The organism is Streptomyces luteolifulvus (genome assembly GCF_008806595.1).
Classification (GTDB): Bacteria; Actinomycetota; Actinomycetes; order Streptomycetales; family Streptomycetaceae; genus Streptomyces; species Streptomyces luteolifulvus.
Window position 1 is genome coordinate 225,994 of record NZ_VZRB01000004.1, and the last position, 113,916, is coordinate 339,909.

101 protein-coding genes, 1 tRNA gene and 1 pseudogene (1 of these 103 only partly in view) are annotated in these 113,916 nt (G+C 70.8%); 61 read left to right on the plus strand and 42 right to left on the minus strand.

Going from position 1 to position 113,916, the window contains the following annotated elements:
• From F7R91_RS08035 to F7R91_RS08045, 3 genes are all read left to right on the plus strand, one after another.
• Positions 1-53: the final stretch of an ABC transporter ATP-binding protein gene (locus F7R91_RS08035; protein ID WP_150945975.1), read on the plus strand. It extends 1,636 nt beyond the left edge of the window; the window shows 53 of its 1,689 coding nt (coding positions 1,637-1,689); its start codon lies beyond the left edge, outside the window; it ends in the stop codon at positions 51-53.
• Positions 50-898 carry an ECF transporter S component gene (locus F7R91_RS08040; protein ID WP_150945977.1) on the plus strand — a complete coding sequence of 283 codons (849 nt, stop codon included), beginning with the start codon at positions 50-52 and terminating at the stop codon, positions 896-898. The genes F7R91_RS08035 and F7R91_RS08040 overlap by 4 nt, the downstream gene beginning before the upstream one ends.
• Before the next feature lie 346 nt (positions 899-1,244).
• The gene (locus F7R91_RS08045; protein ID WP_150945978.1) at positions 1,245-1,673 is read left to right on the plus strand and encodes an aggregation-promoting factor C-terminal-like domain-containing protein; all 429 of its coding nucleotides are present in this window, start codon (positions 1,245-1,247) and stop codon (positions 1,671-1,673) included.
• Between the two features lie 151 nt (positions 1,674-1,824).
• Here the strand turns inward: F7R91_RS08045 and F7R91_RS44010 are convergent, their stop codons facing one another.
• From F7R91_RS44010 to F7R91_RS08055, 3 genes are all read right to left on the minus strand, one after another.
• Positions 1,825-2,355, minus strand: coding sequence for an ABC transporter permease (locus tag F7R91_RS44010; protein WP_331000535.1), 531 nt, complete (start codon positions 2,353-2,355; stop codon positions 1,825-1,827).
• Between the two features lie 67 nt (positions 2,356-2,422).
• Positions 2,423-4,204 (minus strand): ABC transporter permease, encoded by a 1,782-nt coding sequence (locus F7R91_RS08050; protein WP_331000536.1) that lies wholly within the window; start codon positions 4,202-4,204, stop codon positions 2,423-2,425.
• A complete protein-coding gene (locus F7R91_RS08055) occupies positions 4,201-4,893 on the minus strand; it encodes an ABC transporter ATP-binding protein (RefSeq protein ID WP_150945980.1) in 693 nt (230 codons plus the stop codon). The genes F7R91_RS08050 and F7R91_RS08055 overlap by 4 nt, the downstream gene beginning before the upstream one ends.
• Before the next feature lie 224 nt (positions 4,894-5,117).
• Here F7R91_RS08055 and F7R91_RS08060 point away from each other — a divergent pair, with 224 nt between their 5' ends.
• From F7R91_RS08060 to F7R91_RS08075, 4 genes are all read left to right on the plus strand, one after another.
• Positions 5,118-6,446, plus strand: coding sequence for a sensor histidine kinase (locus tag F7R91_RS08060; protein WP_150945983.1), 1,329 nt, complete (start codon positions 5,118-5,120; stop codon positions 6,444-6,446).
• A complete protein-coding gene (locus F7R91_RS08065; protein ID WP_150946248.1) occupies positions 6,431-7,135 on the plus strand; it encodes a response regulator in 705 nt (234 codons plus the stop codon). The genes F7R91_RS08060 and F7R91_RS08065 overlap by 16 nt, the downstream gene beginning before the upstream one ends.
• 229 nt (positions 7,136-7,364) lie before the next feature.
• Positions 7,365-7,580: a hypothetical protein gene (locus tag F7R91_RS08070; protein WP_150945985.1), complete on the plus strand. Its 216-nt coding sequence runs from the start codon at positions 7,365-7,367 to the stop codon at positions 7,578-7,580.
• A 113-nt stretch (positions 7,581-7,693) separates the two neighbouring features.
• Positions 7,694-8,398 (plus strand): YoaK family protein, encoded by a 705-nt coding sequence (locus F7R91_RS08075; RefSeq protein WP_150945987.1) that lies wholly within the window; start codon positions 7,694-7,696, stop codon positions 8,396-8,398.
• A gap of 8 nt (positions 8,399-8,406) precedes the next feature.
• On the opposite strand, the gene F7R91_RS08080 is transcribed toward F7R91_RS08075, so the two are convergent.
• Positions 8,407-8,841, minus strand: a complete 435-nt coding sequence (locus tag F7R91_RS08080) for an ATP-binding protein (RefSeq protein WP_225320566.1) — start codon at positions 8,839-8,841, stop codon at positions 8,407-8,409.
• A 91-nt stretch (positions 8,842-8,932) separates the two neighbouring features.
• Between F7R91_RS08080 and F7R91_RS08085 the strand changes: the two genes are divergently transcribed.
• Both F7R91_RS08085 and F7R91_RS08090 read left to right on the plus strand, forming a co-directional pair.
• Positions 8,933-9,781 carry a helix-turn-helix domain-containing protein gene (locus F7R91_RS08085; RefSeq protein ID WP_150945991.1) on the plus strand — a complete coding sequence of 283 codons (849 nt, stop codon included), beginning with the start codon at positions 8,933-8,935 and terminating at the stop codon, positions 9,779-9,781.
• Positions 9,741-10,016: a DUF397 domain-containing protein gene (locus F7R91_RS08090; RefSeq protein ID WP_191971399.1), complete on the plus strand. Its 276-nt coding sequence runs from the start codon at positions 9,741-9,743 to the stop codon at positions 10,014-10,016. Before F7R91_RS08085 ends, F7R91_RS08090 begins: the two co-directional genes overlap by 41 nt.
• Here the strand turns inward: F7R91_RS08090 and F7R91_RS08095 are convergent.
• Entirely contained in the window at positions 10,000-11,169 is a 1,170-nt protein-coding gene (locus tag F7R91_RS08095; protein ID WP_150945993.1) for a steroid 3-ketoacyl-CoA thiolase, read from the minus strand. The genes F7R91_RS08090 and F7R91_RS08095 overlap by 17 nt on opposite strands.
• 279 nt (positions 11,170-11,448) lie before the next feature.
• Here F7R91_RS08095 and F7R91_RS08100 point away from each other — a divergent pair, with 279 nt between their 5' ends.
• Complete coding sequence (locus tag F7R91_RS08100) at positions 11,449-12,684, plus strand: cytochrome P450 (protein ID WP_150946252.1); 1,236 nt, start codon at positions 11,449-11,451, stop codon at positions 12,682-12,684.
• Positions 12,685-12,922: 238 nt separating this feature from the next.
• On the opposite strand, the gene F7R91_RS08110 is transcribed toward F7R91_RS08100, so the two are convergent.
• Positions 12,923-14,968: a bifunctional glycosyltransferase 87/phosphatase PAP2 family protein gene (locus tag F7R91_RS08110; RefSeq protein WP_150945998.1), complete on the minus strand. Its 2,046-nt coding sequence runs from the start codon at positions 14,966-14,968 to the stop codon at positions 12,923-12,925.
• Positions 14,969-15,300: 332 nt separating this feature from the next.
• On the opposite strand from F7R91_RS08110, the gene F7R91_RS08115 reads away from it, so the two are divergent.
• Complete coding sequence (locus F7R91_RS08115) at positions 15,301-15,972, plus strand: O-methyltransferase (protein WP_150946000.1); 672 nt, start codon at positions 15,301-15,303, stop codon at positions 15,970-15,972.
• 18 nt (positions 15,973-15,990) lie between these two features.
• Here the strand turns inward: F7R91_RS08115 and F7R91_RS08120 are convergent, their stop codons facing one another.
• Positions 15,991-16,383, minus strand: coding sequence for a hypothetical protein (locus tag F7R91_RS08120; RefSeq protein ID WP_150946002.1), 393 nt, complete (start codon positions 16,381-16,383; stop codon positions 15,991-15,993).
• A gap of 80 nt (positions 16,384-16,463) precedes the next feature.
• Between F7R91_RS08120 and F7R91_RS08125 the strand changes: the two genes are divergently transcribed.
• The gene (locus F7R91_RS08125) at positions 16,464-16,874 is read left to right on the plus strand and encodes a DnaJ family domain-containing protein (RefSeq protein WP_150946003.1); all 411 of its coding nucleotides are present in this window, start codon (positions 16,464-16,466) and stop codon (positions 16,872-16,874) included.
• Positions 16,875-17,709: 835 nt separating this feature from the next.
• Here the strand turns inward: F7R91_RS08125 and F7R91_RS08130 are convergent.
• From F7R91_RS08130 to F7R91_RS08140, 3 genes are all read right to left on the minus strand, one after another.
• Positions 17,710-19,488: a matrixin family metalloprotease gene (locus F7R91_RS08130; RefSeq protein ID WP_150946005.1), complete on the minus strand. Its 1,779-nt coding sequence runs from the start codon at positions 19,486-19,488 to the stop codon at positions 17,710-17,712.
• 1 nt (position 19,489) lies between these two features.
• Positions 19,490-19,909 carry a hypothetical protein gene (locus F7R91_RS08135; RefSeq protein WP_150946007.1) on the minus strand — a complete coding sequence of 140 codons (420 nt, stop codon included), beginning with the start codon at positions 19,907-19,909 and terminating at the stop codon, positions 19,490-19,492.
• Between the two features lie 402 nt (positions 19,910-20,311).
• A complete protein-coding gene (locus tag F7R91_RS08140; protein WP_150946009.1) occupies positions 20,312-22,354 on the minus strand; it encodes an MDR family MFS transporter in 2,043 nt (680 codons plus the stop codon).
• Between the two features lie 180 nt (positions 22,355-22,534).
• On the opposite strand from F7R91_RS08140, the gene F7R91_RS08145 reads away from it, so the two are divergent.
• Complete coding sequence (locus F7R91_RS08145) at positions 22,535-23,563, plus strand: peptidoglycan-binding protein (protein ID WP_150946011.1); 1,029 nt, start codon at positions 22,535-22,537, stop codon at positions 23,561-23,563.
• Between the two features lie 51 nt (positions 23,564-23,614).
• Here the strand turns inward: F7R91_RS08145 and F7R91_RS08150 are convergent, their stop codons facing one another.
• Together F7R91_RS08150 and F7R91_RS08155 are read right to left on the minus strand one after the other, a co-directional pair.
• Positions 23,615-24,283, minus strand: coding sequence for an HAD-IA family hydrolase (locus F7R91_RS08150; protein ID WP_150946014.1), 669 nt, complete (start codon positions 24,281-24,283; stop codon positions 23,615-23,617).
• 170 nt (positions 24,284-24,453) lie between these two features.
• On the minus strand, positions 24,454-25,035 hold the full coding sequence (locus F7R91_RS08155) for a TMEM165/GDT1 family protein (RefSeq protein ID WP_150946016.1): 582 nt from the start codon (positions 25,033-25,035) through the stop codon (positions 24,454-24,456).
• Positions 25,036-25,412: 377 nt separating this feature from the next.
• Between F7R91_RS08155 and F7R91_RS08160 the strand changes: the two genes are divergently transcribed.
• The 4 genes from F7R91_RS08160 to F7R91_RS08175 all read left to right on the plus strand — a co-directional run bounded on the left by F7R91_RS08160 (position 25,413) and on the right by F7R91_RS08175 (position 30,631).
• On the plus strand, positions 25,413-26,057 hold the full coding sequence (locus F7R91_RS08160) for an HNH endonuclease family protein (protein WP_150946018.1): 645 nt from the start codon (positions 25,413-25,415) through the stop codon (positions 26,055-26,057).
• Between the two features lie 94 nt (positions 26,058-26,151).
• Positions 26,152-27,789, plus strand: coding sequence for an alkaline phosphatase D family protein (locus F7R91_RS08165; protein WP_150946020.1), 1,638 nt, complete (start codon positions 26,152-26,154; stop codon positions 27,787-27,789).
• A gap of 137 nt (positions 27,790-27,926) precedes the next feature.
• Positions 27,927-29,933, plus strand: a complete 2,007-nt coding sequence (locus F7R91_RS08170) for an FAD/NAD(P)-binding protein (RefSeq protein ID WP_408056016.1) — start codon at positions 27,927-27,929, stop codon at positions 29,931-29,933.
• Between the two features lie 41 nt (positions 29,934-29,974).
• Positions 29,975-30,631 (plus strand): DedA family protein, encoded by a 657-nt coding sequence (locus F7R91_RS08175; protein ID WP_191971400.1) that lies wholly within the window; start codon positions 29,975-29,977, stop codon positions 30,629-30,631.
• A 128-nt stretch (positions 30,632-30,759) separates the two neighbouring features.
• Here F7R91_RS08175 and F7R91_RS08180 read toward each other — a convergent pair whose 3' ends face one another.
• Complete coding sequence (locus F7R91_RS08180) at positions 30,760-30,990, minus strand: DUF2277 domain-containing protein (protein ID WP_150946024.1); 231 nt, start codon at positions 30,988-30,990, stop codon at positions 30,760-30,762.
• Between the two features lie 85 nt (positions 30,991-31,075).
• Between F7R91_RS08180 and F7R91_RS08185 the strand changes: the two genes are divergently transcribed.
• Positions 31,076-31,981: a ketopantoate reductase family protein gene (locus F7R91_RS08185; RefSeq protein ID WP_150946025.1), complete on the plus strand. Its 906-nt coding sequence runs from the start codon at positions 31,076-31,078 to the stop codon at positions 31,979-31,981.
• A gap of 59 nt (positions 31,982-32,040) precedes the next feature.
• On the opposite strand, the gene F7R91_RS08190 is transcribed toward F7R91_RS08185, so the two are convergent.
• A complete protein-coding gene (locus F7R91_RS08190; RefSeq protein ID WP_150946027.1) occupies positions 32,041-32,466 on the minus strand; it encodes a VOC family protein in 426 nt (141 codons plus the stop codon).
• Positions 32,467-32,561: 95 nt separating this feature from the next.
• On the opposite strand from F7R91_RS08190, the gene F7R91_RS08195 reads away from it, so the two are divergent.
• The gene (locus F7R91_RS08195; protein ID WP_150946029.1) at positions 32,562-32,888 is read left to right on the plus strand and encodes a hypothetical protein; all 327 of its coding nucleotides are present in this window, start codon (positions 32,562-32,564) and stop codon (positions 32,886-32,888) included.
• A gap of 53 nt (positions 32,889-32,941) precedes the next feature.
• On the opposite strand, the gene F7R91_RS08200 is transcribed toward F7R91_RS08195, so the two are convergent.
• A tRNA-Val gene (locus tag F7R91_RS08200) sits at positions 32,942-33,013 on the minus strand.
• A gap of 20 nt (positions 33,014-33,033) precedes the next feature.
• Here F7R91_RS08200 and F7R91_RS41910 point away from each other — a divergent pair.
• Positions 33,034-33,204 (plus strand): hypothetical protein, encoded by a 171-nt coding sequence (locus tag F7R91_RS41910; protein ID WP_191971401.1) that lies wholly within the window; start codon positions 33,034-33,036, stop codon positions 33,202-33,204.
• 80 nt (positions 33,205-33,284) lie between these two features.
• On the plus strand, positions 33,285-34,673 hold the full coding sequence (locus F7R91_RS08205) for a hypothetical protein (RefSeq protein WP_150946032.1): 1,389 nt from the start codon (positions 33,285-33,287) through the stop codon (positions 34,671-34,673).
• 49 nt (positions 34,674-34,722) lie between these two features.
• Here F7R91_RS08205 and F7R91_RS08210 read toward each other — a convergent pair whose 3' ends face one another.
• From F7R91_RS08210 to F7R91_RS08220, 3 genes are all read right to left on the minus strand, one after another.
• Complete coding sequence (locus F7R91_RS08210; protein ID WP_202424813.1) at positions 34,723-35,880, minus strand: amidase domain-containing protein; 1,158 nt, start codon at positions 35,878-35,880, stop codon at positions 34,723-34,725.
• 141 nt (positions 35,881-36,021) lie between these two features.
• Entirely contained in the window at positions 36,022-37,317 is a 1,296-nt protein-coding gene (locus F7R91_RS08215) for a polysaccharide deacetylase family protein (RefSeq protein ID WP_150946035.1), read from the minus strand.
• Between the two features lie 37 nt (positions 37,318-37,354).
• The gene (locus F7R91_RS08220) at positions 37,355-39,544 is read right to left on the minus strand and encodes a transglycosylase domain-containing protein (RefSeq protein WP_150946256.1); all 2,190 of its coding nucleotides are present in this window, start codon (positions 39,542-39,544) and stop codon (positions 37,355-37,357) included.
• A 1,276-nt stretch (positions 39,545-40,820) separates the two neighbouring features.
• On the opposite strand from F7R91_RS08220, the gene F7R91_RS08225 reads away from it, so the two are divergent.
• Entirely contained in the window at positions 40,821-41,042 is a 222-nt protein-coding gene (locus F7R91_RS08225; RefSeq protein WP_150946037.1) for an FmdB family zinc ribbon protein, read from the plus strand.
• Positions 41,043-41,071: 29 nt separating this feature from the next.
• On the opposite strand, the gene F7R91_RS08230 is transcribed toward F7R91_RS08225, so the two are convergent.
• The 3 genes from F7R91_RS08230 to F7R91_RS08240 are packed head-to-tail and all read right to left on the minus strand — an operon-like array spanning position 41,072 to position 45,620.
• Positions 41,072-41,899 (minus strand): HAD family hydrolase, encoded by an 828-nt coding sequence (locus F7R91_RS08230; RefSeq protein ID WP_150946039.1) that lies wholly within the window; start codon positions 41,897-41,899, stop codon positions 41,072-41,074.
• Positions 41,899-44,421, minus strand: coding sequence for a phosphoribosyltransferase (locus tag F7R91_RS08235; RefSeq protein WP_150946042.1), 2,523 nt, complete (start codon positions 44,419-44,421; stop codon positions 41,899-41,901). The genes F7R91_RS08230 and F7R91_RS08235 overlap by 1 nt, the downstream gene beginning before the upstream one ends.
• A 14-nt stretch (positions 44,422-44,435) precedes the next feature.
• Positions 44,436-45,620: an HpcH/HpaI aldolase/citrate lyase family protein gene (locus F7R91_RS08240; RefSeq protein WP_150946044.1), complete on the minus strand. Its 1,185-nt coding sequence runs from the start codon at positions 45,618-45,620 to the stop codon at positions 44,436-44,438.
• Between the two features lie 173 nt (positions 45,621-45,793).
• Here F7R91_RS08240 and F7R91_RS08245 point away from each other — a divergent pair, with 173 nt between their 5' ends.
• Positions 45,794-46,627 carry a TerD family protein gene (locus F7R91_RS08245; protein WP_150946046.1) on the plus strand — a complete coding sequence of 278 codons (834 nt, stop codon included), beginning with the start codon at positions 45,794-45,796 and terminating at the stop codon, positions 46,625-46,627.
• A 48-nt stretch (positions 46,628-46,675) separates the two neighbouring features.
• On the opposite strand, the gene F7R91_RS08250 is transcribed toward F7R91_RS08245, so the two are convergent.
• The 6 genes from F7R91_RS08250 to F7R91_RS08275 all read right to left on the minus strand — a co-directional run bounded on the left by F7R91_RS08250 (position 46,676) and on the right by F7R91_RS08275 (position 51,086).
• Positions 46,676-47,413, minus strand: a complete 738-nt coding sequence (locus tag F7R91_RS08250) for a TerD family protein (RefSeq protein WP_150946048.1) — start codon at positions 47,411-47,413, stop codon at positions 46,676-46,678.
• Positions 47,414-47,510: 97 nt separating this feature from the next.
• Positions 47,511-48,659 (minus strand): DUF475 domain-containing protein, encoded by a 1,149-nt coding sequence (locus F7R91_RS08255; RefSeq protein WP_150946050.1) that lies wholly within the window; start codon positions 48,657-48,659, stop codon positions 47,511-47,513.
• Positions 48,660-48,708: 49 nt separating this feature from the next.
• Positions 48,709-49,284 (minus strand): TerD family protein, encoded by a 576-nt coding sequence (locus tag F7R91_RS08260; RefSeq protein WP_150946052.1) that lies wholly within the window; start codon positions 49,282-49,284, stop codon positions 48,709-48,711.
• 98 nt (positions 49,285-49,382) lie between these two features.
• The gene (locus tag F7R91_RS08265) at positions 49,383-49,958 is read right to left on the minus strand and encodes a TerD family protein (protein ID WP_150946054.1); all 576 of its coding nucleotides are present in this window, start codon (positions 49,956-49,958) and stop codon (positions 49,383-49,385) included.
• A gap of 113 nt (positions 49,959-50,071) precedes the next feature.
• A complete protein-coding gene (locus F7R91_RS08270; protein ID WP_150946056.1) occupies positions 50,072-50,530 on the minus strand; it encodes a peroxiredoxin in 459 nt (152 codons plus the stop codon).
• A 118-nt stretch (positions 50,531-50,648) separates the two neighbouring features.
• The gene (locus F7R91_RS08275; RefSeq protein ID WP_161063946.1) at positions 50,649-51,086 is read right to left on the minus strand and encodes a DUF3052 domain-containing protein; all 438 of its coding nucleotides are present in this window, start codon (positions 51,084-51,086) and stop codon (positions 50,649-50,651) included.
• A 364-nt stretch (positions 51,087-51,450) separates the two neighbouring features.
• On the opposite strand from F7R91_RS08275, the gene aceE reads away from it, so the two are divergent.
• On the plus strand, positions 51,451-54,183 hold the full coding sequence (gene aceE / locus F7R91_RS08280; RefSeq protein ID WP_150946060.1) for a pyruvate dehydrogenase (acetyl-transferring), homodimeric type: 2,733 nt from the start codon (positions 51,451-51,453) through the stop codon (positions 54,181-54,183).
• An 80-nt stretch (positions 54,184-54,263) separates the two neighbouring features.
• Positions 54,264-55,001 (plus strand): potassium channel family protein, encoded by a 738-nt coding sequence (locus F7R91_RS08285; RefSeq protein ID WP_150946062.1) that lies wholly within the window; start codon positions 54,264-54,266, stop codon positions 54,999-55,001.
• Positions 55,002-55,742: 741 nt separating this feature from the next.
• Here F7R91_RS08285 and F7R91_RS08290 read toward each other — a convergent pair.
• Positions 55,743-56,186, minus strand: a pseudogene (locus tag F7R91_RS08290) (MFS transporter); the annotation flags it as partial.
• Between the two features lie 239 nt (positions 56,187-56,425).
• On the opposite strand from F7R91_RS08290, the gene F7R91_RS08300 reads away from it, so the two are divergent.
• Positions 56,426-57,646 carry an alpha/beta hydrolase gene (locus tag F7R91_RS08300; RefSeq protein WP_150946064.1) on the plus strand — a complete coding sequence of 407 codons (1,221 nt, stop codon included), beginning with the start codon at positions 56,426-56,428 and terminating at the stop codon, positions 57,644-57,646.
• 57 nt (positions 57,647-57,703) lie between these two features.
• Entirely contained in the window at positions 57,704-58,567 is an 864-nt protein-coding gene (locus F7R91_RS08305) for a DUF4429 domain-containing protein (protein ID WP_150946258.1), read from the plus strand.
• 22 nt (positions 58,568-58,589) lie between these two features.
• Here F7R91_RS08305 and F7R91_RS08310 read toward each other — a convergent pair whose 3' ends face one another.
• Complete coding sequence (locus F7R91_RS08310) at positions 58,590-59,048, minus strand: MerR family transcriptional regulator (RefSeq protein WP_191971402.1); 459 nt, start codon at positions 59,046-59,048, stop codon at positions 58,590-58,592.
• A gap of 120 nt (positions 59,049-59,168) precedes the next feature.
• Between F7R91_RS08310 and F7R91_RS08315 the strand changes: the two genes are divergently transcribed.
• Positions 59,169-59,990 carry a serine hydrolase domain-containing protein gene (locus F7R91_RS08315; protein WP_150946068.1) on the plus strand — a complete coding sequence of 274 codons (822 nt, stop codon included), beginning with the start codon at positions 59,169-59,171 and terminating at the stop codon, positions 59,988-59,990.
• A gap of 40 nt (positions 59,991-60,030) precedes the next feature.
• Here F7R91_RS08315 and F7R91_RS08320 read toward each other — a convergent pair whose 3' ends face one another.
• Positions 60,031-60,687 (minus strand): pirin family protein, encoded by a 657-nt coding sequence (locus F7R91_RS08320; RefSeq protein ID WP_150946260.1) that lies wholly within the window; start codon positions 60,685-60,687, stop codon positions 60,031-60,033.
• A 267-nt stretch (positions 60,688-60,954) separates the two neighbouring features.
• Here F7R91_RS08320 and F7R91_RS08330 point away from each other — a divergent pair, with 267 nt between their 5' ends.
• The 5 genes from F7R91_RS08330 to fabF all read left to right on the plus strand — a co-directional run bounded on the left by F7R91_RS08330 (position 60,955) and on the right by fabF (position 65,909).
• A complete protein-coding gene (locus tag F7R91_RS08330; RefSeq protein ID WP_150946072.1) occupies positions 60,955-62,160 on the plus strand; it encodes a PucR family transcriptional regulator in 1,206 nt (401 codons plus the stop codon).
• 89 nt (positions 62,161-62,249) lie between these two features.
• Positions 62,250-63,161 (plus strand): ACP S-malonyltransferase, encoded by a 912-nt coding sequence (locus tag F7R91_RS08335; protein WP_150946074.1) that lies wholly within the window; start codon positions 62,250-62,252, stop codon positions 63,159-63,161.
• A 24-nt stretch (positions 63,162-63,185) separates the two neighbouring features.
• A complete protein-coding gene (locus tag F7R91_RS08340; protein ID WP_150946076.1) occupies positions 63,186-64,187 on the plus strand; it encodes a ketoacyl-ACP synthase III in 1,002 nt (333 codons plus the stop codon).
• A 102-nt stretch (positions 64,188-64,289) separates the two neighbouring features.
• Positions 64,290-64,538: an acyl carrier protein gene (locus F7R91_RS08345; protein ID WP_004001566.1), complete on the plus strand. Its 249-nt coding sequence runs from the start codon at positions 64,290-64,292 to the stop codon at positions 64,536-64,538.
• 99 nt (positions 64,539-64,637) lie between these two features.
• The gene (fabF, locus tag F7R91_RS08350) at positions 64,638-65,909 is read left to right on the plus strand and encodes a beta-ketoacyl-ACP synthase II (RefSeq protein WP_150946080.1); all 1,272 of its coding nucleotides are present in this window, start codon (positions 64,638-64,640) and stop codon (positions 65,907-65,909) included.
• Between the two features lie 66 nt (positions 65,910-65,975).
• Here the strand turns inward: fabF and F7R91_RS08355 are convergent, their stop codons facing one another.
• Positions 65,976-66,470, minus strand: coding sequence for a DUF3145 domain-containing protein (locus F7R91_RS08355; protein WP_150946082.1), 495 nt, complete (start codon positions 66,468-66,470; stop codon positions 65,976-65,978).
• 281 nt (positions 66,471-66,751) lie between these two features.
• On the opposite strand from F7R91_RS08355, the gene F7R91_RS08360 reads away from it, so the two are divergent.
• Positions 66,752-67,648 carry an SGNH/GDSL hydrolase family protein gene (locus tag F7R91_RS08360; RefSeq protein WP_150946084.1) on the plus strand — a complete coding sequence of 299 codons (897 nt, stop codon included), beginning with the start codon at positions 66,752-66,754 and terminating at the stop codon, positions 67,646-67,648.
• A gap of 291 nt (positions 67,649-67,939) precedes the next feature.
• On the plus strand, positions 67,940-69,193 hold the full coding sequence (locus tag F7R91_RS08365; protein ID WP_150946086.1) for a pyroglutamyl-peptidase I family protein: 1,254 nt from the start codon (positions 67,940-67,942) through the stop codon (positions 69,191-69,193).
• Here F7R91_RS08365 and F7R91_RS08370 read toward each other — a convergent pair.
• Both F7R91_RS08370 and F7R91_RS08375 read right to left on the minus strand, forming a co-directional pair.
• Positions 69,183-69,998, minus strand: a complete 816-nt coding sequence (locus F7R91_RS08370; RefSeq protein WP_150946088.1) for an EI24 domain-containing protein — start codon at positions 69,996-69,998, stop codon at positions 69,183-69,185. The two genes, F7R91_RS08365 and F7R91_RS08370, sit on opposite strands and share 11 nt — an antisense overlap.
• Positions 69,999-70,047: 49 nt before the next feature.
• On the minus strand, positions 70,048-70,911 hold the full coding sequence (locus F7R91_RS08375) for a hypothetical protein (protein WP_150946090.1): 864 nt from the start codon (positions 70,909-70,911) through the stop codon (positions 70,048-70,050).
• 219 nt (positions 70,912-71,130) lie between these two features.
• Here F7R91_RS08375 and F7R91_RS08380 point away from each other — a divergent pair, with 219 nt between their 5' ends.
• Positions 71,131-72,276, plus strand: coding sequence for a serine hydrolase domain-containing protein (locus F7R91_RS08380; protein WP_150946092.1), 1,146 nt, complete (start codon positions 71,131-71,133; stop codon positions 72,274-72,276).
• 960 nt (positions 72,277-73,236) lie between these two features.
• Here the strand turns inward: F7R91_RS08380 and F7R91_RS08385 are convergent.
• Entirely contained in the window at positions 73,237-74,259 is a 1,023-nt protein-coding gene (locus tag F7R91_RS08385; RefSeq protein ID WP_150946094.1) for an NADP-dependent oxidoreductase, read from the minus strand.
• A 100-nt stretch (positions 74,260-74,359) separates the two neighbouring features.
• On the opposite strand from F7R91_RS08385, the gene F7R91_RS08390 reads away from it, so the two are divergent.
• On the plus strand, positions 74,360-74,797 hold the full coding sequence (locus tag F7R91_RS08390; RefSeq protein ID WP_150946097.1) for a MarR family winged helix-turn-helix transcriptional regulator: 438 nt from the start codon (positions 74,360-74,362) through the stop codon (positions 74,795-74,797).
• A 300-nt stretch (positions 74,798-75,097) separates the two neighbouring features.
• On the opposite strand, the gene F7R91_RS42560 is transcribed toward F7R91_RS08390, so the two are convergent.
• A complete protein-coding gene (locus F7R91_RS42560) occupies positions 75,098-76,120 on the minus strand; it encodes an SCO2400 family protein (RefSeq protein WP_225320568.1) in 1,023 nt (340 codons plus the stop codon).
• 222 nt (positions 76,121-76,342) lie between these two features.
• Here F7R91_RS42560 and F7R91_RS08405 point away from each other — a divergent pair, with 222 nt between their 5' ends.
• The 8 genes from F7R91_RS08405 (at position 76,343) to F7R91_RS08440 (ending at position 86,766) form a co-directional block, all read left to right on the plus strand.
• A complete protein-coding gene (locus tag F7R91_RS08405) occupies positions 76,343-77,506 on the plus strand; it encodes a mandelate racemase/muconate lactonizing enzyme family protein (protein ID WP_150946101.1) in 1,164 nt (387 codons plus the stop codon).
• Positions 77,503-78,513, plus strand: coding sequence for a zinc-dependent alcohol dehydrogenase (locus tag F7R91_RS08410; RefSeq protein WP_150946103.1), 1,011 nt, complete (start codon positions 77,503-77,505; stop codon positions 78,511-78,513). The genes F7R91_RS08405 and F7R91_RS08410 overlap by 4 nt, the downstream gene beginning before the upstream one ends.
• Before the next feature lie 130 nt (positions 78,514-78,643).
• Positions 78,644-79,612, plus strand: coding sequence for a hypothetical protein (locus F7R91_RS08415; RefSeq protein WP_150946106.1), 969 nt, complete (start codon positions 78,644-78,646; stop codon positions 79,610-79,612).
• A gap of 139 nt (positions 79,613-79,751) precedes the next feature.
• On the plus strand, positions 79,752-80,858 hold the full coding sequence (gene chvE, locus F7R91_RS08420) for a multiple monosaccharide ABC transporter substrate-binding protein (RefSeq protein ID WP_408056013.1): 1,107 nt from the start codon (positions 79,752-79,754) through the stop codon (positions 80,856-80,858).
• 32 nt (positions 80,859-80,890) lie between these two features.
• Positions 80,891-82,441: a multiple monosaccharide ABC transporter ATP-binding protein gene (gene mmsA, locus F7R91_RS08425; RefSeq protein ID WP_150946110.1), complete on the plus strand. Its 1,551-nt coding sequence runs from the start codon at positions 80,891-80,893 to the stop codon at positions 82,439-82,441.
• Positions 82,438-83,685, plus strand: a complete 1,248-nt coding sequence (mmsB, locus tag F7R91_RS08430) for a multiple monosaccharide ABC transporter permease (protein WP_150946112.1) — start codon at positions 82,438-82,440, stop codon at positions 83,683-83,685. The genes mmsA and mmsB overlap by 4 nt, the downstream gene beginning before the upstream one ends.
• Before the next feature lie 71 nt (positions 83,686-83,756).
• The gene (locus F7R91_RS08435) at positions 83,757-84,908 is read left to right on the plus strand and encodes an aldose epimerase family protein (protein WP_150946114.1); all 1,152 of its coding nucleotides are present in this window, start codon (positions 83,757-83,759) and stop codon (positions 84,906-84,908) included.
• A gap of 205 nt (positions 84,909-85,113) precedes the next feature.
• Complete coding sequence (locus tag F7R91_RS08440) at positions 85,114-86,766, plus strand: pyridoxal phosphate-dependent aminotransferase (protein ID WP_150946116.1); 1,653 nt, start codon at positions 85,114-85,116, stop codon at positions 86,764-86,766.
• Positions 86,767-86,887: 121 nt separating this feature from the next.
• On the opposite strand, the gene F7R91_RS08445 is transcribed toward F7R91_RS08440, so the two are convergent.
• Positions 86,888-87,541 (minus strand): DUF4360 domain-containing protein, encoded by a 654-nt coding sequence (locus F7R91_RS08445; protein WP_150946118.1) that lies wholly within the window; start codon positions 87,539-87,541, stop codon positions 86,888-86,890.
• A 235-nt stretch (positions 87,542-87,776) separates the two neighbouring features.
• Positions 87,777-88,235, minus strand: coding sequence for an RrF2 family transcriptional regulator (locus F7R91_RS08450; protein WP_150946120.1), 459 nt, complete (start codon positions 88,233-88,235; stop codon positions 87,777-87,779).
• A gap of 107 nt (positions 88,236-88,342) precedes the next feature.
• Between F7R91_RS08450 and F7R91_RS08455 the strand changes: the two genes are divergently transcribed.
• The 5 genes from F7R91_RS08455 (at position 88,343) to F7R91_RS08475 (ending at position 95,959) form a co-directional block, all read left to right on the plus strand.
• Complete coding sequence (locus F7R91_RS08455) at positions 88,343-91,321, plus strand: glycoside hydrolase family 35 protein (protein WP_150946122.1); 2,979 nt, start codon at positions 88,343-88,345, stop codon at positions 91,319-91,321.
• Between the two features lie 100 nt (positions 91,322-91,421).
• Positions 91,422-92,564, plus strand: a complete 1,143-nt coding sequence (locus F7R91_RS08460) for a ligand-binding sensor domain-containing protein (protein ID WP_150946124.1) — start codon at positions 91,422-91,424, stop codon at positions 92,562-92,564.
• A 130-nt stretch (positions 92,565-92,694) separates the two neighbouring features.
• Positions 92,695-93,300: a toxin-antitoxin system, toxin component family protein gene (locus F7R91_RS08465; protein WP_191971403.1), complete on the plus strand. Its 606-nt coding sequence runs from the start codon at positions 92,695-92,697 to the stop codon at positions 93,298-93,300.
• On the plus strand, positions 93,297-94,568 hold the full coding sequence (locus F7R91_RS08470) for an MAB_1171c family putative transporter (RefSeq protein WP_225320569.1): 1,272 nt from the start codon (positions 93,297-93,299) through the stop codon (positions 94,566-94,568). Before F7R91_RS08465 ends, F7R91_RS08470 begins: the two co-directional genes overlap by 4 nt.
• Positions 94,565-95,959, plus strand: a complete 1,395-nt coding sequence (locus tag F7R91_RS08475; protein ID WP_150946126.1) for an FAD-dependent oxidoreductase — start codon at positions 94,565-94,567, stop codon at positions 95,957-95,959. Before F7R91_RS08470 ends, F7R91_RS08475 begins: the two co-directional genes overlap by 4 nt.
• A 49-nt stretch (positions 95,960-96,008) precedes the next feature.
• On the opposite strand, the gene F7R91_RS08480 is transcribed toward F7R91_RS08475, so the two are convergent.
• The 4 genes from F7R91_RS08480 to F7R91_RS41915 all read right to left on the minus strand — a co-directional run bounded on the left by F7R91_RS08480 (position 96,009) and on the right by F7R91_RS41915 (position 99,205).
• Positions 96,009-96,857 (minus strand): SMP-30/gluconolactonase/LRE family protein, encoded by an 849-nt coding sequence (locus F7R91_RS08480; RefSeq protein ID WP_150946129.1) that lies wholly within the window; start codon positions 96,855-96,857, stop codon positions 96,009-96,011.
• Positions 96,854-97,627: an IclR family transcriptional regulator gene (locus F7R91_RS08485; RefSeq protein ID WP_150946131.1), complete on the minus strand. Its 774-nt coding sequence runs from the start codon at positions 97,625-97,627 to the stop codon at positions 96,854-96,856. Before F7R91_RS08485 ends, F7R91_RS08480 begins: the two co-directional genes overlap by 4 nt.
• Positions 97,628-97,777: 150 nt before the next feature.
• A complete protein-coding gene (locus tag F7R91_RS08490) occupies positions 97,778-99,010 on the minus strand; it encodes a helix-turn-helix domain-containing protein (protein ID WP_150946269.1) in 1,233 nt (410 codons plus the stop codon).
• A gap of 42 nt (positions 99,011-99,052) precedes the next feature.
• Positions 99,053-99,205, minus strand: coding sequence for a hypothetical protein (locus F7R91_RS41915; RefSeq protein ID WP_191971404.1), 153 nt, complete (start codon positions 99,203-99,205; stop codon positions 99,053-99,055).
• 164 nt (positions 99,206-99,369) lie between these two features.
• On the opposite strand from F7R91_RS41915, the gene F7R91_RS08495 reads away from it, so the two are divergent.
• From F7R91_RS08495 to F7R91_RS08545, 11 genes are all read left to right on the plus strand, one after another.
• On the plus strand, positions 99,370-100,359 hold the full coding sequence (locus tag F7R91_RS08495) for a DUF3068 domain-containing protein (protein ID WP_150946133.1): 990 nt from the start codon (positions 99,370-99,372) through the stop codon (positions 100,357-100,359).
• Positions 100,360-100,555: 196 nt separating this feature from the next.
• On the plus strand, positions 100,556-101,704 hold the full coding sequence (locus F7R91_RS08500; RefSeq protein WP_150946135.1) for a glycosyltransferase family 4 protein: 1,149 nt from the start codon (positions 100,556-100,558) through the stop codon (positions 101,702-101,704).
• Between the two features lie 44 nt (positions 101,705-101,748).
• The gene (locus tag F7R91_RS08505) at positions 101,749-102,534 is read left to right on the plus strand and encodes a class I SAM-dependent methyltransferase (RefSeq protein WP_408056017.1); all 786 of its coding nucleotides are present in this window, start codon (positions 101,749-101,751) and stop codon (positions 102,532-102,534) included.
• Positions 102,531-106,679 carry an alpha-(1->3)-arabinofuranosyltransferase domain-containing protein gene (locus F7R91_RS08510; protein ID WP_150946273.1) on the plus strand — a complete coding sequence of 1,383 codons (4,149 nt, stop codon included), beginning with the start codon at positions 102,531-102,533 and terminating at the stop codon, positions 106,677-106,679. The genes F7R91_RS08505 and F7R91_RS08510 overlap by 4 nt, the downstream gene beginning before the upstream one ends.
• Complete coding sequence (locus F7R91_RS08515) at positions 106,676-108,043, plus strand: condensation protein (RefSeq protein ID WP_150946137.1); 1,368 nt, start codon at positions 106,676-106,678, stop codon at positions 108,041-108,043. The genes F7R91_RS08510 and F7R91_RS08515 overlap by 4 nt, the downstream gene beginning before the upstream one ends.
• Entirely contained in the window at positions 108,040-108,777 is a 738-nt protein-coding gene (locus F7R91_RS08520) for a class I SAM-dependent methyltransferase (protein WP_150946139.1), read from the plus strand. Before F7R91_RS08515 ends, F7R91_RS08520 begins: the two co-directional genes overlap by 4 nt.
• 24 nt (positions 108,778-108,801) lie before the next feature.
• Positions 108,802-109,713, plus strand: coding sequence for a hypothetical protein (locus F7R91_RS08525; protein WP_150946141.1), 912 nt, complete (start codon positions 108,802-108,804; stop codon positions 109,711-109,713).
• Entirely contained in the window at positions 109,710-109,934 is a 225-nt protein-coding gene (locus F7R91_RS08530; RefSeq protein WP_150946143.1) for a Trm112 family protein, read from the plus strand. Before F7R91_RS08525 ends, F7R91_RS08530 begins: the two co-directional genes overlap by 4 nt.
• A complete protein-coding gene (locus F7R91_RS08535) occupies positions 109,931-110,761 on the plus strand; it encodes an FkbM family methyltransferase (RefSeq protein ID WP_150946145.1) in 831 nt (276 codons plus the stop codon). The genes F7R91_RS08530 and F7R91_RS08535 overlap by 4 nt, the downstream gene beginning before the upstream one ends.
• Positions 110,727-111,353: a hypothetical protein gene (locus tag F7R91_RS08540; protein ID WP_150946147.1), complete on the plus strand. Its 627-nt coding sequence runs from the start codon at positions 110,727-110,729 to the stop codon at positions 111,351-111,353. Before F7R91_RS08535 ends, F7R91_RS08540 begins: the two co-directional genes overlap by 35 nt.
• A gap of 143 nt (positions 111,354-111,496) precedes the next feature.
• A complete protein-coding gene (locus F7R91_RS08545; protein ID WP_150946149.1) occupies positions 111,497-112,987 on the plus strand; it encodes an FG-GAP repeat protein in 1,491 nt (496 codons plus the stop codon).
• On the opposite strand, the gene F7R91_RS08550 is transcribed toward F7R91_RS08545, so the two are convergent.
• Complete coding sequence (locus F7R91_RS08550; RefSeq protein WP_150946151.1) at positions 112,984-113,853, minus strand: ATP-grasp domain-containing protein; 870 nt, start codon at positions 113,851-113,853, stop codon at positions 112,984-112,986. The two genes, F7R91_RS08545 and F7R91_RS08550, sit on opposite strands and share 4 nt — an antisense overlap.
• Between the last annotated feature and the right edge of the window lie 63 nt (positions 113,854-113,916).

Consider the following 113,916-nt stretch of genomic DNA (forward strand, 5'->3'; position numbering starts at 1 on the left):
TGGCCCCGCAGAAGTGGCTCACGGTCGCGCAGGTGAAGGGTGCACTGACATGACCGCCCCCTCGCCTCCGAGGAGCGCCCTCACCCCGCAGTCCCGCCCCGTCCGTCTCGGCCCCCGTTCCATCGCCGCCCTCGTCCTGGTCAGCGCCACAGGCGTCGCCGGTTTCGGCTGGCCGTTCCTCGCGCCGCCCGAGTCCCAGGTGAACGCGCACGCCCAGGACGCCCCCTGGCTCTTCGCCGGTCTGCTCGTCCTTCTGGTGGCCGTCGTGGCCGCCACGATCTCCGAGTCGGGCCTCGGTCCGAAGGCGGTAGCGATGCTCGGCGTGCTGGCCGCCACCGGCGCCGCCCTGCGCCCGATCGGCGCCGGGACGGCCGGTATCGAGCCCATGTTCTTCCTGATGGTGCTGAGCGGGCGGGTTCTCGGCCCGGGCTTCGGCTTCGTCCTCGGCTCGGTCACGATGTTCGCGTCCGCGCTGCTCACGGGCGGGGTGGGACCGTGGATGCCGTTCCAGATGCTGGCGATGGGCTGGTTCACGATGGGCGCGGGCCTGCTGCCGGGCGCCGACCGGCTGCGGGGCCGCGCCGAGCTGGCGCTGCTGGCCTGCTACGGCTTCCTCGCCGCCTTCGCCTACGGCACGGCGACCAACCTCGCGGGCTGGCCCTTCATGGACGGGAACGCCTCGAACATCGCCTTCGACCCGGACGCGGCGGTCCCCGTCAACCTGGCCCGCTTCCTCACGTACTGCCTGGCCACCTCGCTCGGCTGGGACCTGGGCCGGGCGCTGGTCACCGTGCTCCTGACCGTGCTGCTCGGCCGGACGGTCCTCAAGGCGCTGCGCCGCGCCACGCGCCGGGCGGCATTCGAGACGCCGGTCACGTTCGACGGCCCCACTGTGTGAGGCCGCGTGCGCCGACCGTCACACCGGCCTCCTCCCACGGTGAACCACCCCACATGACACAGGTCACCTACGACGCCGGACCGTAGTCGTATGCGCCTGGGACATCCGCCCACTTGACCCCTCTGACCTGCGCATTGAGGGCCAGGTCACACGGCCGGCCTTCTTCCCGCATACGACCACAACTAGCAAAACGGTCTTTGCGGACACTTCGCCGACCTGCTTGTGTGGACGACGTCGCACGGCGCCGACGAGCCCTCAGGGCCGCGGCGCCGAGGCATGTGACCACCACGCACCCCGTGGCCCGGCACACGCCGCGGCACCGCTGTCCCCGAGGAAAAGGTTCTCCGTGTCTGTGTCCCGTATCGCTCGTCGCATCGCTTCCCCGAAGAAGGCCCTGACCGCCGCCGCGCTGGCCGCCGCCACGACCGGCCTGGTCCTGACGTCGGCGCCCGCCCAGGCGGCCACGTCCTCGGCCCCTTCGTCGGCCGCGTCGGCCAAGGCGATCGCGCACAAGATGATCCCGGACGCCGCTCAGTACAACGCCTTCAGCAAGATCGTCGAGCATGAGAGCGGCTGGAACGTCACCGCCACCAACGCCTCCTCCGGCGCGTACGGCCTCGTCCAGGCCCTGCCCGGCTCGAAGATGGCCTCCGCGGGCGCCGACTGGAAGACCAACCCGGCCACCCAGATCGAGTGGGGTCTCGACTACATGAACTCCCGCTACGGCAGCCCGGTCGCCGCCTGGAACTTCTGGCAGGCCAACGGCTGGTACTGAGCCCGGCCGAGAGCAACGGCGTACAGCCGGCTCCCCCGACGCGAAGGCGGCGGCCCTCCGAATCCCCGGGGTCGCCGCCTTCGCCATGTGAAGCACGGTGATTCCGCTGCTCCGTAGGCAGCTGTTCCGTACGCAGCTATTTCGCGCGCAGCTACTCCGTACGCAGCGCCATGGCCGTCCGAGCCCTGGCCGCCCAGCCCGCCGGGAGCAGCGCGCCCAGCACCGCGATGACGATTCCGGCCGGCCCCAGCAGGGCCAGTTGCATGGGCTCGTACACATCGAGGACCGACGGCGGCAATCCCGTGCCCGCGGCGCGTCCCATCACCGGCAGTACGTAGTGGTGCAGCGCGTACCCGGCCGGTACGCCGACGAGACCGCCGAGGACGCCGATCCCGGCCACCGAGGCGAGCACCAGGCTCACCGTCTGCCGCGGCGACATGCCGAGCGCCTTGCACACGCCCAGGTCGTGAACGCGTTCCCGGGTGTCGAGGACAACGGAGTTGAGCACGCCGAGACCGGCCACCGAGACCAGCATCAGGGTCAGCAGCACCGCCATCGCATCCAGCAGGAGGATGATGTTGTCCTGCTCCGACGGCGAGTTGGCCATGGCGTCGCCGCCCAGGGGCCGTACCTTCGCGGCCAGTTGCTCGGCGTACTGGGCCGGGGAGACGCCCGGTTTCACCTCGACGAGGAAGTCCTGTGGTTTCAGCGCGGGGAAGTCCGCGAGGTTCGCGTGGACGTGCCGCCCGTCATCGGAGGTGTCGAAGGCCTCGCCGACGATGCGCAGAAACCTTCGTGTCCTGGTCGAGGGTCACGCGCACCGTGTCACCGACCTTGGTACCGGTCCGTTCCAGGAAACCTGTGGGAACCACGACCTGTCCCGGGCCTTCGATCCAGTGCCCTGAGATCGTCTCGTAGCGGCCGGAGCCCGCATCGCCCTGGTACAGCGTGGCCTGCACCGAGCCGGACAGGCCTGCCACTTTGACCTGCGCCTCGGTTCTGCCGTAGTACGAATCGGTACCCTTCTGCGACTCTATGGCGGCCGCCACTCGCGCCGGATCAGCGGCCGGCGCGGGCTGAGCCTCCCCTTCGGCGGGCCGCCGCTCGCCACCCCCCGGACCCGCCCCGCCGCTGACCACGGTGACCGCGGCGCGGCTCTCCGGATCCTGCGCCGCGCTGACCGCGTTCAGGGACTGGGTCAGCCCCACCGCGAAGGTCGCCGCGACCGTGCCGAAGGCCACCGCGAGCAGCATCGCAAGGGTGCGGACCGGGTGCGCGAAGGGACTGGCGAGACCGTACGTCACCGCGCGCGGCAGCGGCAGCCGTCCCGCCGCCCGGTGCGCCCACTGGCCGCGTCCGGTGCGCGGTGCCCGGCCGACCGCGATGGCCTCGACGGTCCTCAGCCGTCCGGCCCGCAGCGCGGGAACGAGGGCCGCGACCGCCACCGCCAGCAGGGCCACGGCAGGGACCACGAGGTCGACCCACCAGGCCACCGTCAGCGAAGCACTGCCGTACACCTGCTCGGTGTCCTCCAGCAGCGGCGCGGCCAGCAGGTTCCCCAGCACCACCCCGAGCACGATGCCGACGCCGGCCGGGATCAGCGCCTGGGCGACATAGGCGCTCACCACCTCGCGCGGGGTGAAGCCGATGGCCTTGAGGATGCCGATCCTGCGCAGGCCGGTGCCGACCGCGCCGCTGACCACACTGCCGACGATGATCACCGACATAGCGATACCGAGAACACCGAACGCGATCAGGAAGGGGATGGTCGGCGCCGCGCCCCGGTCGGCGGCACGCTTGGTGTCCAGATAGGACTGGGTACCGAGGAGCGCCCCCGACGGCACGGCAGCGGCGAGCTTCTTCCGGTCGGCGGCGATCTGCCCTTTCGTCCCGGCGGATTCGAAGCGATAGAGCATTTGACTGCTGACCTGCGTGTCCTTCGACGCCAGCGCGCTGACCTGCGCCGGGGTCGCCCAGGCGTCGGCGGTCCGGCCGGCGGACAGGGCGAAGCCGACGACCGTGAGGGCCGTGCTGTCCGCAGCGTCGTCGGAGGTTTTGAGTGTGTCGCCGAGCTGGAAGCCGGGCCCCGAGAAGGAGGCGTCCAGCACGATCTCGCCCGGCTTCGCCGCCCACCGGCCGGACTTCAGGTCCAGGTCGTCCACCTCGGCGTGCGGACCGGACCGCCCGACCAGGGTCGTCGGCGGGAGGTGCCCGCCCCTGGCGTCCACCATGCGAAGGGACGTGGACGGGTACGGCCCCGCGCTCGCGGTGACCCCGTCCAGCCGCGCGGTGTCCTCGATCTCCCGCGCGCTCGTCTTCGCCGGATCGAACTCCGCGGTGAGATGCGGGCCGTTCTGCCGCGCGAAGGCGTGGTCGAAGGGGGCGTTCGAGGCGACGATGAGCGCCCCGGCGACCACGGCGGAGGCCACGGCCATCATCGTGGCGATGGCGATGACCACGGTCTGCACGCGTCTGCGACCCACCCCGGACCGTACGACACGGCCGAGCGGGCCGCTGCCGAAGCGGGTCATCCCACGACCTCCGTACGCGTGTCGAGGGCGAGGTGCCCGTCGACCAGATGGATGGTGCGGCTCGCGCACGCCTCGGCCAGCGCCAGGTCGTGGGTGACCAGCACGATGGTCTGCCCGCCGCGATGCAGATCGACGAGCAGTTCGCGCACGTCCTGACCCGAGGCGGTGTCGAGCGCGCCGGTCGGCTCGTCGGCGAGCAGCAGCGCGGGCCGGTTGACCAACGCCCGGGCGACGGCTACCCGTTGGCGTTCACCGCCGGACAGCCGCCCCGGATAGGCGCGGGCATGCTTCTGGATGCCCAGCAGCTGCATGAGCTCACCGGCGCGGGCCGCGGTCTGGCGCCACGTCGTGCCGGTCAGCTGGGCGGGCAGTTGGATGTTGTCGGCGACGGTGAGGTCGTCGAGCAGATTGAAGAACTGGAACACCATGCCGATCTGCTCGCGCCGGAACCGGGCCAGCGCGTGCTCCCCGAGCCGGTCGAGCCGCCGCCCGTCCACGGTCACACCGCCTCCGGTCGGTTTGTCGAGACCGGCAACGAGGTTGAGCAGCGTGGACTTGCCGCTGCCGGAGGGTCCCGTCACGGCGAGGGCTTCGCCCTGGGCGACGGAGAGGTCGAGCGGTCCGAGCGCGGGCGCACCGGCACTGTCGTACCGCTTCACCACGCCCTCCAGTTCGATCACATGGGTCATGTCTGTCCTTGGGGTCGCGGAGGTCTGCTGCCTGTCCTTGCCGGGTGAGTCCCGGCGAAGGTAGGGCCGGACCTTCCTCGTGCGCGTCGGCCGCGGCACCGACATCCGCCCCTCCCACCGGAGGACCCGGCGGCGGGGTCATCCCTGCGGAGTACGCCTGAGGGACGGGAGCTCGGCCGCACAGGCGGACGCGTTCCGGAGCACGTGGACCGCACAATGACCCGATGGAGACGGAGGACCGACTCGGCCATCGGCGCCAACTGCGCGACGCGTTGCGACCGGAGCCGGAACGCACTCCGCTGTCACGGCGGGCGGTGGGGGCGGACGTGGTGCTGGCAGTGCTGCTGACCGTCGTCGCACTGATCGTGGCGACGCGCTATCCGGGCGACGGCCCGGTGCAGATCAGCTCGAGGATCGAGTACGACAACGGCGTCCCGATCCCGCCCGGTCCCCCGGCACCGGGTTCGGGTGCGCGGGTGGTGGAGGACATGGAGGACCGGGTGCTGACCGCGCCCTGGCCCCTGGTGGTTCTCTCGGCGCTGCCGCTGGCGGTGAGGCGAAGGTACCCGCTGACGGCGTTCGCGGTGGTGCTCACCGCGGCGCTGGCCATGGTCGACGCCGCCTCCTGGATCACGGTGCTGACGTGCGTCATCGGTGCCTACAGCGCGGTGATGTACAGCCGCTACCGGATGGGGGCGATGGCCGTACTGGTCGTCGCGGCGGTACTGGCCGGCCTGGCGTTCCGGCAGACGGACCCGGTACTGCCGGGCTGGTCGAGCCCCGGAGTGGTCCTGCTGGTCACCGGAGTGCTGGCCGGCACAGTCCGCTTCTGGCAACGACGCCTGGCAGCCGGCCGCGACCGGCTCGCCCAACTCCAACAGGCCCAGGAGGAGGCCATGCGACGGGCGGTGGAGGAGGAACGTGCGCGGATCGCCGCCGAGCTGCACGACGTCGTGACCCACAATGTGAGCGTGATGGTCATCCAGGCGGGCGCGGCACGCAAGGTGATGGACACGGCACCGGAACGCTCGAAGGAAGCGCTGCTGGCGGTGGAGGCGGGCGGCCGGGCGGCGATGGCGGAACTGCGCCATGTGATGGGCCTGTTGGCGGCACCGGACACGGCACGCGAGGCCGACACTCCGGCGGACGGCCTGGAACCGCAGCCGGGTCTGGGCCAGCTGGGGGCCCTTGTCGACCGGGTACGGGCGGCCGGAACCCCGGTGGCGGTGGCGATCTCGCTTCCCCCGACCCCCCTCCCTCCCGGCCTGGACCTCACCGCGTACCGCGTGGTCCAGGAGGCCCTGACGAACACGATCAAACACGCACCGGGCGCGGACGCGTCGGTCACGATCGGCCACACGGACGACTGCCTGGAGATCGAGATCACGGACACGGGCGCGGTCCGCGAGACCTCCGCGTCCGCGGAGGGCAACGGCAGAGGCCTGATAGGCCTGCGGGAGCGATTGGCGGTCTACGAAGGCGAACTGACAGCAGGCCCGACCCTGTCGGGCGGCTTCCGGATCACGGCCCGCATCCCCTGGCGGACGCAGTGACCCGCCGGGCGGCGCCCCTGCGCGCGGTCATCGCCGACGACCAGGCCCTCGTACGGACGGGCTTCGGAATGATCCTGGCGGCGGACGGCATCGAGGTGACGGCGGAGGCGGCGGACGGGGTGGAGGCGGTCGAGGCGGTGCGGCACACGCACCCGGACGTGGTGCTGATGGACATCCGGATGCCGAGGATGGACGGCATAGAGGCGACGCGGCAGATCCTCGCGGAGGCCGACCCGCAGAACCTCCGAATCATCATCCTGACCACATACGACCTGGACCACTACGTCTACGCCGCGCTGACGGCGGGCGCGAGCGGCTTCCTCCTGAAGGACGTCACCCCCGAACACCTGGTGGCGGCGGTACGCCTGGTCCAGTCCGGCGACGCGCTGCTGGCCCCCACCATCACCCGCCGCCTGATAGAACGCTTCGCCAACCGGGAAGAACCCCGCCCGAGGGCGGCTCTCCACCGCACTCTGACCGACCTGACCCCACGCGAGCTGGAAGTCCTCCGCCTCCTCGCAACAGGCCTGAGCAACGCGGAGCTGGCGGACCGCCTGTTCCTGAGCCCGACGACGGTGAAGACGCACGTGGGCCGCATCCTTTCGAAACTGAGCCTGCGGGACCGGGTGCAGGCGGTGGTGCTGGCGTATGAGACGGGACTGATTTCACCGAACGCCCGCGACACCTGAGGCGCAGACCTCACTTGAGAACCAAGGCCGGGTCCTGGTCCGAATAGGAGCTCCAGAGAACCGTCTTGCCGTCAGATCCTCCGGACCAAAGGGTGGCGGAGCAGCCGTCAGCGAAGCTGATCAGCACCGACGTCGACTCACGTCCGTTCACCCTCCAGCTACCGCTGCCCCATATTTAACCTTCACAGCCGCCCGGACGGCCACCGGCGCCTTCACCGTACGCGTCCCCGTGTCCACCCTCGCTGCGGGCGAGTGGGACGGCGAACTGCGCCTCGCCAACTGGTCGTTGCCCCTTCCGGTGCTTCCCAAGGACATGGCAACCGCCAAATGTCGCCGGCACGGCCTGCCCCGGTACGCCAAGCCCGTCCCCGACGTCACCGACCGCTTCGCGCTCCTGGTGGCACGGACCAACGTGGTGAAGGCGGCCGTCAGCCGACTGCGGTGACGACCACCCCGCTGTCGGCACGGTTGGTCGGACGACTTCGCTCACGGACATGCGAGTCTGACGCACGGTGAGCGCCCCCTGCGCGCCCGTCCTGCCGACCACCGGAGCGCCCCATGAGCAAACAGAACAGCCAAGAGAGCGCAGACGCGCCGGCTGACGATCCCGAAGCGCGTGGGCTGCGTCTCGTGGTCGTGTTGCTGGGGCTGACCGTGGTCAGTGGGCTGATCGACGCGGTCAGCTATCTCGGGCTCGGGCACGTCTTCACGGCGAACATGACCGGCAATGTGGTCGTGCTGGGCTTCGCGGCGGCCGGTGCACCCGGCTTCACGGTGTCGCACACGTTGACGTCCCTGGTTGCCTTCGTGGTGGGTGCGGTGGCCGGCGGGCGGATGACCGTGCGACTGAGCGGTGGCTCGCGTCGTACATGGGCCCGGGTGACGCTGGCCGCCGAGGCGGTGCTGCTGGGTGGGTCGGCGGCCGTCGCCTTCGCCGCGCCCGACGCCACCGCCACCGTCTACGCCCTGATCGCCCTCACCGCCTTCGCCATGGGCCTGCGCAACGCGACGGTCCGCAAACTGGGCGTCGCCGACCTGACGACCACTGTCCTGACGATGACCCTGACCGGCCTCGCCTCCGACTCCCGCGCCGGCGGCGGCTCCGGCCATCACTCCCCCCGCCGTACGGCCTCGGTCCTCGCGATGCTCGCCGGGGCCGTGCTGGGCGCGTGGCTGGTGATCCATCACAACCTGGGCATCCCGCTGCTGATCGCCGCAGTGGGGGTGGGGGTGCTGGCGGTGGTGGCGTCGGGGCGGGAGTAGTCCTGGAGTCACTGCGCTGTCACCCCGCCGGTGGCGCACTCGAACCACACCACCTTGCCCCCGTCCGCCGTCGGCTCCACGCCCCACTTGTCGACCACCGCTTCCAGCAGGAACAGGCCGCGGCCTCCCTCCGCCTCCGGTGACAACTCAGCCCGCATCGAGGGAAGTCGGGGGCTTCCGTCCGACACCTCCACGCGGATCCCCGTCTCCTGCCGCAGCAGCAGAACCTCGCACCGCCGGTCCGGGACATGTCGTACGACATTGGCGATCAGCTCCGTCACGCCCAACTCCACGGCCTCGGACAGCTCTGTCAGCTCCCACTCCTCCAAGTACGAGCGGACGATCCTGCGGATGTGCCGCGCCGAGTGCTCGCCGGCCTTCAGGCGCATCGTGTACTGCGGCGGGCGCCAACCCAGGAGTGTGGGGGGAATGTAATCGTTCACACCACGAGCCTGGCCTCGCATGACTACTCTGGGCTACGTCATGGATACAACCGGTCCCGCTGTGGGCCGAGTTGCCTGAGAGGGGTCCTGCGTGAACCACATCAACACCCTCGACCCGGGCGCCTCGCCCCTCGACTACTACGGCTTCGAGCTGCGTCGACACAGAGAAGCGGCCGGACTTACGCAGAAGCAGCTCGGGGACATCATCAACTACACCGGCTCGCTTGTCGGGCAGATCGAGACGGCCAGGAAGCTGCCGACGCCCGAGTTCAGCGAACGCGTGGACGCGGCGCTGGGGACGGGCGGGTTACTTTCCCGGCTCGTCGCCCTCGTGATGCGCAGTCAACTTCCGGCCTGGTTTCAGCAGGTGGCGGAGCTCCAAGCTCGGGCCACCGAGATCTACTCCTTCGAGGCCCAGATGGCGCACGGCCTCCTTCAGACCCCGTCCTACGCAAGCACCGTGCTCGGCACGTTGAACCAGACCGACCTCGACGACCGCACCGCAGTACGTCTGGCCCGGCAGCGCATCTTCGAGAAGGAGGAGCCTCCGGTCTTCTGGGCAGTACTCTTCGAGGCTGCGCTGTACCTGGAAATCGGCGGCCCCAAGACGATGCGGGACCAACTGAGCCGCCTGTTGTCCTTCGAGAACAACCCTCGGATCAACATCCAGGTGCTGCCCTACTCGGCCGGCGCGCATGCGGGACTGCAAGGCTCGTTCGACCTCTACCGCTTCGCCGCTGATCCCACCATCGTCTACACCGAGGGGTACGGCAGCGGGCATCCGACCGCCAACCCGGACACCGTCAGGGACTGTTCGCTCCGTTACGATCATCTCCAGGCCGCCGCACTCTCCCTCAGGGATTCGGCGGGGCTGATCCGGCGCGTGATGGAGGAACGCTATGGCGAACAACTCGATGCCGAACGGGATCCAGTGGCGTAAGTCCAGCTACAGCGGCGACCAGGGCGGCAACTGCGTAGAGTGCGCTCCGCTGGGCGATCTGGCCTGGCGTAAGTCCAGCTACAGCAGCGACCAGGGCGGCAACTGCGTTGAGTTCGCCGAACTCCCCGGCGCCACCGTAGCCGTACGCGACTCCAAGAACCCCGCGGGCCCGATGCTCGCCTTCCGGCCCGCGGCCTTCAGCGACTTCGTGTCGTGGACTACAGACGCTGAATGATCGTCCCGGTCGCCAGCCCCCCACCCGCACACATCGTCACCAGCGCGAACTCCTTGTCCGTGCGCTCCAGTTCATACAGGGCCGTGGTGATGAGCCGGGCCCCCGTCGCCCCGACGGGGTGCCCGAGTGCGATCGCGCCGCCGTTGACGTTCACCTTCTCCAGGTCCTGATCGAAGACCTGGGCCCAGCTCAACACCACTGACGCGAATGCCTCATTGATCTCGACCAGGTCGATGTCCTTCAAGGACATCCCCGCCTTCCCCAGCACCGCCTTCGTCGCGTCGATCGGGCCGTCCAGGTGGAAGTGCGGGTCCGCGCCGACCAGCGCCTGGGCCACGATCCGTGCCCTCGGGCGCAGTTTCAGCGCTCGCGCCATCCGCTTCGACGCCCACATGATCGCTGCCGCGCCGTCGCTGATCTGCGACGAGTTGCCCGCCGTATGGACGGCCGTCGGCATGATCGGTTTCAGGCCCGCCAGCGCCTCCATCGACGTGTCGCGCAGCCCCTCGTCGCGGTCGACCAGGCGCCACATGCCCTGGCCGGCCCGCTGCTCGTCCTCCGTGGTCGGCACCTGGACGGCGAACGTCTCCCGTTTGAACCGCTCCTCCGACCACGCCACCGCGGCGCGTTCCTGGGAGATCAGGCCCAGGGAGTCGACGTTCTCGCGGGTCAGCCCGCGATGCCTGGCGATGCGTTCCGCCGCCTCGAACTGGTTGGGGAGGTCCACGTTCCATTCGTCGGGGAACGGCTTCCCGGGGCCGTGCTTCGAGCCCGAGCCCAGCGGCACGCGGGACATCGCCTCCACGCCACACGAGATACCGACGTCGACGACCCCGGCCGCGACCATGTTCGCCACCATGTGCGACGCCTGCTGCGACGACCCGCACTGGCAGTCGACCGTCGTCGCCGCCGTCTCGTACGGCAGGCCGACCGTCAGCCAGGCCGTGCGCGCGGGGTTCATGGACTGTTCGCCGGCATGGGTCACCGTGCCGCCGACGATCTGTTCGACGCAGTCGGCGGGGATGCCGGTGCGGCCGAGGAGTTCGCGGTAGGTCTCGCCCAGGAGGTAGGCGGGGTGGAGGTTGGCGAGCGCGCCGCCGCGCTTGCCTATGGGGGTGCGTACGGCTTCGACGATCACGGGTTCCGCGGCCATGGGGAGTTCCTCTCCTCCGGTACCGCGCGGCGCGGGGCGTCCCGGCCCGGCCCGCCACGCGGAACTAGTACGTGTTCTAGTTCCACCAGCAGTCTGCTTACCCGCGGTAGGTCACCGCAAGGGTCGTGCAGAACCGGAAGACTTGATCTGCGAATCTGCACGAATCCCGCACGCAATTCGCGGCGCCGCGCCTCTTGCCACTTGTAGAACCCGTTACTACCTTCACCGCAGTTCCTGATGGACCGTCAGAAGGCTGTCAGATCACAGCTGGAGCTGCCGATGCCCTGTCCAGCGCTGCCCGACGGGTTCGACTTCACCGACCCCGATCTGCTGCACCACCGTGTGCCTCTCCCGGAGTTCGCCGAGCTGCGCCGGGCCGAACCCGTCCGCTGGATCCCCCAGGCGGCGGGCCTCGCCGGCTTCCAGGACGAGGGTTACTGGGCCGTGACCCGGCACGCCGACGTCAAGTACGTCTCCACGCATCCGGAGATCTTCTCCTCGTATCTCAACACGGCGATCATCCGCTTCAACGAGCACATCGAGCGGGACGCGATCGACGCCCAGCGGCTGATCCTGCTCAACATGGACCCGCCGGAGCACACCCGCGTCCGCCAGATCGTGCAGCGCGTCTTCACCCCGCGTGCCATCCGCGCCCTGGAGGACAACCTCCGCGCCCGTGCGCACGCCATAGCGCAGGGCGCCCTCGCGCAGCGCGGCTCCTTCGACTTCGTCACCCTGGTCGCCTGCGAACTGCCGCTCCAGGCCATCGCCGAGCTGATCGGCGTCCCGCAGGACGACCGGGCCAAGATCTTCGACTGGTCCAACAAGATGATCTCCTACGACGATCCCGAGTATGCGATCACCGAGGAGGTCGGGCAGGAGTCGGCCACCGAGATCATCGCCTACGCGATGAACATGGCCGCCGACCGCAAGCAGTGCCCTGCCAAGGACATCGTGACGACGCTGGTGGCCGCCGAGGACGAGGGCAACCTCGCCTCCGACGAGTTCGGCTTCTTCGTGCTGATGCTGGCCGTCGCCGGGAACGAGACCACCCGCAACGCGATCACGCACGGTATGCACGCCCTGCTCACCCACCCCGGGCAGTGGGAGCGCTTCAAGCGCGAGCGCCCGGCGACCGCCGCCGAGGAGATCGTCCGCTGGGCCACTCCGGTCAACTCGTTCCAGCGCACCGCCACCCAGGACACCGAACTCGGCGGCAAGCAGATCAAGAAGGGCGACCGGGTCGGCATCTTCTACGCCTCCGCCAACCACGACCCCGACGTGTTCGAGAACCCTGACGACTTCGACATCACCCGCGATCCCAACCCCCACCTCGGCTTCGGCGGCGGAGGCCCGCACTACTGCCTCGGCAAGTCCCTGGCCGTGCTCGAAATCGACCTCATCTTCAACGCGATCGCCGACGCGCTGCCGAACCTCAGACTCGTCGGCGAACCGCGCCGACTGCGCTCCGCCTGGATCAACGGGGTGAAGGAACTCCGGGTCACCGCGGAGTGACATGCACGGCGCGACATGCACGGCGTGACGTACTCGGGCCGGCGGCTCTCCCGGCACCGCCGGCCCGCCCCAACCCCCGCAACCCCCGCAACCCCGCACCACCAGCATCACCAGCACGTCCCGCGGGTCCCTCGCACGGGCCCGGGCCCCGCGGCTCCCGAGGGAGGCAGGAGCACAACCCGATCCCTACGCCCCCGCCCCTGCCTCCCCCGAGAGCCCGAGGCCCTCGAATCTCCGGTCAGCTGGGCGCGCCCTGCTTCACCAGGGCCCGTTCGCTGCCGGCAGGCTCCCGCTGGGCGCTCCGTGCCCGCGGCCCCTGGAGCAGATACGTCAGCCCGAAGCCCGCGCCGACCACCACCGCGCCACCGGCCGCGTCCAGCACCCAGTGGTTGCCGGTGGCGACGATCGCGGAGAGCGTGAAGAACGGGTGCAGCAGGCCGAGCGCCTTCATCCACCACCTGGGCGCGATGATCGCGATGACGAGCCCGCACCACAGCGACCAGCCGAAGTGCAGCGACGGCATCGCCGCGTACTGGTTGGTGAGGGCGGTCAGCGTGCCGTAGTCCGGCTTGGAGAAGTCCTGGACGCCGTGCACGGTGTCGATGACGCCGAGGCCGGGCAGCAGACGCGGCGGGGCCAGCGGGTAGAGCCAGAAGCCGACGAGGGCGAGCAGCGTGGTGAAGCCGAGGGCCGAGCGGGCCCAGCGGTAGTCGGCCGGGCGGCGCCAGTACAGGACGGCGAAGACGCTCAGCGGGACCACGAAGTGGAACGACGTGTAGTAGAAGTCGAAGAAGTCCCGCAGCCAGCCGATCTTGGCCACCGCGTGGTTGATCGCGTGCTCGATGTCGAGCTGGAGGAAGCGTTCGAGGTCGAGGATCTGGTGGGCGTGCTGCTCCGCGGTGTCGCGGCCCTCGGAGTTGGTGCCGCCGGTCGCCGCGAGCCGGACCTGCTGGTAGGCGGCGTAGGTGACGCGGATGAGGAGGAGTTCCAGCAGGAGGTTCGGGCGGCTGAGGACGCGGCGCAGGAACGGCAGCAGGGGGACGTGCCGGAAGCGTGTGGGGACCGGGGCGGCGAACTCGGTGGGGACGGGCTTCTGGTAGTACGGCGAGGTCCGGGACAGGAACGGGATGACGGTGGCGGCGGCGAGCGCGGCGAGCAGAACGACGTTGTCGCGCAGTGGGTACAGGGTCGCCATGTTCGGCAGCATCATCCGCGCCGGCAGCGTCATCACCAGGATCACGGCGACGGGCCACACGTACCGGTCGGAGGCCCGTCTGCCGACCCGGCCGACGACCGCGAGCAGCACCCACAGCAGCTGGTGCTGCCAGGCGGTGGGCGAGACGGCGATCGCGGCGCAGCCGGTGATCGCGACGGCGAGCAGCAGCTGTCCGTCGCGGGCGTAGCGCACGGCGCGGCGCAGGCCGAGGGCGGCGACGGCGGCGCCCAGGACGAGGAAGAGGGTGATCTCCAGCGGTCCGGACAGGCCCACGCGCAGCAGGGCGCCGTGCAGGGACTGGTTGGCGAGGTCGTCGGCCTTGCCGCCGAGGCCCACGCCGGCCATGTGGTGCACCCAGTACATGTACGAGTCGTGCGGCATCGCGGCCCAGGCGAGCGCGGTGCAGCCCGCGAACGTGGCGCCCAGGGACGCGGCGGCACGGCGGCGGCCGGTGAACCACAGCAGCGACGCGAAGAGCAGCACCGTCGGCTGGAGGGCGGCGGCGAGGCCGATCAGCAGGCCGCCGGCCCGCTCACCGCGGATGGCGAAGCAGCCGAGCAGGACGAGCAGGACCGGGATGATGCTGGTCTGGCCGAGCCAGAGTGTGTTGCGCACCGGCAGCGACAGCATGAGCAGGCTGATCGCGACGGGGGCGGCCAGCAGCGAGGTGCGGCGGCTGACGGGATGCGGCAGCGCGCGGGCGGCGACCAGGCCGAGGGCGGCTACCAGGAGCAGGGTGCCGAAGGTCCAGCCCCAGCCGAGGGCCTCCTCGGCGGCCCGGGTGAGCGGTTTGAGGACCAGTCCCCCGAAAGGGGTGCCGGTGAAGCGCGTCGAGTCGTACAGCGAGCCGTTGACGTGCAGGACGCCGTCGGGTCCGACCCAGGTCTCCAGGTCCGTCAGCCGCTCGCCTCGGGGCGTACTGAGGACGACCGTCATCTGCCGTACGGCGAGGACGGTGGCGATCAGCCACAGGCCCAGCCGTGCCGCGCGCAGGCGTGCGCGGGGCGTACCGCCGGCCGTCGCTCCGAAAGCTTCCGCCGGTCGTCCGCTGTGTTCCGCATTCGCCACGCCTCGTCGGCCTCCCGCCCCGTTCGCTCCACGCGTCCCGTGCGCCGGGTTCCCTTTGCGAACCTTACGAGGTTCGCACCGCCCCCGGAGAAGACGCAGGCAACCCCCGCTTCACCTGACGTCCGCCCTTCTTTTGTCCGGTTGACGATAGTGCGCGGACGGTTCGTCCGCCTCCGCAGGCGCGAGAAGGAGCCGCGCGGGTCTGCGCCGATCGGCTGAAACCGGTCGTCGGGAGGCCGATACACATGCGCTGACAGGGAACGGGGACGCGACTATATTCATTAGCGCAACTAGTTAGCCCTTCTAACTAGCCATAAGAAAGGCACAGGTGCATGAGCGAGTCGCAGCTCTGGGACGCCGTCGACGACTACTTCACCGCCCAGCTCTCGCCCGACGACGAAGCCCTGGAGGCGGCCCTGCGCGACAGCGAGGCCGCCGGGCTCCCATCCATCGCCGTCACGGCACCGCAGGGCAAGTTCCTCCATCTCCTCGCCGTTGTCCAGGGCGCCCGCACCATCCTGGAGATCGGCACGCTCGGCGGCTACAGCACCATCTGGCTGGGCCGCGCGCTGCCCGCCGACGGCCGGCTGGTCTCCCTGGAGTACGACCCCCGGAACGCCGAGGTCGCCACCCGCAACCTCGCGCGCGCCGGGCTCGACAAGATCGTCGAGGTACGGGTGGGCGCGGCCCTGGACACGCTGCCCCAGCTGGCCGACGAGAACCCGGCCCCCTTCGACCTGGTCTTCATCGACGCCGACAAGGCCAACAACCCGCGGTACGTGGAGTGGGCGCTCAGGCTCACCCGCGCGGGCAGCCTGATCGTCGTCGACAACGTCGTCCGGGGCGGCCAGGTGGCCGACCCGGACAGCACCGCCCCCGATGTGCGGGGCACCCGCGAGGCCGTCGAACTCATCGGCAGCCACCCCAGGTTGGACGGCACCGCGATCCAGACAGTGGGCAGCAAGGGCTACGACGGCTTCGCGCTGGCCCGCGTACTGGCGTAGCCCGTTCCGCCGTACTCGTCAGACCTCGTGGTAGTAGCCGACGTTGACGCTGCGCGGGGCGGTGCGGTCCTTGATGATGACCTCGCCGCTGGCGCCCCGCGGCAGCGGCACCGTCCCGCCATAGGCGATCGGCTGCGCATACTCGCCGACCGTCAGCACGACCTCCGAGGAGGGGTCGGGCTGCGAGCCGCGCAGCCAGGTCACCTGCCAGGTACCGTGCGGGCCGCACAGGAACTCCAGGTGGACCCGGGAGACGAACAGCCAGTCGTCGGGCGTCGACAGCCGGCACACGGACTTGTCCCGGCCCACGCGCAGCACGGCACCCGGCTCGCTGGGCGCGTCGGCCATGAGCATTCCGGCCGTGGCGCCCTCCTCCGCCGCTGAGACGGTGGCCATGGTGAGTTCGAGCACGTGCGCTCCTTCTGAAGTGTCCTGACGCAGCCGCCGTATGATAAATCGCCCGGGTCTACCGCGTCCGGCACAATGAACTCATGACCGAGCGAAAGCCCCCCGGTGTTCCGTTCGAGTCCTGGGTCGACAAGCAGATACGCGACGCGGAGGCGCGGGGCGACTTCGATCATCTCGCGGGCGCGGGCCGGCCCCTTCCCGCCGGCACGGACACCTCGTACGAAGAACTGTGGTGGGTCAAGCGGAAGATGGTCCGGGAGGGCCTTTCCGTGCTGCCTCCGACGCTGGCGCTGCGCAAGGAGGCGGAGGATGCGCTGCTTGCGGCCGCTCGGGCGCCGAGCGAGCGGATCGTCCGGAAGATCGTCGAGGACATCAACGTCAAGATCCGCGACGTCATGTTCAAGCCGCCGCCCGGTCCTCCGCTCGGTCTGAAGCCGTACGACGTCGAAGCGGTCGTACGTCAGTGGCGCGAGGGACGGGCGACGGACCTGTAGGCCGGACCGGTCACCGGTGCAGGTGCCGCTCGGTCGGTCGCGGTAGTCCCACAGGGCCAGACGCAGTTGCTCCGTGTCGACGTTCCTGGGCGGCGTGTCCAGGTGGGTGCAGGTTCCGTAGGGCTCGTGGGCGGGGTGGAGGGGGCAGAGGGGGCCTGTGGGGTGTGGGTGCTTGCTGGGGCGGGAGTGCGGGAGGTCTGCGGCTCGTCGAGGAAGCCGACGGCCGCCTCGCCGCCCGCGGCGGACTCACGGCGCTGCGTGATGGCTTCTCGGCCCTCGCTGACTGCCCGACTGCCCGACAGCGTGGCCGGGTCGCCGGTCGTGCTGGTGCCGCGCGGCGCGCTCACGGGTCGGGGGGCACCGGGTCCAGCAGCATCCCGCCCGACCCGGCGCTGCATCCACATGGGCCGATGCCGTATCAACTCTTGGCTGCGCGAGGCTCCATGGCACCCTGCGGCATCCCATGTTGCTGCGCACTCGGCACATTCGGCGCACTCGCGGCCCGAGGCTCCATACCGCCCCGCGGCATCCCCAGCTCCCCGACACTCGCCACACTTGCTCCGGCCCGAGGCTCCATCGCACCCTGCGGCATCCCATGTTGCTGCGCACTCGGCGCATTCGGCGCACTCGCGGCCCGAGGCTCCATACCGCCCCGCGGCATCCCCAGCCCCGCGGCACCCGCCACGCTTGCTCCGGCCCGAGGCTCCATCGCACCCTGCGGCATCCCGTGCTGCTGCGCGCTCGCCGCGGCGACGGTCGTGGAATAGCTTCCGTTCGCTCTTGTCATTTCACACACCCATTCCCCGCCGTGAGGTCTGTCCTGGCTGCCGGTCGCCTATACCTGGGTCCGCCACTGGTGCCAGACCGCGTTGTCGGTGCCGCGGGCGAAGAACTCCATCCGCCCGTCCGAGTTCACGTCCACGGCGATGTTGCTGGTGATGACACCACCCAGGGACTCCCAGCCCGACCAGCCATTGCTCGGCGCGGTCTGCCACTGATGCCACACCGCGCCATCCGTCCCACGAGCGAAGAACTCCAACCGCCCGTCCCGGTTCCGGCCCACAGCGATGTCGCTGGTGATCACGCCACCGAGAGACTCCCACCCCGACCAGTCATCGCTGGGAGCCGTCTGCCACTGATGCCACACCGCGCCATCCGTCCCACGAGCGAAGAACTCCATCCGCCCGTCCGAGTTCAGTTCCACGGCGATGTTGCTGGTGATGACACCACCCAGGGACTCCCACCCCGACCAGTCATCGCTGGGAGCCGTCTGCCACTGATGCCACACCGCGCCATCCGTCCCGCGGGCGAAGAACTCCATCCGCCCGTCCGAGTTCAGACAGGTCGCGATGTCGCTGGTGATCACGCCACCGAGAGACTCCCAGCCCGACCAGTCATCGCTCGGCGCGGTCTGCCACTGATGCCACACCGCGCCATCCGTCCCACGAGCGAAGAACTCCAACCGCCCATCGGCATTCACACAGGTCGCGATGTTACTGGTGATCACCCCGCCGAGAGACTCCCACCCCGACCAGCCGTTGCTGGGAGCGGTCTGCCATTGATGCCACACCGCGTTGTCGGTGCCGCGGGCGAAGAACTCCATCCGCCCGTCCGAGTTCACACAGGTCGCGATGTCGCTGGTGATCACGCCCCCCAGGGACTCCCACCCCGACCAGCCATTGCTCGGCGCGGTCTGCCACTGATGCCACACCGCGCCATCCGTCCCACGAGCGAAGAACTCCAACCGCCCATCGGCATTCACACAGGTCGCGATGTTACTGGTGATCACCCCGCCGAGAGACTCCCACCCCGACCAAGCGCTTGGGGCATACAGGTTGCGGACACCATCGATGTCGTCCTGAGTCAGGGTTGTCTTCGTCGAGTTCGGCCCGACCGACGGCGCCATGACCGCTCCGGCCACACTTGAGTGCCCCAGGCCCAGGAGATGGCCGAGTTCGTGCAGAGCGACCGTCTCGACATCGAAGGCGCCGACTGCGGCCCCAATACTCCACATGTGCTCGGTGTCGTCGAAGTGAAGGGGCTTCGGCAGGCTGCCGTTTGTGACCACTCCGCAGCCGGGCGGGAAGTCGGCGTGCGCGAGGATTCCGCCGACCATGCTGTGATCGGGGTCGTTCGCCGGCCGCCATCCGACCAGGATGTCAGGGTTCTGACTCGGCGCGACCTCATTGAAGGTGAACCCGACAACGCTTGCCCACGACCTGAAGGCGTTGCGGACAGCGTCGAATTCCTGGTTCCCTGCGACGTCGCCGGTACCGGTGTCGAAGGCGAAGGTGAGGGTGCGGCGCGTCCAACCGCATGTGGTCGCAAACTCCACGCCGTCGCGCAGGTCGGCCATGCCGCACCTGGGCTGCGTCATCAACGTACGCGTGTGTTCGTCGAACGCTCCCGTGGCGGGGATCCCGTTGAATTCCTGATACTTCTTCAGTGCGCGAGACGTGGTCGCGTCGACCGCGCTTGTCGTGTGACTGTCGGGCAGATAGCCGAATCGGGAAAGATATCCCTGGACTGCTTCCAACCCGTCCGCCCTTTCGCCCACCTCGACGGTGGGCAGTTTCGCAACCTCGGGAAAGGCGATGACGGCTGCCTGTGCCATGTCATTCTCCCTTTTTTCTGCTCGGGGTCGGGAATCGGATGCTTCGAATGATGTTCAGAGCCACGTCTTTGGGAGTTCCGGGGTCCAGTCTGACGATCACTGTCATGGGAACGGAGACGCGATCCGCATCGGTGTCAGGCCGACGCGGGAAGTGTGCACCCACGACCCTGGTACCGTCATCGTCTGCAAATTCAACGACTCGGACAGTCCTGCCGTTCACCGATTCATCGGCAGCGGCGTGCCCGCGGCGGGAGCCGTACTGGGTGAGCGGATCGGCGAACGGACCCCTGTCGATCGTTATTTCGTATCCGTTCGCAGTCCATGCCGTGACTGCCGAATCAATCCCTGTGCTCTCGGCTTCGGTATGAACAGGTGAGGGCACCTCGAACGAGATACCACTGGAATCGCGAATAGTCGTCATGACGCCTGGACCCCTTGATGATTCATCATGAGCGGGCAAGCGACGAAGCGATCGAGGCGGGAAGCGGGGACTCCATTCCGCACGGAGGTTCCGGTCTCCACATGCGTATGGGCAGCGTTCGGAAATTCCCACTCCTCAGTCTGCTACCAAGCGATCTGGGCTGCAACCAGAGTTCCGCGCCGAGTCGAGTCAAGCCGGCATGAGTGCCACTGGGGCCGCCGCTATGGCCGGCCGGTGCGCTGGGCAAGGACCCCACCCGGCCCAAGACCCGGATCAACACCACCGGAAACCCTGCGGGCCGCAGAGGGGTTGAGAAACGGGCACTGAACGCGGCACCACTCTCCCGGAGTGAGCCGGCGCAGCACCCGCCCCGCCCGGCGGTCGATTGCGGGCGCGTAGGCCTCAGCTGAGCCGCGAAGGGCCCTCGTGGGGCTGTTCGCGGTCTGAGCCGCACAGTTCCTCGTTGAGTTGTTGTACTAGGTGGGTCAGGTCCGTCGGGCGGTCGGGGGTCCACCAGTCGCCGAGGAGTTCGGCGAGGGACTCCTCGCGGGCCAGGGACAGCCGTTCGGCGACCACGCGGCCCTGTGGGGTGAGGACGAGGTCGAGGCCCTGCCGCTCGGCCAGGTGTCGTTCCTCGACCTGGCGGGCGGCCTCGATGACGACGGTCACCGGAATGGAGACGCGCTCGGCGATGACGGCCGGCTCCGCCCAGCCGTGCTTCTTGATCCGCAGCAGCAGCCAGCTCGCCGCGGGCTGCAGGTCGTAGCCCGCCCGTGCGGTGATCTTCCGGTAGACCTCGCGGCGGCCTTCTCGCGTGCCGAGCAGGGACAGCGCCCGGCACACCTCGTCGTACGACGAGCGCTCGACCGGGTTGCTGGCGAGGGTCTCGGTGAGGTCGGGTGCCGTGACGGAGCCGCGCAGCCTGTCCTCCTTGAAGAACCAGGCCAGTACGAAGCCGAGGAGGGCGACGGGAGCGGCGTACAGGAAGACGTCGGTGATGGCGGATGCGTATGCGTGCAGGGCCGCCGGGCGCAGTCCGGGCGGCAGTTCGGCGATGCCGCGCGGGTCGGCCTCCAGCGTGTCCGCGGAGATTCCGGGCGGGAGCCGGGCGCCCCGGAAGGCGTCGGTCAGCTTGTCGCCCAGCCGGCCGGCGAAGACCGCGCCGAAGACGGCCACGCCGAACGAGGCCCCGATGGACCGGAAGAAGGTGGCACCCGAGGTGGCGACGCCGAGATCCTCGTACGAGACGGCGTTCTGCACGATGAGGACGAGGACCTGCATGACGAGGCCGAGGCCCAGGCCGAAGACGAAGAAGGACCCGCTCATCTCCGCGGTGGAGCTGTGCTCGTCGAGTTTGTGCAGCAGGAGCAGGCCGAGGGTGGTGACACCGGTGCCGGCGATGGGGAACACCTTCCACCGGCCGGTGCGGCTGACGATCTGTCCGGAGGCGGTCGACGCCAGCAGCATGCCGATCACCATCGGCAGCATGTGCACCCCGGACATGGTCGGCGAGACGTCCTGTACGACCTGGAGGAAGGTCGGCAGATAGGTCATCGCGCCGAACATGGCGAAGCCGACGATGAAACTGATGACGGCGGAGAGGGTGAAGGTGCGGATCCAGAAGAGCTTGAGGGGCAGGACGGGCTCGGCCGCCCTCCGCTCGACGGACACGAACACCACTGCCAGGGCGACACCCAGCACGGCGAGCCCGATGATCTGCGGCGAGTCCCAGTCCCAGGTGGTGCCGCCCAGGGACGCCACCAGCACCAGACAGGTGGCCACCGACGCGATGAGGAACGTACCGAGGTAGTCGATGACATGCTGCGCGGCCCGGTGCGGGATGCGCAGGACGGTCGCGATCACGGCGAGTGCCACGATGCCGACCGGAAGGTTGATGTAGAAGACCCAGCGCCAGCTCAAGTGCTCGGTGAACAGCCCTCCGAGGAGCGGCCCGAGCACGCTGGTCGCCCCGAAGACGGCGCCGAACAGCCCCTGGTAGCGGCCGCGTTCACGGGGCGGGACCAGGTCGCCGACGATCGCCATCGACAGCACCATCAGGCCACCGCCGCCCAGCCCCTGGAGGGCGCGGAAGGCGATGAGCTGGGGCATGTTCTGCGCCATTCCGCACAGCGCCGAGCCGACCAGGAAGATCACGATCGCTGTCTGGAACAGTCTCTTGCGTCCGTACTGGTCACCGAGCTTGCCCCACAGCGGTGTCGCGGCGGTCGACGCCAGCAGGTACGCGGTGACCACCCACGACAGATGCGCCAGGCCGCCGAGGTCGCTGACGATGGTCGGCAGCGCGGTCGACACGATGGTCTGGTCGAGGGCCGCCAGCAGCATCCCGAGCAGCAGCGCACCGATGGAGACGAGGACGTTTCCGGGCACGTGCGGATCCCGTGCCTCCGGCTGGTGCCCGGTCACAGCGGGCGCGTCCCCTGCCATGAAGTCCTCCCTGGGTCCTGTTCTCTTCCATCGTGGTGGGAGTGACCGGTTATGGCCTGTCGAGTCCTGCGGAAGCGTTCATTCCGGGGGCTTGTGAAGGAGGGTGTGGAGGAGGTCTGGATAATCTCTGGAGTTCGTCGGGGGAAGGACGGACACGTGAGCGAGGGGAGGGATGGACGCATGAGCGAGACGCAGGGGCACGTGTGCCCGGAATGCGGCGCGCCGCGGGGGGTCGACAACACGCCGTCGTGCGCATGCACGGAGCGGGCGTCCGAGGCCCTGCGCGACGCGCGTACGGCGGAAGCGGCAGCGGCGGGTGACTTCAATCCACTGCGGATTCGGCCCTACGTGGAGCTGGACCCGTCGGCGGGAGACGGCGACGGGAGCCCGCAGGGCCCGGAGCCGGAGGTACCCGCGGCCGAGTCCACCATGCCGTTGCGTCCCATCGGGCCCGAAGCGGCCGACGCCGACGCGACCTCCGTGCTGCCCACTCCCCTCTCGCCCCCGCAGACTCCGCCCAGCGCCACCGACCTGCGGCTGTTCGAGGCCGGCTCCGGCTCCTCGGCGCCGGGGTTCCCCGACGGGGGCGGGCGTCCGCGGCGTCGGGGCCGGACCGTGCTGCTCGGCGCGGGCGGAACCGTCGTCACGGTGATCGCGGCGGCCGGGTTCGCCGGCGGAATGTTCTCGTACGACGCGCCGTCACGGGACCACGCGCTGCCGGAGGACGTACGGGTGAGCGTGCCGGAGCCGTCGCGGAGCACGACATCCGCGTCCCCGTCCACCGACGTCACGTCCGCCGCACCGACGTCCGCGTCGCCGTCCCCGGACAGCGCGAGCCCGTCGCCCTCCTCCGCGTCGCCTTCGGCGTCGAGCGCCTCGCCGAGCGCGTCCCGGTCGGCCTCGCCGACGCCGACGCAGCCGAGCGCGACCGCCACCGGCGAGGATTCCGACGAGGACAACGACGACGACAACCGCCGCACCGGCGGCGCGGTCCTGCAACGCGGCGACAAGGGGCCCGAGGTCGTCGAACTCCAGTTGCGGCTTCGGCAGCTGAACCTGTACACGCGCGAGGCGAGCGGCAGCTACAACGAGCACACCGAGGACGCGGTGAGCACGTACCAGTGGTCGCGGGGCATTCGGAGCGATGAGCTCGGGGTGTACGGGCAGGAGACCCGGGCTCAGCTGGAATCCGAGACGACCGAACCCTAGGTTCAGTTCACCCGACCTCGCCGACAGGGCCGGACGCACTCGATATCAAAGTCAGCCCACGCAGAGCCGTATCCCGCCGTCCCCCGCCGTCTCCACCCGCACCTCCGTCAGATCCCGCACCAGCAGATCCGGCTCGTGGACGCCGGCCCGTGGGCCGACCCCCACGACCCGCATCCCGGCGGCGCGGCCCGCCGCGATGCCGGCTGCCGAGTCCTCGAAGACGATGCAGTCCGCGGGTGCGACGCCCAGCTCCGCGGCGCCCTTGAGGAAGCCTTCCGGGTCGGGCTTGCTGGCACCCACGGACTCTGCGGTGATCCGCACATCGGGGAGGCCGAGACCGGCGGCAGTCATGCGGGCGGTGGACAGTGCGACGTCGGCGGAGGTCACGAGGGCGTGCGGCAGTCCGCGCAGGGAGGTGAGGAACTCCGGTGCGCCGGGGACGGCGATGATGCCGTCCAGGTCGGCGGTCTCCTCGGCGAGCATGCGCTCGTTGTCGGCGTGGTTCTGGTCCATGGGCCGGTCGGGCAGCAGCAGCGCCATCGACGCGTGTCCCTGCCGTCCGTGGACGACCTTCATGACCTCGTCCGCGTCCAGCGCGTGGCGCTCGGCCCAGCGGCGCCAGCAGCGTTCGACGACGGCGTCGGAGTTGACGAGCGTGCCGTCCATGTCCAGCAGCAGGGCACGGGCGGTGAGCACGGTGGGCACGGTGGTGGCCGTCATCGGCAGCTCCAGGACACAGGGGCGGGACAAGGTGGTCCCGCCCGCCGGTCAGGGAAAACGGGCGGGAGCCACTTTGTTCCTCCACGGTACAAAACTGAGCGGGGATCGCGCCACCTCGCCCGGCGACTGTTCATCCGGCGTTCAGCTCGACCGGCGGGACCACCGGGCCGCTACCCGGCCACCGCCTCCCACAGACTCCACACCCCGAGCCCCAGCATCAGCAGCGCCGCGACCTGTGTGATGAGCCGTAGCGGCACCCGCTTCATCAGCGCCTTTCCACCGAGGATGCCCAGTCCGGCCACCGACCACAGCGCGAGGACCGCGCCGAGGCCGACGGAGAGCGGGTCGTCGTAACGGGCCGCGAGGTTCGCCGTCATGATCTGGGTGAGATCGCCGAACTCGGCGATCAGGATGAGCATGAACCCGGCCCCGGCGACCTTCCAGAAGGACTGGTTCTCGGGGCGCCGGACCTCCTCCTCGTCCTCGTCCTTCTTGAGGAGCAGCATCGCCGCGCCGCCGAGGAAGAGCACTCCCGTCAGCGCGTGCACGATCTGCTGCGGAAGGAGCGTGAGCACACTTCCGGCCGCCACGGCCAGTGCCACATGCAGCGCGAAGGCGGCGGCGACGCCGGCGAAGACGTACGAGGCGCGGTAGCGGGTGCCGAGGACGAGGCCGGCCAGAGCGGTCTTGTCCGGCAGTTCGGCGAGGAAGACGACGCCGAAGGCGAGCGTCGTCACGGTGAAGCTGATCAAGGTTCCTCAATCGGTCGGGGCCGCCCCACCGAGAGTGTGTGCTGCACTTCACACGACGACACCTCGGCACGGCAGCACACGTGTCACCCGTGCCGTACGGCACGGGCGTGCACTGCTTGCCGAAGGTCTCGCTGGCAGATCCGTCGAAGGATCCGCCTCCGGGCGCCGGCTCAGACGAGCTGAGCAGTATGTCGACGGTCCGGCGAAGAGCTACTCCCCTTCTGCGCCCTCCATGATACGAGATCGTTCCGCGATAAACCTTGTCGTGTCATGTACGCGTCACTACCTTCTAACCGAGCGCACACCTCCCGGCAATGCGGCGGCGCGAGCATTCCCATGCTTGCACCCCAACACCCCACCCCCACAAGGGAGTTCGCATGAAGAAATTCTACGCGCGTCGACGAGTCAGCATACTCGCGGCGCTCACCGGTCTCATAGCCTCGGTCGGACTCTTCAACAGCCCGACCGCCTCCGCCGCACTCCCCACCCCCGTCAGCGCCGCCACCGCCCGCTCCTACCTCGCCACCCTCACCGTGGCGACCGAGGACCGCACCGGCTACAACCGCGACCTCTTCCCGCACTGGATCACCATCTCCGGCGCCTGCAACACGCGTGAGACGGTGCTCAAGCGGGACGGGTCGAACGTCGTCACCAACTCCTCCTGCGCCGCCGTCAGCGGCAGTTGGTACTCCCCGTACGACGGCGCCACCTGGACCGCCGCCTCCGATCTCGACATCGACCACCTGGTCCCGCTGGCCGAGGCCTGGGACTCCGGCGCCGGCCGCTGGACCACCTCCCGGCGCCAGGCCTTCGCCAACGACCTGACCCGCCCGCAGCTCATCGCCGTCACCGACAACGTGAACCAGGCCAAGGGCGACCAGGACCCGGCCACCTGGATGCCGTCGCGGACCGCGTACCGCTGCACCTACGTCCGCGCCTGGGTCCAGGTGAAGTACTACTACGGCCTCTCCGTCGACTCCGCCGAGAAGAGCGCCCTGACGAACCACCTCTCCGCCTGCTGATCCGGCGGACACCGATCCTGCGGATTCCGCGCTGGATCTCGCCACTGACCTCCGTCGTTCCGTACCGTACGGGGCGACGGAGGAGGGTGATCACGTGGCGGGACTGCGCCTTGGACCACTGCTGAGATACGCCGACGGGTCGACCGCGACCGTCTGGGTCGAGGCGAGCCGCCCCTGCACCGCCGAGGTGCGCTGCCCGGACGGCGCCCAGGGCTCGGCCACCACCTTCCAGGTCGCGGGCCACCACTACGCCCTGGTGCCGGTGAGCGGCCTCGCACCGGGCACGGCACGGTCGTACGAGGTGTTCCTCGACGGCACCCGTGTGTGGCCGCTGCCGGACTCGCCCCTCCCGCCGTCGGTGATCCGCACCCCGGGCGAGGGCGACGGCCTGCGGGTGGCCTTCGGCTCCTGCCGCTGGGCGGCGGCGCCCGCCGACGGGCACGACCCGGTGGGCCCGGACGCCCTGGACACGCTGGCGGCCCGGATCGCGGCCGACCCGGAGGGCGAACGGCCCGACGTCCTGCTGCTGCTCGGCGACCAGGTGTACGCCGACGAGACCTCCGAGGCCACCCAGCGCTGGCTGGCCGCCCGCCGCGATCTGAGCGACCCGCCCGGCAAGGAGGTCGCCGACTACGAGGAGTACACCCGCCTCTACTACGAATCGTGGCTCGACCCCGAGGTCCGCTGGCTGCTGTCCACCGTCCCCAGCTGCATGATCTTCGACGACCACGATGTCATCGACGACTGGAACACCTCCGCCTCCTGGCTCGCCGACATGCGCGCCACCCCGTGGTGGCGGGAGCGGCTGCTGAGCGGGCTGATGTCGTACTGGGTGCACCAGCACCTCGGCAACCTCTCCCCCGCCGAACTCTCCGCCGACCCGCTCTACGCGGCCGTCCGCGAGACCCCGGACGGCACGGACGCCGTACGCGCCTTCGCCTGCCGGGCCGACTCCGACCCGGCCTCGGTGCGCTGGAGCTACCGACGCGACTTCGGCCGCGTACGCCTGCTGATGGTGGACACCCGGGCGGCCCGCGTCCTCGACGAGGAAAGCCGCGCGATGCTCGACCCAGGCGAGGCGGACTGGCTGCGCGAACAGGCGCTGGACGCGCCCGGAACCTGCGACCACCTCCTCATCGGCACCTCGCTGCCCTGGCTGCTGCCGCACCTGGTGCACGACGCCGAGGTGTGGAACGCGGCTCTGTGCCGGGGCGAGAAGGGCGCTCGCTGGGCGCGGTTCGGGGAGGATCTGCGGCGCGGGGCCGATCTGGAGCACTGGGCGGCGTTCCCGGCATCGTTCGCCGCGCTCACCGAGCTGATCGCCGAGGCCGGTTCGGGGCCCGGGGCACCGGCGACGGTGTGCGTACTCTCCGGGGACGTCCATCACGCGTACATCGCCGAGCCGCGGTGGCCGGCCCGGACACCGGACGCCCGGGTGGTCCAGCTGACCTGCTCCCCCGTCCACAACTCCATCCCGCTGTCGATACGGCTCGGCTTCCGCTTCGGCTGGAGCGCGGTGGCCCGCGCCCTCGGCCGGAGCTTCGCCCGTCATGCGCGCAGTCCGCGCCCGCCCGTGAAATGGCGCAAGACCGGCGGGCCTTGGTTCGGCAATCAGCTCATGACGCTGACGCTCAGCGGCCGTTCGGCCCGGCTGCGGCTCGAACAGGCGCAAGCGGCGGACGGCGGTGGGACGCGGCTGACGACCGTGACGGAGTCCGAACTCGCCCCGTAATCCGCCTGTTGCGCCTGTGTGTTGTGGCCGGGGATGCTCATGACGCATCCCACACCGGAGCCACCCCGGGCTCTGCCCGCCACCCTCCCGACGGCATGATGAGGCGGACCGTCCGCTTCCGACGGGCGGTGCGTCCGCTGCCACGCGTCCCCCCACGCCCGGGAGCCTCTGTTTTGTGCTTTTTGCCTGTCGTGTCCGCATCGACAACAGACCCTGCACCCGTCTCCATAGCCGTGGTCGGTGCCGGGCCGCGCGGCACCAGCGTGCTGGAACGGCTGTGCGCCTCCGCACCCGAACTCCTGTCGCCGGACGGGCAGTTGACAGTACACGTCATCGATCCGGCGCCGCCCGGCCCCGGCCGTGTCTGGCGCACCGCGCAGCCGGCCGAACTGCTGATGAACACCGTGGCCTGCCAGGTGACCCTGTTCACCGACGACAGCGTGGACTGCTCGGGCCCGGTCCGGCCGGGCCCCAGCCTGCACGAGTGGGCGGACGGCGAGCTGGGCCCGGACGACTACCCGACCCGCGCCCACTACGGCCGCTATCTGGAGTGGGTGTTCGCGAAGACGGCGCGGGAGGCGCCGGCCGGGGTGCGCGTCGAGACGCACGCGGCACGCGCGGTACGCCTCGACGACGCCCCCGACGGCCGCCAGTCCCTCACCCTCGACGACGGCCGCACCCTGAGCGGCCTCGCGGCCGTCGTCCTCGCGCAGGGGCATCTGCCGGTGGCCGCGGACACGGCACAGCTGCGGCCGGCCGCGTACGCCGAACGCCACGGCCTGCGCCATGTCCCGCCCGCCAACCCGGCCGACGTCGACCTGTCGGGCATCACGCCGGACGAACCCGTTCTGCTGCGCGGCCTGGGCCTCAACTTCTTCGACCACATGGCCCTGCTGACGACCGGCCGCGGCGGCCGCTTCGACCGTGCGGACGACGGACGGTTGCGCTATGTGCCCTCCGGTCGGGAGCCCCGCCTGTACGCCGGGTCGCGGCGCGGCGTCCCGTACCAGGCCCGCGGGGACAACGAGAAGGGCCCCTACGGCCGTCACCTCCCCCATCTGCTCACCGGCGAGACGATCGCCCGCTTCCGCAAGCACGCCGACTCCGGCGAGGCACCGGACTTCCTCACCGAGATATGGCCGCTGGTGGCGAAGGAGGTGGAGACGGTCTACTACGAGGCCCTGGTCGGGGCCGGAAAGCCGGAGTTCGCCCCACCGTTCCGGGAGCGCTTCCTCGCCACACCGCACGGCGGCCCCCAAGAGGCCGCCGTGCTGGACGAGTTCGGGGTGGCGCGGGAGGAGCGCTGGTCCTGGGACCGGATCTCCCGGCCGTACGCGGGCCACAGCTTCCGCGACCGGGACGCCTGGCGGGACTGGCTGCTCGTGCACCTTTGGCAGGACGCAGCGCAAGCGGCCCTCGGCAATGTCGCCGGCCCCCTCAAGGCGGCCCTCGACGTGCTGCGGGACCTGCGCAACGAACTGCGGCGGATCGTCGACCACGGCGGGCTCGCCGGCCCCTCCCGCCGGGACCACCTGGACCGCTGGTACACCCCGCTCAACGCCTTCCTGTCCATCGGCCCGCCCCGTCGGCGGATCGAGGAGCTGGCCGCGCTGGTGGAGGAGGGCGTGCTGGAGGTGCTCGGGCCCCGGCTGGAGGTGCGAGAGGAGCGCGGGGTCTGGGTGGCGTGCTCCCCGGAGGTGCCCGGCTCGGCGGTCCGGGTGACCACGCTGGTCGAGGCACGGCTGCCGGTACCGGATCTGCGCCGCACCGCCGACCAGCTCCTCGCCCGTCTGCTGGAGGCCGGCCAGTGCCGCCCCCACACCGTCGACGGATACGAAACCGGAGGGCTGGACGTGACACGGCGGCCGTACCGTGTGCTCGACCGTCAAGGGCGGGCGCATCCGCGGCGGTTCGCCTTCGGGGTGCCCACGGAGGGCGTGCACTGGGTGACCGCCGCGGGCGCGCGGCCGGGCGTGGACTCGGTCACGCTGTCCGACGCCGACGCGGTGGCGAGGGCCGCGCTGCGTACGGCCGCGGGCGGGACGCGGCCTCGGATGCGGCCGCGAGCGGAAGCGGACTGGCTCGCGTTCACACTGAGGGACCGTCTCTCCCCGCTGAGTGAACACTCCCTGCCGAACACGTGAGACACCCGTTAACCTTCTGTCACACCCGCCGCGTACGCTGTATGGCTGTCACGGGGGAAACACGGGGAGTGTTGAGGGTGCTCGAGAGTCTCGAGAGCGTGGGGTCGCTGACCGGCAGCCCATGGATCTACGCCATGGTCGCACTGTCGGTCCTTTTGGATGTCTTCCTTCCGGTGCTGCCGAGCGGTGTGCTCGTCATCACCGCCGCCACGGCGGCGGCCGCGGGCTCCGGCGCGGCGACCGGCCGGGTCCCCCACGAGGTCCCCGACATCATGGCCCTGATCTTCTGCGCCGCGACCGCCTCGGTACTGGGCGACCTGGTGGCCTACCGGCTGGCCTGGCGCGGCGGGAAACGTCTGGACCGGGCGATAGCGCGCTCCCGTCGGCTGACCACCGCGCAGGAACGTCTCGGCGGTGCGCTGTCCCAGGGCGGCGGCGCGCTGGTCGTCCTCGCCCGCTTCGCGCCGGCCGGGCGCTCGGTCGTCTCCCTGGTGGCGGGCGCCGCGCACCGCCGCGTTCGTGAGTTCCTGCCCTGGTCCGCGCTCGCGGGCATCGCCTGGGCGGCGTACAGCGTCGCCCTCGGCTACTTCGGCGCGCAGTGGCTCGGGGCGACGTGGCTGGCGACGGGGGTGTCGCTGGTGGCGCTGTTCGGGGCGGGGGCGGGGGCGGCGTACGTGGTGCGGCGGCAGCCGGCGTAGCCGCCCGGCTGCGGGCAGTCGTGCCGCCGGGGCGGCTCCCGTCCCGAGGGAGGCGGCATCCCGTCAGCGCCGGGCAGCGGGACCCGGCCCCCGGCAGCACAGCGGGACCGGACGCAACGCGCCGCGCGCTAACTGGCCCGCCGCGCGGCCTGACCCCGTACCTCCAGCCCCGCCAGCAGCTCCGCCGTGGCCTCCGCGATCACCTCCACCGCACGGTCGAAAACCTCCCGGTTGTGCGCGGCGGGCGCCCGGAACCCGGACACCTTCCGCACGTACTGCAACGCAGCGGCCCGAATCTCCGCTTCCGTCGCCTCCTCGGGCAGGACGGGCGGACGAAGTGTCTTGATGCTCCGGCACATACCCCCAGTCTCACACCAACGCCTGCGATGATCGATCCTCAGGCGGCCACCGTCCCGGGGCCGACCGACGAAAGGGAACGAACCCATGACGGCGAACGACGCACTCACGGTGGCGATACTGGGGCCCGGCGGCACGGGCGGCCTGCTCGCCGCGCTGCTCGCCCGGTCCGGGCACCGGGTGATCTGCCTGGCCGGCGAAGAGACGGCCCGCACGCTGCGTGCATCAGGCGTCCGCGTCCGCAGCGGGCAGTTCGGCGACTTCACGGCCCGTGTCGAGGCGGACACCGAGCTGCGCGAACCGGTCGACGCGTGCCTGGTCGCGGTCAAGCAGACGTCCCTCGACGCCGCCCTCGACCGCGTCCCGCCGGCAGCTCTGGGCGACGGCCTCGTCGTACCGCTGCTGAACGGAGTCGAGCATCCGGCGGCCCTGCGCGCCCGTTACCGTCCCGACCGGGTGGCCCCGGCCGTCATCCGGGTGGAGTCCACTCGGGTGGCTCCGGGAGTGATCGAACACGGCAGTCCCTTCGTCGAGGTCGACCTGACGGGCGATGCGGTCCCCCGGAAGCGTCTCGACGCCCTGGCGCAGGTCCTGGCGGACGCCGGCCCGGTCACCCGAGTGCTGGCGGACGAGACCGCGGCGCTGTGGGCGAAGATGTCCTTCCTCGCGCCCTTCGCGCTGCTGACGACGCGCCATGCGCTTGCGCTGGGTGACGTACGGACGCTGTACCGCGAGGAGTTGACGGCCCTGGTGGCGGAGGCCGCCGTGGTGAGCTCCGCGTGCGGCGCCCCCGCGGACCCGGCACAGGCACTCGCCCGCTACGACGCGTTCCCGGCCCACACGAAGTCCTCGATGCAGCGCGATGCGGAGGCGGGTCGCCCCCTCGAACTCGACGCGATCGGCGGGGCGTTGCTGCGGGCGGCCGAACGGCACGGGGTGGCGGTGCCCGTCACGGCGCGCCTGGTACGGGAGTTGAGGACCGCCGGCCACTGACGGCCCGGCGACGGGCGGCCCCGGCCGGTTCCCTCGGCCGGGTCCGCCCAGGGACTGTCTCAGCGGACCGGCTCGCCGATGCCCAGCAGGTTCCCCTCGCTGTCGCGGAACCAGGCGGCGCGTTCCCCCCGCGCTCCCTTGCTGGGGTAGTTGCCTTCGATGTCGGCGATCCCGTCCTTCGTCCGCAACCCGGGCAGATCGACCTCCTCGAACACCACGCCGCGCTGCTGGAGCTGCGAGACGACCGTCTCGATGTCGTCGACCTCCCACCCCATCTGGGTGAAGGTGCCGGGCGAGGCTCCCACCGACCGGAACAGCGCGAAGTCCACCCCTCCGCACCGGTACAGCAGCCCACCGGGCCGTTCGTCGACGGGCTCAAGGCCGAGCGTCTCGGAGTAGAAGCGCCGCGCCCGGTCCAGGTCCTGGGCGGGAAGCCTGGTCGCCACGCGTCCCCTGGCCAGCGTGTTCCTGCCGTCTGCGTCCATGCCTCCACTGTGCCGCGCACCGGAGAGACGCGCGTTTCGCAGGAACCCCGGGAAGGAACTCGCCACCCAAAATCGAACAGGCGTAGCATTGCCTCGTGGCTACGACCCATGACTTTCCGAGTGACCTCCTCGCCGGTCAGGAGGAGCTGCATCAGGTCCGGGCCGAGCTGTCGGCCCTGCTCAAACGGCTGCCCTGGTCGGTCGAGCCCCTGGACGGCTTCAGCGACGACAACGGCTGGCGCAAGGTGGAACGCCCCGCCTCCCCCGGTTGGACCACCGACGAGCAGGCCGAGGTGGAGAAGCTGCGGCAGCGGGAGCACGAGCTCGCCGTCTTCGTCAGCACGCACCGTTTCTGGGCGGAGGTCGCGACCGCGGAGCGCGCGGATGCCCGTATGCAGGTGAAGCACGCGCGGGAGAGCTGAAGGAGAACCGAACGTGGAAGACCCCGGCCGTGATCGGCCGGGGTCTTCCGATGTGGGCGCGGACGGTTTCGAACCGCCGACATCCTGCTTGTAAGGCAGGCGCTCTACCCCTGAGCTACGCACCCGAGACGAGTCGACAGCCTACATGGCCCGGCCCCCTGTCCTGCAAACCCGTATCGCACCCCCCATCGCACCCCGTATCGCGGGCGGCGTACAGGGGCTCGAACTCGGTGCCGTACCGGACCTCGAGGCCGGCTCACCCATCGTGTCCGCGCACACCCGCGACGGCAAAGTCACCGGCCGGACGACGAACTGACCGGCCCGTGTGTTCGTCCTTATCCGGTGGGAGAATGACACTGGCACCGGCCGGGACGGATGACAGCACGGGAGAGGGATGTGACGGCGACACCTTCGCAGCCGAATTCGCCGTTGGTGCCGCGCGCACACCACCGTCCCGGACGTCACGCGCTCCGCGACACCCTCACCCTGATCGGCCTGCCCCTCGTCGCCGCGCTCGCGCTGCCCGTCGCGTTCGCCGGCGGCGGCACCCGGCGCTGGTTCGGCGGGCGGGCCGACAGCCAGCGGGCCGAGGCGCAGGCCGCGAAGGACGCCGCCGCGGCCGCGTTCTACGAGCTGGACACCGCCCAGCGCGATCTGCGGATCTCGGTGGAGACGATCACGGCCGTGGACGACTCCCCGGCCGCCCGCCGGGCGGTCGCCGACTTCGAGGCGCTCGGCAGGCGCATCGACGAGGTCAGCCACCAGTACATCAACGCCGTGGACGCGCACGATCTCGACCGCGACGACCTGGACGCACACACTGCGGCGCGGGCCCGCGCCGAGCTGACCGCCGCCAAGGACGAGCTGGGTCGCGTCAAACAGGAGCTGGACCGTTTCGCCCAGGGGCTGGAGCCGCTGCTCGGCAAGGCCGAGACGCAGCTCGCCCGGCTGGCGCCCGCCGTCGAGCGGGCCCGGCAGGGGCTGCTGGCCGCCTCGAACGCGCTGGGCGCGGTCCGCGGTTCGGGCCTGAGGGCGGACGATCTCGCCGCCCGGCTCGCCGCCCTCGGGCCGGAGCTCACCCGGCTCAACCAGGGCGCCGGGCAACACGGCGTGCCGCAGACGCTGGAGCGTGCCGAGCGGGTGGCCCGGGAGGCCGGGGCGGTCCGGGCGGAGGCCGAGCGGCTGCCGGAGCGGGCCGCCGAGATCGACCACCGGCTCGTCTCGCTGCGCACCCGCGCCGAGGCGCTGACGACCCGCGCGGGTCAGGTCGAGCCGGTGCTGAGCGAGCTGCGGCGGCGGTTCACGGCCGCCTGCTGGCAGGACCTCCAGCATGTGCCGGAGCAGGCCGCGGACGCCGTACGGCAGGCCGAGCTGAAGCTGAAGGAGGCGCAGGCCGCGCGGGACGCGCAGCGCTGGCCGGACGCGACCGCGCTGCTGTCGACGGTGCGGGCGCTGCTCAACACGACCGACGAGGCCGTGTCGGCGGCCGGGGACCGGCTGCGGCGGCTCAACGCCGTGCAGAAGGACCCGCGGCAGGAGATCGACCGGACCCGGTTCGCGATCCGGGACGCGCAGCGGCTGGCGATGGCCGGCCGCAACACGCCCGATCCGCGGGACGCGCGCCCGCTGGACGACGCGGTCGCCCGGCTGGAACGCGCCATCGGCACGCTGGAGGAGGGCCGCCACCCCGACTACTGGCACTTCCTCACGGAGACGGAGGCGGTACGCCGGACGGTGGCCGGGGTGGTCTCCCGGATCCGGGAAGAGCGGGGAGCCGGCCACTAGGGCCCACCGTTTGGATCACGCCTGGGCCGGCCCCCGCCGAGGACACCCGTCAGGTGCGGTAGGCGTAGTACGCCGCGTTCGGGTACGACGCGACGATGCTCGCCACCGACCTGCGGAAGGTGTTGTTGGAGTGGTAGGTCACATACGGCACGCCCGACGGGCTGCGGTACGTGACGATCATCGTGTGGTCCTTGGACCCGTCCTTGTCGAAGTCCACCTGGAGCACGTCACCGACGGCCAGCTGGTAGACGTTGGTGAGGGGGGTGGTCCGCTTGGAGTTCTGAGCGAACCAGGACCACTCGTTGACGCCGACGAACGAGTGCGACTGGATGCTCGCGTTGCCGAACCACTTGGTGTAGTCGTACACATACCCCGGCACATGCTTCCAACCGCCCGCCTTCAGCGACTGACTGACGAAGTTGGTGCAGTCACCGCCCGCGCCCTGACCGTTGTAGTCCGGGTACTCCGGGTTGTAGTTGCGCCAGTACTTCTCCGCGTACGTCGCCATGGCCTTGTAGTCCAGCGCGGCGCCGGTCAGCGTCTTGGGCTTGGACGGTGCCGGCCAGGAGGTCGCCGCGCGGGGGGCGTTCGGCATCGTGTCGTCCGTCGTCGTCGCCCTGACGGACGGCTTGGACAGCGTGTTCACCGCGAGGCCCTGGTCGGTGTCACGGATACCGGTCAGCTGCCAGTTGCCCTGCCGGTCGGCGGTGAACGTCAGCTCGTGGTGGGCCTGGAACCCGGTGGTCCTCGGCTCGTTGCCGCGGACCTTCGCATAGGTCAGGGTCGTGGTCTCGGTGACCGCGGCCTTGGCCGTACGACCCGTCACACGCGTGGCGTCCAGGGTGACGGAGGTGCTGGCCTTGCTGTACTGCTCGCCGAGTTTGGCGAGACGTGCCTTGCGCCGGTCCAGCGAGGACAGGCCGGTGTCCTCCCGGTCGGCCACGCCGGACGACACTCGGACATCCCCGGAGAAACCGCCGGTCAGCGGCTTCTCACGGTTGCCCTGCCCTCCGGTCACCAGGGCGTCCGTGCGGTCGGTGAAGACCGCGTCCGCCAGACGCTGAAAGGTCGCCTTGGTCTGCGCGTCCACCGTCGGGTCGTCGACGACGGAGGCGCCCGCGCTCCAGTTGGGCAGCAGCGCCGCTCCCGCGACGACCGAGGCGGCGGCTGCCCCGAGTATGGTGGCGCGGCGCCGCGTACGGCTCAATTTCCTTGACTTCACTGAAGATTCCCCTCTGTCCCGGCACTGGGGAAGCCGGGAAGCGAATCTTCCCACGCACTGTGTGCATGATGTGAAGAGGGCTGCGGTTGAGGTTTGGTTACTCCTTCGTACGCTCCTGAGGTCCGGTCACTTCACCACCGTCGACCAGTCGGGGTTCTGTGCCGGGTCCAGGCTGCGCAACCGCTCCAAGGTGTCCGGTTTCTGCGCGTCCATCCAGTCGGCAAGTTCCTTGAAGGACACGCACTTGACGTCCTTCTTGGTGCACACGTTCTTGATGACCTGGTCGACGGCGTTCATGTAGATGCCGCCGTTCCATTCCTCGAAGTGGTTGCCGATGAACAGCGGGGCCCGGCTGCCGAAGTACACGCGGTTGAAGCCGGCCATGTAGGCGTCGAGGGTCTGCTGCTGCCACTCGGGGTACTTGGCCGGGTCGCCGTTGGTCTCGCCCTCGGACTGGTTGTAGAGGAAGTTGAAGTCCATGGACAGGCCCTGGTAGCTGCCGCCCTCGTACGGGAGCATCTGCAGCGGGAAGTCCCAGATGCCGTTCCTCTTCACCGGCCATATCTGGTAGTCGCCCGGAGAACTGGCGTCGTAGCGCCAGCCGTAGCTCTTCATGGCCTTCAGCAGGTTCTGCTGGCCCTCCAGACAGGGCGCCCGGCCGCCCGTGACCTCCTTCTTGAAGTCGAAGGGCAGCGGGTCGACGTCCTCGTAACCGGTGTTGGTCTTCCAGTTCTCCACGATCGAGAAGAACTGGTCGATCTCGCTCTTCCACTCCGCGACGCTCCATTCGCCGCCGCCCTTCTTCTCGCAGAAGTGGCCGTTGAAGTGGGTGCCGATCTCGTTGCCGTCGTCGTACGCCTTGCCGAGTTGCTCCAGCGTGGTGCGTATGTGCTCGTCGGTGGGGAAGCTGATGGCCGCGGAGCCCTTGGGGTGCTGCGGGGGCTGGTAGAGGTCCTTCTTGCTCTTGGGCAGCAGATAGATGCCTGTGAGGAAGAAGGTCATATGGGCGTTGTACTCCTTGGCCAGCTCCCGGTAGTGCGAGAAGAGGTTGTCGTCGCCCGCCAGCGCGCCGTCCCAGGAGAAGACGACGAACTGGGGCGGCTTCTGGCCCGACTTGAGCCGCTCCGGCTTCAACTGGCCTTCCTGGGGGCCCGTGTACGAGGTGGAGCCGTCCCCCAGCACCTGCGTCTCACCGTCCCACTCAGGTTCCTTGCTTGCCCCCGGCGAGGGGTTCTTGCCGGGGTCCTTGCCGGAGGACGCGGTCGGTGCGGTGTTGTCCGAGCGGTTCAGGGCCAGATAGCCCGCGACGAGCGAGGCCACGACGAGAAGGGCGGCCAGGGTCAGAAACCCGGGCCGGGTGGTACGGCGGGGAGCGGGGGCTTTTCGACGGCGGCCGGATGCCGACTGGGTGCGGGGCTTCATGGGCGGCTCATTCTTCGGGGTTGCGGGTGCGCTGCGTTCAGCCGAGGGGGCTCATGGCTCTGAACCAGATGTCGTAGGGGGCGTCGGTGGCGTTCGGGCCGGCGACTCCCTTGAGCGGCAAAGGTTCCAGGCTCTTGGTCAGGTCGATGCGGTAGACGACGACGGCGGTCGACACGGACTTGTTCGTGCCGACGTACCAGGCGGCCGTGTCGTCCTGCGTGGTACCGGCCTTGCCCGCCACGGTCGCCGTGCCGGGGGCGTCGGTGTCATGGGCCAGGCGGTACGACTCCGTGAGCCCCTCGGTGACCGCGCGGGCGGTTTCGGCGCTCATCGCGGTGCGCGGCTTCGGCCGGTCCAGTGCGACCTTGGAGCCGTTGCGGGTGATCCGGCTGACCGAGTACGGCTCGGTGTGCTTGCCGTCGGCGTCGAACGTGGCGTAGCCGGTCGCCATGCGCAGCGCGCTGGGTGTCGCGCTGCCCAGGGACAGTTCGGGCACCTGCCGGCCGAAGCTGGACGGGAGGAACCCGGCCGCCTCGGCGGTCTTGCGCACATTGGGCAGGCCGGTGTCCATGCCGAGCTGCATGAACGTCGTGTTCACCGACTGGGCGAGCGCGGTGCGCAGACTGATCTGCCCCCAGTCCTTCTCGCCGTCGTTGCGGGCTTTGACCTGCTTGCCGCTGCGGTCCCAGTAGGGACCCTCGGGCGTCGTGACCGCAATGGCGTTGTCGCCGTTGTAGACCGTGTCCGGGGTGACGGGCGCCGCGATTCCGTCGCGGGTCTTGGTGACCCCGTGCTCCAGGGCCGCGGCATAGACGAAGGGGACGAACGCCGTGCCCGCCGGGACGGTGGTGGCGTTGGACTCGTTGAAGCCCTGGATACGGTGGTCCGGGCCGCCGTAGATCGCGAGGATCCTGCCGTCGGCGGTGACCGAGGCGGCGCCGTAGTGGGCGGTCTTCGCCCTGGCCGGGCTGTCCCGCTTGGCCTCCTTGCGTGCCTTGGCCACGGCGGCGGTGAGCTCGGCCTCCCGGGTGCGGTCGAAGGTGGTGTAGATCTGGTAGCCGCCCAGGTCGAACTCCTTGTCCGATATGTGTGCGGTCTTCTTGGCGTACTGGGTTGCGAGTTCGACGAGGTAGTCGGACTGCTTGCCGGTGTCGTAGGTGCGGGACTGCTTGAGGGGCTCCGGGAAGGACTTGTACGTGGCGCGCTCGGTGGGCGACAGCTTGCCGAGGTCCACCATGCGGTCGAGGATCCACTCCCAGCGCTCGACGGCCCGGTCGTGGTTCTCCTGGCTGCGTACGGGGTCGTAGAGGCCGGCGCCCTTCAGCAGGGAGGCGAGGAAGGCGGCCTCACTGGCGTTGAGCTGGCGCACGTCCTTGCCGTAGTAGGCCTGGGCGGCGCGCTGGATGCCGTAGGTGCCGCGGCCGAACCAGCTGGTGTTGAGGTAGTTTTCGAGGATCTTGTCCTTGCTCATCTTGTTGTCGAGCTTGAGGGCGATCATCGCCTCGGTGAACTTACGGCCGACCGAGCGGTCCTGGCTCAGATAGACGTTCTTCACGTACTGCTGGGTGATGGTGGAGCCGCCCTGGGTGTCGCCCTCGCCGACGGTGCGCCACAGGGCGCGGCCGATGCCGCTGACGGAGATGCCCGGGTCGGAGTAGAAGCTCGCGTTCTCCGCGGCCAGCACCGCCCAGCGGACGTCGTCCGGGATGTCCTTCAGCGGCATCTCCTGCCGCTGCACCCAGCCGGTACGGGCCATCGGGGTGCCGTCGGACCAGAAGAAGACGTTGTCCTGCTGGGTGGCGTACGTGTTCAGGTTGTCCGGTATGTCGGTGGCGGCGTAGGCGATGGTCAGCAGCAGGCTGGTCAGCCCCAGGGAGGACAGCACGGCTCCCAGCGACTGCCGCCAGGAGGGTATCCAGCGGCGCCAGCCGGTGCGGCCGGGACGCGGGTACAGCGGCCGCAGCTTGCGGGCGTACGGCGTGACCCCTTCGACGAGCGGGGCCAGCCGGGCGGCCGCCGGGGCGAGGAGCGGCCTGAGGACAGCGGCGATACGCACGAGCACGGACGGCGGCGCCTTGCGACGCCGGGCCGACCGGGCGGGCAGGTCCGGCATGCCCGACTTGGAGGCATGCCCGGCCCGCAGCGAGTCGACCTTCAGCTGCATGGTCTCGTCCGCCGGCGGGGGCGCCTCCGCGTCGGCACGCAACGAGTCGACCTTGAGCTGCATGGTCTCGTCGGCCGGGGGGTGGGCCTTGGCAGCGCGCCCGGACTTCGGGGTCGGGTCGGCTTTCGGGGTGCCGGGCTCGGGAGTACCGGGCTTGGCGGCACCGGGCTTGGCGGCACCAGGCTTGGCGGTACCGGGCTTGGCGGTACCGGGCTTGGCGGTACCGGGCTTCGGAGTCCGGGTGTTCGGGGTTCCGGGCCGCGGAGGCGTGGCCTTCGGAGTGCCGGGTCTCGGCGCCCCGGCCGCCGGAGTCCCCGCCTTCGGGGTTGTGGATGTCGGGGTCGCGGACGTCGGGGTTGTGGACCTCGGGGTCCCGGCCTTCCCGGTCCGGCCCGCCTCGGCATCGCGGTCGGCCTTCTGCGCGTGGCCGGCCCGCAGTTGGTCGACCTTCAGCTGCATGGTCTCGTCGGCCGGCGGCGGGACCTTGGGAGCCGAGGGGTCGGCCTCGGGGGTCCGGCCGGCCTTCGGAGCGGCCGGCTGGGCAGGGCGGCCGGGATGCTGGTTGCGGTCGGACTGCTGGCCCCGGCCGGACTGCTGGGTCCGGTCGGACTGGGGAAGCCGACCGGTCCGCGGAGCCCCGGCCTTCGGAGCTCCGCCGGTCCCCGGAGCTCCAGCTCTCGGAGCCCCGCCGGTTCTCGAACCCTCGTCGGCCCCCGGAGCTCCACCTCTCGGGGCTCCGCCGGTTCTCGAACCGCCGTCGGTCCCCGGAGCCCCGGCTCTCTGAGTCCCGTCGCTCCCCGGAGTCCCCGCTCTGGGCGTCCGGTCGTTCTGCTGGTTCCGGGCGGCGTTCTGCTGGTTCCGCGCAGTCCGGTCCGCCTTCGCGGGCCGGCCCTCCTCCGCGCGGTCTGCCTGCAGCGCATGGTCGGCCCGCAGCTCGTCGACCTTCAGCTGCATGGTCTCGTCCGCCGGCGGGGGCGCCTCCGCCTCCCCGGCGGGAGCCTCTTCGGTCGCCTCCGCCCGCGCGTCGTCCTGCCCGCGTCGGCGGAAGGAACGCCACGGCGTCTCCCGGGGACCACGCGGCCCGCGGCCTCCCTCGACGCCTTCCCCCTGTCCTGCCTCGGTCACGCCTCTCCCTCCGCACACAGTCTTGCTCGCGCGGGTAGATGCAGCGGCCGACCTCTCGGCTGCGAGCCCCCCAGTTCCCCCGGCCGTATGGCCTCCTCGCGGCATCCACAAATTACCAGCGATTTTTTCGAATTGTTCGACCCGCGATCGGACAGAAGTGGAAGCTGTGAGCCACGCAACTCTCCGAGCGTGCCGCTCCCGTTAACCTGAGCGCATGCCTCGCTACGAATACCGCTGCCGGACCTGCGGCGACACCTTCGAACTGAGCCGCCCGATGGCGGAGTCCTCCGCCCCGGCGACCTGCCCTTCCGGGCATGGCGACACGGTCAAACTGCTGTCGACCGTGGCCGTCGGCGGCGCGGCGAAGGCCCCGGCGGCCGCGCCCCGCACGGGCGGCGGGGGCGGCTGCTGCGGAGGCGGCTGCTGCGGAGGCTGACCCGCCGTCCGCCTATCTTCAGCAGATCTTCAGCTTCCGCTCCCGGCGGCCTCGCCGCGCGTCGCCTTCAGGAACTCCCGCAGGATGCGCTCCCCGGCCAGCACGCCTCGCTCCGGCAGTGCGCTGACCGCCGGTGCCGTCCACGCACTGTCGGCCAGCTCGCCGTGGCCCGGACGCCAGCCCCGGTCCGCCGCAAGCAGCAGGTCGGCGTCGAGGAGGGAGTCCCCGGCGGCGAGCGTGAGGTCGGCGCCGGTGCGGCGGGCAACCTCGTGCAGGGCGGCGCTCTTGGTGAGCGGTTTGGGCACGGCGTAGACCTTGCGGCCCTGCAACGACACGGTCCAGCCGCGGTTCTCCGCCCACACCGCGAGCTCCTTCACCCACTCGTCGGGCAGCAGTTCGCGCTCGACGACGAGGTAGGCGAAGAGGTCCTCGGCGATCCGGTGCTTGCGCACCCACAGCGGGTCCGCCGCCGCCATCAGGTGCTCACGCACCTCATCGAGCGGCGCGCACTCGTCGTCCAGCCGGGCCTTCACGCGCGCGTGCCAGTCCAGGTCGGTCACGCCGTCCACCAGCAGGTGCCCGCCGTTGGCGCAGATCGCGTACGCGGGTGCCGGGCCCGGCAGGTTGATGCGCTGGTACTGCTTACGGGTGCGGGTCGTCGTCGGCACGAACACCGCGGCGTCCCCGAGGTCCGTCAGCAGCGCCGCGGCCGTCTCGGTCATGTAGGACAGCGGCCTGCTCTCGTGCACCTCGACGCACAGCAGCCGGGGCGCCCGCGCGTCCGGCATGGTCAGCGCGAGGGCCGCGGCCGAGTAGATGAGCGTACGGTCGAGGTCGCTCGCCACCAGCACCGGCATCAGACCGTCACCGCCTTGCCGTCGGCGCCCGTCGCACCGCGCGTGTACTTGGGGTGGATCAGTCCCACACAGGTGTACGGCAGTTCGTCGACCTCCTCGACCGGTACGCCTCTCTGCTCGGCGAGGAGGCGTACGTGGTCCAGGTCGGCGCCCGCTCCGGCCCGCGCCAGGATCTTCCACGGCACCCGGCGCAGCAGCACCCGGGTGGTCTCGCCGACGCCCGGCTTGACGAGGTTCACATCGTGGATGCCGTACTCCTCGCTGATGCGCTCGACGGCCTTCCAGCCCGCCCAGGTCGGGCTGCGGTCGGCGGACAGCAGTTCCTTGGCCTGCGCGTCGACCGCGTCGGCGACCTCCGGGAAGCGGGCGGTGACCGCGTCCAGGAATTCCAGCGACACATCGGCGCCGGCGAGTTCGCGGTAGAACTTCGCGCCGTGGTAGTCGTCCGGGCCGACGAGGTCCGCGCGCAGCACGGTCCGCGAGATCAGGCCCGAGACGGTGGAGTTGAGGCAGGCCGAGGGGATGAGGTAGTCCTCGCGGGTGCCGTAGGTCCGCACGCAGGAGCCCGGGTCGGCGAGCACCGCGATCTCCGGGTCGAAGCCGGTGATGCCCTCGGCCGCCTCGAACTCCTTCAGGGCGTCGGCGAGTTCGCGGGTGATGGCGCCCTTGCCGGTCCAGCCGTCGACGAAGACGACCTCGGAGGGGTCGTGGTGGGTGGCCAGCCAGCGCAGCGCGTTGGCGTCGATGCCGCGGCCCCGCACGATCGACACGGCGTAGTGCGGCAGGTCGAGCCCGTACCGGAACCGGGCCCAGCGGCGCATCAGGACGCCGACGGGCGTGCCCGCGCGGGCCAGGGAGACCAGGACGGGCCGGGGCGACCGCTCGGCGAGCACGATCTCCGTCACGGCACCGACGGCCTGCGCGAGCCGCGCCGCGGTCTCCTCCAGTGCCGCGTGGAACAGCTCCTGGTACTGCTCGGTCGGCTGGTACTCCACCGGCAGCGACTCCGCGTAGTGCGCGCCGCCGCTCTGGATCGCCTCCTCGCGCTCCTCGGTCGGCGCCTCCAGCGTCACGTCCGAGAGGTCCTGGAGAAGCCAGCCGACCTCCTCGGGCGGATACGAGGAGAAGGCGGGGCCGCGAAGGGGCTCGGGCAGCATGGAGGGCCTTTCGGGTGCGGACGGCGGCTCGGGGACGTAGGACGGGACGACGGTGAGCAGGACGTGCGGGACATGTGCGGCGAGCTGGGCCAGCAGGCCGTCCGGCGCGTGCAGTGCGGGCGTGTCGGCGGTCGAGTCGACGACGGCGACCACGGCGTCGAAGTCGGCGCCCGCGACGTTGTAGGCGTAGCGCTCGCCGGGGCCGTCGCCGGGGTCGTCGTGGGCGGGGAAGACGAGGCGGCTGCGTATCGCGTAGCCGGGGTCGTCGACCGCGAGGACGGGAGAGCGGGTGGTGGTGGAGTAGCGGACCTCGGCGCGCGCGACCCGCTCCAGCTCACGGGCGAGCCGCAGCGGCGCGTACATCAGTTCCTCGAAGCCGAGCACGAGCACGCTCCGCGTGTCAGCGGGGAGCGCCTCGGCCAAGCGGGCGGCCATGGCGGGGAGGGCGCCTTCCAGACGGGTGCGGTGTGCGGGCGTGAACCCGTGGCGGCCGCCATCAGGGAGGCCGGCGGGCCAGCACAGATCGACGCGTTGGACAGGTCCGTGGGGCATGCCGTGGTCGTCCGAGTGCGGGTCGCCCTGGGCGGGTCGCGCAGTTCCCCGCGCCCCTGCGGAGTCGATCGGACCGTCGGCTTCAAGGCTGTCGGCCTCGTACCGCGCCACCAGCTCCTGCCCCTTCTCCAACACCCCGTCCGGCAGCCGTACCGTCCCCGAGGCCGCCGCCACCAAATCGACCCGCGCGCCGATCTCCCGCGCGAAGTCCTCCAGTTGCCCGGCATCCGCCGGCGACCGCATATCGATCAACGCCACCACGACATACCGCCGCCGCGGATACCGCTGATGAAGATCCCGGACGGTGTTCAGCACCGTGTTCCCGGTGGAGAACTCGTCGTCGACGAGGACCAGCGGGCCGTCCCCCGCGAGCAGCGCGGGATCCTCCGGCAGCAGCAGATGGGAGGTGGCGTGGGAGTGGGACTCCTCGAAGCCGCCCGCCGTGGTGACACCGGGGACCGGGCGGCGGGTGGAGTGCAGATAGGGGGCGAGGCCCAGCCCGTCGGCGACCGAGTGCCCGAGACCGGTGGCGGTCTCCGCATAGCCGACGACGACCGCTCTGCCCGCCTGCTCGGCGCCGAGCAGCTCGCGCACCCGGCGGCCGAGCGCGAACCCGTGGCCGTACACGACGGACGGCGACTGCGGTACGTGCTTGCCGAGCACGTTGGACACGAGCAGATGCGCCCGCTTCGGGTTGCGGCGCAGCGCAAGCCCCACCAGTTCGGTCAGCCTGCCGTCCCCGGCGAGCTCGACACCGAGCCGCTCGGCGACCCAGCTGCCCGACCAGACCCCGTTGTTCACTGCCTTGTTCATGCGTCCCTTGCTAGTCAGCGGTTGTCGGCCGGTATGCCGGCCGCGAGGAGCTCCACGAAGCCGATGTCCTCGTTCGCCACACCGAAGACCTCGGCGCGCAGCACGGTCCGCTCCGCCCAGGCGCGGTGCGGCTTCACTTCATTCATTTTGTTCGTGTACGCCGATCTGAGCACACCCCCGCCGCCGCTTTCGGGCCGCAGGATGTCCTGCGCGTCGCTGAACTCCTCGTGACTGACCACGGACAGGGCGTGCACGGGGAGCACATGGGAGGGGTGGATGCAGGTCTTGCCGAGCAGGCCGTTGGCCTGGTCGAGGGCGATCTCGCGCAGCAGCCCGTCCATCGCGTGCTCGATCAGCGCCTCGCGCAGTTCCTCGGCCTGCCCCTCCAGGAAGGGGCTGCGCCGCAGCTGTGGCTTGAACATGCGCTCCTGGACGCGGAAGTACTCCCACACCGGCCCGGTCACCGTGAAGCCGGTGCCGTCGGCCCGCCCCAGCATGTTCACCACGTCGGCGATGACGGAGGCGACGATCTGGACGTCGTACGCCGTCATGTCGGGCGCCCGGCGCAGCCCGTAGGAGGAGCAGAAGTCGGTCACGCCGAGGCGCAGCGCGAGCACCCGGTCGCGGTACTTGCCGACCGCGCGGGAGATGCCCTCCAGGGTGTCCACACGGGACTCCCGGTACAGCAGCTCGGGCGACTCCAGCACCGGCATGGCGAACAGCCGCCGGCCACTGTCCGCCTCGGCCGTCGCCAGGGCCTCCAGGAACGGGATGCCGCGCTCCTCGGTGAACTTCGGCAGCACGAATCCGGACAGCAGCCGGACGGCGGGGCCGAGACGCCGTACCAGATCGGGGATCTGCTCGGGCACCCGCACCCGGATGAACAGCAGCGGCAGGTCCACGCCGTCCCGTCCGGCGAGATCGGCGAGATCGGCGAACTGGCGTACGAGGTTCTCCTCACCGTCCGCGACGTCCTCGTCGCCGATCGAGTCCTCCAGGCACAGCACCATCGAGACGACGCCGCGCCCGGTCTGCTTGACGATGTCCTCGGCCAGCCGCGGCCGGGTGGCCGGACTGTAGAGCGTGGCCCCGAGGGCCGCGGACAGCAGCCGGGCCGGGGAGTCCGCGGTGAACCCGCACGGTTCCCGGTGGAACAGACGCTGCCGCACCTCAGGGGCGATGTGCCCGAAATGACGCATAGAACTCCCCCGTGGTGACTGAGCGGCCCCTGTGCTTTTTACAGGTGGCCGGTAATAGTACGTAGGGATCCATGTCAGACGTTCCCGCCGGGCATGAATTCCAGGTAACCCGGCTCTGTCGGAGCGAGTACCCCGCATTGTCGTGATCAGGACCGAGAGGGCAGGATGATCGCATGACGCACGCGATGCTGAAGGGGTCGAACGTCCCGATCGAAGCCGCCACGGTGCGCGCCGTGCTGCGCTGGACGCCCGGGCAGGGGGTTCCGGACGTCGACGCCTCGGCACTGCTCCTCGGTCCCGACGGCCGTGTGCGCTCCGACGAGGACTTCGTCTTCTACAACCAGCCCCGGCACCCCTCCGGGAAGGTCTGGCGGCTCGGCAAGAAACGCATCGCCGAGGGCCTGACCGACACGATCCAGACAGACCTGGCCGGCGTCGAGTCCGGAGTCGGCCAGATCCTGCTGGTCGCCTCGGCGGACGGCACCACGTTCGACCGCGTACGGGCCCTGCGCATCCTGCTGTACGACGCCTCGGTCGCCGACGGCGAACCGCTGGCCCACTTCGACATCAAGCCGGAGACGGGCGCGGAGACCGCGCTGATCTGCGGCGAGCTGTACCGCCGCGGGGAGGGCTGGAAGTTCCGCGCGCTGGGCGAGGGCTACTCGAACGGCCTGAAGGGCCTGGCCACGGACTTCGGCATCTCGGTCGACGAGTCGGAGACGACGGAGGAGCCGGCCGAACCCGCGGCCCCGCAGTGGACGGCTCCGGCACAGACGGCACCCGAGGTGTCCCGCCCCCTGCCTCCGGAACAGCCGACGGCAGTCCCGCCCCAGTCGGCGTACGGCTACCCCCAGCCGACCACACAGCCGGCATACGGCTACCCGCAGCCGGCGGCACCCGCGGTGACGGCCGCACAGTCCGGCTACGGCTACCCGCCGGCCGCGACGACGCTACCGAACCCGGACTTCCGCCTGCCGCCGCAGGGCCCCCAGTTCATCGGGCGTTAGCAGCAGCCCACCCTCCGAGTTCTTGGGCGAACCAGCCAGGACACAGCGTCAGCGTTCCGCCTTCGCCTTGTACCCCCGCCCCCACTGCAACCCCCACCCGTACAACCGGTCGATCTCCGCCTGGAACCCGTACACGAACTTCACCTCGCGCCGCACCACCATCTCGCCCTTCACGTTCTCGATCATCACCACCGCACAGGACCGAGCCTGCGGATGCCGCTCGTCGAGACCGATCTCGATCCGGGGCCCGTTGCTGGGGAAGAGCGTGACGATCGCGTGCGTACGGTCGAACGCCGGCGTCTGGTCATAGATGTAGACAAAGACCAGCAGTCGCTTGATGGCGTCACGATGGTCGAGGTTGACGTACATCGTCTCCCCCGACGCCGACCCGAACCGGTCGTCCCCGCTCAGCTTGACGAACGGCGGAGCATTGACGTCCCCGAAGTACCCCCCGAGCGGCTGGACGACCCCCTTCGTGCCGTCCGTCAGCTCGTACAGGCACCCCAGGTCGAGGTCGACATTGACCATGCTCTGGCTGTGCCCGAGCACCTCCGGAGGCTTGAGTGCCTTGAAGGGGTGCCGCAGCAGACTCTCCCGCTGGGAGCCGCCGATGTCGGACGTCCGCATCCGCCAGTTCAGGTTGATGCGCAGATGCCCGGTGGCCGCGCCCTGCTTGGTGAGGGAGACCTGGTGATGCCGTTTGGTCAGCTCGATCGCGTTGGTCGCCGCGCTGCCCGAGTCGAAGTCGGCGGCCCGCCCGGGCCACAGTCCGTCCAAGAACCCCATTCCCGCCCCCACGTCCACGGATAAACCGGCGGGGCGGCCGGAGGACCCGTGTCCTCACCGACCGCCCCGCCCAGAGCGTTCCTCGCCCAGAGGGCCATCACACCCCGGACGAGACCTCAGTCTTCTCGTCCGAAGGCTTCGCTTTTCCCTCGGCCGCGGCCAGGGCACGGTTGCGGCGCACGGAGGACCAGAAGGACCAGGCGATCAGGACGACCCCGATGAGGCCGGTGATCACCTCGTTGATCTCGTACTGGATGGTGACCATGAGGATCACGGCCAGCGCGCCGATCGCGTAGTGGGCGCCGTGCTCCAGGTAGACGTAGTCGTCGAGGGTGCCCTGGCGCACGAGGTAGACGGTCAGCGAACGGACGTACATCGCGCCGATGCCCAGACCCAGCGCCATCATGACGATGTCGTTGGTGATGGCGAACGCGCCGATCACGCCGTCGAAGGAGAAGGACGCGTCCAGGACCTCCAGGTAGAGGAACATGAAGAACGCGGCCTTGCCGGCGAGGGCGACGGCCGAGCGTTGCTTGCCGCTGCGCCTGGCCTCTTCCTCCTCCTCGTGCTCGCGTTCCTCCTCCTCTTCGAGTTTGTCCTCGAAGTAGCCGGAGAGGCCGCCGACGACCATGTAGGTGATCAGGCCCGCGATGCCGGAGATCAGGACCGTCGATGCCTTGTCGACATGCGCTCCGCCGTGCTGGTGGGCGTGGGTCGCGAAGGTGAAGGACGTGATCAGCAGGACGGTCAGGGCGATGCAGACCGACAGCATGTCGACCTTGCCGAGCTTGGCCAGCGGGCGCTCCAGCCAGGCGAGCCACTTGATCTCCCGGTCCTCGAAGATGAAGTCGAGGAAGATCATCAGAAGGAACATGCCACCGAACGCGGCGATCGACGGGTGGGCGTCCGTCACCAGTTCCTGGTAGCGGTCCTTGTTGTTGAGCGCGAGGTCGACGGCCTCGATGGGCCCCATCTTGGCGCTGACGGCGACGATGACGACGGGGAAGACCAGCCGCATGCCGAAGACGGCGATGAGAACACCGATGGTGAGGAAGATCTTCTGCCAGAAGGCATTCATCTTCTTCAGGATTCCGGCGTTGACCACCGCGTTGTCGAACGACAGCGAGATCTCGAGGATGGAGAGGATCGCGACGATGCCGAAGGCCTCCCACCCCCCGTAGAAGACCGCTGCGACCAGGCCGAGCGCGGTGACCGCGAACGACCAGCCGAAGGTTTTCAGAAGCACTGGCTACCCAATCGTGTGTGTACGGGTCTCCCCCGCGCCGTACTCGGCTTTACGAAACGTTGACCCCAAAGTCTAGAGCGATGCCCCGCAGCCCCGACGCGTACCCCTGCCCCACGGCTCGGAACTTCCATTCGCCCTGGTAGCGGTAGAGCTCACCGAAAATCATGGCCGTCTCGGTGGAGGCGTCCTCGCTGAGGTCGTAGCGCGCGAGCTCCTGGCCGTCGGCCTGGTTGACGACCCGGATGAAGGCGTTGCTCACCTGTCCGAAGGTCTGGCCGCGCTCGTCGGCCTGATGGATGGAGACCGGAAAGACGATCTTGTCGCACTGGGCGGGCACCTTGGAGAGAGCGACGAGCAGCGACTCGTCGTCGCCCTCCCCCTCGCCGGTCAGGTTGTCGCCGGTGTGCTCCACCGAGCCGTCCGGGCTCTTGAGCTGGTTGTAGAAGACGAACCACTCATCCCCCAGAACCCGTCCGCCGTTGCACAGCAGTGCGCTGGCGTCCAGGTCGAAGGGGGCTCCGGTGGTGGAGCGCGCGTCCCAGCCCAGCCCGATCATCACCTGCGTGAGATTCGGAGCGGCCTTGGACAGGGAGACATTGCCTCCCTTGGCGAGCGTGACGCCCATGATGGGTCCCTCCCCTAGGGTGCTTCTCTGGTTGTCCTGCGCGTCCGGCGCCGCACGCAAACGGTGCGGCGCCGGACGGCGAGACCTTTCGGACGAACTCAGACGTTCACGCCGAAGTCCTGCGCGATGCCGCGCAGGCCCGAAGCGTAGCCCTGACCGATCGCGCGGAACTTCCATTCCGCACCGTGCCGGTACAGCTCACCGAAGACCATGGCGGTCTCGGTGGAGGCGTCCTCGGAGAGGTCGTAGCGTGCGATCTCGGCGCCGCCGGCCTGGTTCACCACGCGGATGAACGCGTTGCGGACCTGGCCGAAGGACTGCTGCCGGTTCTCGGCGTCGTAGATCGACACCGGGAAGACGATCTTCTCGATGTCGGCCGGGACGCCCGCGAGGTTGACCTTGATCTGCTCGTCGTCGCCCTCGCCCTCACCGGTGAGGTTGTCACCGGTGTGCTCGACCGAGCCGTCCGGGCTCTTGAGGTTGTTGAAGAAGACGAAGTTCGCGTCGTTGCCGACCTTGCCCTCGGCATTCGTCAGCAGTGCGCTGGCGTCGAGGTCGAAGTCGGTGCCGGTCGTGGTGCGGACGTCCCACCCCAGACCGACGATGACCGCGGTCAGGCCAGGGGCCTCCTTGGTCAGCGATACGTTGCCGCCCTTGCTGAGGCTGACTCCCACGAGTCCTCCATTGGTGTCCAGGGGCGGGGAGCCCCGCCATGCGATTTCTATCGGATCAACGAGTCGATCCTAGTGACGGGTTCCCGTACTACGCAGGCCTTGGACCTGAAGAATCACAGGGTGTCGAGCGCCTTGACGTACTCGTCGAGGTCACGCGCGTCCGGCAGACCGTTGACGACGGTCCAGCGCACGACGCCCTCCTTGTCGATGACGAAGGTCCCGCGCACCGCGCAGCCCTTGTCCTCGTCGAACACTCCGTACGCGCGCGAGGTCTCGCCGTGCGGCCAGAAGTCGGACAGCAGCGGGTACTCCAGGCCCTCCTGCTCGGCGAAGACCCGCAGGGTGTGGATGGAGTCGTTGGAGACGGCGAGCACCTGGGTGTCACGGTCGGAGAACTTCGGCAGGTTGTCGCGCACCTCGCACAGCTCACCCGTGCACACGCCGGTGAAGGCGAAGGGGTAGAAGAGCAGCACGACGTTCTGGTCACCGCGGAAGTCCGACAGCTTCACGGTCCGGCCGTGGTTGTCCTTGAGTTCGAAGTCGGGGGCCTTGTCGCCGACCTGGATCGCCATGGTCCTGAATGTCCCTTCGGTGAGGCCGTTCGGGTGGTGGGACCACCCTACGCAGCGATCACCCAGAACCCACGGACGGGCCGACCGAAGCCGGCCCGTCGGGCGGTTCGCAGGAGGGTCACCTCTTGGACTTGGCCGCCTTCGGCGTCACCAGCCGGCTGCCGCTCCAGTCCTTGCCGACGCTGACACTCTTGGACGCGGACAGCCCCGCCGTCGTCGCGGCTTCGGAGATGTCACTCGGCTCGACATAGCCGTCGCGGCCGGTCTTCGGCGTCAGCAGCAGGATCGAGCCGCCCTCTTCGATGTACGTGATGGCGTCCACCAGCACATCGGTCAGATCGCCGTCCTCATCGCGGAACCACAGCACAACGGCGTCGGCGACGTCGTCGTATTCCTCGTCCACGAGGTCGCTGCCGATGACTTCCTCAATGGCCTCGCGGAGTTCCTGGTCTACGTCGTCGTCGTAGCCGATCTCCTGGACCACCTGCTCGGGCTGGAACCCCAGCCTGACGGCAGGGTTCGTCCGCTCCTCCGCGTGGTCCGCGGTCGCGCTCACGGGTTGCCTCCTGATCATGTCTTGGTGAGTATCTCAGCCACGCGCGTGCGCGAAGCATTGGCCGTAGTCCACACGGGCGGGGCGGATCGCGCAAGTACCCGGCCGTTCAGACCGCCGAAACGGTGACGATCCCGGCCGTGTCGCCGCAACTCCAGGCACGTTGCCCCGTTCCAGGGTGATGCACACCACACCTTTCTGCCCTGTTTGTGTGTTTGGGAACCAGGAGTCCCGGCGCAGATCCTGGTTACCCCGCAGTAGAGATGACGTTTGACCTCCCGAGGTACACGATGGGGAACGGCGCAGGCATATCGAATCCCTCTGGGGAAACCTCGCAAAAGCAGCCCTCTGACAGGTAAGGAACAGCGTGGCTTCCGGATCCGATCGCAACCCGATCATCATTGGCGGCCTTCCGAGTCAGGTTCCTGACTTCGATCCCGAAGAGACGCAGGAGTGGCTCGACTCCCTCGACGCCGCCGTGGACGAGCGCGGCCGGGAGCGGGCCCGCTATCTGATGCTGCGGCTGATCGAGCGGGCCCGCGAGAAGCGTGTGGCCGTGCCCGAGATGCGCAGCACGGACTACGTCAACACGATCCCCACCAAGAGCGAGCCGTTCTTCCCCGGCAACGAGGAGATCGAGCGGAGGATCCTCAACGCGACCCGCTGGAACGCGGCCGTGATGGTCTCGCGCGCCCAGCGGCCGGGGATCGGCGTCGGCGGTCACATCGCCACCTTCGCCTCCTCCGCCTCCCTCTACGACGTGGGCTTCAACCATTTCTTCCGGGGCAAGGACGAGGGCGACGGCGGCGACCAGGTCTTCTTCCAGGGCCATGCCTCGCCGGGCATCTACGCGCGCGCGTTCCTGCTGGACCGGCTGAGCGAGCAGAACCTGGACGCGTTCCGCCAGGAGAAGTCGAAGGCGCCGCACGGGCTGTCCTCGTACCCGCACCCGCGGCTGATGCCGGAGTTCTGGGAGTTCCCCACCGTGTCGATGGGCCTCGGGCCGATCGGCGCGATCTACCAGGCGCGGATGAACCGCTACATGAACGCGCGCGGGATCGCGGACACCTCCAGGTCGCATGTGTGGGCGTTCCTCGGCGACGGCGAGATGGACGAGCCCGAGTCGCTCGGCCAGCTGTCCATCGCCGCGCGCGAGGGCCTGGACAACCTCACCTTCGTCGTCAACTGCAACCTGCAGCGGCTCGACGGCCCGGTGCGCGGCAACGGCAAGGTCATCCAGGAGCTGGAGTCGATCTTCCGGGGCGCCGGCTGGAACGTGATCAAGCTGATCTGGGACCGCTCCTGGGACCCGCTGCTGGCGCAGGACCGGGACGGAATCCTGGTCAACAAGATGAACACCACGCCGGACGGCCAGTTCCAGACGTACGCCACCGAGACCGGCGCCTACATCCGGCAGCACTTCTTCGGCGACGACCACCGGCTGCGCACGATGGTCGAGCACATGACCGACGACCAGATCCTGCACCTGGGCCGCGGCGGTCACGACCACCGGAAGATCTACGCGGCGTTCAAGGCGGCCAAGGAGCACAAGGGCCAGCCGACGGTCATCCTGGCCAAGACCATCAAGGGCTGGACGCTGGGCCCGAACTTCGAGGGCCGTAACGCGACCCATCAGATGAAGAAGCTGACGGTCGACGACCTCAAGGGCTTCCGGGACCGTCTGCACCTGCCGATCTCCGACAAGGAGCTGGAGTCCGGCGCGCCGCCGTACTACCACCCGGGCCGGGACACCGAGGAGATCCAGTACATGCACGACCGGCGCAAGGGGCTCGGCGGGTACGTCCCGACGCGTGTCGTGCGCGCCAAGCCGCTCGCGCTGCCCGAGGACAAGACGTACGCGACCGTGAAGAAGGGGACGGGCCAGCAGTCGATCGCGACGACCATGGCCTTTGTGCGCCTGCTCAAGGACCTCATGCGGGACAAGGAGCTCGGCAAGCGGTTCGTGCTGATCGCGCCGGACGAGTACCGCACGTTCGGCATGGACTCCTTCTTCCCGAGCGCGAAGATCTACAACCCGCTGGGCCAGCAGTACGAGGCCGTGGACCGGGATCTACTGCTCGCCTACAAGGAGTCGCCGACCGGGCAGATGCTGCACGACGGCATCTCGGAGGCCGGCTGCACGGCCTCGCTGATCGCGGCGGGCTCGGCGTACGCCACGCACGGCGAGCCGCTGATCCCGGTGTACGTCTTCTACTCGATGTTCGGTTTCCAGCGCACGGGCGACCAGTTCTGGCAGATGTCCGACCAGCTGGCGCGCGGTTTCGTCCTTGGTGCGACCGCCGGCCGTACGACGCTGACCGGTGAGGGTCTCCAGCACGCGGACGGCCACTCGCAGCTGCTCGCCTCGACCAACCCGGGCTGTGTGGCGTACGACCCGGCGTTCGCGTTCGAGATCGCCCACATCGTGAAGGACGGGCTGCGCCGGATGTACGGGCCGGACAGCGAGGACGTCTTCTACTACCTCACCGTCTACAACGAGCCCATCCAGCACCCGGCCGAGCCGGAGAACGTGGACGCCGAGGGCATCGTCAAGGGCCTGTACCGGTACAGCGAGGGCACCTCGGGGTCGATCCCCGCACAGGTCATGGCCTCGGGCGTGGCCGTGCCGTGGGCGATCGAGGCGCAGCGGATCCTCGCCGAGGAGTGGAACGTACGCGCCGACGTGTGGTCGGCGACCTCGTGGAACGAGCTGCGGCGCGAGGCGGTCGCGGTGGAGCAGCACAATCTGCTCCACCCCGAGGAGGAGCAGCGCGTGCCCTATGTGACGCGCAAGCTCAGCGGGGTCCAGGGGCCGTTCGTCGCCGTGTCCGACTGGATGCGGTCGGTGCCGGACCAGATCGCGCGGTGGGTGCCGGGCACGTACCAATCGCTCGGCGCCGACGGGTTCGGGTTCGCGGACACCCGCGGTGCGGCGCGGCGCTTCTTCCACATCGACGCGCAGTCGATCGTGGTCGCGGTGCTGACCGAACTGGCGAAGGAGGGGAAGGTGGACCGGTCCGTGCTGAAGCAGGCGATCGACCGGTACCAGCTCCTCGACGTCTCCGCGGCCGATCCGGGAGCCGCGGGCGGCGACGCGTAGCGCGCGGTACACCGGTGCGCCGACCGGCGGCGGGGCTCTCTGGGCTCCGCCGCCCTTCACACGTTCCTTACGATGCGGGCATGGAGGAACAATCGGCGCAGGCCCGGTGGGAGCAGCGCACCCAACGGCCTCTGATGGCACTCGCCGTGGCGTTCGCGGTCGCGTACGCGGTGCCGATCGTGGACAGTTCGGCGGGCAAGACGCTGACGGTCGGGTGCACGGCGGTCGAGTGGGTGGTGTGGGCGGCGTTCGCCGTGGACTACATGGTGCGGCTCGCTCTCGCGGAGCAGCGCAAGGAGTTCGTACGGACGCACTGGCTGGACCTGTGTGCGGTGGTGCTGCCGCTGCTTCAGCCGTTGCGGCTGCTGCGGCTGGTCTCCACGCTGCTGCTGGTGCAGCGGAGGGCACGGATGGCCTCGCAGATCCGGCTGACCACGTATGTCGCCGGGGCGGTGGTGGGGCTGCTGATGTTCGGGTCGCTGGCGGTGCTGTCCGTGGAGCGGGAGTCGCCGGACGGGAACATCCGGACGCTGGGTGACGCGGTGTGGTGGTCGTTTACGACGATGACGACCGTGGGGTACGGGGATCATGCGCCGACCACCGGGCTGGGGCGGATGATCGCGGTGGGGCTGATGCTCTCCGGGATCGCGCTGCTGGGTGTGGTGACCGCGAACATCGCCGCATGGTTCATCGCGCGGTTCGAGAAGGACGATGTGGAGGAGCGGCGCCAGACGGAGGCGATCCGGGTGCTGACGGAGGAGGTCCGGGCCCTCCGGGCGGAGGTGGCGGCCTTGCGGGAGGGCTCGGTCAGCCGCTGAGCCCGGGTTGGTTCGGGGCGTGCGTTGGGGCCCGGGGGCACTTCTGGGGTGGGTGGGTCGTGGCCCGGGGGGCGCTGCTGAGGTGGGTGGCTGATGCCCCGGGGCGCTGCCGGGGGTGGGTCGCGCGGCGCGGCGCCGACGGGGCGCCGCCCACCCTTGGGAGGGGGCCGCCCCAGCGGCACGACTGCCTGCGGTGTACGGCCCTCCCCGGTCGCCGACGTCGGCCCCTCGGCTTGCGGCGCCTCCGGCCCGCATCCGCGGGCCCCGGCCCGGGCACGGTCACCGGACTCCAACCCTCCCCGGCCCGCGCCATCGCCCCGCGGCCCGCGGCACCTCCCGCCGACCCGCGGCCCACGTCATCACAAGCACGGCTGACCCGCGGCCTGCGGCATCGCCAACGTCGGCGTCGCCTTGCCGCGCCTCCGGCCCCCATCCCGGCATCCGCGGGCCCCGGCCCGGACACGGTCACCGGACTGCAGCCGTCCCCGGCCCGCGCCATCCATCCCTCAGCCCACCCTCGGTCCACCCTCGACCCGCGGCGCCTCCCGCCTGCCCGCGGCCCACGTCACCGCAAGCACGGTCGGCCCGCGGCCCGCGGATTTCGCTGACGGCGCGCCGCCCCCCTCCGGCAGCGCGCCGTAGCGTCGGGCGTCACTGTGGCCCGCGGCGTGTGCCGGAGGGGAGGGATCTTTAGCGTTGTCACCCTGATAGGCGAACTCCGCTTCCCTCGGCCGGTGTTCGTCAGATGTACGCGGCGCCCGCGCCCGCCTCCGCGTTCTTGCCGCGCTTGGTGAGCAGCGCGACCCCGACCGCGACGACCGCGACCGCGGCGGCGACCAGGGACGCCAGGCTCATGCCGGAGATGAACGTGCCGTGGGCGACGTCCGTGATCTTCGCGGCGATCGCCTCGGGCGTGCCCTTGGCCACCGGTGCCACACCGACCTGGACGGCCTCCGAGGCCTGGCCGAGCTGGGCGGGGGTGAGCTGAGGGAGACCCGCTTCGTTCCAGTTGCCCGGGAGGTCGCTGTCGACCTTGGAGGCCATCACGGCGCCCAGGACGGCCGTGCCGAGGCTGCCGCCGATCTGCATCGCGGCCTGCTGGAGACCGCCGGCGACACCGGAGAGCTCCATCGGGGCGTTGCCGACGATGACCTCGGTGGCGCCGACCATGACGGGCGCGAGGCCGCGGCTGGTGGTGGCCGTCTTCAGTGGCGTGATCCGGGTCACCGAGCGGATGTGGTCCGTGGGGGACGACTTCAGCGTCGAGGCCATGCGCGAGCTGACGAAGTCGTACCTCGACCAGGTGAGTCCGCCCCTTCTGGGGAACTGGCGTACGACTTGAGGGCATTGTCACCTGAACTCAAACGTGATCCCCGTCACTTGGTTAACGCGAGACCCGGCCGTTCTCCTAGTGTGTCCTTTCAGTGACTTCCTTCGACTCCTCCCCGCAACTGAGCGTCTGGCGCGCACTGCTCGCACTGGCCGTCGTCTTCGTGATGCTGGCGACCACCGGATGGACCGCGCTGCGCCATCAACGCGGCGCGACCGCGCTGCAGGCCTCGCTCACCGCATGGGAGCACGGGCACATCAACGGGCACCGGCTGCCGGACCCGCACGCGACGCCCGCTGTGCTCACCCGGTTCTTCGCCTCGCTCACCGCCGAGGAGCGCGCCCGGCTGGCGCGCCGCTACCCGCTCGCGGTCGGCAATATGAACGGCGCGCCCGTCTCCCTGCGCTACCGCGCCAACCGCCTCGCGCTCGCCGAGGCACGCAAGGTCGAGCGGGGGCGCATGCACGACAGCCGCCTCACCCCGGACGGACAGCGGGCGGCGGCCCGCCGTATGGAGCGGTTCGGGTCGCTGATGAGCGGGAACCGCAAGATCCTCGCGCTCGACCCCACCGGCTCGGGACGGGTCGCCGAGGTCTTCGGCGACCTGGCCGAGGCCGAGCGGATCTCCGTCGTCGTGCCCGGCGTCGACACCGACCTGCTCACCTTCCAGCGCACGGACCGCAAGAAGTACTCGGCACCCGTCGGCATGGCCAAGGCCCTGTACGCGGCCGAGCGCGACGCGAGCCCCACCACGCGTACGGCCGTGATCGCCTGGGCCGACTACACGGCACCCGACGGACTCGGCATCGACTCGGCGACCGCGATGCGCGCCGAGGACGGTGCCGTCCGTCTGACGGCGCTGCTGCGCGGCCTGCCCGGCAGCTCGCCCGTCGCACTGTTCTGCCACAGCTACGGCTCCGTGGTGTGCGGCCTCGCCGCACGGACCCTGCCGGACCGGGTCGAGGACGTGGCGGTGGCGGCCAGCCCCGGCATGCGTGTCGAGAACGCCTCGCAGCTGCACACCTCCGCGCAGGTGTGGGCGATGCGGGACGCCACCGACTGGGTCCAGGACGTGCCGTATCTGGAGGTCGGCGGGCTGGGCCACGGCGCCGACCCGATGTCCTCGGCGTTCGGCGCGCGTGTGCTGTCGGCGGAGGGCGCGCGGGGACACAGCGGCTATTTCGAGCCGGGCACGGCGAGCCTGCTCAACTTCGCGGAGATCGGGGTAGGCGCATATGGCGCGGTCGTGTGCGCCGACGAGGACGACACCTGCTGGAAGGGTATGTCCGGTCCGTCGGCGGCCGGACGCGCGTAGAGCCGCAGAAACTGCGGTGTGCGCGGGGAGGGGACGGAGGAGCTCGTGCCGCATACGATGAGCCGCATGGGTGACGTACTGGCCGGATTTCATGCCGCCTGGGAGTTCGAGTCCGACTCCGTGCTCATCCGTTACGAAAGGGGGATTCGAACACCCAAGCTCTTCCAGGCGCTCGGGGAACGCCGGATCCCGCTGCAGGCGATCGCCGGGGTGACCCTCACCCCCGGAAAACGCGGCACCGTGGTCCTGCGGGCAGAACCCAGGCCCGGCGCCGATCCGCTGATGGAGGCGGCCGCGGGACAGCTCAAGGAAGGGTGCGATCCTTATCGGCTGGTGCTGCCCCGCGACAGGGAGACGCTCGCCGAGTATTACGCGGACGAACTGCGGGCCCGGCTGCCGGAGGACGACAGAGGGCCGACCGATCGCTTCCTGGTGCCGGCTCCTGACGTGCCGATGAACTTCAAGGCTTACGACGGCAAGGCGTCCTTCGACGGCAAGACCGTGCACTTCCGCTGGTTCTGGACCGGGGCGTCCTCGGCGAAGTGGAAGGCCGGTGACCAGAGCTTCGCCGTGTCCGAGCTGAGCGGCGTCGAGTGGCGGTCGCCGGAGGTGTTCGAGGGGCATCTGCGCCTGCTGCGCGGTACGGCCGCGCCGGTGCAGGCCGATCAGGATCCGGCGGCGGTGGTGTTCGGGCTCGGATACGGTCCGGTGCACGAGTCACTGCCGTTCGCAGCGGCGGTGCTGGACGCGGTGCGTGTGCGCGGCGGTGTGGCGGCGGTCCCGGCTCCGTCCGCGCCGCAACGCCGGGACCCCGCGGACATCGCCGAACGGATCCGGCACCTGGGGGAACTCCACCAGGCCGGCCTGGTGACCGACGAGGAGTTCTCCGTGAAGAAGGCGGAGTTGCTGGCGGAGCTCTAGTAGCGCTTCGTCAGGTTCTGGGCTAGCGCCCCTGAGCCGACACCGCTCCCGCCTCCGAGTAGTGGGTGATCTTCCGGTCCAGGACGGCCAGCGTGTCCTGGAGCTCGGCGATGCGGTCCAGAACGTCCCGGCGAGTCTGTTCGAGGAGTTCGAAGCGGGCGGCAAAGGTGTGGTCACCCTCGCGCACCAGCTCCGCGTACCGGACCATGTCGGCGACCGGCATCCCGGTGAGCCTCAGCTTGCCGACGAGGTCCAGCCAGTCCAGATCGCGGTTGCTGTAACGGCGCTGGCCGGTGTGCGACCGGTCGATGTGCGGCATCAGGCCGATCCGCTCGTACCAGCGCAAGGTGTGGGCCGTCAGGCCGGTGAAGGCGACGACCTCGCTGATCGTGTAGCTGTCCTGGCCTTCGGGGCGCCGGTGGGGTTGCGGCGGTGCCGCGCAGGTGTCGGTCCTGGTACCCGTGGTCTCCATCACCGTCATGACTCCCACGCTATGGCCTTGGAGTGCACTCGAAGCAAGGAACACCGATGAGAAATGCCGCGTCCGGGCAAGCCGGACCCCGCGATCGGGCCGACGCTCCCAGCGCTTAGGCTCGACGGCATGTCCTTGCAGAGCCTCGCGTTGATCGAGAACTGGCCGGTTCCCACCGCGGCGGCGGGTGTCGTCCGGGCGGACGGTACGGTCCTGGGAACCCACGGCCCCGCCACCCGGCGCTTTCCCCTGGCCTCGGTCACCAAGCCGCTCGCGGCGTACGCGGCACTCGTCGCGTACGAGGAGGGGGCGATCGAGCTCGACGAGCCGGCCGGGCCGCCCGGGGCGACGGTGCGTCATCTGCTCGCGCACACCTCTGGCCTTGCCTTCGACGAGCACCGGATCACGGCCGCGCCCGGCGAGCGGCGGCTGTACTCCAACGCCGGTTTCGAGCAGCTCGCGGACCATATCGCCAAGGCGGCCGACATCCCGTTCGGCGAGTATCTGCGGCAAGCGGTCCTGGAGCCGCTGGGAATGGCATCGACCTCGCTGGAGGGCTCGCCGGCGAAGGACGGCGTGTCCACCGTCGAGGACCTGCTGCGTTTCGCGGCGGAGGTGCAGGCGCCCCGTCTCCTCGACCCTCGTACGGTCGCTGCGGCGATGACGGTCCAGTACCCGGGCACGAAGGGCGTCCTGCCCGGCTACGGCCACCAGAACCCCAACGCCTGGGGCCTCGGCTTCGAGATCCGGGACGCGAAGTCCCCGCACTGGACGGGGTCCGCGTCCTCCCCGCGCACCTTCGGCCACTTCGGCCAGTCCGGTACGTTCCTGTGGATCGATCCGGACGCGAGGGCGGCCTGCGTGGCCCTCACGGACCGCGCGTTCGGTCCGTGGGCGATCGAGGCGTGGCCGACGTTCACGGACGCGGTGCTGGCGGAGCTGCGGCCCTGAGGCCGGCTGGGTGCGGGCGGAGGGCCACGACTGCCCGCGGCTAGGGCGGCGTCATCTCCCACATCAGCAGCTCCGCCCCCGTCACTCCCACCGCGTCCACGTCCTTCGCGTCCGTGATCCGCGCCGAGTCCCCGGCGCCCAGCTGCTCCCCGTCCAGCCGCACTTCACCCCGTACGACATGCACGTAGACGTACGGGCCGTCCGGCACGGCTGTCCGCTCCCCCACCGCCAGCCGCCGTACATGGAGCATCGCGCCCGCCTCCGGGACGGCGTACGGCGTCTGGTCGGCGATCCCGCGGACGATCTCGTACGACGGTTCGCCACCCGGTGTCACCGGTGCCAGCCACATCTGGACGAAGGTCAGCGGGGCGGTCCCGCCGTTGCGCTCCACATGGCGCACACCGGCCGCGGAGCTCAGCCGCTGCACGTCCCCGGGGCGCACGAGCGTCTTGTGCCCCCTCGAGTCCTGGTGGGTCAGCTCACCCTCGACCACCCAGGTCACGATCTCCGTGTGGCTGTGGGGATGCTCGTCGAAGCCGGCGCCGGGTTCGAGCCGCTCCTCGTTGCAGGCCAGCACCGCGCCGAAGCGGAGGTTGCCGGGGTCGTAATGCGGACCGAAGGAGAAGGCGTGCCAGGACAGGATTCCGGCCTCAAGGTCGCCGCCGCGGTAGCGCTCGGTGGCGCGCCGTACATCCATCACGCCCACCACGGTAGCCCCGCCGGAATGCGGTAAGGGCCCACCAACGCCGAGTGTCCCCACGCGCCGGCCGCGAGGGAGCCGCAGGGGGCGCGCCGGTGTCGAGAGGCCGAACGCGCGGAGGCGCGCAGCGCTGAGCACGATCGGCCACTCGACACCGGCTGAGGCGCCCCCGAAGGCGACCGAGCCGTCCAGCACAGCCGACCGAGCCGTCCAGCACAACCCCTGCAGGCGACCGAGCCATCCGGATAAGGCAGTCTTGTCCCCGTGCCCCATCCCGAAGCCCGTCCTCCCGAAGCCGCAGCGCCCGACGTCCACCCGCACTCCGCGACCCTGAGGCGGCTGGAGAAGTCGTCCGGAAGTCTCGCCGCGCACGCCATCGCGCGCATGGACGAGACCCTGCCGTGGTACCGGGCCATGCCCCCGGAGAACCGTTCCTGGATCGGCCTGGTCGCCCAGGCGGGCATCGCCGCGTTCACCGAGTGGTTCCGGCACCCGGACGCCCCCCAGGCCATTTCCACCGATGTCTTCGGCACCGCTCCGCGTGAGCTGACCCGGGCCATCACCCTGCGCCAGACCGTCGAGATGGTGCGTACCACCATCGAGGTCATGGAGTCCGCGATCGACGAGGTCGCGGCCCCGGGCGACGAGGGCGTGCTGCGCGAGGCCCTGCTCGTGTACGCCCGGGAGATCGCCTTCGCCACCGCCCAGGTGTACGCCCAGGCCGCCGAGGCACGCGGTGCCTGGGACGCGCGTCTGGAGTCGCTGGTCGTCAACGCCGTGCTCAGCGGCGAGGCCGACGAGGGGGCCGTCAGCCGGGCCGCGGCCCTCGGCTGGAATTCGCCCGAGCATGTGTGCGTGGTGCTGGGCACCGCCCCGGACGGTGACTCGGAGTTGACCGTCGAGGCCATCCGGCGGGCCGCCCGACACGCCAAACTGCAGGTCCTCACCGGAGTGCTCGGGGACCGGCTCGTCGTCATCGCGGGCGGCAGCGACAACCCGCTCGGGGTGGCCAAGTCGCTGATCGGACCGTATGCCGCCGGGCCCGTGGTGGCGGGCCCCGTCGTGCCCGATCTGCTCGCGGCGACCCGGTCCGCGCAGGCCGCGGCGGCCGGGCTCAAGGCGTGTTCTGCCTGGCAGGACGCCCCGCGGCCGGTGCTGGCGGACGATCTGCTGCCGGAGCGCGCGATCGCCGGAGACCCCTCGGCCCGTGAACAGCTGGTGGAGGAGATCTACAGACCGCTGGAGGAGGCGGGGTCCGCGCTCTTGGAGACGCTCTCCGTCTATCTGGAGCAGGCGAGCAGTCTCGAAGGGGCCGCACGGATGCTTTTCGTGCATCCCAACACCGTGCGCTACCGGCTTCGACGTGTGACTGACGTCACCGGTTGGTCGCCGTCTGATGTACGTTCAGCGTTCACGCTGCGTATCGCGCTGATCCTGGGGCGTCTGGCCGAGGGAGATCTTCAGCTCTAGGCTTTTGTCGGGGGCCCACAAAACCCCCTCGCGTTCTTCGTCCTTGTCCCCACGGGCGGCCGTGCCCGTACACAAGAGAGAGTGTGAGAGTGCTCGTACTCGTCGCTCCCGGCCAGGGTGCCCAGACGCCCGGCTTCCTGACTCCCTGGCTCGAACTCCCCGGTGCCGCCGACCGTGTCGCCGCGTGGTCGGACGCCATCGGACTCGACCTCGCCCACTACGGCACTGAGGCCGACGCGGACGCGATCCGCGACACCGCCGTGGCCCAGCCGCTGCTCGTCGCGGCCGGCATCCTCTCGGCCGCGGCACTCGGTGACATCACTCCGGGTGCCGTGGCGGGCCACAGCGTCGGTGAGATCACCGCCGCCACGTTCGCGGGAGTCCTCGACGACACCGCCGCGCTGACCCTCGTACGCAAGCGGGGCCTGGCCATGGCCGAGGCCGCCGCGGTCACCGCGACCGGCATGTCCGCGCTGCTCGGCGGCGAGCCCGAGGCGAGCATCGCGCATCTGGAGAAGCTGGGCCTGACCCCGGCGAACGTCAACGGCGCGGGCCAGATCGTGGCCGCGGGCACCCTGGAGCAGCTCGCCGCGCTGGAGGCGGACAAGCCGGAGGGTGTGCGCCGGGTCGTCGCGCTGAAGGTGGCCGGCGCGTTCCACACGCACCACATGGCTCCCGCCGTCGACGCGCTGGCCAAGGCCGCCGAGGCCCTGACGCCCGCCGACCCGAAGGTCACCTACGTCTCGAACAAGGACGGGCGGACCGTCGCCGGCGGCGCGGAGGTTCTGGAGCGCCTGGTCGGCCAGGTGGCCAACCCGGTGCGCTGGGACCTGTGCATGGAGACCTTCAAGGAGCTCGGCGTCACCGCGCTCATCGAGGCGTGCCCCGGCGGCACGCTCACCGGTCTCGCCAAGCGCGCCCTGCCCGGCGTCCAGACGCTCGCGCTGAAGACCCCCGACGACCTCGACGCGGCCCGCGAGCTCATCGCAGAGCACGCCTGAGCTTGTAAAGGAGCCGACCGACACATGTCGAAGATCAAGCCCAGCAGGGGCGCCCCGTACGCGCGCATCCTCGGTGTGGGCGGTTACCGTCCGACCCGGGTCGTGCCCAACGAGGTGATCCTCGAGACGATCGACTCGTCCGACGAGTGGATCCGATCGCGCTCCGGCATCGAGACCCGCCACTGGGCGTCCGACGAGGAGACCGTCGCCGCGATGTCGATCGAGGCGTCCGGCAAGGCGATCGCCGACGCCGGGATCTCCGCCGAGCAGATCGGCGGTGTGATCGTCTCGACGGTGTCGCACTTCAAGCAGACGCCGGCCGTCGCCACCGAGATCGCCGACAAGCTCGGCACCGCCAAGGCCGCGGCCTTCGACATCTCGGCGGGCTGCGCGGGCTTCGTCTACGGCCTGACCCTCGCCAAGGGCATGATCGTCGAGGGTTCCGCGGAGTACGTCCTCGTCATCGGCGTCGAGCGGCTCTCCGACCTCACCGACCTGGAGGACCGTGCGACGGCGTTCCTCTTCGGCGACGGCGCGGGCGCCGTCGTCGTGGGCCCGTCGCAGGAGCCGGCGATCGGTCCGACGGTCTGGGGGTCCGAGGGCGACAAGTCCGAGACCATCAAGCAGACCGTGCCGTGGACCGAATACCGGTCCGGCGAGGTCGCCAAGTTCCCTGCGATCACGCAGGAAGGTCAGGCGGTGTTCCGCTGGGCCGTGTTCGAGATGGCGAAGGTCGCCAAGGAGGCGCTGGACGCCTCCGGACTTTCGCCGGACGATCTGGATGTCTTCATTCCTCACCAGGCCAACGAGCGGATCATCGACTCGATGGTGAAGACACTCAAGCTGCCGGAGCATGTCACGGTCGCCCGTGATGTGCGCACCACCGGCAACACCTCGGCCGCCTCGATTCCGCTCGCGATGGAGCGGCTCCTGGCGACCGGCGAGGCGAAGAGCGGCGACACCGCGCTCGTCATCGGATTCGGGGCGGGTCTCGTGTACGCCGCGACGGTCGTTACCCTCCCCTAGGCACTCCGTGCCGGATCATGTGATCCGGCACGGGAACCGCATCACCTGCCGCTGACGCGGTGGGCGCCAAACCCTCTGGATACACACGAAGGAGCGCCTCACATGGCCGCCACTCAGGAAGAGATCGTCGCCGGTCTCGCCGACATCGTGAACGAGATCGCCGGCATCCCGGTCGAGGACGTCCAGCTGGACAAGTCCTTCACCGACGACCTGGACGTCGACTCGCTGTCCATGGTCGAGGTCGTCGTCGCCGCCGAGGAGCGCTTCGACGTCAAGATCCCGGACGAGGACGTCAAGAACCTCAAGACCGTCGGCGACGCGACCGACTACATCCTGAAGCACCAGGGCTGATCCCAGGATCGGTCCGCCTGCCCCGCCACCCGGCGGTGGCGCCGTAGTCCCCGCCTACGCGGGGGTTGTCCCCCTCGTACCGATGGAGAAAGAATTCCCGTGAGCCCGACCAATCGCACCGTGGTCGTCACCGGTATCGGCGCAACCACACCGCTGGGTGGCGACGCAGCCTCAACCTGGGAGGGCCTGATCGCCGGCAAGTCCGGTGTGAAGCCCCTGGAGCAGGAGTGGGCGGCCGAGCAGGCCGTCCGTATCGCGGCCCCGGTCGCCGTGGAGCCCACCGAGGTCATTCCGCGGCCGCAGGCCCGCCGTCTGGACCGCTCGGCGCAGTTCGCGCTGATCGCCGCCAAGGAGGCGTGGGCCGACGCCGGTTTCACCGCCCCGGCCGGCGAGGACAGCAGCATCGACCCCGACCGTCTGGGTGCGGTCATCGCCTCCGGCATCGGCGGCGTGACGACGTTGCTCGACCAGTACGACGTGCTCAAGGAGAAGGGCGTCCGCCGTGTCTCCCCGCACACCGTGCCGATGCTGATGCCGAACGGCCCCTCCGCCAACGTGGGTCTGGCCGTGGGCGCCCGGGCGGGCGTGCACACGCCGGTCTCCGCCTGCGCGTCGGGTGCCGAGGCCATCGGCTACGCCATCGAGATGATCCGCAGCGGCCGCGCCGACGTCGTCGTCGCGGGCGGCACGGAGGCGGCCATCCACCCGCTTCCGATCGCCGCGTTCGGCAACATGATGGCGATGTCCAAGAACAACGACGACCCGCAGGGCGCCTCGCGTCCCTACGACATCGGACGTGACGGCTTCGTCCTCGGCGAGGGCGCGGGCGTCGTCGTCCTGGAGTCCGCCGAGCACGCCGCCAAGCGCGGTGCCCGCGTCTACGCGGAGGCGGTCGGCCAGGGCATCTCCGCCGACGGCCACGACATCGTGCAGCCGGAGCCGGAGGGGCGCGGCATCTCGCACGCCCTGCAGAACCTGCTCGACAACACCGACCTGGACCCGGCGGAGATCGTGCACGTCAACGCGCACGCGACGTCGACGCCGGCGGGCGATGTGGCCGAGCTGAAGGCGCTGCGGAAGGTGTTCGGGGACGACGTGGACCACTTCGCGGTCTCCGCGACCAAGTCGATGACCGGTCATCTGCTGGGCGGCGCGGGCGGCGTGGAGTCGGTCGCGACGGTGCTGGCCCTGTACCACCGGGTGGCGCCGCCCACCATCAACCTCGAGAACCTCGACCCCGAGGCGGAGTCGAACGCGGACATCGTCCGCGGGGAGGCGCGCAAGCTGCCCGTCGAGGGCAGGATCGCCGCGCTGAACGACTCGTTCGGGTTCGGCGGGCACAACGTGGTGCTGGCGTTCCGTTCGGTCTGAGGCCACGTACATGCATGAAGGGCCCCCACCGACCGGTGGGGGCCCTTCATGCATGCTGGGCAGGAATCAGACCACCTGGTGCAGCCAACGCACCGGAGCTCCCTCGCCCGCGTATCTGAACGGCTCCAGTTCGTCGTCCCAGGGCTTGCCCAGGAGCTTTGTGAGTTCCGCTTCCAGGTCCGTTTCGCCGCGTTGCGCCCGGGAGAGCGCCGCGCGCAGGCGGTCCTCGGGGATGAGGATGTCGCCGTGGATGCCGGTGACGGCGTGGAAGATGCCGAGGTCGGGGGTGCAGCTGTAGCGCTCGCCCTCGGCGGTCGAGGACGGCTCGGCGGTGACCTCGAAGCGGAGCAGGTGCCAGCCGCGCAGCGCGGAGGCGAGCTTGGACGCGGTGCCGGCCTCGGCCTGCCAGGAGAACTCGGAGCGCCAGGTGCCGGGCGCGGCGGGCTGCCGGATCCAGTCGAGGTTGACGCGCCCGCCGAGCACCCCGGCGACGGCCCACTCGACGTGTGGGCACAGCGCGCGCGGCGCGGAGTGCACGTACAGAACTCCACGTGTCGTCACCGGGACCTCCGGGCAGAGCGGGACATCTTGCGAACTGGCGGACGGCAGTGGCCGGGGGCCACGTTGATGGCGAGGCTACCGTGCGACGGCGCAAGGAGTGTGACGTACCGTCGGTCCCAGTGCCGTGAAACGCCCGCCATTCACCCGGCAGGACGCTTGTACGGGCGTGCGCAGTTGCGAGTCGATCGATCGGGAACCCCCGCGCGTTGTTATGGGGGAGAGCACGCACCCACCGGATGACGCACCGTTCCGTGCACGACGACCGAGGGGATCACCAAGGGATGCGGAAGCCACACCGCTCACGGACCGTACTCGCCGTTCTGGCCGCGGCCGTGCTGGGCGTGTCGGGCTGTGACGCCGTCGGTGGCGACTCCTCCGCGCCCGACGGCACCGCGGCGCAGAAGGCCAGGCCGTCGCCGAGCCCCACCCCGTCCTGGGACCGCACCCCCGCTTCGATCGCGGCCGTGGGCGACTCGATCACGCGCGGTTTCGACGCGTGCGGGGTGCTGTCGGACTGCCCCGAGGTCTCGTGGGCGACCGGCAGCAGTGCCAGGGTCGACTCTCTGGCCGTACGGCTGCTGGGGAGGGCGAAGGCGGCCGAGCGGAGCTGGAACTACGCCGTGTCCGGGGCCCGGATGGCGGATCTCGCCGGTCAGATGGCACAGGCGGCCACCCGCAGGCCGGAGCTGGTGACGGTGATGGCGGGGGCGAACGACGCATGCCGGGACAGCACATCCGAGATGACCTCGGTGGCCGCATTCCGGACCGAGTTCGAGGACGCGATGAGCACGCTGCGCGATGCCCTGCCCAAGGCGCAGGTGTATGTGGCGAGCGTGCCGAACCTGAAGCGACTGTGGTCCGAAGGGCGCGCCAACCCGCTGGGCAAGCAGGTGTGGAAGCTGGGGATCTGCCCGTCGATGCTGGGCGACGCGGACGCCCTGGACTCGGCGGCGACGCTGCGGCGCGACACCGTGCAGCAGCGGGTGGAGGCCTACAACGAGGTGCTGGAGAAGGTCTGTGCGAAGGACGAGCGGTGCCGCTTCGACGGCGGCGCGGTCCACGACTACCGCTTCGGCACCGAGCAGCTCAGCCACTGGGACTGGTTCCATCCGAGCGTGAACGGGCAGGCCAGGCTGGCGGAGATCGCCTATCGGACGGTCACGGCCAGGAAGGCATGACACCGGCACGTGACTTATGGGGGCCGGGGTTCCGGCCTCTCCGTGCGCTGACAAGCCCCGGCCCGGGTGTCAGGTCCCGGGCCGGGGCTTGCCGCAGGGAGCCTGTCCCGGATCAGACGTTAATCGTCACGGTCGGCCGACGGTCGGCGATCGAGCGTCCCACCTGAATTTCGTACGAACCTTTCACACCTCGGCACTCCAGGCGCCCCATGGCGTGGACCACGTCCGTCACGCGATACTGCGGACCGTCCGCAGCACGCACCCCACGGCGACGGAAGGGCCTGAGCCTCCTTGAATTCCTTACGTGTTCGGATCGGCGTACTCGGACTGACCCTGCTGGCGGGACTCACGACACCCGCCACGACGGCCGTCGCCGAGACCGCTCCCTCTCCCACCGTCGAGGAGCAGCGGCTCGACGGGGCCGCGCCCCGGGAGATCCTGCGGCGCTCCGGATTCGACACCGTGGCCACGGATTTCGCGCGGTCGCTCGGCTCGGCCCGCTCCTACGCCCAGGCCCGCCACATCGTCGTACGCGAAGGGTCCGCGCTGTGGCGGCGGGCCGTCGACCGGGCGCAGGGGCGGGGACCGGCGGGCGGCGACCTCAGCCGGGACGACGACCGGCCCCTGTACTGGGCGCGGCTCGGGATGACCCGGGAAGTACGGGCCTTCGAGCCGGAGTTCGGGCTGAGCGCCGAACAGCGGACCGCCCTGCTCGGCGAGTTGGAGCGGACCTCGCGCGGGCAGACCGCAGTCCGGTATCCGCGCGGCAAGGGGGTGAAGCGCATCCTGGTCACCGGCTTCGACCCGTTCACGCTGGACCGGGACGTCCGGATCTCCAACCCGTCCGGGGCGACCGCGCTCGCGCTCGACGGCACGGTGATCGAGACGGCCGACGGACCCGCGCGCATCGAGACCGCCGTGTTCCCGGTGCGCTGGAGGGACTTCGCGGACCTGACCGTGGAGCGGACGCTGCGGCCGTATCTGCCGACGGTGGATCTGTTCGCCACCGTGAGCCAGGGGCGGGCCGGCCGGTTCGACGTGGAGCGGACCAACGGGGCCTGGCGGGGCGGCTTCCCCGACAACGAGAACATCGGCACGACCGGGACGATCCCGGTCTCCGACCCGGCCTCGCAGCCGCAGTGGACGACGACGACCCTGCCGTACCGGGCGATCGTGGCGGCGGACACCGGGCGTTTCCCCGTGTACGACAACACGAGCGTGACCGAGATCCCGGCGGGCGGCACCGGGCCCGTCGTCCGGCCGGACGGGCCGAGCGAGGGATCGACCGCCCGTGCCGGGGGCGGCGGGAACTACCTCTCCAACGAGATCGCCTACCGGGCGACGCTGCTGCGGGACCGGCTGGGGCTGCACGAGGTGCTGCCGGGCGGGCATGTGCACACGCCGGTGCTGCAGTTCGGGGCCGGAAACACCGATCCGGCGACCGGGACCGTGACCGACCCGGAGTTCGTGCGCAACCGGCTGGACATCATCGACCAGGTGCGGGCGATCCTGAACGTGGCGGCGAGCACCACGGTCACCAGGTGACGTGCGGTGCGCCCGAGGAGGCCCCGTTCTCCTTGGTGTTCTCGGTGTCCTCCTCCACGGTCTCCTCGCCCAGCAGCTCCCGGGCCATGAGGGTGGCGCCCGCGACCGCCCCCGGCATCAGGAACACCGCGACGAACGGCACCAGGAACGCCAGGGCCAGGGGCGTCCCGAAGCCCCACACCAGGGTCTTGCGGGAGCGCAGCAGGGTGAGTCGCTCGCGCAGTTCGACGCGGCGGCGCTGCAGGGCGACGGCGGTGAGTTCCTCGGTGAGGAAGAAGCCGGTGACCATGAAGCCGAGCACCGGGACGGCCGTCTGGCCGAGGACCGGGACGAAGCCGAGGGCGAAGAGCAGCACGCCCCACAGCAGGGCGCGCACGATGATACGGAGGCTGTCGCGGGCGGAGATCCACAGCTCGCGCCACAGCGGCAGACCCGACTCGGGCGCGGTGCCGTCCGGGGAGACGTCACGGTCGACCTTCTCGGAGAGGTTCTCGTAGAAGGGCTGCCCGACCAGCAGGGTGACCGCGGTGAAGGTGACGACGGACAGCAGCAGGGCGAGGGCGAACAGCACGGCGGTGAGGAAGCCGCGGAACAGTCCCGGCCAGGGGCTCGACCAGTCGTCGGCGAACGGGGTCGCCCAGGCGACGAAGTCCTCGCCCCACACCGCCAGCACGACCAGCGCCGCCGCGTAGAGGACCAGGGTGATCAGGCCCGGGAGCAGTCCGAAACCGTACTGCCTGCCGTGCCGTGCCACCCATCGCTGGCCCTTGAGTAGGTGCTTGAAGCCCGCCCCGAGATCGCGCATGGGAAAACTCTATCCGGGGCGGTTCCGCGGCCGTGGAGGCGCCCGTCGCTCACCCCGGCGTGACCGCCACCACCACCCCGGGCTCGGCTGCCGGAGACACTGCCGCCGACACCCGCACCGCCGCCGCCCGCGCCACGCGTCCCGCGCGGGAGGCGGCCGCCAGCGCCACGGGCTGGAGCTGTTCCAGACCCGAGACGAGGATCTCCTCCCCGGCGACCAGCAGCGGCCGCGCCGCCTTCGCCGTGGCCGCGGCCGCCTCCGTCAGGTCGGCCAGCGGCGGCAGGCTCGCGCGGGCCACGCCCGCCCCCGCGGCGGCCGCGCGTTCGGCCAGGGTCACTTGGAGCGGCATCAGCGGGGCCAGCGCGGCGGTCAGCGCGTCGGCGATACGGCGCAGTTCGGGGGCGGAGTCGCGCAGCACCTCAGTGGCGGCCTGCAGAAGGGGGGTGAGGGCGAGGAGCGCGCCCGCTGCCGCGCCCGCCGTCGCCGGCAGCAGCGGTGACATCGCCTCGACCAGCTCGCCGAGCGCCGCCGCGCACTCCTCGACGGCCGGTTCCACCGCGTCCAGCACCGGCAGAAGGCTGTCGCCCAGCGCCGTCAGCAGCGCCTGGGCCGGTTCGCTCACCGGGTGCACCGCCAGCGGTGCCCCGCTCGTGCCGAGCCGCGTGAGGGTGTCGACCATCCGGTAGAACGCCTCCTGGGCCTGCGGAGACGCGCTCGCCTCGGCCAGCTCCGCGGTCGTCCGGCGCAGTACGCGCAGCACCTCCGCGCCGGAGCCGTCTCTCGGGTCCAAGGTGTTGATCGCGATTCGGGTGATGTTCCCGGCCGTGTCCAGGAGCTGGCCGGTGATGTCGGTGGTGCTGCGTGCCATGCGCAGCACGTCGTCCCTGCTGGGAAACGTAGGAATCGTCGCCATGGGCTCTCACCGCCTCGCCTTCGTCGGCGCCCGAGCCTGACGTCCGTCGGCGCCCCTCCTCCAGCATGCCCCGTCCGGGCCCGGTTTTCCGCCCACTCCCGAATGCGCGAACTCCGCTCCGCCGCGGTTGAGTCGAACGTGCACAGCCCGCCGTACCGATCTCTGAAACCCCCGCAGGAGGCACGCGTGCACAGCAAGCGGTTCAGGGGAGGAGAGCTCATGACGCAGGAGATCCACGGCACGGTCGCGGACGGCTTCGAGGCGGTGCGCGAGGAGTTCGCCGCGTTCGTGTCACAGGAACGCCCCGACTACGAGGGGCAGTTGTGCGCGTTTGTGCACGGCCGCCGGGTGGTCGACCTGTGGGCGGGCGGGAGCGGCGACTCCCTCTACGGCGTGTTCTCGTCGACCAAGGGCGCGGCCCATCTCGTGGCCGCCCTCCTCGTCCAGGACGGCACGCTCGAACTGGAACGCAAGGTCACCTACTACTGGCCGGAGTTCGGGGTCGAGGGCAAGGGCTCGCTCACCCTGCGCGATCTGCTCTCCCACCGGGCGGGTGTGGTCGGCCTCGACGCCGGGTTCACCCCTCAGGAGCTGGCCGACGACCGGGCCGTCGCCGAACGGCTCGCGGACCAGCGCCCGTTCTGGCGCCCCGGCACGGCCTTCGGCTATCACGCCCTCGTCATCGGCGCGCTGACCGGCGAGGTGATACGCCGCGCCACCGGCCGTACGCTCCAGGAGGTGTACGAGGAACGGGTGCGCGCCCCGTACGGGCTGGACTTCTTCCTGGGGCTGCCGGAGGCGCTGGAGCCCCGCTTCCGCAGCGTGCAGCCGATGGCCCCGACGGCCAGGCAGCAGGCCCTGCTGGACACGCAGCCGACAGGGCCGCACACCCTGTCCGCGATCGCGTTCAACCAGCATGTACCGGGCTCGGGCGACCTGGTGGACTACGCCAACTCCCGTGCCGTACGCGCCAAGGGACCGGCGTCGGCGGGCGGCGTGGCCGCCGCGCGGGGGCTCGCCGGGATGTACGCGGCCGCGATCAGCGAAGTGGACGGGCGTCCGCCGCTGCTGAAGCCGGACACCGTCGCCGAGGTCGGACAGATCCAATCCGTCGGCTACGACCTGGTGGCCCGGGCACACAAGGCGTACGGCCTCGGTTTCCAGGCGACGGCCGACACCTGGTACCCGTTCCTGGGCGCCGGAGCGTTCGGGCACAGCGGCGCGGGCGGCGCCCAGGCCTTCGCCGATCCCCGCAGCGGCCTCGCCTACGGCTACACACGCCGCCGCATGGCGTTCCCGGTCGGGGCGGCCCCGGAGAACGAGCGACTGGCGCGGGCGATCCACGCGGTGGCGTCGATGAGGTGATGGAGGGCGGGGGGTAGGCGGGCGATGGTGAGGGCGGGGCGCGGGAGGCCCCCCGGGCGAGGGCGCGGTGGGGGCTGGGCGGGGCGCGGGAGGCCCCCCGGGCGAGGGCGCGGTGGGGGCACGGTGGGTCCGGCGAAGGCACGGTGAGGGCCCGGGCCAGGGCGCGGTGGGGGCACGGTGGGTCCGGCGAAGGCACGGTGAGGGCCGGGGCCAGGGCGCGGTGGGGGCACGGTGGGTCCGGCGAAGGCACGGTGAGGGCCGGGGCCAGGGCGCGGTGGGGGCACGGTGGGTCCGGCGAAGGCACGGTGAGGGCCCGGGCGAGGGCGCGGTGGGGGCACGGTGGGTCCGGCGAAGGCACGGTGAGGGCCCGGGCGAGGGCGCGGTGGGGGCCAGCGAGGGCGCGGTGGGGGCCGGCGAGGCCACGGCGAGGGCCCGAGCGAGGCACGGTGAGGTCTCCTGGGCGAGGCCACGGGGGGCTCTGGGTGAGGGCGCGGTATGGCCCGGCGAGGCCAACGCGAGGGCCCGAGCGCGGGCACGGTGAGGTCTCGGGCGGGGCACGGTGAGGCCCGGCGAGGCCTGGCTAGACACGGCGAGGGCACGGTGAGGCCCGGCGAGGCTAGTGAGGGCGCGGTGACGGCCCGGGCCAGGGCACGGTGAGAGCACGCGAGGCTCGGCTGGACACGGCGAGGGCACGGCGAGGCCCGGCGACGGTGCGGTGAGGCCCCGGGCCAGGGCGCGGGCGAAGCCCGGCTAGGGCACGCGAGGCCCGGCTAGACACGGTGAGGCCCAGTGAAGGCACGGTGAGGGCCCACCAACGCCCGCTTTCCCCACGCGTCGGCCGCGAGGGAGCCGAAGGGGCGCGCCGGTGTCGAGAGGCCGAACGCGCGGAGGCCCGAAGGGCTGAGCACGATCGGCGTCTCGACACCGGCTGAGGCGCCCCGTAGGCGACCGAGCCATATGTCACAGCTTGACGATCATCTTGCCCGTGTTGTCGCCGCGCAGAACCCCGAGGAAAGCCTCCAGGTTGTTCTCGATGCCCTCGACCACGGTCTCGCGGTACTTCAGCTCGCCGGAGCGGATCCACGGACCGACCTCGGCGACGAACTGCGGCTGGAGGTCGTAGTGGTCGCCGACGAGGAAGCCCTCGATCCGGCCGCGGGTCTGGATGAGACGGGTGAGGTTCTTCGGGCCGGGGGCTGGCTCGGTGTTGTTGTAGACGGAGATCATGCCGCAGACGGCGATCCGGCCGCCCTGGTTGAGCTGACCGATCGCGGCCTCCAGGTGGTCGCCGCCGACGTTGTCGAAGTAGACGTCCACACCGTCCGGAGCGGCGTCGCGCAGCTGCTCGCTCACCGGGCCGTTCTTGTAGTTGAAGGCGGCGTCGAAGCCGTACTCCTCCACCAGCAGCTTGACCTTCTCGTCGGACCCGGCGGACCCGATGACCCGCGAGGCGCCCTTGAGCCTGGCGATCTGGCCGACCTGGCTGCCCACGGCACCGGCGGCGCCGGACACGAAGACGCTGTCGCCCTCCTTGAAGGAGGCGGTGCGCAGGAGTCCGGCGTAGGCGGTGAGGCCGGTCATGCCGAGGACGCCGAGGTAGGTCGACAGGGGCGCGGCATCGGGGTCGACCTTGACCGCATGCTGGGCGTCGATCGTGGCGTACTCGCGCCAGCCGCCGAAGTGCAGCACATGGTCGCCGGGCGCCATGCCCTCCGCGCCGGAGGCGATGACCTCGCCGACCGCGCCGCCCTGCATGGCCTTGCCCAGCTCGAAGGGGGCGGCGTACGACTTGGCGGCGCTCATCCGGCCGCGCATGTACGGGTCGACGGAGAGGTACTTGTTCCGCACCAGGACCTCACCGGGGCCGGGCTGCCGGATCTCCGCGTCGACCAGGGCGAAGTCGTCGGGCTTCGGCCAGCCGACCGGGCGGGACAGGAGGTGCCACTCGCGGCTGACGGCGGGGAGTGCGGGGGTGTCGGACATGGCTCGCTTCCTCACATGCTGCGGACAAATACTTCAGAACCTGAAACAACAATGCTCCTGAATATTTCATGATGTCAAGTAACGGGGTAGGCTGGACCCCATGGCCACACCGCAGCAGACCCATCGCCCCGACGCCCTGACCATGGAAGTCGTCGAACTCATCGGTGACGTGGTGTCGCGCTTCTACGAGGACTACGAGGAAGCGGCCGCCGAACACGCCCTGACCGGCGCGCAGGCGCGGCTGCTGAGCCTGTTGTCCCTGGAGCCGCTGCCGATGCGGAAGCTCGCGCAGAAGCTGAAGTGCGAGCCGTCGAACGTCACCGGGATCGTGGACCGGCTGGAGTCACGCGGCCTGGTCGAGCGCCGCCCGGACCCCGCGGACCGCCGGGTGAAGGTGGCTGCCGCGACGGACGAGGGCAGCCGGGTGGCCCAGGATCTGCGCGAAGGCCTGCGCTTCGCCCGCGAGCCGCTCGCGGGCCTGTCGGCCGGGGAGCGGGAGTCTTTGCGGAACTTGCTGCGGCGGATGCTGAGCTCCTAGCCGGAGCTCCCTAGCTTCAGCCGCCACCGCCTGTTCCTGGCCGGAGCTCACCGGCGCCGCGCGGAGGTGCGGCTCTGAGTCCGCGCCGGGGTCGGCTGCGCGGGGCGGCGCGGGAGCCAGGCCCGGGTCCGCACGGACACCGTCGCCGCCGCCTGTTCCTGGCCGGAGCTCACCGGCGCCGGGCGGAGGAGGGACTCTGGGGCCGCGCCGGGGCCATCTCCGCGGGGCGGCGCGAGGGAAGTCTCCAGGCCCGGGTCCTCACGGACACCGTCGCCAGCGCCCGGTCGGAGCAGAACGGCCTCAGGTGCACCACCACAAGAAGCGGTTGCAGGTCTCCGTCGGCTTCGGGCCCGGCGTCGGGACCGACGTCGTCGGGGCCGAGGTGGGGCTCTGGGGCTGCGCCGGGGTCGTCTGCGCGGGGGCCGCGGGGGGCGTTTCCGGGTCCGCGCCGCCCGCCGTCGCCGACTGGGAGCTCTTCTCCGAGTCGTCCGCGTCCTTCTGGGACTTCTTGTCCTTCGCGGATTTCGAGGCCGACGGGGAGGCGGACGGGGAGGCCGAGTCCGAAGCGGCTCCCGTGCCACCGGCCTTGTCGTCGAGTGGCTCGGCCGTCTCTCCGACCTCCGACGTCGCCCCGCCGTCCACGGACTCGTCCCCGGCGGCCGCCGGGTGGGGGGCAGAGCCGGGTGCGTCCATGCCGAGCTCGGCGAGACTCAGACCGCCGGCCGCCAGGACGAACCCGGCGGTCATCAGCAGGGTCCGGCGCCGACGGCGCCGGTGCGCCGCGGCTTTGCGGTCGCGGCGGCTTGTGCCGGCCGCCCCGGCTGCGGAATCACCGGACTCGTCGTGGTCTCCGGGTTTTTCGGAGTGCGCGGTACCCGAGCCATCTTGCGCGGTGTCCGAGCCATCCACGGAATCCGCAGAGTCCGCGGAACCCGCGGAATCCGCGGATTCCGCAGGGCTGTTGACCGACCGCCCGCCACGCCTCCGGCCGCGCCGGCCTCCGCGGGTCCCGCTCCGCTCGGCCGCCACCGCCACACCCACCGCGCCCGCGTCGTCGCCGACGAGCCCGTACCCGGCCTCGGCCGCGTCGTCGTACGCCCGCTCGTGATCGGCACCGTCGACAGCGGCCGTACGCTCGTCGCCGTACACAGCCGACCCGTATCCACCCGCATACCCGTCACCGGCGTACCCCCCGTACGCACCCCCGTGCGCCCCTCCCGTCTGCGCGAGGGCAGGTGCGGGGAGTTGCTGGGCCGGAGCGCCGCACCCGGGGCAGGCGAGGGCGCCGTTGAGGTGCCGTCGGCACGGGTCGCAGTAGTCCATGACGCCGGAAGACTAGATTCCGCACCGGTAACGTTCCTAGTCACGGCTGTGAAAGTTGTGTAGGGAACGGGTGCGGCAGCCACTCCTCGACACCGTTGTGCAGACGACCCATTGACACCCCCCTCACACCATCTTTACTGTCACGCCCAGCATTTCGAACGTGTGACGAAATTTCGAACAGCTCGACCGACTGAGCCGACGAAGCAGCAAGGGGCAACTGCCGTGCGCATCACCGGAATCAGCACACACGTGGTCGGTACGCCGTGGCGCAACCTGACCTACGTCCAGGTGCACACCGACGAAGGGATCACGGGAGTCGGCGAGACCCGGATGCTGGGCCGCACCGACGCGCTGATCGGCTATCTGCGGGAGGCCGAGGCCAACCACATTCTCGGCTCGGACCCGTTCGCTGTCGAGGACCTCGTCCGGAGGATGAAGTACGGCGACTACGGACGCGCCGGCGAGATCGTGATGTCCGGTGTCGCCGTCGTCGAGATGGCCTGCTGGGACATCAAGGGCAAGGCCCTCGGGGTGCCCGTGTGGCAGCTCCTCGGCGGCAAGGTCACCGACAAGGTGAAGGCGTACGCCAACGGCTGGTACACGACCGAGCGGACCCCGGAGGCCTATCACAAGGCCGCCCGGGGAGTCATGGAGCGCGGCTACCGCGCCCTGAAGATCGACCCCTTTGGCACCGGCCACTTCGAGCTCGACCACCAGCGGACCCACTACGCCGTGTCGCTGATCGAGGCCGTGCGCGACGCCATCGGCCCGGACGCCGAGCTGATGCTGGAGATGCACGGCCGCTTCTCCCCCGCCACCGCCGTCCGCCTCGCCCGCGAGCTCGCCCCCTTCAACCCCGCATGGCTGGAGGAGCCGTGCCCGCCGGAGAACCTCAAGGCGCTGGAGAAGGTCGCCGCCAAGGTGGACATTCCGCTCGCCACCGGTGAACGCATCCACGACCGGATCGAGTTCCGGGAGCTCTTCGAGAGCCAGGCCGTGGACATCCTCCAGCCGGACGTCGGCCACATCGGCGGCATCTGGGAGACGCGCAAGCTCGCCGCCACCGCCGAGACCCATTACCTGCTGGTCGCCCCGCACAATGTCGGCGGTCCGGTCCTGACCTCCGCCTCGCTCCAGGTCGGCTTCACCTCCCCGAACTTCAAGATCCTCGAGCACTTCAACGACTTCGCGGACGCGGAGATCAAGAAGGTCGTCAGGGGCGCGCCGGAGGTCAACCCGGAGGACGGCTGCTTCCGTCTCTCCGACGCTCCCGGCCTCGGCGTCGAGCTCGACGTCGACGCGGCCGCCGAATTCCCGCAGCAGCAGGCCCGGTTCGATCTGTGGGCCGAGGGCTGGGAGCAGCGCACGCCGAAGGGCAGCAAGTGAGCACCGCCGCTGCCGTCGTCGTCGAGGAGCCCGGTTCACATCGGCTCGTCCCGCACGAGCCACGGCAGCCGGAGGCCGGCGAGGCTCTGGTCCGGGTGCACGCCGTGGGCATCTGCGGCAGTGACCGCGAGGTGTACCAGGGCACCCGGCCCGAGGGGTACGTGCGCTATCCGCTCATTCCCGGTCACGAATGGTCGGGGACGGTCGAAGAAGTCGGGGCAGGGGTTCCGCAGTCGCTCGTCGGCCGCAAGGTGGTCGGCGAGGGCTTCCGCAACTGCCAGATCTGCGACCGCTGTCACGCCGGCGAGACGACCCTGTGCACCGCCGGGTACGAGGAGACCGGCTTCACGCAGCCCGGTGCCATGGCCACCACGCTCACACTCCCGGCCCGTCTGCTGCACGTCCTGCGGGACGACGCCGACCTCACGGCCGCCGCCCTGCTGGAGCCGGCCGCCTGTATCGCGGCCGCCGCGATCAAGGCGAACGCGCGGCCGGGTGAGCGTGTCGCGGTGGTCGGCACGGGCACCCTCGGGATGTTCGCCGTGCAGTTCCTCACGGCGGGGTCTCCGGCGGAGCTGCTCGTCGTGGGGACCCGGAACGACCGTCAGGCGCTCTCCCGGCGGTTCGGCGCCCGCGACTTCCGTACGACGGACCAGCAACTCCCGGACGATGTCGACGTCGTGATCGAGACCGCCGGGTCCGCGTCCGCCGCGCGCACCGCCGCCTCCCTGCTCAGGCGCGGCGGACGCCTGGTCCTGACGGGCATCCCGGCTCCGGGTGCCGAGGGTCTCGACCCCACCGGTCTCGTCGTACGGCAGCTGGAGGTGCACACCGTCTTCGGGGCGCCGCCGGAGGCCTGGGCGCACACGGTCCGGGTGTTCGGGGCCGGGCTGCTCGATCCGCTGCCGCTGGTCTCGCACGAGCTGCCGCTCGCCGAGTTCTCGCAGGCCATCGAGTGGGTGGGGCCCGGCGATCCGAAGGCGGGCAAGGTTCTGCTCCGCCCGTAGACATACGCCGGTACGGGGGCGAGCTGACGGCCTCCGTACCGGCGTACTCGCAGACCCACCCCCGTATGCCTTGAGTCGCGAACCTCGTCCGAAATACCGAACACAGAATATCGAACACGAAGGACAGCTTGTGACCGACGCTTCCGCCACTTCGGCCCGCCGACCGGGTGAGCAGGCGCTCACCGCGTTGGGTCTGGGTGCGCCCGCACTCGACCCCGCCGACACCTCGCCGCACACGTTCCCCGGCGGCGGCCGCTGGCGCACCGAACTTCCCTCGTGCGAAGGCCCCGAAGCGCTGGCCGTCGTACTGAAGGAGGCTTCACGCCTCGACGTCCCGATCCACCGCATCAGCCAGGGCTCCGGTGTGTGGATGCTGACCGACGCCGAGATCACCGAGATGGTCGAGGCCACGGGTGAACGCGACATCGAGCTCTGCCTGTTCACCGGCCCGCGGGGCACCTGGGACATCGGCGGCTCGACCCGTACCGACTCGCGGGGCGGCGGCCTCAGGGCCCGCGGCCACGACGCGGTCGCCGGGTGCGTCGAGGACGCCGTCCGGGCCACGGAACTGGGCGTCCAATGCCTCCTTGTCGCCGACGAGGGCGTGCTGTGGACAATGCACCGGGCGCGCCTGGCCGGCATCATCCCGGCCGACACCACTCTGAAGGTCTCGGCCCTGATCGGCCCGGTCAACCCGGCCGCGTACGCCGTCCACGAGCGTCTGGGCGCCGACTCCGTCAATGTGCCCGGCGATCTCACACTCGATCACCTCACCGAGATCCGCCGGGTGTCCAGCGCCCCCATGGACCTGTACGTCGAGGCCCCCGACGATCTCGGCGGCTATGTGCGGATGTACGAAGTCGCCGAGTTCATCCGGCGCGGCGCACCGCTCTATCTGAAGTTCGGTCTGTCCAGGGCTCCCGGCCTCTACCCGTACGGGCACCACCTGCGGGAGCTGACCCTGTCCACCGCCCGGGAGCGCGTGCGGCGCGGCCGGCTCGTACTGGACCTGCTCGCACGGCATGGAGCGGACGGCGACATGGCTCCGCTCGGTTCACGTCTGCCGGGCGAACTCAACAGGTTCGACCTTCCGTCATAACGTTCCGGAAACCTCGCTTCACAAAAGCCTACACAGTCGACCACAATCCCACACACCTGTTCTCGGTCCTTCCGGCGCCACCCTCGGGAGCGTCTTCGCATCGCGGGACCGAGCCCTGCCCACATCGAGGATGATGATCATGCGAAACCGCAGAGCCGCACTCGCCGCCATAGCCGGAGCCGCCTCCCTCGCCCTCGCCCTGACCGCCTGCGGCCAGGACAGCGAGGGCGGCAGCAAGGAGAACACGGGCAGCGCCGAGGGGGGCACGATCGGCATCGCGATGCCGACCAAGTCGTCCGAGCGCTGGATCGCCGACGGCAACAACGTCGTCAAGGACCTTCGGTCCAAGGGCTACAAGACCAAGCTGGTCTACGGCGAGGACGACCCGGACCAGCAGGTCTCGCAGATCGAGAACCTCATCACGCAGGGCGTCAAGGCGCTGATCGTCGCCGCGATCGACAACAAGTCGCTCAACAACGTTCTCCAGCAGGCCAAGGACGCCAACATCCCGGTCATCGCCTACGACCGTCTGATCCTCGGCACGGCGAACGTCGACTACTACGCCTCCTTCGACAACACCAAGGTCGGCGAGCTCCAGGCCACCTACATCGTCGACAAGCTCGGTCTGAAGGACGGCAAGGGCCCGTTCAACATCGAGCTGTTCGCCGGCTCCAACGACGACAACAACACCAAGTACTTCTTCAACGGCGCGATGAGCGTCCTCAAGCCGTACATCGACAGCAAGAAGCTGGTCGTCCAGTCCGGCCAGACGGGTCTGACCCAGGTCACCACCCTGCGCTGGGACGGCGCCACCGCCCAGAAGCGCATGGACGACATCCTCACCAAGTCGTACAAGAGCAAGAAGGTCGACGCGGTCCTCTCGCCGTACGACGGCATCTCGATCGGCATCCTGTCGGCGCTGAAGTCGGACGACTACGGCTCCAAGAGCAAGCCGCTGCCGGTTCTCACCGGCCAGGACGCCGAGCTGGCCTCGGTGAAGTCGATCATCGCGGGCCAGCAGACGCAGACCGTCTACAAGGACACCCGTGAGCTGGCCAAGATCGCCTCGAACATGGTGGACGCGGTTCTGGGCGGCAAGAAGCCGGAGACCAACGACACCACGACGTACGACAACGGCTCGAAGGTCGTTCCCGCCTACCTGCTGGAGCCGGTGAACGTCGACAAGACCAACTACCAGCAGGTCCTGGTCGACGGCGGCTACTACAAGGAAAGCGACCTCGGCTGACCAGCGGTTCCCACGGACTGAAAGGCACGACCATGGCGGGACCCGTCCTGGAAATGCGCTCGATCGTCAAGACCTTTCCCGGTGTCAAAGCGCTGTCGGACGTCACACTGACCGTCCGTCAGGGCGAGGTCCACGCCATCTGCGGTGAGAACGGCGCCGGGAAGTCGACCCTGATGAAGGTGCTCTCCGGCGTCCATCCGCACGGCAGTTACGAGGGCGAGATCCTCTTCGAGCAGGAGGTCTGCCGGTTCAAGGACATCCGGGCGAGCGAGCAGCACGGCATCGTCATCATCCACCAGGAGCTGGCGCTGGTGCCGTTCCTCTCCCTCGCGGAGAACATCTTCCTCGGCAACGAGCACGCCACGCGCGGGTTCATCAACTGGAACGACACGCTCAGGCACGCCACCGCACTGCTGCGCCGGGTCGGTCTCGACGACCACCCGGAGACCCGGGTCGCCGACATCGGCGTGGGCAAGCAGCAGCTGGTGGAGATCGCGAAGGCGCTGTCGAAGAAGGTCAAGCTGCTCATCCTGGACGAGCCGACCGCGGCCCTCAACGACGAGGACAGCGGCAAACTCCTCGATCTCATCCTGGAGTTGAAGAAGCAGGGCATCACCTCGATCATCATCTCCCACAAACTCAACGAGATCCGCAGGGTCGCCGACTCGGTGACGATCATCCGCGACGGCAAGTCCATCGAGACCCTCGATGTGAAGGCGCCGGAGACCACCGAGGACCGGATCATCAGCGGCATGGTCGGCCGCGACCTCGACCACCGCTTCCCCGAGCGCACCCCGCACCAGGCGGAGGTGGGCGCGGCGCCGGCCCTGGAGATCCGCAACTGGACCGTGCACCACCCGATCGACCAGCAGCGCACGGTCGTCGACGACGTGTCCCTCCAGGTGCGGCGCGGGGAGATCGTCGGTGTGGCGGGCCTGATGGGCGCCGGCCGCACCGAGCTCGCGATGAGCGTGTTCGGGCGGACGTACGGCCGGTACGCCGGCGGCACGGTCCTCAAGGACGGCAAGGAGATCCGGACGAAGACCGTCGCGGAGGCGGTCGGCCACGGCATCGCCTACGTCACCGAGGACCGCAAGCACTACGGCCTCAACCTCATCGACACGATCAACCGGAACATCTCGCTGACCGCGCTCGGCAAGGTCGCCAAGCGGGGGATCGTCGACGAGCACGAGGAGCGCCAGGTCTCCGAGGGCTACCGCACGTCCATGAACATCAAGGCGCCGACCGTCTTCGAGCCGGTGGGCAAGCTGTCCGGCGGCAACCAGCAGAAGGTCGTCCTCAGCAAGTGGATCTTCGCGGGTCCGGACGTGCTGATCCTGGACGAGCCGACACGCGGCATCGACGTCGGCGCCAAGTACGAGATCTACACGGTCATCGACCAGCTGGCCGCCCAGGGCAAGGCGGTCGTCTTCATCTCCTCCGAGCTGCCCGAACTGCTCGGCATGTGCGACCGCATCTACACCATGGCCGCCGGGCGGCTCACGGGCGAGGTCCCGAGGGCCGAGGCCACGCAGGAAGTGCTGATGCGCCAGATGACGAAGGACAAAGAGGTGACCCGATGAGCACCGAACTGACGGACCAGGTCCCGGCCGCGGCGCCGCCCGGGAAGAGCGGGGGTTCGGCCTCCGGCGGCGGACTGCTCCAGCTGATGCTGGACGGCCTGCGCCGCAACATGCGCCAGTACGGCATGCTGATCGCGCTCGGCCTGATCGTCGCCCTCTTCGCCGTCTGGACCGACGGCGACCTGCTGCTGCCGCGGAACGTCTCCAACCTGGTCCTGCAGAACAGCTACATCCTGATCCTCGCGATCGGCATGATGCTGGTGATCATCGCCGGCCATATCGACCTGTCGGTCGGCTCGCTGACCGCGTTCGTGGGCGCCTTCGCCGCCGTGCTGACGGTGCAGCACAGCGTGGCGTGGCCGTTCGCCGTGGCGCTGTGTCTGCTGGTGGGCGCGGTGGCGGGCTCCGTACAGGGCTTCCTGATCGCGTATCTCGGCATACCGTCGTTCATCGTCACCCTCGCGGGCATGCTGCTCTTCCGCGGTCTGACGGAGATCTTCCTGGAGGGCCAGACCCTCGGCCCGTTCCCGGACGGTCTGCAGAAGATGGGCAACGGCTTCCTGCCGGAGACCGGGCCCGAGACCAACTACCACAACATCACGCTGCTGCTGGGCCTCGCGCTGATCGTCTTCGCGGTCCTCCAGGAGGTCCGCGACCGCAGGCGGCAGCAGGAGTTCTCGCTGGACGTGCTGCCCAGGAACATCTTCCTGCTCAAGCTCACCGCCATCGTCGCCGCGATCCTCGTCGTCACGATGCTGCTCGCCAGCTACAAGGGCGCGCCGATCGTGCTGATCATCCTCGGCGTGCTGGTGGTCGGCTACGGCTACGTCATGCGCAACGCGGTCTTCGGCCGTCATATCTACGCGATCGGCGGCAATCTGCCGGCGGCGAAGCTGTCCGGCGTCAAGGACAAGAAGGTCACCTTCCATGTCTTCCTGAACATGGGCGTGCTCGCGGCCCTGGCGGGTCTGGTGGTCGCCGCCCGTCTGAACGCGGCCTCGCCGAAGGCGGGCCTGAACTTCGAACTCGAGGCGATCGCCTCGTCGTTCATCGGTGGCGCGTCCATGAGCGGCGGTGTGGGCACCGTCCTCGGCGCGATCATCGGTGGTCTCGTCCTCGGTGTGCTGAACAACGGCATGAACCTCCTCAGCGTCGGCACCGACTGGCAGCAGGTCATCAAGGGCCTGGCCCTGTTGGCCGCGGTCGGCTTCGACGTGTGGAACAAGCGCAAGTCCGGTTCGTAAGAGTTCCCCGCGCTCTTTGGGGCGCGGGGAACTGCGGGCACCCTTTCAACTCACTCCACGGGAGCCGCTCCATGGAACTGAACAGACGCACGGTCATCGCGGGAGCCGCGGCGGCGGGGCTCGCCGCGACCACCCTCGGCGGCACCGCCGAGGCCGCCACCGGCGGCCGGGCGCCGTCGAAGAAGCTCTTCGGCAGGCTCGCCGACGGCACGAAGATCTACCGCTGGTCCCTGGCCAACGGCGCCACGAGGCTCAAGGTCCTCTCCTACGGCGGCATCGTCCAGTCCCTGGAGATCCCCGACCGGCACGGCCGCTACAGGAACGTGTCCCTGGGCTTCGACACCATCGAGGAGTACGTCGCGAAGAGCCCGTACTTCGGAGCGCTGATCGGCCGCTACGGCAACCGCATAGCAAATGGGCAGTTCACCCTCGACGGCAAGAGCTACCAGCTCTCCGTCAACGACGGCGTCAACAGCCTGCACGGCGGCGTCAAGGGCTTCGACAAGCGCGTGTGGGACATCGAGCCGTTCACCAAGGGCTCCGACGTGGGCCTCTGCCTGTACCGCACGAGCCTCGACGGGGAGATGGGCTACCCGGGCACGCTCAAGGTGAAGGTCACCTACACCCTCACCCGGCACGGCGACTGGCGCATCGACTACGAGGCCACCACCGACAAGGCCACCGTCGTCAACCTGACCAGCCACGTCTACTGGAACCTCGCCGGCGAGGGCAGCGGCTCGATCTACGACCACGAGCTGAAGATCGCCGCCTCCCGTTACACGCCCGTCGACCCGGGGCTGATCCCCACGGGCGAGCTCGCCGGGGTCGCGGGCACCCCCTTCGACTTCCGCAAGGCCAGGACCATCGGCCGGGACATCCGCGTCGCGGACCAGCAGCTCCTCCACGGCAAGGGATTCGACCACAACTGGGTCCTCGACAAGGGGATCACGGGCCGGCCCGAGTGGATCGCCACACTGAAGGACCGCGCCTTCGGCCGCACCCTGAAGATGGCCACGACGGAGCCCGGGCTGCAGTTCTACTCCGGCAACTTCCTCGACGGCACCCTCGTCGGCACCGGCGGCCACATCTACCGCCAGGGTGACGCGCTCTGCCTGGAGACGCAGCACTTCCCGGACTCGCCGAACCACGCGTCCTTCCCGTCGACGGTGCTGCGGCCGGGGCAGACCTACAGGTCGACGACGATTCACTCGTTCAGCGCGTAGGGGCTCCACCTGGTGTGCTGCGCGTCACCCGGCCCCGGACGCTGGAAGCGGGCCCTCGGTTCCCGAACTCACACCTCTTTCACACGCGTTGAACAACGCCACCCCAGTAGCCGTACCTAAGGGCGGCCCGTGCTCCCCCGCACGGGCCACCCAGACGACGGGCCCGGTCGTTCCCCACCGGGCCCGCCACATACGGAGGCTCCCCTTGGCTGACAACGTCACCTCGCTGTTCCGCAGCACCGCGGCGCACAGCCCGTCGATGGCTGCGTTGACGCGAGAAGGCGACGGCTCGGGCCCAGTGGACTTCTGTATCCCGTGCAACCCGTACTTCCCCACGCCGGCCATGTTCGACGAGATGTCGTCCAGGCTGCGCGACATCATCACGTACTACCCGAGCAGCGCCGACACCATCACGGCCGAGCTGTGCAGTCTGCTCCAGCTGCCGCCGCAGTGCGTGGCGATGGGGAACGGCTCCACGGAGCTGATCACCTGGATCGACCATCTGCTGGTCCGTGAGTCCCTCGCCATCCCCGTCCCCACCTTCGGCCGCTGGACCGACCAGCCGATGGAGACCGGCAAGCGGGTCGACATGTTCCCGCTCCAGGAGTCCAGCGGCTTCGCCCTCGACCTCGCGCAGTACGCCGAGTTCATCCGGGCGCGCGGCACCCGCGTCGCCGTCATCTGCAACCCGAACAACCCCGACGGCGGTTTTCTGCACAAGCACGCCATCGTGCAGTTCATGGACGCGATGGCCGACCTGGACCTGGTGGTCATCGACGAGTCGTTCCTGGAGTTCGCGGACGCCGAGGTCGAGCCCAGCGTCGTCCAGGAGGCCATGCTGCGGCCGAACGTCGTCGTGCTGCGCAGCCTGGGCAAGAACTTCGGCCTGCACGGCATCCGCTTCGGCTATCTGGTGGCCAACCCGGCGCTCGCCGGCCGGGTCCGTTCCATGCTGCCGAAGTGGAACCTCAACTCCTTCGCTGAGTACGTGGTGTTCATGCTCAAGGAGCACGGCGCCGAGTACGCGTCGAGCCTGCGCCAGGTGCACCGTGACCGCCTGGACATGGCGAGCCAGCTCTCCGCGCTGCCCGGACTGACGGTCTACCCGTCGCAGGGCAACTTCCTCTTCGTGCGCCTCCCCGTGGGCGCCGAAGGCACCGTGGTCCGGGACCGCCTGCTCACCGAGCACCGGATCCTGGTCCGCGAGTGCGGCAACAAGATCGGCTCGTCCAGCCGCTTCCTGAGGCTCGTGGTGCGCCCCCAGGTGGACGTGCGTCGCCTGGTGTCCGGCCTGGAACAGGTGCTCTACGGGACCAGGAGGGGAGCCGCCGTGCCCGAGCTGGCTACAGGGACCAGCTACAGCTCGGGCACGGCGGCCGTGGACCGGCTGGTCGGTGCCACCAACGGGGCCGGCATGCAGGGCCTTGCCGCTCAGGCCGTCGGTGCCGCGATGCCGGGGCTCGCCGCCGCCCCGGCGTCCGGCACCGGCATGCCGTTGCCGGCGGCGGCGCAGATGGCCCAGATGGCGGACCGGACCGGCGGCGCCGGGGTTCCGATGCCTGCTCCGGCCGTCGTCCAGGAGGTGCCGCAGCCGGTCGCCTACCCGGCCCCCGCGCCCGCCCCCGCTCCCCTGCCGACCGCGATGCCCACCCCGCCGCCCGCGCCTGCCCCCGTCCCCACGCCGATGCCGGCCGCGATGACCGGCCCGACCCCGCCCGGCGTGCCCGCGCGCGGCGGCCTCACCGCCGCCCAGGTCCGCGGCACCACCGGCCCCGGTGGCCTGACGACGGCCCCCGCGACGGGCTGGCCCAACGCCCAGAGCTGGCCGAACGCGGCGGGCATGGGCCAGGCGGGCTGACGGCTCCCGCGCTCGAAGCCGCGCCGGCAGGGCGACTCGTCGTCACCCGCCGTGACACCGTGCCTCCGGTCGTGCCCTGGACCGGAGGCACGGTGTCCGTGGAACTACGTGACCGGGTGCGTCACTTCTTGTCCGGGCACTCCTTCCACGCCAGGTGGTACACCGTGCTGATGTCCCCGTCGGTCGAGTCCATCGTCATGAAGCTCACCCTGCCGGGGGCCTGCGAGCCGGCGTTCACACGGAGTTCGGTGTTGATGTTGAAGTTGCGCTGGACTCCGCAGGGGGCCCACACCAGTTGGGCCCAGTCGGTGGAGTCGGTGGCCTGCCAGTTGTCGTTGTAGGGGCCGCTGAAGGGATGGGTCCTGGTCGCCGTGTTCGGGGAGCCCTGGAAGTAGTACGAGGCCCGCTGGGTGCCGCTCGCGCCGGACTGGAGTGAGGCGAAGCCGCGGTAGTCGGCGCTGGCGATGGCGTAGGTGAAGCCCTGCGGGACGTGGACGACCAGGTTGAGCTGGCAGTTCTTGCGGAACGCGGTGGGGTCGGAGTTGCCGCCGGCCTGGGCGAGATAGTCGCTGTAGGTCACGGTGAAGGCGGTGTTGTCCTCGGAGACGGCGATTGCCGTGGTGCCCTGGGGACAGCCGGAGCCGTTCACCGTGGCGATCTTGATGATGATCTTGTCCGGGGGCGGGTCCTCCCACCCGCCCGACGGGGCCCGCGACGGGAGCGCGGTGGTGAGGAGAGCGGCGACCGCACCGCTCAGCAGGAGTCCACCGGTCATGGTCTCTCCTAAAGGGGTTGGGGGGTGGCTGCACCCCCGGCCCATGGAGAACCTGTGGGAACCCTGTGAAGGCCGAGGGGCGATCGCATCGTAGGAAGCCGCGCAGGAGGCGGTCAGGGCGAACTCCGGCCATTCACAGCCCTGGATTTCACATCGGACGGGGACCGCCCGAAGGCTCACCGGCGGTACACGAATGTGGCGTCCCTCACGCGTTCCGCCCTCACGGGTCCGGCCGTCACGGGTTCTCCCAGGCCGCCGGCTCGGCCGCCAGTTGCCGTACCGGTTCGGGCAGCGCGTCCGCCGCGAGGTCCGCGACCGTCACGCCCTCCAGGATCTTTCTCACATTGGCGCGCAGGGCGACCCACAGCGGCAGCAGCGGCTGTGCGGTCCCGGTGTACTCCAGACCCGTCGGACGCTCGCCGCGCACCGAGACGATGGGCCCGTCGACGGCCCGGATCACGTCCGCGACCGTGATCTGCGCCGCATCGCGGGCCAGCCGGTAGCCGCCGCCCCCGCCCCGCCGGCTGTCGACGACACCGGCGCGCCGCAGATCGCCGAGGATCCCCTCCAAAAACTTGTGCGGGATGCCCTGAGCAGCGGCGACGGCCTCCGCCTTCACCGGCCCGCCGCCCTGCCGCACGGCGACCTCCAGCACCGCTCGTACCGCGTAGTCCGCCCGCGCAGAGATCCTCATACGGACATTGTGAGGCGTCCGAGTGTGCACAATGGCCCAACCCGACATTGACCCCACGTGGCACTCGTCTTACAGCGGAACGGACAGGCAGTACAGGAGGCGCTCCCTTGGAGCTCAGCAGACGTACATTCAGCGCCCTCGCCGGCACCACGGCGCTCGGACTGGCGCTGAGCGGCAGCGGCACCGGGGGAAACAGCGCCTACGCGACCCACACCGCACCCACGGGTCCCGCGCCGGGCCCGCCGGCCGCCGACGGGCAGCAGCACACGGTCGGCTTCGACCGGTACTCGCTGGTGGTGGACGGCAGACGGCTGGTCCTGTGGTCGGGCGAGATGCACCCGTTCCGGCTGCCGAGCCCGTCGCTGTGGCGGGACGTGCTGCAGAAGATGCGCGCCCACGGCTACAACGCGGTCAGCGTCCACGTGGCCTGGAACTACCACTCCCCCGCGCCCGGCGAGTACGACTTCACCGGCGTCCGCGACCTGGACCTGTTCCTGCGCACGGCCACCGAGACCGGCCTGTACGTGATCCTGCGTCCGGGCCCGTACATCGGCGCGGAGACCGACGGCGGCGGCTTCCCGGGCTGGCTGGCGGCCACCGCGGGCCGGGCACGCACGGCCGACCCGACGTATCTGAAGCATGTCGACGCCTGGCTGACCGAGGTGAACGCCATCGCCGCCCGGCACCTGTTCACCCGGGGCAAGGGCTCGGTCCTGCTCTACCAGATCGAGAACGAGTACGACGCGGACGCCACGAAGGCCACCGGCCGGGCCTACATGTCCCACTTGTACCGGAAGGTGCGGGCGGACGGGATCGACGTACCGCTGTTCCACAACGACGGGGGCAGGAACGGGCACTGGATGCCGGGGTCCTTCGACACCGGAGGCGAGAAGGGGCGCTGGCTGTACGGCTTCGACGGGTATCCGGCGCCGGACGGGACTCCGCCCGACTGGGGGCACTTCGGGACCGGCGGGGCGAAGGGCGGGTCGACGGCCAGTCCGAAGACGCCCGGGTTCCTGCCGGAATTCGGGGGCGGCCGGTTCGATCCGTGGGGCGGGGCGGCGTTCCGGGGCAAGGGGTACGCAGAGGCGCGGCGGACCCGGGACGCGGCGTACGAGCGGCGCTTCCACTTCACCAACCTCGCCAACGGGATCACGCTGCACAACGTCTACATGACCTTCGGCGGCACCTCGTGGGGCTGGCTGCCCGCGCCGGTCGTCTACACGTCGTACGACTACGGGGCGGCCTTCGACGAGGCGCGCAACCCGACCCCGAAGCTCGCCCCCATGCACCAGCTGGGGCATATGCTCCAACGGGTGCCGGACTTCGCGAAGCTGGACCGGGCGCCGCGGGTGAGGGCCGGGGACGAGCGGCTGAAGGTGTACCACCTGACCAACCCCGACACCCACTCCCATGTGTACGTCGTGCGCAACGACACCGACGAGGCGATCTCCTCCCCGCTGCCGGACGCCGGCATCGACGTGCCGGTCAGGGTCCCCGCCCGGGACGCCCGGCTGCTCGCCACAGGGCTGTCCATGGGCGGGGACCGCAGGCTGAAGTTCGCCACCGTGGAACCGACGATGTTCCTCAAGGCCGGGCGGCAGGACATCGTCGTGTTCTCCGGGCGGTACGGCGAGATGGCGCAGATCGTGGTGGAGTGCCCCGAGGAGCCGACGCCGGCCCGGCTGGACGCGGAGGTCGCCTGGGTCTTCGACCGCGGTCTGCTGCGCATCACCGCGCCGCTGGGCGTCGGCGGGCTGAGCCGGATCCTGGTCGACGGCGGCGGATCGGACCGGCAGTTGCTGATCCTTCTCGCCGACGACGCCACCGCGCTGCGGATGTGGCCGTACGACACCCCGTCGGGCACGGTGCTGGTGTACGGGCCGTCGCTGGTGCGCGAGGTCTCCCTGCAGGACTCCACGGTGCACCTCACCGGCGACACGAAGGCGGCGACCGGGATCGAGGTGTGGGGGCCGCGCGGCATCACCCAGGTGACCTGGAACCAGAGGGTGGTGCCGACCAGGATCAGCGCGTCCAGCAGCCTGATGAACCTTCAACTGCTGCCCGGCGTGGCGCCGGTGACCCTGCCCTCGCTGGACGGCGGCTGGCGGCGGAAGAACGGGAACCCCGAGTCGGCGCCCGGCTTCGACGACTCGGGCTGGACGGTCGCCGGCAAGAAGACCTCGTACAGCACGACCCCGGTGCCCAAGGGGCAGCCCGTGCTGTTCGCGGACGACTACGGCTTCCACTACGGCGACGTCTGGTACCGGGGCCGCTTCCAGCAGGACCTGGCCGGCGTGGAGTCCCTGTCCCTCGCCTACAGCACGGGCACGCAGGGGATGCTGATGGCCTGGCTGGACGGGCGGCCGCTGGGCACGCACCGTATGCCGGTCCCGGACGAGAGCACCGCACGGCAGGGCAGTTGGGCGGCCGAGGCCACCTTCGACGTGCCGGCGCAGGTGCGCGGCGGGCAGGGCGCGGGCAGCTCCCACGTGCTGTCCGTCCTGGTACGGCGGATGCAGCACGACCAGGACGGCGAGGCGCTCGACACCCACAAGACGGCACGCGGGTTGACCGGGGTCACCTTCAAGGACGCTTCCCCGAAGGTGAGATGGCGGCTTCAGGGCGCGGCGGCACCCGATCCGGTGCGCGGGCCGCTGAACAACGGCGGGCTCCACGGGGAGCGGGAGGGCTGGCATCTGCCGGAGTACGGCGACGGCGACTGGGCGGCCGTCAAGCTGCCCCGGGAGGACGACCGGCGGCAGGGGGTGACCTGGTACCGGAAGAGTTTCCGGCTGGCCGTGGACACCGGCATCGACGCCTCGGTCGGCCTCGTTCTGGAGGACGACCCGTCCCGCGCCTATCGCGTCCAGATCTTCCTCAACGGCTGGAACCTGGGCCAGTACATCAACGATGTGGGGCCGCAGCACACCTTCGTCCTGCCGAACGGGATTCTGCGCACACGTGGTGCCAACACACTGGCGCTGGCCGTCCTGTCCGACGGGACCACACCGTCGGGTCCGGGGAAGGTGCGGCTGGCCCTGCTGGGCAGCGCGGCCGGCGGGGTGCCGGTGAAGCCGCTCTGACCTGAACGGTCCTCCCCGCGCATTGCCTTCTTCGGCACGCTGGTTCACCTTGGTGCCTCCTGGTGCCTCGGCGAAACCACCGAAGACGGAGGGGGACCTCATGCGCAGACGGCGTTTCCTGAGCGGATTACTCGGTGCCGGGGCCGGGCTGGGGCTCGCCTCGGCGAGCGGCCCGGCAGCCGGGGTGCCCGGGGCCTTCGGGGCGCACCCGGCCCACCTCGCCCCGGACAGCGGGGAACCCCACAGCTGGCAGGCCGTCCCGGTCCCGGAGTGCGGCCCGGCCGCCCAGCTCCTCGGCGTCGCCGCCGCGTCGCCCGGCCTCGCCTGGGCCGTGGGCGAGGAGGGCCGCAACGGCAGCACACGCGGCCGACCGCTGGCCCTCGTCCAGGACGGCGTGGCCTGGGCCCGCGTCGACCTCACGCACCTCACGTTCCGCGGTCACCTGCGCTCCGTGGCCGGCACATGCGCCGGCTCGGCCCGGGCCGTCGGCACCGACACCTCCGGCACCGCGCATCTCCTCGCCTGGGACGGCGAGACCTGGCAGGAGGCCGACTTCCCCGGCCGGGCGCAGCCCGGGACCGCGCTCACCGGCGTCACGGTCGGCCCCGACGGGCACATCTGGATCTCCGGGCGGAACAGCGACGGCTCGGTGCTGCTGCACGGCGACGGCGACGACTGGGAGTGGCTGCCGGCGCCCGCGAGCGGGACCGCCGTCACTCCGACGGGAGTGCACCACGCACTCGGCGGGGACGTCTGGGTCTACGACGCCGGTCTCGTCGCCCGCTGGGACGGCACCAGGTGGACCGAGCTGCCCGTACCCCCCGGCATCCGCGCCACCGTCACCGGGCTGCTCGCGGTCGCCCCCGACGACATCTGGCTCACCGGCTACGCGTACGGCGTCGGAGGTCCGGTGGGCAAGCCGCCCGGCGTGGCGCTGCTGCACGGGGACGGCAGCTCATGGACGTATGTCGGCACGCCGTTCACCGTCGGCATGCTGACCGGGATCGTCGCCGACGCCCGGGGCGAGCCCGACCGTATCGCCGGCTGGGACTTCTGGGACCAGACCCGCGCGCACCACCTGCGGTGGGACGACGGCAGCTGGGTGAGCGAGCGCGGCCCGGCCGCCACGACTCCGGTCCTGCTCAACGCCCTTGCCCCGGTGCCCGGTTCGGGCGGCTACTGGGCCGTCGGCACGACGTCCTCGTCGCCGTACCCGCCCGCGCAGGTGCGCATCGAACAGTGACGCCCCCGGAGCGAAAGACGGCGATCGTTCCCGGTTGAACAACGGTCGCCCGATCACATGACGCGAACACATCCGGACGCGTAGTCTCAAACAGCCTGCTGTACGGCGGTGACTTGGACTGGGGGAAGCGATGGACATCGCGGGCGCGCGGAAGACGGCGGCCCGGCTCGCCGCGACGCTGCGGCGCTCGCGGAGCGGCTCCGCGATGCGCCGTCTGTCGGCCGACCTGGCGGCGTCCCTGCGGGCCAGATCCCGCCCGCCGGGGGATGTGCGCGAACTGTGCCTGGCGCTCTGCGAGGAGATGAGCGTGCGGCGCGGCGGGCGGCCCCTCGAACTGCGCTTCGAACGGTTCCCGGACGAGATCGAAGTCACCGGACTGTGGGTCGAGTTCCAGGACTTCGACCTCGTCATCGTGGAGGAGCGGGCCGAGGCCGTGCAGCAACTGGTCATACTCGGCCACGAGTTGTGGCACATGCACGCGGGACACGTCCACCACCACGGGGCCGGCACCGCGGCTGCCCACGCATTCGCCGGCCAGCCGGGCTGGAAAGAACTCGCGCTCACCGTGGCCGCCCGTGACGGTTCCCGCAAGCAGGACGAGGCCGAGGCCGACGACTTCGGCCACCGCCTCGCCACCGTCTTCCGGCCCCTGCTGTCCGGGGCGGGCGCCGACGCCCCCCTCGACCCCCTGCAGCGGGCCCTCGGCTATCGCGGACACGGAGGGACGACGCGGTGACACACGCTCACGGCTCCTTCGAGCTGGCGCTCAACCCCGCCGGACTCCTCGACGAGTTCTACATCTCCTTCTGGATCCCGGCCGCGGTCCTCACCTCCGCCCTGGTGATCAAGTTGCCGACCATCGTCCGGCTGTGGAAGGACCCGCTGCTGCGCGCGGTCGGCGGACTGCTGCTGCTCGCCTGCTCCGTGTTCGTGTTCGCGGCGCCCGCCACGATCGCCTGGACCAACCGGGTCACGGGGGTGCCGAACATCGCGGCTCCCCTGGTGTACTCCCTGCTGACCGCGTTCTGCGGGTCCTGTCTGCTGCTGATCATCGCCTGGCGCAACGGCCTGTCCGACCGCACGGCGGCCACCCGCCGTGCCATGAGCTGGGTCATCACCCTGTACTCGGGCGTGATCGTCGCGTTGTGGGTGCTGTTCGTCCTCGCGGACGCGCCGGTCGAGCGACGGCAGGACCTGGACACCTACTACGCGTCCACGCCCTTCATGCGCGAGGAGATCCTGCTCTACCTGCTCGCGCACACCGTGGCCGTCCTGATCACCTCCCGGCTGATCTGGAACTGGGTGCGCACCGACGGGCTCGACGCCTGGCTGCGCTGGGGTCTGAAGTCGCTGGGCGTCGGCTACGCGATGAACCTGATCTTCGACGGCGCCAAGCTCACCGCCGTCGTCGCCCGCTGGACGGGCCACGACCTGGACTGGCTGAGCACGTCCCTGGCCCCGCCGGTCGCCGCTCTGTCCGCCATCCTGATCGCGGTGGGCTTCATCCTCCCGCACGCCGGCCAGTACCTGCACGAGCGCTGGCGCGTCCGGCTCGCCCACAAGGAACTGCGGCCCCTGTACGTGCTGATGCGGACCGTCAACGGCAGCGGCGTCCCCTTCGTCCTGCGCGCCACGTGGGAACTGCGCCTGATCCGCCGTGAGACGTTCATCCGCGACGTCCTGCTGCCCCTGGCCCGGCACATCGACGAGGAGCAGCGGCAGCGGTCGTACGACGCCGCGCTCGCCCTCGGTTTCGAGCCCGGACGGGCGAAGGCGCTCGCGGCCGCCGTGTCCGTCCAGGACGCCGTGGACGCCAAGCGGTCCTCGCCCGACGGGGACGGCAGCGGCGACCCCGACACCACGGATCTGCTGCAGGAGATCGCAGCCGTGTCCAGGGCCCTGCGCCACCCCGAAGAGATCTCGGCGGTGCGCGCCCGTGCGGCCGCCCCGGCCGACAGCGTGCCCGACATGAGTGACCGCAGCAGAGAGCGTGCCCGTCCATGAGCCAACGCCCCACCACCGCCGTCGTTCTCGGCGGTTCCCTCGCCGGCATGCTCGCCGCCGCTGCACTGGCCTCGGTCGCCGACCGTGTCACCGTCGTCGAGCGCGACGCGCTGCCGACCGGCCCCGAGCCGCGCAAGGGGCTGCCGCAGGCCCGGCACGTCCACCAGATGTGGTCGGGCGGTGCGCGGGCCCTGGAGGAGCTGCTGCCGGGCGTCACGGGGCGGTTGCGGGAGGCGGGCGCGCACCGGCTGCCCATCACCACGGACATGGTGGCGCTCTCGCCGAAGGGCTGGTACCGGCGCTGGGCCGAGTCGCACTTCATGCTGCTGTGCGGCCGGGACCTCCTGGACGCGACCGTACGGGCGCAGGTGCTGGCGGACGACCGGGTGGAGCTGGTCGACCGGGCCGAGGTGCTCGGGCTCGACGGCAGGGACGGCGCCGTCACCGGGGTGCGCATCCGCGCGCACGACGACGCCGAACGCACCCTCGCAGCCGACCTGTTCGTCGACGCCACGGGGCGCGCGTCCCGGGCCGTGCAGTGGCTGACGGATCTCGGACTGCCGGCCCCCGAGCGGCGGGAGGTCGACTCGGGGCTGGCGTACGCGAGCCGTCTGTACCGCGCGCCGGAGGCCGCCCGGGACGGGTTCCCGGTCGTCAATGTGATGGCGGATCCGCGCTCCGGGGGGCCCGGCCGGGGAGGCGTCCTGCTGCCCGTCGAGAACGGGCAGTGGCTCATCACCCTGCTCGGCACCCGCGGCGGCGAACCGTCCGCCGACACCGCCGACTTCGACCGGTACGCCCGCGAGGAGCTCCGGCACCCGATCGTCGCCGAACTGATCGCTCAGGCCGCGCCGCTGACCGACGTGGCCTTCACCCGGTCGACCGCCAACCGCCGCCACTATTACGAGCGGATGCCGCTGTGGCCGGAGAACTTCGCCGTCCTCGGTGACGCGGTCGCCGCGTTCAACCCGGTGTACGGGCACGGGATGTCGGTGGCCGCGCTGGGCGCGGTGGCGCTGCGGGACGTCGTACGGCGTCATGGGTGGGGTTCGCCGGGGCTGGCCCGGCGTATCCAGAAGGCGGTGGCCCGGCCGGTCGGGGCGGCGTGGGACCTCGCGGTCGGCCAGGACGTGTTCTTCCCCGGCGCGACGGAGTCGGGCCCTACGCGCCGCGAACGGCTGCTGGCGAGATACGTCGACCGGCTGACCCTCACCTCGACGGGCAACGGCCGGATCGCGCGGAAGGTGACGGACGTGATGTCCCTGGAACGGGGCGCGCAGGTACTCCTGGCCCCACGAGTGCTATTGGGCGCCCTGGTGGGCCCCCTGAAGCCCCCGCTGACGGCTCCGCCGCTGACGGCGGAGGAGCTCAAGGTGGCGGGGCTGAGGTGAACCGTCGGGTGCCGGCAGTCGTGCCGCCGGGGCGATGCAGAAACCCCGCTCAGCCCGCAAACGCCGGTGACGCCAGCCCCTTTCCCGCGCCCGGAACCACCAGCAGCGACCCCGCCACCGGATGCGGATCCGACAGCCCGGTACGGGCCGTGGTGATGTACAGGTCACGGAGGTCCGCCCCACCGAACGCACACGCAGTGACCCGTGGCACCGGCAGCTCGATCACCCGGTCCAGCTCCCCCGCCGGCGTGTAGCGCCGCACCGCACCCCCGTCCCACAGGGCCACCCACACACACCCGTCCGCATCGACGGTCAGCCCGTCGGGAAAGCCCGAGCCCTCCTCGATCTCGACGAGGGTGCGTCGGTCGACGACGCCCCCGTCGGCGTCGTAGCCGAAGACGTCGAGGCGTCGCGTCGGCGAGTCGATGTAGTACATCAGCCGCCCGTCGGGGCTCCACCCCGTGCCGTTGCTCACGGCGACGTCGTCGAGGACGACGCGGACCGAGCCGTCACCGGTGACACGGGACAGCGTGCCGCCGCCCGGCGCCTCGTCGTAGCGCATGGTGCCGGCCCACAGGGAGCCGTCGGGCGCGACGGCGGCGTCGTTGGCGCGACGGCCGGGCACGGGCTCGTGGTGCAGCCAGCGGAAGGACCCGTCGGGGTCCAGCAGACCGACCCCGTCCCGGAGGTTGAGGACGAGCCCGCCACCGGCCCGCGGCTTGGCCGCGCCGACGTGCTGCTCGGTGACCCGGACGGTACGGCGCCCGGAGGCCGGATCGTAGGTGTGCACGCGGGAGCCGAGGATGTCGATCCAGATGAGCCGCCCGGCGTCCGCGTCCCAGGTCGGGCCCTCGCCGAGGGCCGCCTCCGCGCGGACCGCCACCTCGTGAGCCGTCATGCGGCGCCCCGGTGCCCGAGCCGCTCCGACAGCTCGGCGGCCCCCTTGGCGGCGAGCTGTTCGAGTTCGGTACGGCGCTCCTCGCTCCAGCGGATCATGGGCACGGAGATGGACAGCGCCGCGACCACCTTGCCGGTGCGGTCGTGCACCGGGGCGGCCACACAGGAGACGTCCGGGTTGGACTCGCGGCTCTCCACGGCGATGCCGCGCCGCCGGATCCCGGCAAGGGCCTCGCGCAGGGCGGCCGGGTCCGTGATGCTGTTGGGGGTCATGGCGACCAGCTCGGGGTCGTCCGGGATGCGCGAGGCGAGCTCCGGCTCCGGGAGGGAGGCGAGCAGCATCTTGCCGACGGAGGTGCAGTGGGCGGGCAGCCGGCGCCCGGCCGCGGAGACCATGCGCACGGCGTGCGTGGAGTCGACCTTGGCGATGTAGATGACGTCGGTGCCTTCGAGGATCGCCACGTGCACGGTCTCGTCGCAGGTCTCGGCGACCGCGCGGGCGACCTGCTGGCCCTCGGCGGCGAGGTCGAGCTGCTCGGCGTACCGGCTGCCGAGCTGGTACGGGCGTACCCCGAGCCGGTAGCGTCCGGGCTGGCCGGGCACCGGGACGATGTACGACCGGGCGGCCAGCGTGGTGACGAGTTCGTGCACGGTGGTGCGCGGGAGCTGGAGCTTGCGCACGATGTCGGGGGCGGAGAGCGTCCCGTCCCCGTCGAGGAAGAGCTCGAGGATGTCGAGAGCCCGGGTCACGGCTGGTACGAGGCGTCCCACTTCCGGCCCCCTCCCTTGTGGTATTCGGCGCCTTTGTTCGAAATTTCAACAGGCGATCGGCATGACGAACACAGGCTGTCACAACGCTTTTCCCCGGGCAATGGGCCTGCGCACACCGCCCTGTGAAGCCGCGGTACGACACCCCCTGGGTCAGGACGGCGATCCCAGCACACCGCGCAGACGGTGCGCCCGCAGGACCAGTTCCAGTTCGAAGCGGCGGTCGGGGTCGTCGATCTCGTCGCCCCACAGTTCACGGATCTGCCGCAGTCGGTAGCGGACGGTCTGCGGATGCACGCCGAGCCGGGCGGCCACCTCGGGTGCCCCGCCGCGGGTCTCCAGCCACGCCAGCAGGGTCTGAGCGAGGCGTCGCCCGTGCGTGGGCCCGCAGTGGGCGAGCGGCGCGAGACAGCGCAGCGCCAGGTCGTCGATCAGCTCCTCGGGCTGAAGCAGCACCAGCGCCTCGGTGTGCTCGGTGCAGTACAGCACCTCCCCGGCCGGCAGCAGCCCCCGCTCCATGAGATGTACGGCGGCCTCGGCCCACCGCAGCGACTTCGCCGCGTCGGCCAGCGGCACCGGCGGCCCTAGCGCGCCCGTCCAGCCGCCGAGTGCCCGGTGCAGCAGTTCGGGGCGTCCGCCGGTGTCCGGCTCGGGCACGACCATGCGGGGCTGCTCGTACTCCATGTCGAGCAGCACGCCCTGCCCCACCGCGGGTGCCATCGCCTCCCGCGCCGGGCGCAGCAGTACGCCCACCGCGACCTTCCTCGGCAGCTGCCAGCCGACGCGGGCGGCCCGTTCGGTGAGCGCGTCGGCCGGGTCGCCCCGGTGGTGTTCGGCGAGCAGGAGCTCCATCAGCCGGCGTTGCAGCCGCAGCCGTTCCCCGGCCTGTCTGGCCGCCGCCTCGGCGTAGCCGCGCACGGACTGGTCGACCAGTCCGTCGAGGTACTCGTAGCCCGCGTCGACCAGTTCGTACATCGCGGGCGGCGGGATCTCGACCCGCTGGCCGATGTCGGCGAAACGGCGCCAGGCCAGCCGTACGCCCATGCGGTAGATCGCCTGGAGCGAGTCGAGGCTGCGCCCGTTGAGGCCCTCGCCGCGGCCGAACTCCTGGAAGACGCCGGGCGGTACGGTCGGTCGGCCCTCCGCGGTCTCCAGGTGCTGGACGAAGACCTCGATCGCCCGGCGGATGCCGACCAGCGCCATCGGCTCGCCCGACTCGTCGAGGACGTCGGGCAGATGCGGGTACTCGCGGCGGATCTCGCGCAGGATCTCCTCGGCGAGTTCGGGCACCTCGGCCATCGCGATCGCGGCGAACCGGCGCACCTGGAGCCGGGGCACGTCGAGCCACGCGGAGCGGGGGGCGGCGGCTGCCGGGCGGACCTGGATGGGGCGATCCGCCTCCGGCGCGCCCCTGCGGCCGGCCACGGGTCAACTCCCCTGGCCGGTCTGCTCGTACGTGATCATGGGAGTGTTCGGCTGGTCGGGCTTTGCTTCCAGCAGCGCGACGACGCCGAGCGCGGCGCCCACGGCGAGGGCGGCGGCCAGCGCCATGGTGAGCGCGGCGGCGAACAGTCTGGACATCGCAGGGTCAGCCTCTCTGTGCGGAGGTCGATCCCCACCCCGTGCCCCGCCCTGCCCGTCCGGCCCAGTCTCGGCAGACATTGACACTGAGTCAAGGGGCGCCTACGGTTCCCGGCCCATAGAGCGGCCCGAACTCCGTCATCTCACGCCTCTGGAGTGCCCGGATGCGCCGTACAGCCTCCCCCCTGTCCCTCATCCTGCTGGGCCTCGGCACGTTTATGCTGGTCCTGGCTCCGCTGCTCGCCTGGTACGTGAAGCCGCGAGCCGCCGTGAACCCCATCGACATCGACATCACCGCCGTCTACCGCGGCACGGGCAGCGTCTTCGACACCGAGCAGGTCGAGACCGTGCCCGACCAGCGCATCACCGTCACCCAGAAGGTGCGGGGCGACGTGGAGGACAGCGAGCGCAGCGGCAGGGCCGCCGTGTGGGACGTGACCACCACCGTCGACACCGACAAGACCCTGCCGGCGGCCGATCCGCACGACGCGCTGGACTTCGTCCCGCACCGCTGGGTCATGGACCGCAGGACGACCAAGCCGGTGCACTGCTGCGGGGAGACCCCGTACATCGAGGGCGAGGCGTATCTGAAGTTCCCGTTCGACGTGCACAAACGCTCCTACCAGTGGTGGGACAACTCCCTTGGCTCGACGGTCACGTTGCACTACCGGGGCACCAGGAAGGTCCAGGGGTACACGGGTTACCGGTTCACCGGCATGGTCGCGCCGGCGAAGGCCGGCACCCGGCTGGTGCCGGGCGCCGTCGTCGGCCTGCCGGACCGGCCGCAGGTGCTCGCCGAGGAGTGGTACGCCAACCACGGTCTCGATCTGGTCGTGGACCAGCGCACCGGCCGGGTGCTCTACGCACAGACCGGCCCGAAGCGGACGCTGCGGGCGCCCGGGGCGAAGAAGGACGCGGTGGTGCTGCTCGACAGCTCGAAGATCGCCTTCACCACGGAAACCCAGAAGAAGGCCGTGCAACTGGCGAAGCGGGACAGCGGCCAACTGCGCATGGTGGGGGAGACTCTGCCGATCGGTGCGGCTGTGACCGGATTCGTCCTGGCGGTGGTGGGGGGCGTTTTGGTGGTACGGGGACGACAGCGCCCCGATACGACCGAAACACCCGATACTTCCCAGGTGCCCGTCATGATGTGACGTGACGTCAGCTCTAATAAAGCCGAAAATTGTCACCTCGGTGAGTAGCCGTGACGAACGCGTGGGCTGAAAACTGTCCAACCCCACCCGAGCACAGCCCGCCCACACCCGCCTCGCAAGAAATCCTCAATCCCCACAGGAACGCGCCACCCACCCCCACGCTGAGTTCCGCACCCCGAGACGAGTTGGAGCACCCATGCCCCAGCACGTGCCGTCCTCGCTGCGCGCCGCCTCTCCCCGGGCGCCGCAGCACCCTCCGGCGCCGTCCGCTCCGCGCCGAATCGTTTTCCTCGCCCATCGTGATCTGGACAATCCCGCCGCCGGCGGCTCCGAACTGCTGGTGGACCGGCTGGCCGACGGACTGACCCGGCTCGGCCACCAGGTGACCCTGCTGTGCGGCGGCCCCGCGGCCTACCGCGACTACCGCGTCGTCTCGGCGGGCGGCGAGCTGGGCCACTACCTGCGCGCCCGCTCTGCCTTCACCCGCCAGGTCGGCGACTGCGACCTGCTGGTCGAGGTGTGCAACGGGGTGCCGTATCTCGCGCCCCTGTGGCACCGAGGCCCCACCCTCTGCCTGGTCAACCACGTCCACACGGACCTGTGGAGAATGCGGTTCGGCGGCCCGCTGACCCCGGCCGCACGCATCGGCCGAAGATTTGAACACTGGGCGCTGACCGGTGCGCAGCAGCGCGGTCTGCTGGTCGCCGTCTCGCCCTCGACCGCCCACGCGCTGCGCGGGATCGGTGTCGAGCGGGAGCGCATCCGGGTCGTGCACAACGGCGTGGAGGAACCGGGCCCGCGTGCCGACCGCTCGGCCGAACCGCTGTTCGTGGCGGTGGGGCGGCTCGTCGAGTACAAGCGGATCGACCTGCTACTGCGACTGTGGGAGCGGGTGCGGCCGGTGACCGGCGGCCGGCTGCTGATCGTCGGGGACGGCCCGGAACGGGAACGTCTGGAACAACTCGCGGGCCCCGACGTGGAGTTCACCGGCCATGTGTCCGAGGCGGAGAAGCACCGGCTGCTGTGCGAGGCCTGGCTGCTGCTGCATCCCTCGGCCGTGGAGGGCTGGGGCCTGGTGGTCACCGAGGCGGCCGCGCGGGAGACCCCGGCGATCGCCTTCGACGTACCCGGGCTGCGTGACTCCGTCGTGGACGGCGAGACAGGTGTCCTCGCCCGGGGCGAGTCCTCCTTCGCGGCGGCCTGGTGCACGCTGGCCCTGTCGAACCACCGCCGCGAGCTGATGGGCAAGGCGGCGCGGGACCATGCGGCGCGGTATCGCTGGGAGGGGACGGTGCGGCAGTTCCGTGCGGTTGCCGCCGAGGCGGTGAAGGGCTGGTTGACGTGACGCCCAGGCGCCGTGTCGGTGAGGTCGCCGCGCGACTGCGGGTTGTGAGTGGCTGGTCGCGCAGTTCCCCGCGCCCCTTTCGGGGCACTTCGGCGGCCGCGAGAATCAAGGATCCGTCCCTTTCCCGCTCCCTCGCCCTCTTCCGTGCCTTCCTGCGTGAGCAGGACGACCCGGAGGCCTGCTACACGCTGCTCGCCCGGGACGCCGTCGATCAGGTCGAGGCGTACGACGGTCCCGTCGCCGGCCGCACGGTGGTGGACGTCGGCGGCGGCAGCGGCTACTTCACCGAGGAGTTCCGGCGCAGAGGCGCCGAGGCCCACCTCTTCGAGCCGGACGTACGCGAGCTGGGAGGGAAGCCGCCCGACGGAACGGTGATCGCCGACGGCTATCTGCTGCCCCTGCGCGACGGCGTCGCCGACGTCGCCTTCTCCTCCAACGTGCTGGAGCACGTGGCGGATCCGCAGACCTTCCTCAGCGAGCTCGCTCGGGTGACCCGGCCCGGCGGGCTGATCTATGTGTCGTTCACGAACTGGCTGTCCCCGTGGGGCGGTCACGAGTGGGCGCCCTGGCACTACCTGGGTGCCGAGCGGGCCCGCGCCCGCTACCGGCGCCGTACCGGAAGGCCCGCCAAGCACACCCTCGGCGAGAACCTGTTCGCCGTGCACATCGGGCCCACCCTGCGGCGGGTGCGCGCCCGGGACGACGTCACGGTCGTCTCGGCGCGCTCCCGCTACTGGCCGTTCCTCGCGGAGACCGTCGTCAAGGCGCCCGGTATCCGCGAGGTCGCCACCTGGAACCTTCTCCTCATCCTCCGGCGGTGTCCACCATGACCACGTCCACGGTCCAGACCCCTCCTCCGTCAGCCGCTGCCACCACCGCGGCGTTGTCGGGCCCTGAGGAGGGCCCGCGATCACGACGCTGGCTGCTGGGGTTCTGGGCCGTGGTGTTCGTGCTCTTCCTGGTCGTGCACCCGGGCCGGCAGACCTTCGACACCAAGCTCGGCGTCACCGTCGACCCGGGCCAGTTCCTGTCCGACCTCGGCCAGTTGTGGCACGACCGCGGGTCCTTCGGCGGGATACAGGACCAGTACGTCGGCTATCTGTGGCCGATGCTGCCGTTCTACTGGCTGGGCGAGGTCGCCCTGCGCCTGCCGGTGTGGCTGACGGAGCGGCTGTGGCTGTCGCTGGTGGTGTCGGTCGCGTTCTGGGGTGCGCTGCGGCTCGCCGAGCGGCTGCGCATCGGCAGCGGCACGTCCCGGCTGCTCGCGGCCGGGACGTACGCGCTGTGGCCGGTGTTCACCATCGTCGTCGGCTCCACGTCGGCCGCCGCGCTGCCCGGCGCCTTCCTGCCCTGGGTGCTGCTGCCGCTGGCCGACGAGCGCTACAGCGCACGGATCGCGGCGCTGCGCTCGGCGCTGATCGTCCCGTTCATGGGGGGAGTCAACGCGGCCTCGACGCTGGCCGCCCTGCTTCCGGCCGGCCTCTATCTGCTCTCCCGCCCGCCCGGCCCGCGGCAGCGCAAGCTGATCGCCTGGTGGGCGCCGGGCGTGATCGTGGCGACGGCCTGGTGGTGGATCCCGCTGCTGCTGCTCGGCGTGTACGGCGAGAACTTCCTGCCGTACATAGAGAACGCGCAGACCACGACGGAGACCATGTCGACGACGGAGGCGCTGCGCGGCGCCGGCAACTGGGTCGCCTATCTGCACTTCGGTGAGGCCTGGCTGCCGGCCGGCTGGACGGTCGCGTCCTCGGTGATCGTGATCGTGTGTTCGGCGCTCGCGGCCGGGCTCGGCCTCGCGGGCCTGGCCAGACGGGACATGCCCGAGCGCCGCTGGCTGGTGCTGACCGTGGTGACGGTCGCCCTCGTCCTGCTCGCCGGGTACGGCGGCGCGTTCGGCGCCCCCTTCCACGGCGTCGCACAGGACTGGCTGGACGGCTGGCTCGTTCCGTTCCGCAACATCTACAAGTTCCAGGTGGGTCTCGCCCTCGCGCTCGTCCTGGGCCTCGCCCATCTGGTCGGCGTGGCCGCCGAGCCGCGCGGGGCCCGCCCGGTGCGCGGCCGCCGCCTCGCCCCGCTGCTCGCGGCGGTGCTGGTCCTGCCGGGGCTGCTGTGGCCGTATCTCAACGGCTCGATCCTCAACCCGGGCTCGTTCCAGGAGCTCCCCAAGTACTGGCAGGCCACGGCGGACTGGCTGGAGAAGTACTCGCCCGACTCCCGCGCCCTGGTCGTCCCGGCCACCGCGCACGGCCTCTACACCTGGGGTTCCCCCGTCGACCAGCCCCTGGACGTCCTCGCCGACTCCCGCTGGGCGCAGCGCGACTACGTCCCCTTCGGCACCCCCGGCAACCGGCGCGCGATGGACGCGGTCGAGCAGGCGCTCGGCAGCGGCGCCGAAGTCCCGGGCCTCGCCCACTACTTGAGCCGCGCCGGCATCCACTACGTCGTCGTCCGCAACGACCTCGACCCGGATCAGATCGGCACCACCCCGACCACGACCGTGAAACGGACCCTGGAACAGTCGGGATACGTCCGCACAAAGGGTCTCGGCCCGGTGACGACCGGCGGCAGGATCGCCGACGACACCCCGCTCCAGGTCGAGGGGCTCTACCCGCGGCAGCGGGCGGTGGAGATCTACCAGCCGCCCGCCGACACACCGCGCCCCGGGCAGGCCGGGCTCGCGCCGGTCGCCGACACGGCCGTCGTCTCCGGCGGCCCCGAGGCCCTGCTGCCGCTGGCGACCGAACTCCGCGGCCGGCCCACCGTGCTGACCGGCGACAACCACCCCGGGGTCGGCTCACCGCCGCTCCAGGTCGTCGGCGACGGGCTGCGCCGCGCGGACACACGGTTCGGGCTGGTGGGCGCCAACACCTCGTATCCGTACACCCGCGACGAACGCAACGCGCCGGACGCCGCGCAGGACGCCGGCAAGAAGCCGCACCAGATCCTGCCGACCAAGGGCATCGACCATCAGACGGTCGCCGAACTGCGCGGCGCCCGCTCGGTCACGGCGTCCTCGTACGGCAACTGGCTCTTCCATCTCCCGCAGTTCGACCCGGTGAACGCCTTCGACGGCAATCCGGCCACGGCGTGGGCGGAGGGCGCGCCGGGTCCGGCGAACGGCCAGTGGCTGCGGATCGCCTTCGCCGACGGCCCGTACGACATGCCGTCGTCGTTCAAGGTCGTCCCGCTGCCGCAGGAGAGCGTGCGGTCGGCGGCGACCGAGGTGCGGGTGGAGACCCAGAAGGGTTCCGTGACCAGCTCCCTCGAACCCAACGGCATGGCCCAGACCATCAAGGCCCCGGCCGGCACCACGAGTTGGATGAAGCTGACGATCACCGACTCCGTGGCCCGCCGCACGGGCCTGACCGGCGCGGGCTTCTCCGAGATCGGCCTGCCGGACGTCCAGGTGACCCGCCTGCTGCGGCTGCCCGCCGACGCGGACGACACGCAGGCCGCCGCCGCGGTCGTCTCGCTGCACCGCACGCCCGACCCGACCGGCCTCTTGGCGACGGGCACCGAGGCGGGCCTGCACCGCCGCTTCGCTACGGCCACGGCGGGGACGTACGAGATCTCGGCGAGCGCCGTGCCCGTCCCGGGCGAGGAACTCGACAAGCTGCTGTACGAGGTCGCGCCCGACCAGCAGAACCGGATCGTCGCGACCGCGGACTCGACGGCGCGCCTCGGCGCGGGCCTGTCGGCGCGCAACCTCACCGACGGCGACCTGACGACCGCGTGGGTCGCGGGCGACCGCCCGACGATCCATCTGAGCTGGAACGGCAAACAGCCGGTCGGCGAAGTGGTGCTGGCGCCCGCAGGCGGTCTGTCGACCCGCCCCGTCGAGGTGCACATCAGCTCCCCGGACGGCGCCACGATCGCCGGAGCCGACGAGAACGGCGTGGTCCGCTTCGACCCGATCACCACCGACCGTCTCGACATCACGATCACCCAGACGGCGCCGCTGACCCTGCACAACCCGGTCGCCGACGAGGACCTGCGGCTGCCCGTGGGCCTCACCGAGGCCTACCTCCCGGCCCTCGACCAGTACCGCACCCCGCAGCCCTCGGGCACCCGCCCGTTCTCGCTGCCCTGCGGGCAGGGGCCCGTGCTGGCGGTCGACGGCGAGCTGTACGAGACGCGTGTGAAGGGGACCGTACGGGACCTGACGGAGCGCCGGCCGGTACAGGTGACGGTCTGCCAGGAAGGCCGTGCCGACACCGGGCTGGAGCTGGCCTCCGGTGCGCACCGGGTCGAGGCGGGCGACGCCGGCCCGCTCACCGTCACGGACGTGACGCTGACCCGCGGGACGGTCACGGAGCCCACCGCGCTCAACCGCGAGCTGCGGATACGGGACTGGCTCGGCGACCTCCGCGAGGTGTCGGTCGGCTCCGGCGCGGCCGCCTATCTGACGACGTACGAGAACTACAACGACGGCTGGCGGGCGACGCTGAACGGCACGGAGCTCACCCCGCTGCGGCTGGACGGCTGGCAGCAGGGCTGGCGGATCCCGGCCGGGGCGGGCGGCACGATCAAGCTCACGTACGAGCCCTCGACGACGTACGACGCCGGGCTGATCGGCAGCGGAGTGGGACTGGCCGCCCTGGTGGGCCTCGTCCTGTGGCGGCGGCGCGCACCCAACCCCGACGAGCCGCAGCCGGTCCCGCCGGCGCCGGGCCTGTGGCTCGGCACGGTGGCGCTCACGCTGGTCGCCGCGGTGATCGCCGGATGGTTCGCCCTGCTGGTCCCGGCCCTCGCCGTGCTCGCCCACCGGCGGCACGCCCTGCTCGTACCGATCGCGTTCGCCGCCCTTGCGGGAGCGGGGATCGCGGCGGCGACGGGCGCCGGGGAGCCGGTGGCCGCGGGCGGGGGGGCGTTCGGGCACACGGCCCAACTGCTGGCGCTGATCGGGCTGTTCGCGGGGGTGGTGAGCGTGCGGGAGCCGGAGCCGGAACCCGACGGGAAGGGTGAGGAGACATGACCACGGCGGAGCGTCCGGTACGCGTCCCGTTCCCGGTGGTGGACGAGGTGGCCCGGCACTGCCTCCAGGAGGAGGAACCGGAGACCGTCCACATCGAGATCCACCTCCCCGGCCGCCTCGACCCGCACCGCCTTCGCAAGGCCTTCATGGAGGCACTGCACCGGCATCCACGCATCCTCATGCGGGAGGCCCCGGGCGGCTGGTACCGGCGCCGCTACGAGTGGGAGCTGACCGCGGAGCCGGACGTGGAGGTGGTGAGCTTCCCACCGCCGGGCCCGAACGCACTGCGGGACGCAAGAACACGAGCCCTGGTCGAGGCCCCACCCCTGTCCCTCTCGCCGCCGATACGGCTGGAGGTGGTGGAGGGATGCACGGGACCGGTGGAGGGGAGCGAGGCGACGGACGCGGTCGGTGAGGTGCTTGCACGCAGTGCGCTCGCACCGGACGACTCGCAGCCGGCGGGCGACGGAACCGTTCTCTTCCTCACCATCAACCACACCGCCCTCGACGGTCCCGCCTGCCTCCGCGTCCTGGCCACCGCCGCGGAGCTGTACAGCGGCAGGGACAACTCCCCCGCCGCACCCCCCACCCGCACCCCCGACCGCGCACAGCCCCTGGACGGCACCCCCTCCAACTGGTCCCCGCCCGCGAGAGTCGCCCACGGCACCCCCGAACCCTCCCCGGGCAACGGTCTCCTCGTCGCCGAACTCCCCCTCCCCCACCGCCCCAAGGGCTCCCCCTACACCGTGAACGACCAGCTCATGGTCACCACCGCGCTGATGATCGCCCACTGGAACAGGGAGCACGGCGCCCGCCCCCGCCCGCTGCGCATCACCATGCCCGTCGACGACCGCCCCCGCGACACCACCATGCCCATCGGCAACGGCACCCGACTGGTCGAAGTCACCTTCACCCCCGACGAGTTGAGCCACGCCTGCGACGACATGCCGTCCCTGCTGCAGCGCACGGCGACCCGGACCCGCGCCCTCAAGTCCCAGCCCCGCCCCCAGCTCGGCCACGGCGCCGCCCTCCTCACCGCACCCGTCACGCCCGTCGCCTGGCGGGCCGCGCTCACCCGGGGCCTGCGCCGCGCCGCCGCGCCCTGGACGTCCACCACGCTGCTCAGCAACATCGGCCGTATCCCGTACGCGCTGGACTTCGGCGAGGAGGCCGGCCGCGCGCACGCGGTGTGGTTCTCGGCGCCCGCCCGGATGCCCCGCGGCCTCACGGTCACCACCGCCTCCACCGCGGGCCGCCTCCACCTCGCCCTGCGCTGGTCGCGCGCCCTGCTCAGCCACGGCGACGGCGCCCACCTCCGTGACCTCTTCGAGCACTGTCTGCACACGACGGAAGCGACCCCATGACGACCACCACTCCCGTCAAGCGCTCCGGTCTGCGCGACTTCTACGAGGACCCCGCCGTCCCCGTCGCCTCCGGCACCCCCCGCAGCCTCCGCCAGGCGCGCATGCTGGCCGCCGCCCTCGGCCCCGACACCGGCACGACGCGCACGATCCTCGACATCGGCTGCGGCGACGGCAGCGCCGCCGCCACCGCCGCCCCGCTGCTGCCCGGCCACCGGCTCGTCGGCGTCGACTGGTCCCTGGACGCGCTGCGCCGCGCCCGCACCCGTGTCCCGTACGCCGTCCGCGGCGAACTCGCCGACGGGGCACTGCCGTTCAGGTCGGCGTGCGCGGACGCCGTGCTGTTCAGCGAGGTGATCGAGCACCTCGTCGACCCCGACGCCGCGCTCGACGAGATCCGCCGCGTCCTGCGTCCGGGCGGCCACCTCATGCTGTCCACCCCGAACCTGGCCGCCTGGTACAACCGCGCCCTGCTGCTGGCCGGTGTCCAGCCCGTCTTCTCCGAGGTCAGTCTGCGCGCGATCCACGGCCGGCCGGGCCGGGAGGTCGTCGGACACCTGCGGCTCTACACGGCCCGCGCGCTGCGGGAGTTCGTCGCCGCGGCAGGCTTCGAGGTCGTACGGCTCGAAGGCGCCCCCTTCCACGGCGTACCGCGGCCGCTGCGGGTGCTGGACCGCCTGGCCTGCGCCAGACCACCGCTCGCCTCGATCCTGCTGCTGCACGCGCGAAAGACCTAGGGGGCGTCGCCCATGTGGTGGGGAGTGACCGCGGCCCTTCTGGCGAACGTCCTGTACAGCACCGGATTCGTGCTGGAGAAACGGGCCCTCGCGGCCCTGCCGGAAGTGAGCATCCGGCAACCCGCCCGGCTGCTCGGGCTCGTCCTGCGCAGCCCGCTGTGGCTCGGAGGCTCGCTCGCGCTGGCCGCGGGGTTCGGCGCGCAGCTCGCCGTCTACCACACCCTGCCGATCGCCGCCGCGCAGGGCATCTTCGTCTCCGGCCTGGTCCTGCTCGTCCTGCTCTCCGCCCGGCTGCTGGGCGAGGAGACCACCGGCCGCGAGCGGTACGCGCTGGCCGCGATCCTCGCCGCGCTGCTGATGGTCGTGCTGTCGCTGCGGGAGGGCGCGGACCGGGCCGGCAGCGACGCCCCGTACCCGCTGATCCTGCTGGTGTGCGTGCCGTCGCTGGCGGCGGGCGTGTGGCTGTACGGCTCCGCCGAGCGCCGCACCCGCAACCGCCACCGGCTGCCGACCACGGGCATCGAGTACGGCGTGGCCGTGGGCCTGCTCTACGGCGTCAGCTCGCTCGCCATCAAGGGGGTCTCCACCTACCTGTCCGCCGGGAATGTGGGCGGTGCGCTGCTGGGTGTGCTGCGCTCCCCGTACCCGTATCTCCTGCTGTTCACCGGAGCGTTCGGCCTGGTCATGTCGCAGGCGGCGCTGCAACGCTGCCGGGCCTCGCTGATCGTGCCGGTGTGCACGACGGTGACCTGTCTGTTCACGGCCGTGCTCGGCACGCTCTCGTTCGGCGAGGCCCTGCCGCAGGACCCGCTGCGGCTGGCCCTGCGCCTCGCGGGCACCACGCTCGCCGTGACCGTGCTGCTGACCATGCCCAAGCACGATCGCGCCGCCGCCCCTCAACCCCCCATAGGCGCCAAGGAGTTGACACCACCGTGAACGCCGACGACCCACTGCTGAAAATCCTGGCCTGCCCGCTCGACAAGGGCCCGCTGCACCTTCTCGTCCCGGACGGGCCGGCGATGGCCGAGGGCCTGTACAACCCGCGGCTGCACCGCCGCTACCCCATCGTCGACGGCATCCCCCAGCTGCTGCCGTCCTCGGGGGAGCAGGTCTCGGACGACGAGCACGAGGAACTGCTGAAGCGGATGTCCCCATGACGACCCGCACCACTGTGGCCGCCCGTATCGCCCCTCTCCTGCCCGTGCGCCTGGTCGCCGCGGCCGCGAGAGCCGTCTACCCCCGCTTCGAACCCGAACTGGCCCGGCTCGGCGAGCTCTGCCCGGCCGGCTGCGGCACGGCCGTGGACGTCGGCGGCTGGTACGGCCCGTGGACGAAGCGCCTGTCCGGACGGGCACGCCAGGTGGTGACCGTCGAGCCGGTCCCCCATCTCGCCCGTCTCCTGACCGCCGCGGCCCCGGCGAACGTCCGGGTGATCCAGGCCGCCGCCGCGGACCGGCCCGGCACGGCCCGCCTCTGGCTCCCACCGGGCGACACGGGCGACCGGGGCGTGTCGTCCCTGGTCCGCCGCGACATCCACGGCCACGCCCTGCACGTGCCCCGCATCACGCTCGACGATCTCGGGCTGCGCGACGTCGGCTTCATCAAGGTCGACGTGGACGGCAGCGAGCTGGCGGTGCTGCGGGGCGCCACGGCACTCCTGGCCCGCGACCGCCCGGCCCTCTTCGTCGAGCTGGAGTCCCGGATCGGGCCCATAGCCCCGGTCGTGACCTACCTGTCGCTCCTGGGCTACAAGGGCTGGGTCCTGCCGGGTGACAACTGGGTCCCGCTGGCGGCCTTCCCGCTGGAGGCGCACCAGGAGCGGGCCGCATACGTGGCATCCCACGGTCTGCTGCGCCGCATCCTGCCCTTCGGCCGGGGCCCGCGCTACGTCAACTCGGTCCTGTTCCTCCCGGACGGCCGCCGCCCGGGCCGGCACGCCGTGCGCAACCATGGTCCCCATGCCCTCCGGAAAACCCCCCGCTAGCCCTTTCACCCCCCGTGACTTCCAACTCGTCCTCCTGCGCCGCATGGCCGACCACAACCCCGGCCTGGTGGAGGACGCCCGCCGCGAACTGGACGCCTCGATCGCGGACCTGCGCGAGGCGAACAAACGCTGGCAGGCGATGGTCCGCTCCCCACGCGCCCGAGCCGCGGCGTCCCGCTACCGCTCGGTCCTCGGCAGGCCGGAGTCGGAAACCCCGCGCAAGATCGGCGACCTGGAGTGCGAGGCCTGGCAGTGGTCCCTCCCCCTCTGGCCGGACCTGCGCTTCGAGGTACTGGTCGCCCCGAACGGCACGGTCTGGAACGAATGGCTGGTCCGCGCCCCCGGCGCCCCCGCCCCCGAACTGCACACCCTGGAAGACCTCACCCCCTGGTCCTGCACGGTCGACGAGGCAGCCCACGCCTTCCCGCCGGCCCGCCCCCTGGAGGGCACGGCCCCGACCCGCTGGGGCCTGGCTCTGACGGCCCCGGACCGGGAGGGGGTGCGGCGGGAGGTGGTGGTGGAGTTCACGTGGGGGTTGCTGCAGCGGGTGGCAGTGGCGGAACCGGGCGGGCCGGACACTCTCCCGTTCTGAGGCACAGGAGAGTTCTGCCGTGGCGCAGGAGAGTTCTGCCGTGGTACTGATCGTCGGCGTCGTACAACTGTCCGGTCCGCCGGCAGGTCTTGTCGGGAGCGAACGGTGAACCGTACCGGCCCCGACCGAGACAGGGAGAACTCATGGGAGGACGTGCCCTTCCCGCGGCGACGTTGGCGGTCCTGGTGGTGTCGGCCGCGGGCTGCACCGCCGGTTCGCCTCCGTCCGAACCGTCCGGCGATTCCCCGGTCGCCCAGGCGGACTTCGACGGTGACGGCTACGCCGACTTCGCCGCGGGCGCCACGCGCGCGAAGGACGGCCGGAAGCTGTACACCGGCTTCGTCGCCGTGGTGTACGGCTCGGCGTCGGGCGTGAAGTCGGCGCGCAAGCAGCTCATCACCCAGGACTCCCCGGGTATTCCGGGCACCTTCGAGCCGCAGGACGAGTTCGGCGCCTCCCTCGCCACCGGCGACCTCGACCGCGACGGCTACACGGACCTCGTCGTGGGCGCCCCCGGGGAAGGTACCGGCAGCCTGCTGGGCGCCGGAGCCATGACCGTCCTCTGGGGCGGCGCCAAGGGCCTGTCCGGCGGGACGGTGATCAAGGGGACGAAGTTCGAGGGGCTCGGCGCCGACGTCGTCACAGGAGACTTCGACGGGAACGGTCACAGCGATGTGGCCACCAAGACCACCATCGCCTACGGGCCGTTCACCCGGGAGGGCGGGCCCGCCCGTACCGCGGCGAACATGCTGCGGCAGCTGCCTGCCGAAAAGGGCAGCGGCGACGGGGACGAAGACGCGCCGCGGTGGACGACCTACCGACTCGCCGCGGGCGATCTCGACGGCGACGGGATCACCGACCTCGCCGCCGGTGTCGAGCAGAGCGGCGAGGACGGCGAGGACGGCCCTCGCGACCTCACCTACCAGCTCGGCAGCGCCTCCGGTCTTTCGAAGCCGCGGTTCGTCGAGTCCTCCGCCGGGGCACGGCTGCCGGGCGGCCACACCGTGGCGATCGGCGACCTGGACAACGACGGGTACGGCGACCTCGTCTTCGGGCGGAGCGGCGCCACGGGGCGTGGGATTCCGGGGCCGGCCACGGGCATCGGCCTGGTCCGTGGGTCCGCCTCGGGACCGGACGGCTCCGGCGTCACCTACATCCGCCGGGACACGGCGGGGCTGCCCAGGACGCCGGAACAGCCCGACGACTTCGGCGGCGCGCTGTCCCTCGGCGACGTCGACGACGACGGCCACCTGGACCTCGCTGTGGGCATCGCGGGAGAAGAGATCGGGCCCCATCGCGACGCGGGCGCCGTCGCCGTCCTCAAGGGCAGTGCCTCCGGGCCGAGCGGCAAGCACGCCCGGGTCTTCACCCGGAACACCGCCGGCGTCCCCGGCGCCCCCGAGGCCTACGACCAGTTCGGGGCGGCGGTGGCCCTGGTGGACACCGACAAGGACGGCCGATCCGACCTCGTCGTCGGCGCACCGGGCAACGGCCGCTACGAGGACGGCGGCCTCTGGGTTCTTCGGGGAACATCGTCCGGCATCAGCGCCTCCGGCACCTGCGCCTTCGACCGTCACACGTTCGGCATCACCACTCCCGGCGTCCAGCTCGGCGCCTCTCTCTCAGCCCCCTAGCCCGCCGCCCTCAGGATCGCCTCCACGACCGCCGGAACCGACCCCGGGTGCAGGTCGAGGAAGAGGTTCGGTTCGACCAGTTCGAGTTCCATCACCTGGGGTCGGCCGTCGTCGCCGGTCACGAGGTCGACGCGGGCGTACAGGAGGTCCGGGGCGTCCGGTACGGCGGTCAGGGCGCGTTCCGCCACGGTGAGTTCGGCCGGGGTCGGGGTCCAGGGTTCGAGGCCGGGGTGGGCGACCTTGTCGGCGTCGAAGGCCGTGCCGGGGGAGAGGACGGCCCGCTTGCGGCAGGCGTGCAGGAAGCGGCCGTCGAAGAACTGGAGTGCGCGTTCTCCGGCGGTGTCGATGCTCCGGACGTACGGCTGGACCATCGCCGTCAGCCCCTCTTCGTGCATCCGCGCGAGGTGTCGTACGGCCGTCTCCCGCTGCTCGGGCGTGTAGCGCGCGGCGTACCGGGCGCCCGCCCCGGAGGTGGGCTTGACGACGTACTCGGTGTCGCTGGGGAGGTCGGTGGCGTCACCGGGTGCGAGATAGCGGGTCGGGACCACCGGGACCCCGGCCTCCGCCAGGTCCCCGAGGTAGCGCTTGTCGGTGTTCCAGCGCACGACCCCGGCGGGGTTGGCGAGCCGGGTCGCCTTGCCGCAGCGCTCCGCCCACGCCACGAACTCCTCCACGCGCCGGCTGTAGTCCCAGGTCGACCGGATGACGGCCAGGTCGTAGGCGGCCCAGTCCACGTCCGCGTCGTCCCAGAAGACGGCGTCCGCCTCGGCCCCCGCCTCCTGAAGCGCCCGCAGCAGGACGGGGAGGTCGATGTCATGGCTGGGCTCCGGCCGGGGGTCGTAGGTGACGAGGGCGACTCGGGGCACGGCTGGTCCCTTCTCGGACGTCGGGTGAGACCGCAGGCTAACCATCACGCCCGCAACCGGGGC

Excerpts from the sequence above, each read along its gene's own strand:
- F7R91_RS08040 (WP_150945977.1), top strand. The coding sequence starts at position 50 with ATGACCGCCCCCTCGCCTCCGAGGAGCGCCCTCACCCCGCAGTCCCGC.
- F7R91_RS08050 (WP_331000536.1), bottom strand. The coding sequence starts at position 4,204 with ATGACCCGCTTCGGCAGCGGCCCGCTCGGCCGTGTCGTACGGTCCGGG.
- F7R91_RS08055 (WP_150945980.1), bottom strand. The coding sequence starts at position 4,893 with ATGACCCATGTGATCGAACTGGAGGGCGTGGTGAAGCGGTACGACAGT.
- F7R91_RS08060 (WP_150945983.1), top strand. The coding sequence starts at position 5,118 with ATGGAGACGGAGGACCGACTCGGCCATCGGCGCCAACTGCGCGACGCG.
- F7R91_RS08075 (WP_150945987.1), top strand. The coding sequence starts at position 7,694 with ATGAGCAAACAGAACAGCCAAGAGAGCGCAGACGCGCCGGCTGACGAT.
- F7R91_RS08090 (WP_191971399.1), top strand. The coding sequence starts at position 9,741 with ATGGCGAACAACTCGATGCCGAACGGGATCCAGTGGCGTAAGTCCAGC.
- F7R91_RS08095 (WP_150945993.1), bottom strand. The coding sequence starts at position 11,169 with ATGGCCGCGGAACCCGTGATCGTCGAAGCCGTACGCACCCCCATAGGC.
- F7R91_RS08100 (WP_150946252.1), top strand. The coding sequence starts at position 11,449 with ATGCCCTGTCCAGCGCTGCCCGACGGGTTCGACTTCACCGACCCCGAT.
- F7R91_RS08115 (WP_150946000.1), top strand. The coding sequence starts at position 15,301 with ATGAGCGAGTCGCAGCTCTGGGACGCCGTCGACGACTACTTCACCGCC.
- F7R91_RS08125 (WP_150946003.1), top strand. The coding sequence starts at position 16,464 with ATGACCGAGCGAAAGCCCCCCGGTGTTCCGTTCGAGTCCTGGGTCGAC.
- F7R91_RS08130 (WP_150946005.1), bottom strand. The coding sequence starts at position 19,488 with ATGGCACAGGCAGCCGTCATCGCCTTTCCCGAGGTTGCGAAACTGCCC.
- F7R91_RS08135 (WP_150946007.1), bottom strand. The coding sequence starts at position 19,909 with ATGACGACTATTCGCGATTCCAGTGGTATCTCGTTCGAGGTGCCCTCA.
- F7R91_RS08140 (WP_150946009.1), bottom strand. The coding sequence starts at position 22,354 with ATGGCAGGGGACGCGCCCGCTGTGACCGGGCACCAGCCGGAGGCACGG.
- F7R91_RS08145 (WP_150946011.1), top strand. The coding sequence starts at position 22,535 with ATGAGCGAGACGCAGGGGCACGTGTGCCCGGAATGCGGCGCGCCGCGG.
- F7R91_RS08150 (WP_150946014.1), bottom strand. The coding sequence starts at position 24,283 with ATGACGGCCACCACCGTGCCCACCGTGCTCACCGCCCGTGCCCTGCTG.
- F7R91_RS08160 (WP_150946018.1), top strand. The coding sequence starts at position 25,413 with ATGAAGAAATTCTACGCGCGTCGACGAGTCAGCATACTCGCGGCGCTC.
- F7R91_RS08175 (WP_191971400.1), top strand. The coding sequence starts at position 29,975 with ATGGCTGTCACGGGGGAAACACGGGGAGTGTTGAGGGTGCTCGAGAGT.
- F7R91_RS08180 (WP_150946024.1), bottom strand. The coding sequence starts at position 30,990 with ATGTGCCGGAGCATCAAGACACTTCGTCCGCCCGTCCTGCCCGAGGAG.
- F7R91_RS08185 (WP_150946025.1), top strand. The coding sequence starts at position 31,076 with ATGACGGCGAACGACGCACTCACGGTGGCGATACTGGGGCCCGGCGGC.
- F7R91_RS08190 (WP_150946027.1), bottom strand. The coding sequence starts at position 32,466 with ATGGACGCAGACGGCAGGAACACGCTGGCCAGGGGACGCGTGGCGACC.
- F7R91_RS41910 (WP_191971401.1), top strand. The coding sequence starts at position 33,034 with ATGGCCCGGCCCCCTGTCCTGCAAACCCGTATCGCACCCCCCATCGCA.
- F7R91_RS08215 (WP_150946035.1), bottom strand. The coding sequence starts at position 37,317 with ATGAAGCCCCGCACCCAGTCGGCATCCGGCCGCCGTCGAAAAGCCCCC.
- F7R91_RS08220 (WP_150946256.1), bottom strand. The coding sequence starts at position 39,544 with ATGCAGCTCAAGGTCGACTCGTTGCGTGCCGACGCGGAGGCGCCCCCG.
- F7R91_RS08225 (WP_150946037.1), top strand. The coding sequence starts at position 40,821 with ATGCCTCGCTACGAATACCGCTGCCGGACCTGCGGCGACACCTTCGAA.
- F7R91_RS08230 (WP_150946039.1), bottom strand. The coding sequence starts at position 41,899 with ATGCCGGTGCTGGTGGCGAGCGACCTCGACCGTACGCTCATCTACTCG.
- F7R91_RS08235 (WP_150946042.1), bottom strand. The coding sequence starts at position 44,421 with ATGAACAAGGCAGTGAACAACGGGGTCTGGTCGGGCAGCTGGGTCGCC.
- F7R91_RS08240 (WP_150946044.1), bottom strand. The coding sequence starts at position 45,620 with ATGCGTCATTTCGGGCACATCGCCCCTGAGGTGCGGCAGCGTCTGTTC.
- F7R91_RS08245 (WP_150946046.1), top strand. The coding sequence starts at position 45,794 with ATGACGCACGCGATGCTGAAGGGGTCGAACGTCCCGATCGAAGCCGCC.
- F7R91_RS08250 (WP_150946048.1), bottom strand. The coding sequence starts at position 47,413 with ATGGGGTTCTTGGACGGACTGTGGCCCGGGCGGGCCGCCGACTTCGAC.
- F7R91_RS08260 (WP_150946052.1), bottom strand. The coding sequence starts at position 49,284 with ATGGGCGTCACGCTCGCCAAGGGAGGCAATGTCTCCCTGTCCAAGGCC.
- F7R91_RS08270 (WP_150946056.1), bottom strand. The coding sequence starts at position 50,530 with ATGGCGATCCAGGTCGGCGACAAGGCCCCCGACTTCGAACTCAAGGAC.
- F7R91_RS08285 (WP_150946062.1), top strand. The coding sequence starts at position 54,264 with ATGGAGGAACAATCGGCGCAGGCCCGGTGGGAGCAGCGCACCCAACGG.
- F7R91_RS08305 (WP_150946258.1), top strand. The coding sequence starts at position 57,704 with ATGAGCCGCATGGGTGACGTACTGGCCGGATTTCATGCCGCCTGGGAG.
- F7R91_RS08310 (WP_191971402.1), bottom strand. The coding sequence starts at position 59,048 with ATGACGGTGATGGAGACCACGGGTACCAGGACCGACACCTGCGCGGCA.
- F7R91_RS08315 (WP_150946068.1), top strand. The coding sequence starts at position 59,169 with ATGTCCTTGCAGAGCCTCGCGTTGATCGAGAACTGGCCGGTTCCCACC.
- F7R91_RS08320 (WP_150946260.1), bottom strand. The coding sequence starts at position 60,687 with ATGGATGTACGGCGCGCCACCGAGCGCTACCGCGGCGGCGACCTTGAG.
- F7R91_RS08340 (WP_150946076.1), top strand. The coding sequence starts at position 63,186 with ATGTCGAAGATCAAGCCCAGCAGGGGCGCCCCGTACGCGCGCATCCTC.
- F7R91_RS08345 (WP_004001566.1), top strand. The coding sequence starts at position 64,290 with ATGGCCGCCACTCAGGAAGAGATCGTCGCCGGTCTCGCCGACATCGTG.
- F7R91_RS08360 (WP_150946084.1), top strand. The coding sequence starts at position 66,752 with ATGCGGAAGCCACACCGCTCACGGACCGTACTCGCCGTTCTGGCCGCG.
- F7R91_RS08370 (WP_150946088.1), bottom strand. The coding sequence starts at position 69,998 with ATGCGCGATCTCGGGGCGGGCTTCAAGCACCTACTCAAGGGCCAGCGA.
- F7R91_RS08375 (WP_150946090.1), bottom strand. The coding sequence starts at position 70,911 with ATGGCGACGATTCCTACGTTTCCCAGCAGGGACGACGTGCTGCGCATG.
- F7R91_RS08380 (WP_150946092.1), top strand. The coding sequence starts at position 71,131 with ATGACGCAGGAGATCCACGGCACGGTCGCGGACGGCTTCGAGGCGGTG.
- F7R91_RS08385 (WP_150946094.1), bottom strand. The coding sequence starts at position 74,259 with ATGTCCGACACCCCCGCACTCCCCGCCGTCAGCCGCGAGTGGCACCTC.
- F7R91_RS08390 (WP_150946097.1), top strand. The coding sequence starts at position 74,360 with ATGGCCACACCGCAGCAGACCCATCGCCCCGACGCCCTGACCATGGAA.
- F7R91_RS42560 (WP_225320568.1), bottom strand. The coding sequence starts at position 76,120 with ATGGACTACTGCGACCCGTGCCGACGGCACCTCAACGGCGCCCTCGCC.
- chvE (WP_408056013.1), top strand. The coding sequence starts at position 79,752 with ATGCGAAACCGCAGAGCCGCACTCGCCGCCATAGCCGGAGCCGCCTCC.
- mmsA (WP_150946110.1), top strand. The coding sequence starts at position 80,891 with ATGGCGGGACCCGTCCTGGAAATGCGCTCGATCGTCAAGACCTTTCCC.
- mmsB (WP_150946112.1), top strand. The coding sequence starts at position 82,438 with ATGAGCACCGAACTGACGGACCAGGTCCCGGCCGCGGCGCCGCCCGGG.
- F7R91_RS08435 (WP_150946114.1), top strand. The coding sequence starts at position 83,757 with ATGGAACTGAACAGACGCACGGTCATCGCGGGAGCCGCGGCGGCGGGG.
- F7R91_RS08445 (WP_150946118.1), bottom strand. The coding sequence starts at position 87,541 with ATGACCGGTGGACTCCTGCTGAGCGGTGCGGTCGCCGCTCTCCTCACC.
- F7R91_RS08450 (WP_150946120.1), bottom strand. The coding sequence starts at position 88,235 with ATGAGGATCTCTGCGCGGGCGGACTACGCGGTACGAGCGGTGCTGGAG.
- F7R91_RS08460 (WP_150946124.1), top strand. The coding sequence starts at position 91,422 with ATGCGCAGACGGCGTTTCCTGAGCGGATTACTCGGTGCCGGGGCCGGG.
- F7R91_RS08465 (WP_191971403.1), top strand. The coding sequence starts at position 92,695 with ATGGACATCGCGGGCGCGCGGAAGACGGCGGCCCGGCTCGCCGCGACG.
- F7R91_RS08475 (WP_150946126.1), top strand. The coding sequence starts at position 94,565 with ATGAGCCAACGCCCCACCACCGCCGTCGTTCTCGGCGGTTCCCTCGCC.
- F7R91_RS08480 (WP_150946129.1), bottom strand. The coding sequence starts at position 96,857 with ATGACGGCTCACGAGGTGGCGGTCCGCGCGGAGGCGGCCCTCGGCGAG.
- F7R91_RS41915 (WP_191971404.1), bottom strand. The coding sequence starts at position 99,205 with ATGTCCAGACTGTTCGCCGCCGCGCTCACCATGGCGCTGGCCGCCGCC.
- F7R91_RS08495 (WP_150946133.1), top strand. The coding sequence starts at position 99,370 with ATGCGCCGTACAGCCTCCCCCCTGTCCCTCATCCTGCTGGGCCTCGGC.
- F7R91_RS08500 (WP_150946135.1), top strand. The coding sequence starts at position 100,556 with ATGCCCCAGCACGTGCCGTCCTCGCTGCGCGCCGCCTCTCCCCGGGCG.
- F7R91_RS08510 (WP_150946273.1), top strand. The coding sequence starts at position 102,531 with ATGACCACGTCCACGGTCCAGACCCCTCCTCCGTCAGCCGCTGCCACC.
- F7R91_RS08515 (WP_150946137.1), top strand. The coding sequence starts at position 106,676 with ATGACCACGGCGGAGCGTCCGGTACGCGTCCCGTTCCCGGTGGTGGAC.
- F7R91_RS08520 (WP_150946139.1), top strand. The coding sequence starts at position 108,040 with ATGACGACCACCACTCCCGTCAAGCGCTCCGGTCTGCGCGACTTCTAC.
- F7R91_RS08535 (WP_150946145.1), top strand. The coding sequence starts at position 109,931 with ATGACGACCCGCACCACTGTGGCCGCCCGTATCGCCCCTCTCCTGCCC.
- F7R91_RS08540 (WP_150946147.1), top strand. The coding sequence starts at position 110,727 with ATGGTCCCCATGCCCTCCGGAAAACCCCCCGCTAGCCCTTTCACCCCC.
- F7R91_RS08545 (WP_150946149.1), top strand. The coding sequence starts at position 111,497 with ATGGGAGGACGTGCCCTTCCCGCGGCGACGTTGGCGGTCCTGGTGGTG.